We start from the raw sequence: 114,343 nt of genomic DNA on the forward strand, positions 1-114,343 counted from the left end.
CGTCCCCTCGTTGACTTCCGACCCGAACTTCCCGAAGAAGGCGCCCACGAGCTTCTCGTGCACCGGTGCGGATGGGACGACCCCGGGCAACGGCGTCGGATTCCCGGTCGTCGGCGAGACGCCCCCGGTGACCTCGGGCGACACGATCTCGTACGGCTGCACCAAGGGTGACGTCTTCGTCAAGGGTGCGCTCAAGGGCAACGTCACGGTCGCCGCGGCGAACTACGTGTACATCACGGGCAACCTCACCTACGTCGACCAGGCAGCAGACATGCTCGGTCTCGTCGGGCAGAACGCCGTCTTCGTGCACAACCCGGTCAAGACGACGACCACGACCGAGACCTACAACGCCACCTGCCGCAACGGCTTCTTCGTCTACACCTGCACCCAGACCCGCGACGTGACGACCTCCACCCTGCTCGACCGCAGCAAGACCGACCGCACCGTCAGCGCTGCCATCCTGTCGGTCGCGCACACCTTCACCGTGCAGAACTACAACCTCGACAACGGTTACCCCAAGGGCAAGTTGATCATCAACGGGGCCATCGCCCAGAAGTTCCGCGGGCCGGTCGCGACGACGTCGGGCGGCGCCGTCGTCACGGGCTACACGAAGGCCTACAAGTACGACACCCGCATGGAGTTCATGGCCCCGCCGAAGTTCCTGTCACCGGTGTCGACCAGCTACGGCATCAGCCAGCTCGTCGAGAGCAAGACCGCCTTCACCGCCGCGGGGGTCGAGATCAAGTGATCGCCCTCGTCTTCCCCCTGTCGCTCACCGCGGCGCTCGGCCTCGCCATCGGATCGTTCCTCAACGTCGTCGTGTACCGCGTCCCCGCCGGCCTCTCGGTCGCGCGACCCGCGAGCGCCTGCCCGGGCTGCGGGACCCCGATCCGTCGACGCGACAACGTCCCCGTGGTCAGCTGGCTCGCCCTCGGCGGCAAGTGCCGTGACTGCCGCACGTCCATCTCGGCCCGGTACCCGATCGTCGAGCTGGCCACCGGCCTGTTCTTCGTGCTCGTCGCCGCCCGCCTGTGGCCGCTCGTCGGCGTGCCGACCGAGGCGCTGCCGCTCGTGGCGCGCCTCCTGTCCCTCGTCGCCTTCCTCTGGCTGGCCGGTGTGAGCGTCGCGCTCGCCGTCATCGACCTCGAACACCACCGGCTGCCGGACGCGATCGTCCTGCCGTCCTACGCGGTCGGGGGCGTCCTCCTCGCGGCGTCGAGCATCCTCGTGGGGGACTGGCCGGCGCTCGTCCGCGCCGCCATCGGCCTGGCCTCCCTCTTCGCCTTCTACCTGATCGCCGCCCTGTCGTACCCGGGTGGCATGGGCTTCGGCGACGTCAAGCTCGCCGGCGTGCTCGGCCTGTACCTCGCCTGGCTCGGCTGGGGCGAGTTCGCCGTGGGTGCCTTCGCGGCGTTCCTGCTCGGCGGCCTGTTCGCCGTCGTCCTCCTGGTCACCCGACGCGTCGAACGCACCGGTGGCATCCCCTTCGGCCCCTGGATGCTCGCGGGCGCCTGGGTCGGCGTCTTCGCCGGCGGCACCGTCGCCACGGCGTACCTCACCCTCCTCGGCCTGGCATGACCGGGCGAGCTGACAGAGAGCAGAACTGATGGGCAAGAACATCGTGGGCATCGACATCGGCAGCCGCTTCGTGCGGGCGGTCGAGGTCGCCGACGTCGACAAGGCCAAGCCGACCATCGTCCGGTTCAGCGAGGTGTCCCTGCCCGACGGTGCGGCGAGCCGCGGAGAGGTGATCGAGTCGCAGACCATGGCCGGCACGCTCAAGCAGCTGTGGTCGGCCGGGGGCTTCAAGAGCAAGCGCGTCGTGCTGGGCATGGGCAACCAGCGGGTGCTCGCGCGCGACATGACCGTGCCCAAGGCGTCGCACAAGCGCATCCGCGAGATGCTGCCGTTCCAGGTGCAGGACATGCTGCCCGTCCCGGTCGCCGACGCCCTCCTCGACTTCTACCCGTACGCCGAGGGGCTCGGCGAGAACGGTCCCGTCGTCCACGGGCTGCTGATCGCGGCGGTCAAGGACGCCGTCCTCGGCAACGTCCAGGCGAGCAAGCTCGCCGGCCTGACCACGCTGGGGGTCGACCTGATCCCGTTCTCGAACACGCGCCTCCTCGTCACCCGCCCGCGCATCGCGGGCACGGTCGCGCTCGTCGAGATCGGTCACAGCACGACCTCCGTGATCATGATCGCCGACGGGGTCCCGCAGTTCGTCCGCATCATCCCCTCGGGGGGCGACGACGTCACGCAGGCCGTCGCGTCGAAGCTCGAGGTCTCGACCCAGGTCGCCGAGGGCATCAAGTTCGGCCGTGGCCTCGCCACGACCGTCACGACGCCCGACGAGCAGGCCGCGTCGTCCGCCATCTTCGAGTCCGTCAACGAGTTGCTCGGCAGCCTGCGCAACACGATCCAGTACTACGTCAACACCCGCCCGACCGAGACCGTCGCGGGCATCATGATCGCCGGCGGGGGAGCGGCCCTGCCGGGCCTGCCCGAGGCGCTCAGCGAGGTCACCCGCCTGCCGGTGGCCCTCGCCGACCCGTTCGCGACGGTGGGCTTCGCGAAGAACCTCGACGAGGCCGCCCTGCGGTCGCGGTCGACCGACCTGACCGTGGCCCTCGGCCTGGCCCTGGGGAGCGCAGCATGAGAACCCGCGGAAAAGACACCGGCATCACCGTGGGAGGCGCGCCCCGCGTCGACCTGCTGCCTCCCGAGGTCCGCGCGGAGCGTCGCGCCGCCGCCCTGACCCGTCGGGTCTGGGCCGGCGTCGTCGTGGTCGCCGTCGTGGTCGGGATCGGATCGGGTGCGGCCTTCCTCGAGCGGATGAACGCCGAGGACGACCTCATGGTCGCCCAGGGCGAGACGCAGACCCTGCTGATGGAGCAGGGCGCCTTCGCCGACGTCCGCTCGACGCAGGCGCAGGTGAGCCTGGCCGCCGCGGCCCAGACCGTCGGCGGAAGCACGGACATCGATTGGCCGGCCTACCTCGAGAAGGTGCAGGCCACCCTGCCCGTGGGCGTCACCATCGTCGGCGTCTCGCTCGACCAGGCCTCGCCGCTCGTGCAGTACGCCCAGCCGACGGCTCCGCTCCAGGGCTCCCGCGTCGCCACCCTCACCTTCCAGGCGACCAGCCCGACGCTGCCGTCGGTGCCCGACTGGCTCAACGGCCTCGCCACCCTGCCGGGCTTCGCCGACGCCCAACCCGGTTCGGTCACCCTCGAAGAAGGCACCTACAAAGCCGACGTCACCATGCACATCACCGCCGACGCGTTCTCGGGACGCTTCGCCGCTTCGAAGGACGAATGACCATGGACCGCAACCGCTTGAAGATGATCATCGCCGTCCTGACCGGCGTGGTCGTCCTGGCCCTGGGGTTCGTGCTCGGGGTCCAGCCGCAGCTCACCGCCGCCTCCACGGCGTCCCAGCAGACCGCCTCGGTCGACGAGCAGAACGCCACCCTCCGTGCCGGCCTCGCCACCCTGAAGGCCGACAACGAGAAGCTGCCCGCGTTGCAGTCCGAGCTCGCCGCACTGCAGACCTCGGTGCCGTCCCAGGCGACCCTCCCGGCGTTCCTCACCGAGATCAGCCAGCTGGCCTCTGAGACCGGGACGACCGTGACAGCCTTCACGACGTCCGACGCCGTGGCGTACGCTCCGGCGGCACCTGCTGCGGACGCCACCGCCACCGACTCGGCGGCGACGGACTCGACGGCCGCCGACGGTGCCACGGCCGAGGCAACGGCCCCGATCGCCGCGGCGCCCGACCTCGTCACCGATCCGCAGATCACCGCGGCGAACTTCTCGTCGATCCCGATCACGGTGACCGTCAAGGGCAGCTACCAGCAGGCCCGCGACTTCCTCGGCCGACTGCAGCAGGGTTCGCGGCTGTTCCTCGTGACGAACTTCGCCAGCTCGGGTTCGTCCGAGGGTGGTTCGACGAACGCCGTCCCCGACCAGTGGACCGTCGGCGGCCTCGTCTACGTCCTCCAGGACGCCGCCGCCACCCAGGCCGACCAGGCCGCCGAGACCCCCGCCACCACGGCCGAGGGCGCCGACGACGCGAGCTCGGACACGGCCGCGGGCGAGTAGGCGCGCGCCCCCGCACCCCCGCGGGCGCGTAGCCTCGGAGGATGTCCCGAGCCGTCTACGCCGTCATGGGCACCGTCCTCTTCGGTGCGCTCGTCATCATGGTGGCGGGGTTCGAGGCGCTGCTCCTCGACCGCGACCCCATCGACGAACCCGACGCCGGCACCCTGCTCGGCCCGTTGATGGTCGCCGCCGCCGTGCTCGTCGTGCTGCTGTCGCTGCTGCGGTCGGCGGCGCTCTCCGACGCCCGCGACGACAGGGCTCCGGAGGTGCGGGGCACGTTCCCCGCCCAGCCCGTCGTGTTCGCCCGCCCGGCCGGCGCGGGTGGGTCCCGCTCCGTCACCGGTGACGAGGTGGCCGGCCCTCGCGGGCCCGCACCGCACCTCCTCGTCGCCGCGCTCCTCACGGCCGCGCTCGTCTACGTGTCGATGCTCGCCGTCGGGGGAGTCGTCTACGGCCTCGTGCGAGAAGAGCTCGTCTGGGTGCTGCTCTTCGCCGCCCGGTACGCCGTGTCGCCGTTCGTGATCGGTTCGGCTGTCTGCGCCGGACTCGTGGTCGGGGGCACGCTGGCGGTGTCGCGCATCGACCCGGGGCGTTCCGACCCTCGACCATTTGATTAAGGCCCTACCTCAAGATAAGCTCTTTCGGGTGTGCGCCTGACCGCGCGCCCGAATAAAAAGCCCCCTCGACCTCGCGGCCGAGACGGGCAGACCGTCTCGATCACCGAGACGAGGATGCCGGCTGATCAGCCGGACAGAGCAGAGCGATGCGAGAGCAGCGCGACTCGGCGTGTTCGCAAGGGCAGCGTCGAGATCCGATGAGGAGAACCAGTGCCAACTATTCAGCAGCTGGTCCGCAAGGGACGCACGCCGAAGGTCGTCAAGACCAAGGCCCCCGCCCTGAAGGCCAACCCCCAGCAGCGTGGCGTGTGCACCCGTGTGTACACCACCACCCCCAAGAAGCCGAACTCGGCGCTCCGCAAGGTCGCCCGCGTCAAGCTCTCCAACGGCACCGAGGTCACCGCCTACATCCCCGGCGAGGGCCACAACCTGCAGGAGCACTCGATGGTGCTCGTCCGCGGCGGTCGTGTGAAAGACCTCCCCGGCGTGCGCTACAAGATCGTCCGTGGCGCGCTCGACACCCAGGCCGTCAAGAACCGCAAGCAGGCCCGCAGCCGCTACGGAGCGAAAGCAGAGAAGAAGTAATGCCTCGTAAAGGACCCGCTCCCAAGCGCCCTGTCGTCGCCGACCCGGTCTACGGTGCGCCGATCGTCAGCCAGCTCGTCAACAAGATCCTCCTCGACGGCAAGAAGGGCCTGGCCGAGCGCATCGTCTACGGTGCTCTCGCCGGCGTCACCGCCAAGAACGACCAAGATGCAGTGGCCACGCTGAAGAAGGCGCTCGACAACGTGCGCCCCACGCTCGAGGTCCGCTCGCGTCGCGTCGGCGGTTCGACCTACCAGGTCCCCGTCGAGGTCAAGCCCCACCGCGCCAACACCCTGGCCCTCCGCTGGCTCACCAGCTACGCCAAGGCCCGTCGCGAGAAGACGATGACCGAGCGTCTCATGAACGAGATCCTCGACGCGTCGAACGGTCTGGGCGCCGCTGTCAAGCGTCGCGAAGACACTCACAAGATGGCCGAGTCGAACAAGGCCTTCGCGCACTACCGCTGGTAACCGGCACGAGGAGGCGCGGTGTGCGCACGACGCGCACCGCACCTCCTCGTCCCCCCAACTTCCCCACCTACCCCTTCGGAGGAACCTGTGGCACAGGACGTGCTCACCGACCTGAACAAGGTCCGCAACATCGGCATCATGGCGCACATCGATGCTGGCAAGACGACGACCACCGAGCGCATCCTGTACTACACGGGCATCACCCACAAGATCGGTGAGGTGCACGACGGTGCGGCCACCATGGACTGGATGGCGCAAGAGCAAGAGCGTGGCATCACGATCACCTCGGCGGCGACGACCTGCTTCTGGAACAAGAACCAGATCAACATCATCGACACCCCGGGACACGTCGACTTCACGGTCGAGGTCGAGCGTTCGCTCCGCGTGCTCGACGGTGCCGTCGCCGTCTTCGACGGAAAAGAGGGCGTCGAGCCCCAGTCCGAGACCGTGTGGCGTCAGGCCGACAAGTACGACGTGCCGCGCATCTGCTTCGTCAACAAGATGGACAAGCTCGGTGCCGACTTCTACTTCACGGTCGACACGATCATCAACCGCCTCGGCGCCAAGCCGCTGGTGATGCAGCTCCCGATCGGTGCCGAGAGCTCCTTCGAGGGCGTCGTCGACCTGGTCGAGATGCGTGCCCTCACGTGGCGTGGTGACGCCAAGGGTGACGTCGAGCTGGGTGCGAAGTACGAGATCGAAGAGATCCCCGAAGACCTCAAGGAGAAGGCGGCGGAGTACCGCGCCAAGCTCCTCGAGACCGTCGCCGAGTCCGACGACGTGCTGCTCGAGAAGTACTTCGGTGGCGAAGAGCTCACGATCGCCGAGATCAAGGGCGCCGTCCGCAAGATGACGGTCAACTCCGAGCTCTACCCGATCTTCTGTGGTTCGGCCTTCAAGAACCGCGGCGTGCAGCCCATGCTCGACGCGGTCATCGACTACCTGCCCTCGCCGCTCGACGTGCCTCCCATGGAGGGTCACGACGTCCGCGACGCCGAGAAGATCATCATCCGCAAGCCCGAGTCGACCGAGCCCTTCTCGGCTCTCGCCTTCAAGGTCGCGGTGCACCCCTTCTTCGGTCGTCTCACCTACGTCCGCGTCTACTCGGGCTCCATCGAGTCCGGCGCCCAGGTCATCAACTCGACCAAGGACAAGAAAGAGCGCATCGGCAAGATCTTCCAGATGCACTCGAACAAGGAGAACCCCGTCGACAGCGTGACCGCCGGTCACATCTACGCCGTCATCGGGCTCAAGTTCACCACCACGGGTGACACCCTCTGCGACCCGTCCGAGCAGATCGTCCTCGAGTCGATGACGTTCCCCGAGCCCGTCATCGAGGTCGCGATCGAGCCGAAGACCAAGGCCGACCAAGAGAAGCTGTCGCTGGCCATCCAGAAGCTCGCCGAAGAAGACCCGACGTTCCGCGTCGAGCTCAACGCCGAGACGGGCCAGACGGTCATCAAGGGCATGGGCGAGCTCCACCTCGACATCCTGGTCGACCGCATGAAGCGCGAGTTCAACGTCGAGGCCAACGTGGGCAAGCCCCAGGTCGCGTACCGCGAGACCCTCAAGAAGGGCATCGAGCGCTACGACTACACCCACAAGAAGCAGACCGGTGGTTCGGGTCAGTTCGCCAAGGTGCAGATCGCTCTCGAGCCCTTCGAGGTCACGGCCGAGTCGACCTACGAGTTCGTCAACAAGGTCACCGGTGGCCGCATCCCCCGCGAGTACATCCCCTCGGTCGATGCCGGCATCCAGGACGCCATGCAGGTCGGCGTGCTCGCCGGCTACCCGACGGTGGGCGTCCGCGCGCTGCTGCTCGACGGTGCGGCGCACGACGTCGACTCGTCCGAGATGGCGTTCAAGATCGCTGGGTCGATCGCCTACAAAGAGGCGGCTCGCAAGGCCCAGCCCGTTCTCCTCGAGCCGCTCATGGCGGTCGAGGTCCGTACGCCCGAGGAATACATGGGCGACGTCATCGGCGACCTCAGCTCGCGACGCGGGCAGATCTCGTCGATGGAAGACGCCAGTGGTGTGAAGGTCGTTCGGGCCAGCGTGCCGCTGTCGGAGATGTTCGGTTACGTCGGAGACCTGCGGTCGAAGACCTCGGGCCGGGCCGTCTACTCGATGACGTTCGAGTCGTACCAAGAGGTGCCCTCGGCCGTCGCCGAAGAGATCATCCAGAAGAACAAGGGCGAATAGTCCTGAACCGCGTGGTCGTCCGACGACCGCGTAACATGTACACACACCAATCCGCAGGGCGACCGGTAGGCCGGGTCATCGACCCGGCCCCCGGGCCGCACTGCAACCGAGTCCTGAGGAGGACCCACAGTGGCTAAGGCCAAGTTCGAGCGGACCAAGCCGCACGTCAACATCGGAACCATCGGTCACGTCGACCACGGCAAGACCACGCTCACCGCGGCGATCACCAAGGTCCTGCACGACAAGTACCCCACCCTCAACACGGCGTCGGCGTTCGACCAGATCGACAACTCGCCTGAAGAGAAGCAGCGCGGCATCACGATCAACATCTCGCACGTCGAGTACCAGACCGAGAAGCGCCACTACGCTCACGTCGACGCTCCCGGCCACGCCGACTACGTCAAGAACATGATCACCGGTGCGGCTCAGATGGACGGCGCGATCCTCGTCGTCGCCGCCACCGACGGTCCCATGCCCCAGACGCGTGAGCACGTCCTGCTCGCCCGCCAGGTCGGCGTGCCCTACATCGTCGTCGCGCTGAACAAGGCCGACATGGTCGATGACGAAGAGATCATGGAGCTCGTCGAGCTCGAGGTCCGCGAGCTCCTCTCGAGCCAGGAGTTCGACGGCGACAACGCCCCGATCGTCCAGGTCTCCGCTCTCAAGGCCCTCGAGGGTGACGAGAAGTGGGCCGAGACGGTCGCCGAGCTGATGAACGCCGTCGACGAGAACGTGCCCGAGCCCGTTCGCGCCACCGACCAGCCCTTCCTCATGCCCATCGAGGACGTCTTCACGATCACCGGTCGTGGCACCGTCGTCACCGGTCGTGTCGAGCGCGGTCAGCTCAACGTCAACGAAGAGGTCGAGATCGTCGGCATCCGCCCGACCGTCAAGACCACCGTCACCGGCATCGAGATGTTCCGCAAGCTGCTCGACTCGGCTCAGGCCGGCGACAACACCGGTCTCCTCCTCCGCGGCACCAAGCGCGAGGACGTCGAGCGCGGCCAGGTCGTCGTCAAGCCCGGTTCGGTCACGCCGCACACCGAGTTCGAGGCGAACGTCTACATCCTGTCGAAGGACGAGGGTGGGCGTCACAACCCGTTCTACGCGAACTACCGTCCGCAGTTCTACTTCCGCACCACCGACGTCACGGGTGTCATCACGCTGCCCGAGGGCACCGAGATGGTCATGCCCGGCGACACGACCGAGATCAGCGTCCAGCTGATCCAGCCGATCGCCATGGAAGCCGGTCTGCGCTTCGCCATCCGTGAGGGTGGTCGCACGGTCGGTGCCGGTACGGTCACCAAGATCAACAAGTAAGTCCTGTTCACGCAGAACTGCTGATCTGACGAGAGAGGTCAGGCCCTTCGGGGCCTGGCCTCTTTCGCGTCGGCAGGGCACGATGGGGGAGACGTCGGACGGACCGGCGCCGACGGGAGGACGTCATGGCAGGTTTCGACGACATCACCAAGAAGGCCCAGGCCTTCCTCAAGGACGGAAAGGTCCAGGAGGCGCTCAAGAGCGAGAAGGCCGAGGGCGTCAGCGACAACATCCTCGACGCGGTCGCCTCCGCGGCCGACAAGGCCACCGGCGGCAAGCACGCCGACAAGATCCAGCAGGCCAAGGAGCAGGCCGACAAGAAGCTGGGCAACCAGTAGGGCGTGAGCGATGCCCCCGCCGTCGAGCGGGGGCTTCGCTGTACCCCGCCCAGGCCCCTCGACGACGCGCGGTGTTCACTCGACCGATGCCGCGCCTCCGGAGGACCGATTCGAGCCGACCCGGGCTGACGCGGGTCCGGGCAGGACGAGGGTTCTCGTACCGGACGGCCGACGGGACCGCCGTCGCCGACGCCGAGCTGCGGGCCCGCATCGAGCACCTCGCCATCCCACCGGCTTGGACCGACGTCTGGATCTCCCCTTACGAGAACGGCCACATCCAGGCCACGGGAGTGGACGCTGCAGGTCGGCGTCAGTACATCTACCACCCGACGTGGCGTGAGCAGAAGGACCGCATCAAGTTCGACCGGGCACTCGCCCTCGCGGAGTCGCTGCCGACCGCCCGCCGATTCGTGACGCACGACCTGCGCGTCCAGGGGGCCGGCCGTGAGCGGGTCCTGGCCGCCGCCTTCCGCATGCTCGACACGGGCTCCCTCCGGGTGGGCTCCGAGCGCTACGCCCAGGAGCACGGCAGCCACGGCTTGTCGACCCTGCTTTGCGCGCACGCGACCGTCTCCGGCGACACGGTCTCGCTGGCGTTCCCCGGCAAGAGCGGTCAGGACTGGGACTCCGAGATCCACGACGCCGACCTCGCGGCCGTCGTCCGCAGCCTCAAGCGGCGGGGCGGGCGGGCCCGGTTGCTCGCCTGGAAGGCCGACGGCGGGGGAGCGGGGGAGGCGCGCGCGGCCTGGCACCCGCTACGAGCGACCGAGATCAACGACTACGTCAAGGAGAGGGCCGGCGACGAGTTCACCGCCAAGGACTTCCGCACCCTGCACGGCACCGTCGCCGCCGCCGTCAGCCTGGCCCGCTCCGGGCCGCAGGCGGCGGCCTCCCGGCAGTCGAAGTCCCTCGCCCAGGCGATGCGGGACGCCGCCGCCGTGCTCGGCAACACCCCGGCCATCGCGAAGTCGTCGTACGTCGATCCCCGACTGGTCGATGCGTACCGGCACGGGGAGACCATCGATCCGGCCCGCCTGCACGCGGCCGAATCCGAGGTCCGGGCATTGCTGTTCCGCTGAGCCGTCGCACACCCGAGGTGGTCCGCGGTCTGCGAACGGTGCGCGTCGTGACGTAACCTAGAGGGTCGCGTCCCGTTCGGGTCGCCCGAGAGGAACAACTGCAGTGACTGACGAGTGCATCCACGGATTCGAGCGAGAGTTGTGCGACATCTGCGCTCCCCGCAAGCGCGAGGGCGTCGCCGACGGCATGCCCTCGACCGCCGCACGGTCGGTCACCACCCGCCGCCGCCCCTCCAACCGCAAGCCCGAGTCGCTGCGCAGCACGCCCGCACTCGCCCGTGACTCGGCCGCTGTCGCCGTGGCCGCGCAGGCGGCCGCCACCCCCGTCCCCGAGTTCTCGACCCAGCGTGCCTACCACTGGACGCACGTGTCCAACCTGCCCGGCATCCTCGAGGCCGGCGCGCTGCAGGCCGGCGCGACTCCCGTGCTCGACGTCAGCTCCGAGGCGACGCGGGCCCTCCGCGCCTCCGTCACGACCGCGTCGGGTCAGCCCGTCGCCGCGCACGTGCCGTTCTCGTTGTCGCCTCATGCGACCGCCTGGGACGCCGTCCGTACCGGAGCCGAGGGCTACGAGTGGTCGGATGCGGCACGTGAGGCCCGTGCCATCGACTTCGTCATGCTCGTGGTTCCCGTCGCCTCGCTCGGCGACGACTTCGTCGTGACCGAGGGGGACGCGGCCGTCGAGGGCGTGCGTGCGGCCGCAGGGCTCGACGACGCATCGTCGATGGTCCGCCGGTTCAGCCTCAAGGACCCCGACCTGCTCGCTCCAGAAGTGCTCGTGCCCGGTTCCGTGCCCTTCTCCTCGGTGACGCTCGTCGGCGTCCCGAACGACAAGGTCCGCGACGCCGTGAAGGAGACGCTCGCCGAGCTGGGAGCCGAGGCGCCGCGCGTCGCCGTCTACCCGCCGTGGTTCCGGCCCGCACCGGTCGTCGAAGCCGTCTGACATCCGCGACACGCCCGGGTTGCAGCAAATGCAGGCGTGTGGCAAAATCGTCTAGTTCAACATTTCGAGCCTGGCCTCTGCGCCGGGTGTCGGATCACTGCCAGGCAGTGCACAGACGCAAGGCGTCTGGGCCGCGGGTAGCAGGACGCATCTCACAACGAAACCACCGCCGTGACCATTGGTCGCGGTGTGCCGGGGCGAAGCCCCGGGTGCGGGTGGCGGTGGCGAAGATGGCCCTCCCCGGGTCCTTCCTCGCGGGCACCGGCCGGTTTCGGCAGATGGATTGACACAAGAACAGCGGTACGCGAGAGACACGTAGTGCCAACAGATGTTCGCCCAGCGAACAGCGTCAGGCGGCCCCCGAGGTGCGCGACGTCCGAACGAGAGAGAGTCACACATGGCGGGACAGAAGATCCGCATCCGACTTAAGTCGTACGACCACGAGGTCATCGACACTTCCGCGCGCAAGATCGTCGACACGGTCACCCGCGCGGGCGCTACGGTCGTCGGCCCCGTGCCGCTCCCGACCGAGAAGAACGTGGTCGTCGTGATCCGTTCGCCCCACAAGTACAAGGACTCGCGCGAGCACTTCGAGAAGCGCACGCACAAGCGCCTCATCGACATCGTCGACCCGACGCCGAAGGCCGTCGACTCGCTCATGCGTCTCGACCTGCCTGCCGACGTCAACATCGAGATCAAGCTGTAGGGGGGGCGACCATGACCATCAGCACCACCAAGAACGTCAAGGGCCTGCTCGGCAAGAAGCTCGGCATGACCCAGGTCTGGGACGAGAACAACAAGCTCGTCCCCGTCACCGTCGTCGAGATCGCCCCGAACGTCGTGACCCAGGTCCGCTCGCTCGAGAAGGACGGCTACACCGCCGTCCAGATCGCGGCCGGCCAGATCGACCCCCGCAAGTCGAACAAGCCCTCCACGGGTCACTTCGACGCCGCGGGCGTCACCCCCCGTCGCCACCTCACCGAGGTCCGCACCGCCGACGCCGCCGAGTACGCACTCGGCCAGGAGCTCACGGTCGACACCTTCGAAGCCGGCCAGAAGGTCGACGTCGTCGGAACGTCCAAGGGCAAGGGCTTCGCCGGTGTCATGAAGCGTCACAACTTCAAGGGCGTCAGCGCCTCGCACGGTGCGCACCGCAACCACCGCAAGCCCGGTTCGATCGGTGCCTCCTCGACCCCCAGCCGTGTCTTCAAGGGCATGCGCATGGCCGGTCGCATGGGTGGCGAGCGCGTCACCATCCTCAACCTCACGGTGCACGCCGTCGACGCCGAGAAGGGTCTGCTGCTCGTCAAGGGCGCCGTCCCCGGTGCTCGTGGCCGCATCGTTTTCGTCCGCACCGCCGTGAAGGGGAAGTAGCTCATGGCCACCACTACCGCATCGGCCGCTTCGGTCGACGTCGTCGACGCCAAGGGCCAGAAGACCAGCACGGTCGAGCTCCCCGTCGAGCTCTTCGACGTCGTCACGAACGTCCCGCTCATCCACCAGGTCGTCGTCGCCCAGCAGGCCGCCGCACGTCAGGGCACGCACAAGACCAAGCGTCGCGGCGAGGTCTCCGGCGCCGGCCGCAAGCCGTTCAAGCAGAAGGGCACCGGCCGCGCCCGTCAGGGTTCGATCCGCGCTCCTCAGATGACCGGCGGTGGCATCGTCCACGGTCCGCAGCCCCGCGACTACGCCCAGCGCACCCCCAAGAAGATGATCGCCGCAGCCCTGCTCGGTGCTTTGTCCGACCGCGCTCGTGGCGCCCGCGTCCACGTCGTCGAGAGCTTCGTCGCCGACTCGATCTCGACCAAGGTCGCTCTCGAGCTGCTCGCGTCGATCGCCTCGAGCAAGCACGTCCTGATCGTCACCGACCGCGACGACACGCTGACCCTCAAGAGCGTCCGCAACGTGCCCACGGTCCACGTGATCACGTTCGACCAGCTGAATGCCTACGACGTCCTCGTCAGCGACGACATCGTCTTCACGAAGAGCGCCTTCGACGGCTTCGTCGCCTCGAAGACCAAGAAGGAGGCCACCGCATGAGCGGCTACGGAAAAGACCCCCGCGACGTCATCATCGCGCCCGTCGTCTCCGAGAAGAGCTACTCCCTGATCGACCAGGGCAAGTACACCTTCCTCGTGGACCCGCGTTCGAACAAGACCGAGATCAAGCTCGCCATCGAGAAGATCTTCGACGTCAAGGTCGACAGCATCAACACGCTCAACCGAACGGGCAAGACCCGTCGCACCCGCTTCGGCACCGGCAAGCGCAAGGACACCAAGCGCGCCATCGTCACGCTGAAGTCCGGTTCCATCGACATCTTCACGGCTGTCGGCTAGGGAGCAGAGGCATAAATCATGGCAATTCGTAACTACAAGCCCACGACCCCGGGTCGCCGCGGTTCGTCGGTCGCCGACTTCGCGGAGATCACGCGTTCGACGCCCGAGAAGTCGCTGCTGCGCCCGCTCTCGAAGTCCGGTGGCCGTAACAACGCCGGCCGCATCACGACCCGTCACATCGGTGGTGGCCACAAGCGCCAGTACCGCGTCATCGACTTCCGTCGCAACGACAAGGACGGCGTCAACGCCAAGGTCGCTCACATCGAGTACGACCCCAACCGCACGGCTCGCATCGCGCTCCTGCACTTCGTGGACGGCACCAAGCGGTACATCATCGCGCCGAACAAGCTGAAGCAGGGCGACGTCGTCGAGTCGGGTGCCGGCGCCGACATCAAGCCCGGAAACAACCTGCCGCTCAAGAACATCCCGGTCGGTACCGTCATCCACGCCATCGAGCTCAAGCCCGGTGGAGGCGCGAAGATGGCCCGCTCGGCCGGTGCCTCGGTGCGTCTCGTCGCCAAGGACGGCCCCTACGCGCAGCTCCGTCTGCCGTCGGGCGAGGTCCGCAACGTCGACGCCCGCTGCCGCGCCACGATCGGCGAGGTCGGCAACGCCGAGCAGTCGAACATCAACTGGGGCAAGGCCGGCCGCATGCGCTGGAAGGGCGTCCGCCCGACCGTGCGTGGTGTCGCCATGAACCCCGTCGACCACCCGCACGGTGGTGGTGAGGGCAAGACCTCCGGTGGACGCCACCCGGTCAGCCCGTGGGGCCAGAAAGAGGGCCGCACGCGTCACCCCAACAAAGAGAGCGACAAGCTCATCGTCCGTCGTCGTAACGCTGGCAAGAAGCGTAAGTAGGAGTTGTAGAAGATGCCACGCAGTCTTAAGAAGGGCCCCTTCGTTGACGACCACCTGCTTCGCAAGGTCGTCTCGCAGAACGAGGCCAGCACCAAGAACGTCATCAAGACCTGGTCGCGCCGTTCGATGATCGTCCCCAACATGCTTGGGCACACCATCGCCGTGCACGACGGACGCAAGCACATCCCGGTGTTCGTGACCGAGAGCATGATCGGCCACAAGCTCGGTGAGTTCGCGCCCACCCGCACCTTCCGTGGTCACGTGAAGGACGACAAGAAGGGTCGTCGCCGCTAACGCGGCGACGTGAAGGAGGAGAGAAATGGTGGAGTCGATCGCACGCGTGCGTCACATCCGCGTCACCCCCATGAAGGCCCGTCGTGTCGTCAACCTGATCCGCGGCAAGCAGGCCGCCGAGGCTCTGGCGATTCTGAAGTTCGCACCTCAGGGCGCCAGCGAGCCCGTCTACAAGCTCGTCGCGTCGGCCATGGCCAACGCCCGGGTGAAGGCGGACGCCTCGAACAGCTACCTCGACGAGCAGGACCTGTACATCAGTCGTGCATTCGTCGACCAGGGCGCCACCCTCAAGCGGTTCCAGCCGCGTGCACAGGGCCGCGCCTTCAAGATCCTGAAGCGCACCAGCCACATCACGATCGTCCTCTCGACGCCTGATGAGGTCGAGGCTGCCGACGCTACGAAGAAGGCGAGCAAGTAATGGGCCAGAAAGTCAACCCGTACGGCTTCCGTCTGGGCATCACCACCGACCACGTGTCGCGGTGGTTCACCGACAGCACGAAGCCGGGACAGCGTTACAGCGACTACGTCGCCGAGGACGTCAAGATCCGCACCCTGCTGAAGACCTCGCTCGACCGCGCCGGCGTGGCGAAGATCGAGATCGAGCGCACCCGTGACCGCGTCCGCGTCGACATCCACACGGCCCGTCCGGGCATCGTGATCGGTCGTCGTGGCGCCGAGGCCGAGCGCATCCGCGGCGACCTCGAGAAGCTCACGAGCAAGCAGATCCAGCTCAACATCCTCGAGGTGAAGAACCCCGAGGCCGAGGCCCAGCTCGTCGCCCAGGGCATCGCCGAGCAGCTCGCTGCTCGCGTGGCGTTCCGTCGTGCGATGCGCAAGGGGCTCCAGGGCGCCCAGCGTGCCGGTGCCAAGGGTGTCCGCATCCAGGTGTCGGGCCGTCTCGGCGGCGCCGAGATGAGCCGCTCGGAGTTCTACCGCGAGGGCCGCGTGCCCCTGCACACGCTCCGCGCCAACATCGACTACGGCTTCTACGAGGCCAAGACCACCTTCGGTCGCATCGGTGTCAAGGTCTGGATCTACAAGGGCGACATCACCAACAAGGAGCTCGCGCGCGAGCAGGCGAACCAGAAGTCGTCTCGCCCCGAGCGCCGCAACGACCGTGACGGCGCCCGCCGCGGCGGGGGCGACCGCGCTCCCCGCGAGCAGAAGGCACCCGCCACCACAGGAGCTGAGGCGTAACCATGCTTATCCCCCGTCGTGTCAAGCACCGCAAGCAGCACCACCCCGGCCGTAGCGGCCAGGCCACTGGTGGCACCAAGGTCAGCTTCGGTGAGTACGGCATCCAGGCCCTCACGCCCGCTTACGTGACCAACCGTCAGATCGAGTCCGCTCGTATCGCCATGACGCGTCACATCAAGCGTGGCGGAAAGGTGTGGATCAACATCTACCCCGACCGTCCCCTCACGAAGAAGCCCGCCGAGACCCGCATGGGTTCCGGTAAGGGCTCGCCCGAGTGGTGGGTCGCGAACGTCAAGCCGGGTCGCGTGCTCTTCGAGCTCAGCGGCGTGAGCGAGGAGATCGCCAAAGAGGCACTCACTCGCGCAATCCACAAGCTGCCCCTCAAGGCACGCATCATCAAGCGCGAGGAGGGCGACGCATAATGGCGATCGGTTCCAAGGAGCTCCGTCCTGTCGAGCTCGACACATTCGAAGACGAGCGTCTCGTCGATGAGCTGAAGAAGGCGAAGGAAGAACTCTTCAACCTCCGCTTCCAGTCGGCCACCGGCCAGCTCGAGAGCCACGGCCGCCTGCGTGCCGTGAAACGCGACATCGCTCGCATCTACACGGTCCTGCGTGAGCGCGAGCTCGGCATCCGTGCCACCCCCGCCCCGGTCGAGGCGGCCCCCAAGGCCGCCAAGAAGTCGACCAAGAAGGCTGACAAGCCGGCCGAGACGGCTGACGAGACCGCCGAGGAGAGCAAGTAATGGCCACCGAGAACAAGACCGAGGTCGACTCGGCTGCCGTCGAGGTCCGCGGCTACCGCAAGACGCGTCGCGGCTACGTGACCAGCGACAAGATGGAGAAGACCATCGTCGTCGAGGTCGAGGACCGCGTGAAGCACCCCCTGTACGGCAAGGTCATCCGCCGCACGTCCAAGGTCAAGGTCCACGACGAGGCCAACTCGGCCGGCGTCGGCGACCTCGTCGTGATCAGCGAGACCCGTCCGCTCAGCGCCTCCAAGCGCTGGCGCCTGGTCGAGATCCTCGAGAAGGCGAAGTAGGCCTCGCGGCCTGCTTGCGTAGAAGGAGACACAAGTGATTCAGCAAGAATCCCGCCTCAAGATCGCCGACAACACCGGGGCAAAAGAGATCCTCACCATCCGCGTGCTCGGTGGCTCCGGCCGTCGTTACGCCGGCCTGGGTGACGTCATCGTCGCCACGGTGAAGGACGCCATCCCCGGTGGCAACGTGAAGAAGGGTGACGTCGTCAAGGCCGTCATCGTTCGCACCAAGAAAGAGGTCCGTCGTCCGGACGGCTCTTACATCAAGTTCGACGAGAACGCCGCAGTGATCCTGAAGGCCGACGGAGACCCCCGCGGAACCCGCATCTTCGGACCGGTCGGTCGCGAACTCCGTGACAAGAAGTTCATGAAGATCATCTCGCTGGCGCCGGAGGTTATCTAAGTCATGGCAAACATCAAGAAGGGTGACCTCGTGCAGGTCATCACCGGTGCCTCGCAGGCCCGCGGCGGAGACCGCGGCAAGCAGGGCAAGGTCCTCGAGGTGCTCGTCGAGCGCAACCGCGTGGTCGTCGAAGGCGTCAACTTCGTGACCAAGCACGTGCGCGTCGGCCAGACCCAGCGTGGTTCCAAGACCGGTGGCATCGAGACGCACGAGGCTCCGATCCACGTGTCGAACGTCGCCGTCGTCGACCCCAAGACCAAGAAGCCCACCCGCGTCGGCTTCCGCGAAGAGACGGTCACCAAGGACGGCGTGTCCAAGACCGTTCGCGTCCGTTACGCCAAGAAGTCTGGTGAGAACCTCTGATGACCGACACCACCACGCAGGCCGCCACGGCCCTCCCGCGGCTGAAGGCCAAGTACCGCGCCGAGATCATCGAGCAGCTGAAGTCCGACTTCGGCTTCACGAACGTGCACCAGGTGCCCGGGCTCGTGAAGATCGTCGTCAACACCGGTGTCGGTGAGGCCGCTCGCGACAGCAAGATCATCGACGGTGCCATCAAGGACCTGACGGCCATCACGGGCCAGAAGCCCCAGGTCACCAAGGCACGCAAGTCCATCGCGCAGTTCAAGCTGCGCGAGGGCCAGCCGATCGGTGCCCACGTCACGCTCCGCGGTGACCGCGCCTGGGAGTTCCTCGACCGACTGCTGTCGCTGGCGCTGCCCCGCATCCGTGACTTCCGTGGTCTGAGCGACCGCCAGTTCGACGGAAACGGCAACTACACCTTCGGTCTCAACGAGCAGAGCATGTTCCACGAGATCGACCAGGACCGCATCGACCGCGTCCGTGGCTTCGACATCACCGTCGTCACGACCGCCAAGAACGACGACGAGGGTCGCGCGCTGCTCAAGGCGCTCGGGTTCCCGTTCCGTTCGGCCGACTCGGCCAACTAAGATCGTCCGGTCGGCAACTCTCTCGTAGAGTTGCCGGCCGTTCCCCTGAGGTCGACGAGAACCGCTCGTCGACCAATCGATCGCCCAGGTCGGCACCCGGTGTACCGGATGTCGAAACCGGACGAGAAAGTGACAAACCGCATGACGATGACAGATCCGGTCGCAGACCTGCTGACCAGACTGCGCAACGCGAACTCGGCTTTCCACGAGACCGTGTCGCTCCCGAGCAGCAAGCTCAAGTCCCACATCGCCGAGATCCTCAAGCGCGAGGGTTTCATCGAGTCGTGGAAGGTCGAAGACGCCCGCGTCGGCCAGACCCTCACGATCGACCTCAAGTACGGCCCCGCCCGTGAGCGCTCCATCAAGGGCATCAAGCGCGTGTCGAAGCCCGGCCTCCGCGTCTACGCCAAGTCGACCGAGATCCCCCAGGTGCTCGGTGGCCTCGGTGTCGCCATCCTGTCGACTTCCTCCGGTCTGTTGACCGACCGTGAGGCCCAGAAGAAGGGCGTAGGCGGAGAAGTCCTCGCCTACGTGTGGTAACTCGTCATGTCTCGAATCGGAAGACTCCCCATCTCGATCCCTGCCGGGGTCGACGTGAAGATCGACGGCCAGGCCGTCAGCGTCAAGGGCCCCAAGGGTGAGCTGTCGCTCGTCGTCAAGAGCCCCATCGAAGCCAGGATCGAAGAAGGCACGGTCGTCGTGACCCGTCCGGACGACGAGCGCGAGTCGCGTTCGCTCCACGGCCTCACGCGCACCCTGATCGCCAACCAGATCATCGGCGTCACCGAGGGCTACACCAAGGGCCTCGAAGTCGTCGGAACCGGTTACCGCGTCCAGGCCAAGGGCTCGAACGTCGAGTTCGCCCTGGGCTACTCGCACCCCATCACCGTCGAGCCGCCCGCGGGCATCAGCTTCACGGTCGAGGGCAACAACAAGCTCACCGTCGTCGGGATCGACAAGCAGGCCGTCGGCGAGATGGCTGCCAACATCCGCAAGCTGCGCAAGCCCGAGCCCTACAAGGGCAAGGGTGTCCGCTACGCCGGCGAGGTCGTCCGCCGCAAGGCCGGAAAGTCAGGTAAGTAATCATGGGTCTCGGTACACGAGGAAAAAGCAAGTCGGCTGCCACCAAGCGCCGTCACACCCGCCTGCGCAAGAAGGTCGTGGGCACCGAAGAGCGTCCCCGTCTCGTCGTCACCCGTTCGGCCCGGCACGTGTTCGTGCAGGTCGTCGACGACAGCAAGGGCTTCACCGTCGCCAGCGCATCGACCCTCGAGGCCGACCTGCGCACGTTCGACGGTGACAAGACCGCGAAGTCCCGCAAGGTCGGCGAGCTCGTCGCCGAGCGTGCGAAGGCTGCGGGCATCGAGGCCGTCGTGTTCGATCGCGGCGGCAACAAGTACGCCGGACGCGTCGCGGCCATCGCCGAAGGCGCCCGAGAGGCTGGTTTGAACCTGTGAGCGACGCTACGAACACCACTCCCCCCGCAGAGACCGAAGCGACCAAGGCACCGGCTGAGGCCGTCGTCGAGCGTCCCGTCGAGACCGCTGCCGGCTCGGAGTCGAACAACCGCGAGGGTGGTCGCACCGACCGCCGTGGCGGCCAGGGTCGCGGTGACCGCAACCAGGGTGGCCGCGGACGCGGCGACCGTGACGACAAGAGCCAGTTCCTGGAGCGCGTCGTCACGATCAACCGCGTGTCGAAGGTCGTCAAGGGCGGTCGTCGCTTCAGCTTCACCGCACTCGTCGTCGTCGGTGACGGCAACGGACTGGTCGGTGTCGGCTACGGCAAGGCCCGAGAGGTCCCCACGGCCATCAGCAAGGGCGTCGAAGAGGCAAAGAAGAACTTCTTCCGCGTCCCGCGCATCGGCAACACGATCCCGCACCCCGTGCAGGGTGAAGCCGCTGCAGGCGTCGTCATGCTGCGTCCGGCCTCGGCCGGTACCGGTGTCATCGCCGGTGGTCCCGTCCGCGCCGTGCTCGAGTGCGCCGGCGTGCACGACGTCCTGAGCAAGTCGCTCGGTTCGTCGAACACGATCAACATCGTCCACGCCACGGTCGAGGCGTTGCAGCAGCTCGAAGAGCCGCGTGCCGTCGCCGCCCGTCGTGGACTCGACATCGACGCTGTCATGCCGGCCTTCATGGTCCGTGCCGAGCAGGCAGCTCGTACCGCCGCGACCGAGAAGGCAGGTGCCTGATGGCCGCCAACCTCAAGGTGACCCAGATCAAGTCCGTAATCAGCGAGAAGCAGAACCAGCGTGACACGCTGCGGAGCCTGGGCCTCAAGCGCATCGGCCAGTCGGTCGTTCGCGAGGACACCAAGCAGAACCGCGGCTACGTCAACACGGTCGCCCACCTCGTGAAGGTCGAGGAGATTGACTAATGGCTGACGAGAAGAACGAGGCCGCCGCGAAGGCCGCCCCGAAGAAGGCCGCCGCCCCCAAGGCGACGACCACCAAGGCAGCAGCTCCCAAGGCTGCCGCCAAGAAGCCCGCAGCCGACAAGGCCGCTGCTTCGACGGGTTCGACCACCAAGGCCGCTCCCGCCTCGACGACGTCCTCCGACGACGTCGCGCGTCCCCAGGTGCTCAAGGTGCACCACCTTCGTCCGGCTCCCGGTGCCAAGAAGGCGAAGACGCGCGTCGGCCGTGGTGAGGGTTCGAAGGGTAAGACGGCCGGTCGTGGCACCAAGGGTCAGAAGGCCCGGTACCAGGTCAAGGTCGGATTCGAGGGTGGCCAGATGCCGCTCCACATGCGTACTCCGAAGCTGCGCGGGTTCAAGAACCCGTTCCGCGTCGAGTACCAGGTGGTCAACCTCGAGAAGCTGAACGAGCTCTACCCGCAGGGTGGTGACGTCACCGTCGGTGACCTCGTCGCCAAGGGTGCCGTTCGGAAGAACGAGAAGGTCAAGGTCCTCGGACAGGGCGACCTGAGCGTCAAGCTCACCGTCGCGGTCGACAAGGTCTCCGGCTCCGCCGAGGACAAGATCGTCGCCGCCGGCGGGTCCGTCAGCAAGTAAAAATCACCTGAGGGGGTGGTCCGCCAGGGCCACCCCCATCAGTCGTCTATCCTTCATACCGGGAGGCCCCACGTGTTCAGAGCTGTCGCGCGCATCATGCGCACCCCCGACCTGCGTCGCAAGATCGGGTTCACGCTCGGCATCATCGCGCTCTTCCGGTTGGGGAGCTTCATCCCCGCGCCGTTCGTCGACTACCAGAACGTGCAGGCCTGTCTCGCGGGCAACCAGGGCACCTCGGGTCTCTACGAGCTCGTCAACCTGTTCAGCGGCGGCGCTCTGCTGCAGCTGTCCGTGTTCGCGTTGGGCATCATGCCCTACATCACCTCGTCGATCATCGTGCAGTTGCTGCGCGTGGTCATCCCCCACTTCGACACCCTCTACAAAGAGGGCCAGTCCGGGCAGGCGAAGCTCACGCAGTACACGCGGTACCTCACCATCGCTCTCGGCGTCCTCCAGTCGACGACGCTCATCACCGTGGCCCGCTCGGGTGCCCTGTTCGGTTCGTCCGGCATCGCGGAGTGCAGCCAGCTGATCACGAACGACGCCTGGTACGCCGTCATGCTCATGGTCGTCACGATGACCGCCGGTACCGGCCTCATCATGTGGATGGGCGAACTCATCACCGAGCGCGGCATCGGCAACGGCATGTCGCTGCTGATCTTCACCTCGATCGCCGCCCGCTTCCCGACGGCCCTCTGGAGCATCGCGCAGTCGCGCAGCTTCGAGATCTTCCTGCTCGTCATCGCGGTCGGACTGATCATCATGGCGCTTGTGGTCTTCGTCGAGCAGTCCCAACGGCGGATCCCCGTCCAGTACGCCAAACGCATGGTCGGTCGGCGCACGTACGGTGGCAACAACACGTACATCCCGATCAAGGTCAACATGGCCGGCGTCGTGCCGGTCATCTTCGCCTCGTCGCTGCTCTACCTCCCGGCCCTCGTCGCCCAGTTCAACCAACCCTCCGACGGAACGGCTCCGCCCGCCTGGGTCAGCTGGGTGCAGGCCAACCTCACCTCGGGCGACAACCCGCTCTACATGGTGCTGTACTTCGCCCTCATCGTCGGGTTCACCTACTTCTACGTCGCGATCACCTTCAACCCCGAAGAGGTCGCCGACAACATGAAGAAGTACGGCGGGTTCATCCCGGGCATCCGGGCCGGTCGCCCCACGGCCGAGTACCTCGACTACGTGCTGACGCGTGTGACGCTGCCCGGTGCCCTGTACCTCGGCATCATCGCGCTCATCCCGCTGATCGCGTTGGCCACGGTCGGTGCGAACCAGAACTTCCCCTTCGGAGGCGCCAGCATCCTGATCATCGTGGGCGTCGGCCTCGAGACGGTCAAGCAGATCGACTCCCAGCTGCAGCAGCGTCACTACGAGGGCCTGCTCCGATGAGCGCCGCTGAGACCCGACTCAGCCCGCGCCTCCTCATCGTCGGTCCCCCCGGGGCCGGCAAGGGCACCCAGGCGGTCGCGATCGCCGAGTCGTTGGGCATCCCCGCGATCTCGACCGGCGACATCTTCCGCGCCAACGTCAAGAACGAGACCGAGCTCGGTCTCAAGGTCAAGGCGATCCTCGACGCGGGCGACTACGTACCGGACAGCCTCACCAACGAGCTCATCTCCGACCGGCTGTCGCAGGCCGATGCGAGCGAGGGCTTCCTCCTCGACGGGTACCCACGCACGCTGCAGCAGGTCGAATTCCTCGACGAGCACCTCGCCGCGCAAGGGCAGTCCTTGACCACCGTCGTCCAGCTGGTCGCCGAGCGGGACGAGATCGTCGAGCGACTGCGCCGGCGTGCCGTCGACCAGGGGCGTTCCGACGACACCGAGGACGCCATCCGCCACCGCCAGGACGTCTACCTCCGCGAGACCGCACCCCTGATCGACACGTACCGAGATCGAGGCATCCTCGTCGAGGTCGACGGTCTGGGCGGCATCGACGAGGTCGCCGGGCGCATCGAGTCGGCCTTGGCCGCTCGCGGTTTCACGTCCGTCGCCTCGGCTTCCTGACCTCGTGGCGTTCCGCCGCTCCGGCATCTACAAGACGGCCGACGAACTCCGACGTCTGATCGCGCCGGGGATCTTGACGGCCGCGTCGCTCGACGCCGTCCAGTCCGCCGTTCGTCCCGGCGTGTCCACGCTCGAACTCGACGCCGTCGCCGAAGCGGTCATCCGAGACGGTGGGGGAGAACCCAACTTCATGTTGGTGCCCGGCTACCGTCACACGGTGTGTGCGTCGGTCGGTGACGAGGTCGTGCACGGCATCCCCGGTTCGCGCGTGCTGGCGGCGGGGGACCTCGTCTCCGTCGACAGCGGAGCGCAACTCGACGGCTGGAACGGCGACAGCGCACGGAGCTTCGTCCTGGACGATGCCGACCGCCCTGACGTGGTGGCCGAGCGTCGTCGGTTGAACGAGGTCACCGAGCAGTCCCTCTGGCACGGCATCGCCGCGCTGGCGTCGGCCTCGCACCTCAACGAGGTGGGGGGCGCCATCGAGGACTACATCGACGGGCAGGGCGACTTCGGCATCATCGAGGACTACACCGGCCACGGCATCGGTCGTTCGATGCACGAGGACCCGCCGGTGTTCAACTACCGCGTCCGCGGACGTGGCCCCGCCGTCCGGCCCGGCCTCGTGATCGCCATCGAGCCCATGGTCACGTCGGGCGGAATCGACACCGTGACCCACGACGACGGGTGGACCGTCAGCACGCGCGACGGCTCGATGGCCGCGCACTGGGAGCACTCGATCGCGGTGCACGACGGCGGCATCTGGGTGCTCACGGCACAGGACGGCGGCGCCGCGGGTCTGTCTCCGCTGGGAGTGACACCCGTCCCGATCGCCTGACCCGCGCCTCCTCGGCTCACGCCGACGACGCGAGGAGGCGCGGTGCGGCTCAGCGGGACGAGCCGACGCTGCAGGTGGCCTCGGCCGCCGATTGGCCCGTGATGGTCGAGGGCAGAGTGGTCGTCGGCGCCTCCGTCGCAGCCGGGGCGGCTGGCACGGAGGACTCCGACGTCGTGTCGGACGGCGTCGACGTCTCGCTCGGTGCGGCGGGGGGCGTGGTCGCGACCGGGGCCGTTCCGTCCGAGACGGAGCCACGTCCGGCGCTGTCGTCACCGAGGGTGAACTTCTGGTCGGCGTTCAGGGCGGCGTTCAGGGCCGCGGCGTCGGTCGTGGACTGCACCACCCTGTTCGGGTCCCGCGGATCGTCGACGACCGGGTACTGGACGAAGACGATCCCCGCGGGCTGGATGTCCTTGAGCGCGAGGGCCAGGCGCACGAGCGTGTCGGGGGAGTCGAGGGTGGACGACAACGTCATGTTGCTCAGGGCGGCCGAGGCGAGTTTGTAGAGCGTCGTCACGTCGCCGAGGGTGCCGCCCGAGATGATCTTGCGCATCATCGACGACAGGAAGACCTGCTGCGAGCTGATGCGCGCGATGTCGCTCCCGTCGCCGACGCCGTGTCGGGTCCGCAGGAAGGCGAGGGCCTCGGCGCCCTGCAGGGTGTGGGTGCCCGCGGTCAGGTCGATGCCCGAGTCGGTGTCCCGGATCGTCCGCGTGACGCAGACGTCGACCCCACCGATGGCGTTCGACATCTCGATGACGCCGTCGAAGGTGATCTTGCCGGCGTAGGGGATCGCCAGTCCGGTCATGCCCTCGACCGTCTTGACGGTGCACGAGAGGCCACCGCGTCCGAGGGTCGTGTTGAACTGCACGTAGTCCTCGGCCGGGTACACCTGGCCGTCGTCGCCGACGCATTCGGGCACGTCGATCATCAGGTCGCGGGGGAAGCTCACGGCCGTCAGCTGGGTGTGGTCCGCCGAGAGGTGGGCCAGGATCGTCACGTCGTTGCGGATGCCGTCGACCTCGCCGGCGTCGACCTGGCTGCCGTCGTCGCGTTCGTCGCTGCCCACCAGCAGGATGTTGGCGCCGCCCTGGATGGCCGAGATGTCGACCCCGGCGACCTCGTCCTCGTTGCCGAGAGAGACCGTCTGCACGCCCGAGGTCGCGGAGCGGACCGCGATGGCCGCGACGGACACGCCGCTCACGAGCACGACGGCCATCGTCCCGGCGACGAGCCCCAGGAGCATGCGGACGGGGCCGCGGCGGCGGAGTCGGCCGTGACGAGCGACCCCCCGAGGGGAGGAGGGGGTGGTCGAGCGGTCAGGCATGGTGCTCCCGGCAGTCGTGACGCGTACCCGACGAGACGACGGCCGAGGTGGGCGGCAGAGGTCGGCGGGTGCTCCGGCGTGTCGGGTTGACCAGCCGGGTTGCTGAACTATACCGGCATCACCTAGGATCGACCTTTGGTGTTCCGTGTGCGTTTCTGCGCGCCTGGGCATCGCATCCCCGCACGACCAACACCCCTATTCTTAGCGACAGTGAGGCTATGGCCAAAAAAGACGGTGTCATCGAAATCGAAGGCGCAGTGATCGAAGCTCTGCCCAACGCGATGTTCCGCGTTGAGTTGACCAACGGACACAGGGTCCTCGCGCACATCTCCGGCAAGATGCGGCAGCACTACATCCGCATCCTGCCCGAAGACCGTGTGATCGTGGAGCTCAGCCCCTACGACCTGACCCGCGGCCGGATCGTCTACCGCTACAAGTAGGGCGTGCTGGAAAGGAACGGCCCCACGCACCCGTGGGGCACGAAGCCAGCGAGATCAAGGAATCAGCAATGAAGGTCAACCCCAGCGTCAAGCCCATCTGCGAGCACTGCAAGGTCATCCGCCGTAAGGGCAACGTCATGGTCATCTGCAAGAGCAACCCGCGCCACAAGCAGCGTCAGGGCTGACTCGTCCGTCGCTCCGGCGACGTGCCGATGCCGACCCGGCCGAGCCGGGTCACACAGCAACACCCTCCCAGCAGCACCAGAACTCGTCACGGAAGCCCGACAGGGTGGACGGAGGCGGGGGACACCCCGGGTCGGAGGCCCGGGCACCGGTGCTGTGACAGACCTCCACCATCTCTGAAAAGAGGCCATCATGGCACGTCTAGCAGGCGTTGACATCCCGCGCGACAAGCGCGTTGAAGTCGCACTGACCTACATCTACGGAGTCGGCCGCACCAGCGCGCTCAAGACTCTCGCCGAGACCGAGATCGACGGCAACATCCGCGTCAAGGACCTCACGGACGACCAGCTCGTCCTGCTCCGCGACTACATCGAGGGCAACTACAAGGTCGAGGGTGACCTCCGCCGCGAGGTGGCCGCCGACATCCGCCGCAAGGTCGAGATCGGTAGCTACGAGGGCATCCGCCACCGCCGCGGCCTCCCTGTCCGCGGCCAGCGCACCAAGACGAACGCTCGTACCCGCAAGGGCCCGAAGCGCACCGTCGCCGGCAAGAAGAAGGCTCGATAGGCCTCGGCTCCCGCCGTACGCCCCTCAAGGTTGTAGGAGAAAAAATTGGCAGCACCGAAGACGGCCGCGCGTAAGCCCCGCCGCAAAGAGAAGAAGAACGTCGCCGTGGGCCAGGCCCACATCAAGAGCACGTTCAACAACACGATCGTCTCGATCACCGACCCCTCGGGCGCCGTCCTGAGCTGGGCCTCGTCCGGCGCCGTCGGCTTCAAGGGCTCGCGCAAGTCGACCCCGTTCGCCGCGCAGCTCGCCGCCGAGTCCGCCGCCCGCCAGGCGCAGGAGCACGGTGTCAAGAAGGTCGACGTCTTCGTCAAGGGCCCGGGTTCGGGTCGCGAGACGGCGATCCGCTCGCTCCAGGCCGCAGGCCTCGAGGTCGGTTCGATCAACGACGTCACCCCCCAGGCGCACAACGGCTGCCGCCCGCCGAAGCGTCGTCGCGTCTAACTGAGTTACCGCCCGCCGTGCCCGACGGGCCCCGTCACCGGGGTCCGTCGGGTACGGCGGGCTCCCCCGCGTCAGCACCGCCTCCCGCGTGTTCGCCCGAGGTGCCCACAACTCAACAGACCCGACGGGCCAGCCACCTGTCGTACCGCCAAGAGTCATATAGCGGACTCTTCGCCGAAAGGATTAAACAGTGCTCATTGCACAGCGCCCCACCCTCACCGAGGAGAACATCTCGGAGTTCCGCTCCCGCTTCGTGATCGAGCCCCTCGAGCCAGGCTTCGGTTACACCCTCGGCAACTCGCTGCGCCGCACGCTTCTCTCGTCGATCCCCGGCGCTGCTGTCACCAGCATCCGCATCGACGGTGTGCTGCACGAGTTCACGACCGTCCCCGGAGTGAAAGAGGACGTCACCGAGGTCATCCTCAACATCAAGCAGCTGGTCGTCGCCAGCGAGCACGACGAGCCCATCACGGCCTACCTGCGCAAGCAGGGTGCGGGTCAGGTCACGGCCGCCGACATCTCGGCTCCGGCCGGCGTCGAGATCCACAACCCCGAGCTCGTCATCGCCACGCTGAACGACAAGGCGAAGTTCGAGCTCGAGCTCACGATCGAGCGTGGCCGTGGTTACGTGTCGGCCGTGCAGAACCGCAGCGAGTTCAGCGAAGCCGGTCAGATCCCGATCGACTCGATCTACTCGCCCGTGCTCAAGGTCACCTACCGCGTCGAGGCGACGCGTGCCGGTGAGCGCACCGACTTCGACCGCCTGGTCGTCGACGTCGAGTCGAAGCCGTCGATCTCGCCCCGTGACGCCATCGCCTCGGCCGGTCGCACGCTGACCGAGCTGTTCGGCCTCGCCCGCGAGCTGAACACCGCCGCCGAGGGCATCGAGATCGGCCCCGCGCCGGTCGACGCCGTCCTGTCGAGCGAGCTGCAGACCCCGATCGAGGACCTCGACCTGTCGGTCCGCAGCTACAACTGCCTGAAGCGCGAGGGCATCAACACGGTGTCCGAGCTGGTCGCCCTGTCCGAGACCCAGTTGATGAACATCCGCAACTTCGGTCAGAAGTCGGTCGACGAGGTGAAGGACAAGCTCGTCGAGCTCGGCCTCTCGCTCAAGGACACGGTCCCCGGGTTCGACGGAGCCCACTTCTACAGCGGTTACGACGAAGAAGAGACCACCAACTAGGTCTCTCCGCCCGACGCCCTCCACTCTCGACTCACTTAGGAACAGACAATGCCCAAGCCCACCAAGGGACCCCGCCTCGGAGGCGGCCCGGCGCACGAGCGCCTCATGCTGGCCAACCTGGCCGCCTCGCTCTTCGAGCACAAGACGATCAAGACGACCGAGACCAAGGCCAAGCGCCTCCGTCCCGTCGCCGAGCGTCTCGTGACCTTCGCGAAGCGTGGCGACCTGCACTCGCGTCGTCGCGCCATGCAGACCCTGCGCAACAACAAAGAGGCCGCCCACATCCTCTTCACCGAGATCGCCCCGCTGGTCGAGAACCGTGACGGCGGCTACACCCGCATCACGAAGCTCGGCTTCCGCAAGGGTGACAACGCGTCGATGGTGTCGATCGAGCTCGTCCTCGAGCCCGTGAGCCCCAAGGTCAAGAACTCGAAGACCACCGCCGCGGCGGCTCCGGTCGCCGAGCCCGTCGCCGAGGAGCCCACCGAGGCTCCCGTCGACGAGACCGAGACCGTCGAGGAGTCGGCTCCCGTCGAGACCGAGACCGAGACGGCTGCCGCCGACGAGGTCGAGGCCGACGCCGCTGCGAAGTCGGACGACGAAGCAGCCAAGTAGTCCCACCAGCACCACCCGGAGGGCCCGTCACCGCGAGGTGACGGGCCCTTCGTCGTGCAGGGAGCAGGAGGGGTCCGCACAAGTGAGGACTGGCCCCCCGGGCGGGGGTCGTTTACCTTGGCGATTGTTCTGCGACACCTGTGGTGCACCTGTGCCGCCTACGGTGACCGGAGCCCGACCCGATCACGAAGGACGTCATGTCGCCACGCCCCCGCCCACTCAAGGCCCTCGCCCTCACGACGGGCATGGCCCTCGCGCTCGGGCTCGCCCCTCTCGCGACCGCCGCGCCCGCCCTCGCCGCGCCCGACGGTTCGTCGGTGGTCATCAACGAGGCCTACCTCAAGGGAGGCAGCGCCAACGCTCCCTTCAACCGCAAGTTCGTCGAGCTGTACAACCCCACGACGGCGTCGGTGTCGCTGGCCGGCTGGTCCCTGCAGTACCGCTCGGCGACGGGCGCCGGGCAGTTCTCCGCCGCCGAACTCGCCGGCACCATCGCGGCCGGTGGCTACTTCCTCGTGGCGATCCCGGGCAACGGCACCACGGGCGCCGACCTGCCCGCCCCCGACGCGACTGCCTCGCTCAACCCGAGCGGCACCACGGGAACGGTCCTGTTGTCGAACGGCGCCGTTCCGTTGACGCTCGCACCCGGTTCGGTCCCCGCCGGGACGCCGGGCGTGGTCGACCTGCTCGGCTACGGCGCCTCGAACACCTTCGAGACGACCGTCGCTCCCGTGACGGGAACGAACCCGACGCCCAATTCGTTGGCCCGCACCGCTGGTGTCGACACCGACGTCAACGCGGCCGACTTCTCGACGCAGACCACCGTCACCCCGCAGAACTCCGGCGGCACGGGCACCGAGCCCGGTCCGGAGCCCGAGCCGCAGCCCGAGCCGACCCCCGAGGCCGACGTGACGGTCGCCCAGATCCAGGGTGCGACCGGCACGAGCCCTCTCGTCGGTCGCACGGTGACCACGCGGGGCGTCGTCACGGCCACCTACCCCACGGGTGGTCTCGACGGCTACGTCATCCAGACCCCGGGCACCGGAGGCGCACTCGACCTGGCGACGCACGTCGCGTCGGACGCGCTGTTCGTGTACTCCGCGAGCACCGCCTCCTCGGTCGCCGTCGGCGACTACGTCGAGGTCGACGGGACCGTCACCGAGTTCTTCGGCCTGACGCAGATCACCGTCACCGGTGCGGCGTCGCTCCGGGCGCTCGACGCCTCGACCGTCGCGGCACCCCAGGCGGCGACCGTCGGCCTGCCCGCCACCGACGCCCAGCGTGAGACGCTCGAGAGCATGCTCGTGCTGCCCCAGGGCGAGTTCACCATCGCGGACACGTACACGACGAACCAGTACGGCGAGGTCAAGCTCGCCTCGGGCGACCGTCCCCTGATCCAGCCCACCGAGGTCGCGCGCCCGGGCTCCCCGGGCTACGCGGCGGTGGTCGCCGACAACGCGGCCCGAGCCGTGACCCTCGACGACGGCGCCACGACGAACTTCTTCACCGCGGCCAACCAGTCGATCCCCGTCCCCTATCTCTCGAACGAGGACCCGGTCACGGTGGGCGCCTCCGTGGCGTTCACGAAGCCGGTCGTCTTCGACTTCCGCAACTCGGCCTGGAAGTACCAGCCGACCGCCCGCCTCACGGGTGACACGGCCTACGGCGACCTGCCCGTCACGTTCGAGGACATCCGGACCGACGCCCCGCGCGAGGTGGGAGGCGACCTGAAGCTCGCCAGCTTCAACGTGCTCAACTACTTCACGACGACGGGCGACCAGCTGCGCGGCTGCACGTTCTACACGGACCGCGCGGGTGCGCCGGTGACGGTGAACAGCGGCTGCGACGCCCGTGGTGCCGCGAACGCCGAGAACCTCGCCCGCCAGCAGGTGAAGATCGTCACGGCGATCACCGCCCTGGGCGCCGACGTCGTGTCGCTCGAGGAGATCGAGAACTCGGCCCGCTTCGGCGAGGACCGCGACTCCGCACTCGCGACCCTGGTCGGGGCGCTCAACGCCGCGGCCGGCAGCGAGGTCTGGGACTACGCGCGCTCACCGGAGGCGTTGCCCGCCAACGAGGACGTCATCCGTCTGGCCTTCATCTACAAGAAGGCCGTCGCCGAGCCCGTCGGAGGGTCGACGATCCTGACCGGATCGGCCGCGTTCAGCAACGCCCGGCAGCCGCTCGCGCAGGCCTTCCGGCCCGTCGGCGGTGACGCCGGCTCGACCTTCGTCGCGATCGCGAACCACTTCAAGTCGAAGGGCAGCGGTTCGGGCCCGGACGCCGACCAGGGTGACGGTCAGGGCGGTTCGAACGGCTCGCGCGTCAACCAGGCGAACGCCCTGGTCGCCTTCGCCGCCGAGCGTGAGGCCGCTGCGGGGACCGACAAGGTGTTCCTGCTCGGCGACTTCAACGCCTACAGTCAGGAGGACCCGATCGAGGTGCTCCGCCAGGCCGGCTACGTCGACCTCGGCTCGACCGGGACCGACGAGTACAGCTACGTCTTCAGCGGTCTCAGCGGGTCCCTCGACCACGTGCTCGCCTCGCCCGCCGCGGCCGAGGCCGTCACGGGCGTGGACATCTGGAACATCAACTCGGGTGAGGGCATCGGCCTCGAGTACAGCCGCTTCAACTACAACGCCGAGCAGCTGTACCAGCCCGACCAGTTCCGCTCGAGCGACCACGACCCGGTCGTCGTCGGGGTGTCGCTGCTCGCCGCTCCCGTCGACCCCGCGCCGCCGGTGACCGACCCGGGCACGACGCCCGGAGCCGGTCCGACCGTGCCGGGTGCCGGTCCCGGGGCGGTCACCCCGGGCACGAGCGCACCGACCGCGGACGGCTCGCTCGCCTTCACGGGTTCTGCGCCCCTGGCCGGGTGGCTGGCGCTCGCCCTGGTGCTGATGGCGATGGGTGGCACGGTCCTCGTGGTCCGGCACCGCGCCTCCCGCATGGGCTAGGCGGAGGCGCCCGACGGCGGTCGTGACCCGGGTGACCGGGTCGCGGCCGCCGTCGTCGTCCGCCGACCCGACAGGCCGAGGAGGCGCGGTGTCGGCCCCGTAGGATCGTCGGGTGACGATCGACGCCCCGGCCCTGACGCGCCTCCGCCTCGGGGTGGCGTACGACGGCACCGGCTTCTCGGGCTGGAGCGAACAACCCGGCCGTCGCACGGTGCAGGGCGAGATCGAGGCCGCTCTGCAGACGCTCTTCCGTCGGCTGGGGGACGTGCCGACCGTGACCGTGGCGGGTCGCACCGACGCCGGCGTGCACGCGCGCGGACAGGTGGTGCACCTCGACCTCACCGACGCCCAGATCGCCCAGCTGCAGAAGCCGCACCGCGGCATGCGCGACCAGTCCCCGCTCGACGCCCCGACCGTGCTGGCCCGGCGGTTGAACGGGCTCGCGGGCGCGTCCGACGAGATCGTGATCTCGGGTGCCCGGGTCGCGCCTCCGGGTTTCCACGCCCGCTTCGGTGCCCTCTGGCGCCGCTACGAGTACCGCATCGCCGACCGGGGGGCCGAACGCGATCCGACGAGGCGCAGCCACACCCTCTGGTACGACCAACGCCTCGACCTCGAGCTGATGAACGCGACGGCGTCCGGCCTGCTCGGCCTGCACGACTGGGCCGCGTACTGCCGACACCGCGACTACGCGACCACCATCCGCGAGCTGCAGGAGTTCTCGTGGAGGCGCGAGGCCGACGGCGTGCTCGTCGCCTCGGTGCAGGCGGACGCGTTCTGCCACAACCTCGTGCGCAACCTCGTGGGCGCCTGCGTGGCCGTCGGTGAGGGAGCGATGGAGGCGCATCGTGCGGTGGGCGTGCGGCGCGAGGCCCAGCGCAACGGCGAGTTCCGGGTCGTGCCCGCCCACGGTCTCACGATGGTCGAGGTCGGCTACCCGCCCGACGCCGAGATGGCCGCCCGGGTGGCCCTGACGCAGGTGAAGCGGTCGCACGATCAGCTGGGGGAGTGACTCCCCGGGGCGAGGCGGGCGATGGTTGACCGTCCGGCCCGTGTCGGGTAACGTGAACCCTTGGTGTCTGCGCAACTGCGCGCTTTCGCCCGAAGTTGAGCCCTCCACCTGACTCGTTCTCATCGCCTCTGCGGTGACAACGGCAACGGAGCGGGATTCACGAACCTCTCACCTCGACCAGAAAGCAGCACTACTGTGACGCGCACTTTCTCCCCCAAGCCGGCTGACGTTCAGCCGAACTGGCTGATCATCGACGCCAACGACGTCGTGCTCGGCCGCCTCGCGAGCCACGTGGCAGCCCTGCTGCGCGGCAAGCACAAGCCGACCTTCGCCCCCCACATGGACATGGGCGACTTCGTCATCGTCATCAACGCCGACAAGGTGGCCCTCACCGGCTCCAAGCTGGCCGAGAAGCTCTACTACCGTCACTCGGGTTACCCGGGCGGCATCACGGCCACCACGTACTCCGAGATGGTCGAGAAGCACCCCACCCGCGCGGTCGAGAAGGCCATCCGTGGCATGCTGCCGAAGAACTCGCTGGGCCGTGCCCAGATCAAGAAGCTGAAGGTGTACGCGGGTGCCGAGCACCCCCACGCTGCTCAGCAGCCCACGGTTTACACCCTCGACCAGGTCGCCCAGTAGCGTCCGCCTTCAGACTTAAGGACCCCCACACAGTGGCTCAGATCGCAGATTCCATCGACCAGGCTCCCGAGAGCTTCACCACCGAGAGCTCGGCCCCCGAGGCCGCCGCGACGCCCCGCCCCGTGCTGAGCGTCGGCGGTTCCGCCGTCGGTCGCCGCAAGGAGGCCATCGCTCGTGCGCGCCTCACGCCCGGCTCCGGCACGATCGTCGTGAACGGTCGCACCCTCGAGGACTACTTCCCCAACAAGCTGCACCAGCAGCTGATCAACGACCCGTTCAAGGTCCTCGACCTGCTCGGCTCGTACGACGTGGCCGTCAAGGTCACCGGTGGTGGCCCCTCGGGCCAGGCCGGTGCCCTCCGTCTCGCCATCGCCCGTGCGCTGAACGAGATCGACCGCGAGAACAACCGCGCCACGCTCAAGAAGGCCGGCTTCCTCACCCGTGACGCCCGCGTCATCGAGCGCAAGAAGGCCGGTCTCAAGAAGGCCCGCAAGGCCTCGCAGTTCTCGAAGCGCTAACCAGCACCACACAAGGCAGGTCTCGCGATGTCGCGTTTGTTCGGTACCGACGGTGTCAGAGGCCTCGCCAACCGTGAGCTGACCGCCGCGCTCGCCCTGGGGCTCTCCCAGGCGAGCGCGGTGGTGCTCACGAAGGGGCATCACGCCGATGCCCGTCGTGCCGAGGGACGGCGCCCCGTCGCCGTCGTCGCGCGCGACCCCCGCATCTCCGGTGAGTTCCTCACCGCGGCCGTCTGTGCCGGGCTCGCCAGCTCGGGTGTCGACGTGCTCGACGCCGGAGTCATCCCGACCCCCGCCGCGGCCTTCCTGGTCGACGACATCGGCGCCGACTTCGGCGTGATGATCAGCGCATCGCACAACGCCGCGCCCGACAACGGCATCAAGTTCTTCGCCTTCGGCGGAACCAAGCTCCCCGACGAGGTCGAAGACCGCATCGAGGCCGCCATGTCCGATCCGCAGCTGATGCCGATCGGTGGCGACGTGGGCCGCATCCGTCGGTTCGCCGACGCCGAGGACCGCTACGTGCTGCACCTGCTCGGCGCCCTGCCCAACCGACTCGACGGCATCCACGTCGTCCTCGACTGCGCCCACGGGGCCGCTTCGGCCGTCTCGCCCGAGGTGTTCACCGACGCCGGCGCGACGGTCACCCTGATCGGCGCCGATCCCGACGGCGTGAACATCAACGACGGCGTGGGGTCGACCCACCTCGACAACCTCGCGAAGGCCGTCCTCGAGCACGGGGCCGACGTCGGCATCGCGCACGACGGCGACGCCGACCGCTGCCTGGCCGTCGACGCCACCGGCGCCGTGGTCGACGGCGACCAGATCATGGCCATCATCGCCCTGGCGCAGAAAGAACGTGGCGCCCTCGTCGACGACACGCTCGTCGCGACGGTGATGAGCAACCTCGGCCTCATCCGCGCCATGGCCGAGCACGGCATCACGGTCCGCCAGACCAAGGTCGGCGACCGCTACGTGCTCGAGGACATGAACGAGCACGGCTTCACCCTCGGCGGCGAGCAGTCCGGCCACATCGTCTTCGCCGACTACGCCACCACCGGTGACGGCATCCTCACCGGTCTCTCGCTCGTGGCCCGCATGGCCGCGACCGGCAAGAGCCTGGCCGAGCTCGCCTCGGTCATGACGGTCTTCCCGCAGATCATGATCAACGTCCGGGACGTCGACCGCTCGCGAGCCGCGTCCGACGAGGGCGTGGCCGAGGCCGTCCGCCGGTTCGAGGCCGAGCTCGGCGACACCGGCCGCGTGCTGCTCCGCCCCTCGGGCACCGAGCCCGTGGTGCGCGTGATGGTCGAGGCCGCCGACCAACCGACCGCCGACCGCGTCGCCCACTCGCTGGCCGACGTCGTGCGCGAGCGACTCGCCCTCTGACCCGGGCGGCGGACGGGGCGCGACGTCCCGGTGACGTCACCCGCGCCTCCTGACCGGACGCGGTGCGCGACCAGACGCGGTGCGCGACCGGACGCGGCGCCCGACCGGACGCGGTGCGCGACCGGCTGCGGCGCCCGCCCGGACGCAGCTCCTCAGCCGACCCGGCGTCGCCGCGGATCAGATCTTGCGCAGCAGGACCGAACTGACCTTGTGGTCGGCCGCCTTCCGCAGGACGAGCGTCGCCCGCGACCGGGTCGGCAACACGTTCTCGATCAGGTTGGGCTCGTTGACCGACTTCCAGATGCCCGAGGCGAACGACCGCGCCTCGGGTTCGCTCATGTCGGCGAAACGGTGGAAGAACGAGCGCTCCTGGGTGAACGCGCCCTTCTGCAGCGCGAGGAACCGTTCGACGAACCAGTTCTCGATGTCGCCGGTGCGGGCGTCGACGTAGACCGTGAAGTCGAACAGGTCGCTCAGGGCGAGCCGGCCGGCGACGGCGGGCTGCAGCACGTTCAAACCCTCGACGATCAGGATGTCGGGCCGCCGCACGACGACCTCGGCGCTCGGCATGATGTCGTAGCTGGTGTGCGAGTAGAACGGCGCACGCACCTCTTCGGCGCCGCTCTTGACCTGCGAGACGAACCGCAGCAGGTGGCGGCGGTCGTACGACTCGGGGAACCCCTTGCGGCTCATGATGCCGCGGCGTTCGAGTTCGGCGTTCGGGTAGAGGAACCCGTCGGTGGTCACCAACTCGACGCGGGGGGTGTCGTCCCAGCGGCTGAGCAGCTCCCGCAGGAGGCGCGCGACGGTCGACTTGCCGACGGCCACCGACCCGGCGACGCCGATCACGAAGGGCGTGCGCTGGGCCCGTTCGCCGAGGAAGTCGCTCGTGGCCCGGTGCAGGTTGCGGGCGCCGGCGGCGTAGAGGTTGAGGAGGCGGCTGAGCGGGACGTAGACGTCCTGCACCTCGCGCATGTCGAGGCGGTCGCCGAGGCCGCGCAGCTGGACGATCTCGGTCTCGGTCAGCGGCAGGCGCGTCGTCGGGGCCAGGTCGGCCCAGGCGTCGCGCCCGATCTCGACGAAGGGGCTCGCGTGCACGGCGGAGGGCGCGGTCGTCGGGTTGGCTTCGGCCATGCGCACGAGGCTACCGGTCCGGGGTCGACGCGAGTCGGCACGGCCCGCCGGGCTCTCGGACGGGAACCTCTAGGATCGACCCCATGTGTGGAATCGTGGGATACGTCGGAACGGGTGACAAGAGCATCGAGGTGCTGCTGGGCGGCCTCAAGCGACTCGAGTACCGCGGGTACGACTCGGCGGGAGTCGCCGTGATCGACGCCGCGGGCGACCTCGGCACCCGCAAGAAGGCCGGCAAGCTGCAGATGCTCGTCGACGACCTCGAGGCGACGCCGCTCACCGACGGCACGACCGGCATCGGCCACACCCGGTGGGCGACCCACGGTGGCCCGACCGACGCGAACGCGCACCCCCACCTCGCGGACGACGGCAAGCTCGCCCTCATCCACAACGGCATCATCGAGAACTTCTCCGAGCTCAAGGCCGAGCTGCTCGCCGAGGGCGTCGAGTTCCTCAGCGAGACCGACTCCGAGGTCGCCGCGCACCTGGTGGCCCGGGCCTACCGTTCCTCCGGCGACCTGACCGAGGCCCTGCGCACGGTCGTCAACACCCTCGACGGCGCGTTCACGCTGCTCGTCGTGCACGCCGACCAGCCGGGCGTCGTCGTCGGCGCCCGCCGCAACTCGCCCCTCGTCATCGGCCTGGGCGACGGCGAGAACTTCCTCGGCAGCGACGTCGCGGCCTTCGTCGCCCACACCCGTCGGGCCATGTCGATCGGGCAGGACCAGCTCGTGACGATCCGTCCCGACTCGGTCGAGGTCGTCGACTTCTCCGGGGCGCCCGTCGAGACGACCGAGTTCGAGGTGGACTGGGACGCCTCGGCCGCCGAGAAGGGCGGTTGGTCCAGCTTCATGGCGAAAGAGATCAGCGAGGAGCCCGAGGCCGTCGCCAAGACGCTGCTCGGCCGCATCACCGCCGAGGGCGCCGTGACCCTGACCGAGCTCGACGGCGTGCGCGAGCGCCTCCTGACCGTCGACCGCGTCATCGTCATCGCCTGTGGCACCGCCGCCTACGCCGGCATCCTCGGCAAGTACGCCATCGAGCAGTGGGCCCGCATCCCCGTCGAGGTCGAGCTGGCGCACGAGTTCCGCTACCGCGACCCGGTCCTCGACGAGAAGACCCTCGTGGTGTCGATCAGCCAGTCGGGCGAGACGATGGACACCCTGATGGCCGTCAAGTACGCCCGAGAGCAGGGTGCCCAGGTGCTGTCGATCTGCAACACGCAGGGCTCGACGATCCCGCGCGAGTCCGACGCCGTGCTCTACACGCACGCGGGCCCCGAGGTCGCCGTCGCGTCGACCAAGGCGTTCGTCGCCCAGGGCACCGCGCTCTTCCTGCTGGGCCTGCACCTGGCGACCCTGCGCGGCACGCTCAGCGCCGAGGCCATCGCCGAGCAGGTCACCGACCTGCACGAGATCCCCGGCAAGATCGAGCAGGTGCTCGAGTCGTCCGAGCGCATCAAGACCCTCGCCGGCTGGATGGCCGACACCCGGTCGGTGCTGTTCCTCGGGCGTCACGTGGGCTACCCCATCGCCCTCGAGGGTGCGCTCAAGCTGAAAGAACTCGCCTACATCCACGCCGAGGGCTTCGCCGCCGGCGAGCTCAAGCACGGCCCGATCGCCCTGATCGAGCCCGGTCAGATCGTCTTCGTCGTCGTCCCCAGCCCGCGCGACCCGCGGTCGTTGCACCCCAAGGTCGTCTCGAACATCCAAGAGATCCGCGCGCGCGGCGCCCGCGTCATCGCGATCGCCGAAGAGGGCGACGCCGCGGTGCTGCCCTTCGCCGACGAGGTGCTGCACATCCCGCTGGCGGCCCCGCTCTTCGAGCCCCTGCTGTCGGTCGTGCCGCTGCACATCTTCGGCATGGAGCTCGCCGCCGCCAAGGGCCTCGACGTCGACCAGCCGCGCAACCTGGCCAAGTCGGTCACCGTCGAGTAGCGGGTCGTGCAGCCGGGGCAGGGCGTCAGGCGGGTGAGGACGTGATCGTGGGCATCGGCGTCGACGTCGTCGACCTCGGACGCTTCGACCGCTCGATCGAGCGCACGCCGGCGCTCGCCACGCGTCTGTTCCGAGCCGACGAGCTCGTCCTCCGGGACGGCAGCCCCCGCGGGCGCCCGTCGCTCGCGGCCCGCTTCGCCGCCAAGGAGGCGCTGATCAAGTCCCTGGGCGGCTCCACCGGGGTGCGCTGGCACGACGTCGTGGTCGTCTCCGACGACCAGGGAGCCCCGTCGCTCGTGCTCAGCGGGGGAGCGCGGTCGCTCGCCGACTCGCGAGGCGTCTCGCGCCTCCATCTGTCGCTCAGCCACGACGGCGGGGTGGCGGTCGCGTACGTCGTCGCCGAGGGCGACGGCCGGGCCCCCGTCGACCACGACGCACACCACGAAGGGGCGGACCGATGACCCACGACGTCACCATCACCGTCGACACGGCCGCGTTGCGCCACAACGTCGAGGTCCTCCGGGCCGCCGTCGCGCCGTCGGCCGTCATGGCCGTGGTCAAGGCGAACGCCTACGGCCACGGTGCCGTCGAGTGCGCCCGGGCCTTCGTCGAGGCCGGCGTCGACTGGCTCGGGGTGGCCGACCTGACCGAGGCCGTGGCCCTGCGTCGAGCCGGTGTCGAGGCGCCGGTGCTCGCGTGGCTGCACGCTCCCGACGAGGACTTCGTCGAGGCCGCGGCGCTCGGCATCACCCCCGCGGTGTCGAGCGTCGACCAGCTCGAGGCGGCCGTGGCGGCCGGCGTCCGCGCGGTCCACCTGGCGATCGACACGGGTCTGAGCCGCAACGGGGCCGTCGAGTCCGAGTGGCCCGAGCTGTTCGACCGCGCGGCCGACCACGACGCCGTCGTGCCGGTCGAGGGCCTCATGACCCACGTGTCGAACGCGTCGTCCGAGGACGACGGCCTGCAGACGGCCCGCTTCGCCCGGGCGTCCGCGATGCTCGACGAGCGGGGGGTGCGGCCGCCCCTGCTGCACGTGGCCGCCTCGGCGGCGGCGCTCGACTACGTGGGGACACGAGCCACGATGGTGCGCTTCGGCCTCGCGAGCTACGGGCTGAGCCCGTACGCCGACCGCACGTCCGCCGAGCTCGGCCTGCGCCCGGCCATGACCGTCACGGCGCCGGTGACCACCGTCAAGCGCATCCCGGCGGGCGAGGGCGTGTCGTACGGCTACCTCTTCCGTCCCGAGCGCGACACGTCGATCGCCATCGTGCCGGTCGGGTACGCGGACGGCATCGACCGGGCCGCGAGCGAGCGCGCCTCCGTCACGATCGGTCGGCGCACCTACCGCGTCCGGGGGCGCATCGCCATGAACGCCCTCGTGATCGACGTGGGCGACGACCCCGTCGAGATCGGCGACGAGGTCGTGCTCTTCGGCGACCCGGCGCTGGGTCGGCAGTCCGCCGCCGACTGGGCCGAGGCGATGGGCGGCATCACCTACGAGGTCGTCGCCTGCCTGGCCGCCGGCCTCACCCGGAGGTACACCGCATGAGCGCCGCGACGTCCCTGCGACGGGCCACGGTCGACCTGGCCGCGTACCGGGCGAACCTCGAGTCGTTGATCGCCCGTCTCGACCCGGTCGACATCCTGGCGATCGTCAAGGCCGACGCCTACTCCCACGGCGCCCCCGTGCTCGTGCCCGAGGCCGTGGCGGCGGGCATCCGCTGGTTCGGCACGGTCGAACTCGCGCCGGCCCTCGAGATGCGACGGCTGGGCATCGGGGGCGACGCCTCGTTCTTCGCCTGGCAGCTCAGCCCGTCCGACGACCTCGAGGCGGCCGTCGACCTGAGCGTCGACCTGGGGGTGTCGACCTTCGACCAGCTCGACGCCGTCGCGGCGGTCGCGCGGGCCCGCGGCGGTGTCGCCCTCGTCCACCTGACGATCGACACGGGCCTGCACCGCGAGGGGTGCCTGCCCTCGGACTGGCCAGCCTTCGTCGCCCGTGCCGTCGAGTTGCGCGACGAGGGGGTGGTCCGCCTGCGCGGCATCTTCTCGCACGTCAGCGAGACGAGCGAGGCCGACGACCAGGCCGCGGCCCGCGTGTTCGAGCAGGCCGTGGCCGAGGCCGAGGCGCTCGGGGCCACCGTCGAGAAGCGGCACATGTCGTCGAGCTCGGCCGCACTCGAACACCCCGAACGACGCTTCGACATGGTGCGCATGGGGTCGAACGGCCTGGGCATCCCCGTGACCGAGGGCGTCACCGCCGCCGACCGGGGACTGCGGCAGGTGCTCACGCTGAGCGCGTCCGTGGTCAAGGTCAAGCGCGTCGCCGCGGGCACCGGCGTCTCGTACGACTACACGTTCCGTGCTCCGTCCGACACGACGCTCGCGCTCGTGCCCCTGGGGTACGCCGACGGCGTCAGCCGGCGGGCGCAGGGCACCGTGCACGTCGTCGTGAACGGCGCGCCCCGCCCGATCGTGGGCCGGGTCGCGATGGACCAGTTCCTGGTCGACATGGGCGACGACCCCGTCGCGGTCGGTGACGAGGTCGTGTTGTTCGGGCCGGGCGACCAGGGCGAGATGACCATCGGCGAGTGGGCCGACGCCACCGACACGATCCCCGAAGAGGTCGCCTGCCGCGTCGGAGCCCGGGTGCCCCGCGTCTACGTCGGCGGACGGCCGTGACCGTCCAGGGCGACCCCGTCGAGTTGACCGTCGCCGACGCCGACGCCATGGAGGCGCTGGGGCGTCGGATGGCCGGGTCGCTGCGGGCGGGTGACCTGCTGGTGTTGACCGGACCGCTCGGCGCCGGCAAGACGACCTTCACGCGCGGCCTCGGCGAGGGGCTCCAGGTGCGCGGCCAGGTGGCGAGCCCGACGTTCGTCCTGGCGCGCACGCACCCGACCGCGTCGGGCACGCCCCTGGTGCACGTGGACGCGTACCGGCTGTCGGGCGAGGCCGAGCTCGACGACCTGGACCTCGACTTCGAGGGCTCGATCGTCGTGGTCGAGTGGGGAGCCGGGCTGCTGGACGGCGTCGCCGAGTCGTGGCTCGACATCGTCATCGAGCGTCCGACCGGGGCGGCCGAGGCGCCGGTCGTCGACGCGGCGGACGACGGGTCGGCGGGGCACGGGCCGGACGACGAGCAGGAGGTGCCCGCTCCCGAGGTGCTCGACGAGCCGAGACGCGTGACGATCACGCCGCACGGCACCCGCTGGGCCGACACGGCCCTGCTCGCCGACTGACCGTCACGGGCACGGGCACCCCCTCCGGGGGTCGTGAGGACCTCTCTGCTCCGGGTATGCTCGCCAGGTTCCACCACCTCAACCCGGGAGTGTCCGTTGGATCCTCAGCACTACTGGCGCGCTCTCCTGAAGAGTTGGCCCCTCGTCGTCGTCCTCGCCCTCGTCGGCGGAGGCGCGGGTTACGCGTACGCCCAGACGCAGCCCGACTCGTTCCGGGCCACGAGCAGCGTGTTCGTCTCGGCGACCGAGGGCTCCGACCCCAACGAGCTGTTGCAGGGGTCGTCGTACACGCAGAACCTCGTGCAGAGCTACACGCGTCTCGCCACGTCGTCGGTCGTGCTCGAACCCGTCATCCAGCAGATGGGCCTCGACGTGACCCCGACGCAGCTGGCACGTCAGATCACCGCCGAGAACCCTCTGAACACCGTCATCATCGACGTCGCCGTGGTGGACGGCGACGCGCAACGGGCGGCCGACGTCGCGAACGCGGTCACCATCTCGTTGAGCCGGCAGGCCCGGGCGCTGTCGCCCGAGAACACCGCCGGCAACTCGACGCTGAGCGTCGCGCCGATCGCCGAGGCCACGCCCCCGACGTCGCCCATCAGCCCGAACCGCCGACTGATCGCCCTGAGCGGTCTCGCCATCGGAACCGTCCTCGGCATCGCCCTGGCGCTGCTGCGATCGGTGGTCGACACCAGGCTCCGCACCGCCCGCGACGTCGAGGACCTGCACCTCGTGCCGTTGCTCGGCAGCGTCACGCGCCGCAACCGTGGCGTGCTGGCTCTCTCCGACGAACCCCAGGGAGCGGCGGCGGACGACTTCCGTCGCATCCGGGCCCAGCTGCAGTTCGCGGACGTCGACCGGGCCACCCGGACCATCGCCGTCTCGTCGGTCGCGGCCGACGAACGCGAGGGAGGGCGGCGGTCGCCCTCGACCTCGCGCTGGCCTTCGCCGAGCGGGGCCTCGAGGTGCTCGTGGTGGACGCCGACCTGCGTGGCAGCGGACTCGCCGAGCTCGCCGCCGTCTCGGACGAGGTCGGCCTGACCGACGTCGTCGTCGGCCGACTCGAGTTCGCCGCCGCCGTGACGTCGTGGCGCGACGGCGTCGACATCCTCACGGCCGGCGACGTGCCGCCGAACCCGAGCCCGCTGCTGAGCTCGCGATCGATGGCCCTGCTGCTCGAGACCGCCGGGGAGCGCTACGACGTCGTCGTGGTCGACGCCCCCGCGGTGCTCACGTCGTCCGACACGCTCGAGATCGGTCGCCTGACCGACGGCGTCGTCATCGTCGCCACGGCGGGCCGGTCGACCCGGCCGCGGCTCGTGTCGGCCGTCCGCGCGCTGACGAACGTCAAGGTGCGCGTCATCGGCGTCGTGTTCGACGGGGTGGCCCCGGGCCGTCAGCGGGCGTCGCACGACCTGCCGCCGTCGGTGCTCGTGCCCGTCTCGACGTCGTCCGACGAGCAGACCTATCCCTTCGGCTCCGCCACGACGGCCGACGCGACCGCCACGACGACCGCCGCGACGGCCGCCACGACCGACGCGGCGGCCCCGGGCAGGTCCCGCCGCACCGCGGGCCGCCAGGGCGACGCCACGTCGTGAGCCCCACCCGCCCGGCCCGCCCGTCCCGGGGGCGCACGCCGCGCCTCCCGGCGGTCCGCCTCTACGAGTCCGTGCGCACGGCCCACCTCGAGCGGGCGCACGAGCTGGCGCCCGCCAGCATCGTCTACCGCGTCACCCGCTACGACTTCGACGACTCGCTCGCCGCGGGGCTCGAACTCGTGCAGGCCGGTCCGCTCGCCTCGGCCTGGCTGATCGCGCGGTCACGGGTCGAGACGCTCGAGGTGAACGAGCCGCTCATGACGTCGAGCCTGCCGACCACGGCGCTGGTGCTGGCCGCCCTCGCCGTCCGACGCCGACTGACCGGCCGCCGCACGGTCGTCGTCAGCTACCTGATCGGCAACGCCGACCCCTTCGACGCGGCCACTGCTCCGCGCCTGCGGACGCGACTGCGCCGACGAGGCGAACGCGTGCTGGCACGCGCGGTCTGGCGCCGTCTCGACCGGGTGGTCTTCGGGACGGACGCCGCGCGCGAGACGTACGCGCGCCTCCTGGGGGCCGCCTCGCCCCGTGTCACCACGACCACCGTGCCGGCCCTGCCGACCCGGTACGCGGACGCCCACGGTGGCGGCGTCCGCCCGCCCGCGGTCGCCTTCGTCGGCTCGTTCGTCGAGCGCAAGGGGCTGCGCGTCCTGGCGGCGGCCTGGCCGCTCGTCGTCGCCGCCCGCCCCGAGGCGACGCTGACCCTGCTCGGCAAGGGCGCCCTCGAGCAGGAGGCGCGGGCACTGTCGGTCGCGCAGCCCTCGGTCGCCGTCGAGGTCGACCCGCCCCGTCCCCGCATCCACTCCGCGCTCGAGGAGGCGCGCGTGCTCGTGCTCTGGTCGCAGCCCAGCCCGACCTGGCGCGAACAGGTGGGGCTGCCGATCGTCGAGGGGCTGTCGCACGGCTGCACCGTCGTCACGACCACCGAGACGGGGCTCGCCGACTGGCTCGACGCCCACGGTCACGTGGTCGCGTCCGACCCCCGCGCACCACAGGTGTTGGCCGACGCGATCGTCGAGGCGCTCGACGCCGGACGCTCCGCCGACGACGTGCTGGCCGACCTGCCCGACCGGGACGGACGCCTCTCCGCGGACGACCGACTGTTCAGGAGCGCCTCGTGAGCCGGTCGACGACGGGCTCGGCCGGTCGTCCCCGCCGGGGCGGAGCGATGGCCGCCGTGGGCTCGACCGCGGCGACGAAGGTCATCGTGATGGGCCTGTCGGGCGTGCTCGGCATCATCACGAGCCGCATGATCATCCAGAACTTCGGCACCGACGCCTACGCGCAGTACGGGCTGCTCTCGACCTTCCCGACCCTGTTGCCGTTCGCCGACCTCGGCATCGCGGCCATCGTCATCAACGCGGTGGCCGGGTCGTCGTCGGTCCGCACCGACGACTTCGTCAAGCGCTCGATCGTCACCGCCTTCCGCGTGCTGCTGGTGTCGGGCGGCATCATGGTCGCGGTCGCCCTGCTCATCACCCTCGCGGGCTGGTGGCCCGTTCTGCTCGGCGAGGGGTTGCTGCCCGACGGTGGCTCGCTCGCGGCGGGACTCTGCCTCGCGGTGTTCGGCCTCGTGATCCCGCTCACGGTCGGGCAGCGCATCCTCGTGGGGCTGAAGAAGACCAGCACGCAGGTCGCCAGCCAGGCCGTCGTGGCACCGTTCATGCTGCTCGCCATCGGTTCGGCCGTCATGTTCAGCGTGCCGGTCGGCAGCTACCTCGCGGTCATCTCGTACGTGGCCAACAGCCTCGTCTCGGTGATCTGCCTGATCGTGGCGGCGCGCGCGCTGTCGCCGCAGATCGGGTCGGCCGTCAAGCTCGTGCCCCGCATCCGCAGCTACCGCGGCGTGCCCGCGCTGGGCCTGGCCTGGCCGATGCTCGTGCAGATGATCGCCCTGCCGGTCGCGATGCAGACCGGCCGCCTGCTCCTCAGCCACCTGGCCGGGCCGGACGAACTGGCGCAGTACAACCTCGCCTCGCAGCTCTTCGGCATCGTGCTTCAGACCGTCGCGGCCGCGGGCATCGCCCTCTGGCCGGTGTACGCCGCGGCCCGCTCGGCCGGGCGGGTGGAGTCGCCCACCGTGCCGACGCTGTGGTTCCTGCTGGGGGGACTCGTGCTGGGCACGGCGCTCGCCGTGCTGAGCCCGTTCCTGGCGCGCTTCGTCTCGGGCGGGGCGATCACGCTCGACGGCTGGATGCTCGTCGGCTTCGTCGTGTTCGTCGGCCTGCAGGCGGCGAAGTACCCGGTCGGCATGTACATGACCGACAAGACCGGGCTGGTCTTCCAGGTGCTGCCGATCGTGCTGATGGTGCCGCTCAACCTGGGGTTGTCGTGGTGGTTCATCGGGCAGGTCGGGGCCGCCGGACCCGTGCTGGGGTCGGCGATCTCGGTGGCGCTCTGCCAGCTCGTGCCGAACCTCTGGTACGTGTCGCGCGACCTCGGTCGCCGTCGGGCCGAGGCGGCAGCGGGCGGAGCGGCCGGCGACGATGCCGACGACGACGGCACCGTGGGCCTCGACGTCGACGAGCAGCGTGGCGACGAGACGGCGACCGACCAGGCCATCGTCGAGCGGGCGGCGGCCGAACAGGCCTCCGACGCACGGTCCGGCGACGGGCGTGGCGACGGACCCGAGGAGGCTCGGTGATCGAGGTCCTGTTCGCGAGCGAACGCGACGTCCCCGGTTGGGCGGCCGACCACGCGGCGGGCCTCCGCCCCGGCCTCTGGCCGTACGGCCTCGAGGCGCTGCGCGACGCGGACCCGGAGGCGCGCATCGCGTCCGTCCCGGAACCCGGCCGCCTGCAGGTGCTGCGCGACCGGGTGGTGCCGCGCCGCGCCTCCTCGTCCGGGGTGCCGTCCGACGACGTCGGGGTGACCTGGGACGAGAACGTCGCGCGTCGGATGCTGCTGGCACGGCCGCACGAGCGCATGTACACGGGCGTGATCTGGGTGACGGACCGGGTCGAGCGCGGGCAGGACGTCGGGCGCATGCGTGACGTGCTGCGACGCATGAGCGGACTCTGGGTGATCAGCCGCGGGCAGGTCGAGCCGTTGCGACGGTTCGTCGGCGAGGACGGCCCGCCGGTCGGGTTCTTCACCTTCGGGGTCGACGAGGACTTCTTCGCGGCGCGCCCGTGGCCCACGCGACCGATGGTGCTGAGCATCGGAGGCGACCGCGACCGCGACCCGGCGACCCTGTTCGCGACGCTCGAGCAGGTCCACGCCGAGCGACCGGACGTCGAGCTGGTCGTGCAGACGACGAGCGACGCGGCCCCGCCCGAGGGCGTCACCGTGGTGCCGCACGTCTCGCACCGCGAGCTGGCCGAGCTGTACGCCCGTGCCTCGCTCGTCGCCGTGGCGACGCGCGACAACCTGCACGCGTCCGGCATGACGGTCAGCCTCGAGGCGATGGCCACGGGTCGGCCCGTCGTGATGACGGACACGCCGGGCATCGAGGACTACGTGGTGCACGAACGCACCGGGCTGCTCGCGCCGGTGGGGGACTCGGCGGCCCTCGCCGGGCACGTGCTGCGGCTGCTCGGCGACGAGGCCGAGGCACGCGCGTTCGGCGCGGCGGGACGGACCCTCGTCGAGGAGCGGCTGACGACGCGGCACCTCGCGGCGTCGCTGGCGGAGTTCGTCGGCGCCTCGGCATGAGCTCGGGGGCGCCGAGGGGCATGGCCCGGTTGTGGCCGTTCAAGCGCAGGGACGCGAAGGTGCCGGGTGTCGGTGGCGGAACCGTCCGGACCGAGGCGAGCGAGGCCGTCGAGGGTGCCACGCACGTGAAGGTCCGCGTCCTGCTCGACCAAGAGGACGGGTGGCCGGACACGGAGTCCGAGGGGCTGTGGGCGCTGCCGCTGATCTCCGGTGACTACCGCCTCGAGAACACGCCGTTCTTCGCCTTCGGGATGTCGAACGGCGACGAGGTCGCGGTCTCGTCGGATGCTGACGGCGTGCTCTGGGTGAGCGGAGTCGTCTGGCGCAGGGGACGCATGACGGTCCGCATCATCACGAGTGATCGAGACGACTCGCTCGAGGGCATCCTCGCGGAGTTCGCACCCCTGGGCGTGACGGGCGAGGGCTTTCAGCAGTTCCGGTTGCTGTCCTTCGACCTCGGCCCGGAGTCGGACGTCCCCGCCGCGAAGAGGCTGCTGGCGCACGGTGCGGCGTCCGGGCGCTGGGAGTACGAGGAAGCCGACGTGTCGGACGCGTGGCTGGCCCTCTGAGGTAGCCAGCGGGCGGCCGACGGTCGCAGGCGTGGATCATCAGGGCGCCGTCGGGGCTCAGGCGGTCCGGGGCCAGTCCGTCGTCAGGTACGCCTCGACGGCACGGTTGCGGAACGCGTACGGCTTGCCCCGGCTCACCACCCCGCGCACCGTGTCGAGCCGTTGCGAGGTGGGCCCGAGCTGGGCGCCCGAGGCCAGGCCCATCGCCTCGGCGATGGCGTTCAGGGTGCGCTCTGCCGGGGGCAGCGACGCCATCGCCCGGAGGAACTCGTGCTCTCGTGGGGGGAGGCGGTTCAGGATGCGCTCGACGTGGGCCGACGCTTCGCCCTCGGCTCCGCGCCAGCCCGCCACGACGTCGTCCTCGGACACGACGGGTGCCGTCCCGACGTTCCACGCCCGCTGCCCGGCGAGCTGGAACAGGAAGGGCTCTCCGCAGCTGAGGGCCGCGATGGCCCTGGCCGCCGCGGGGTCCATGCGGACGGTCTCGACGACGCCGTGTTCGCCCGGGGTCTCCCAGCCGGCGATCACGAACGGCTGGAGTGCTTCGAGGATGTCGCCCTCGTCGAGGGGGCCCAGCGTGGTGGTCCGGAACCGCCGGGCGAAGGTCGCCCCCTTGCGGGCACCCGCCATGTCCTCGAAGTCGGGGAGGCCCGTCAGGTAGACGGCGACGGGCAGGTGCCGGGACACGGTGCCTCCACCGGGGACGGCGACCTCGACCTCGTGCGAGAGGGTGTCGCCGAGCGCGATGAGGAGCTGCGAGAGGGCGGCCTCGTCGCCGATGTTCTGCACCTCGTCGACGTGGATCACGACGACGGCGTCCTGCTCGATCGCCGCCTGCCCGAGTTCGACGAGGAGTTCGAAGAGCGCCGTGAACGGCTCGGGGCCGTCGGCGCCGCGCGTCGTCACCGAGAAGCCGGTCACGGCCACCTGCTCGACCCTGGCGAGCAGGTCGAGCACGCCCCGACGGGTCGAGGCACGAAGCCCGGCGCCGTCGGCCAGACGCAGGACGGCGGAGGCGATGATCTTGAGCGGATCGGCCCCGGTGGGCATGCGCAGCTGAGGCGTGACCCAGTCGCCGACCTCGGCGGCGTCGCGGGCGATGCGTCGGACGAGGCTCGACTTGCCGGTGCCCGGTTCGCCGAGGATCGTCCGTCCGGTCTCGTACAGACCCGCACGTCGGCGGGGTCGCAGGACCTGGTGCCAGTCGCTCAGCTGCTCGGTTCGGCCGGCCCAGACGTCGGGGACGACGTCGGAGCCCGCCTGGAACGGGTTGGTGAGGGGAGATCGCACGGTGATAAATTTATCAGACGGAGCTCCGGCCGGTGATAAATTTATCGACGACCTGGGACGAACGAGCCGACCTGGCTGAGCGGGTCAGCTCCGGGCGGCGGAGACGGCCTCGGGTCGCTCCGGCCGATCCGTCGCGCGCTTCTCGAGCCGTGCCTTGAGGCCCGCCACGGGGCGCTCCACGACCACCCAGCTGACGATGCCCGCCGCGATCGAGACGACGACCGTCGTGACGGGCACCTCGGGGGCGCCGCCGTCCCTGAGCCACCAGCTGACCGGATAGTTCCAGAGGTACACCGCGTACGAGATGACGCCGAGCTTGACGAGCAGGCCGAGCCCCCGCGGCACGACCGTCCACTCCTTGAGCTTCCAGAGCACGAGGACGGTGCTGACGCCGATGGCGGAACCACCCACGAGGTAGGTGACGAGGTGGTCCTTCGCCTCGGGCACGAGGGCCATGGCGACCAGCGCCACCGCGCCGACGACGGCCGCCCGAGCGGACCGGCGGCCGCCGACGAGGGCGTCGAGCCGTGGTTCGGCGAGCTTCGCCGCGGCGCCGACGACCATCGAGATGGTCCACGTCGTGGGGTAGTTGTAGATCGTGCCGATGTCGTCACGATGCCAGGCCACCGTGGCGACCAGCAGGACGAGGAGGACGCCGGCGGTGACGGCGACGACGACGCGCAGCTTGCGGTAGCGGACGCCGACCAGGACGACGAGCGGCCACACGAGATAGAACTGTTCTTCGTTCGCCAGGGTCCACAGGTGGCTGAAGTTCGAGCTTCCGTGGTTGAACAGGGGGATGTTCATCGTGTACGTGAGGGCGACGCCGATGGTCCGGGGTACGAACCGGCGGGTGTCCGAGACGTCGAGCAGCCCCTCCATGACGACGAGGCCGACCAGGACGAACAGCAGCGCCGGGATCAACCGGAAGAACCGGTTGCGGTAGAAGCGTCCGTAACGGATGCGACCGAAGCGTCGGACGTCGTCGGCGAGCAGACCGGTGATCAGGTAGCCGCTCAACGTGAAGAACACGACCACCCCGACGATGCCCGCGCCCCCGAAGTGGTCGGGCCACGAGTGTCTCAGCAGCACGAGCAGGATCGCGGCTCCGCGCAGCAGGTCGAGCCCCTGGATGCGACGGTGGACGGGGACGGAGGGCAGGGGCGTCGCGGTCATGGCTGCCCTTTCGGGGAGGAGGACGTCCGGCGGGCCGGCCAGGCGTAGAGACCGGCGACGAGCCGCGACCGGCGGGAGAGGCGCGCCATCACCCACGGGGCCGTGAGGCCGGCGGTCAGCAAGGCGACGATCATCAGGGTGCCCTGGTGGAGGCCGATCAGACCGAGGGCGTGGACCCCGAGGGTGACGACGATCCAATGGGTCGTGTAGTAGACGATGGAATCTCGGCCCATGGCGCTCAGCCCCCGCCCCAGCAGGGTCGGCGCGAGTCGGCCGCCGAGGGGCACGGCGACCACGACGAGCCCGACCACGCCGACCGCGGCCACGAGGTCGTATCGCAGACCGGGCAGTTGCGTCGACGCGATCGCGGTGCCCAGGGCGGCGACGGCACCCAGGGCGATCACGATGCGACGTCGGGCCAGGGACTCGAACACGTCCTGGTGTCGGGCTGCCGCGTCCCCGAGGAAGAAGAACGCAAGCAGGAAGGTCACGCGGGTCCAGCCGTCGCCGTCGTGTACGACGACGCTGACCACGAGCAGCAGGGGCACCGCCGCCGAGCGGGCCGCAGGGGGGATGACGAGGGAGACCACGTAGAAAGCCAGCAGGTACGCGAGGTACCAGGTGTACGTCGTGGGGGAGAGGACCAGCTCGACGAGTCGACCGGGGCCGTAGTTGCCGTCGCCGGCCACCGAGCTGCCCGCCCAGAGGAACACGACGATGACGGTCGTCCAGACCGCCCAGGGCCAGGCGATGTGCCTCAGCTTGCCGACGAGGTACGTCCCGGGTGGTTTCCGCAAGGAGCGGGCCAGCAACAGGCCCGAGCAGAACATCAGGGTGGGGATGCGGAAGGGCGCCAGGGCGTCGTTGAGCACGACGGCCCACCCGGGCGCGGCCACGGAGTCGACCTTCAGGGCGATCACGACGTGGTAGAAGACGACGAGCAGGACGGCGAGCCCGCGCGTCACGTCGACCCAGTGCAGTCGACCGGGGCGTGCGACGACCGGTGTCGAGGGTCCCACGGCCGTCATGACGGGGCTCCCGGTGACGTGCGTCGTCGACGCAGCTCGGTCGCCACGATCCGTCGCCCCTCGAGGACGGCCCGCAGTCCGACGAGCAGCGTGCCCGGTGACCGGACGAACTGGCGCCGCCCGCCCTGCAGCAGCACCTCCCACGCGATGCGGGGGGTCAGTCGGCGCCACCGGCGGAGGTCGTCGTCGCCGAGGTGCTTCGCGGCGAACAGCAGCCGGTTGCGGATGTTGTACCGGTAGTACCCCGCCGATTTCGCCTGCCCCGACCGGTCGGCCCCGCCGTCGGTCTGCGTGCCGCCCTCGGCGTGGACGACGGTGACGTCGTCGAGCAGCCGCAGCGCGCCTCCCGAACCGACGACGCGACGCGACAGGTCGACGTCCTCCCAGTACAGGAAGTAGTCGTCGTCGAAGCCGCCGCAGCGCTGCCAGAGGTCGTCGCTCAGCACGAGGCAGGCGCCGCTCAGCCACTCCTCGACGCGGGCGCCGGGCAGCCGTCGTCGCCGCGAGCGGATGCGGCCGTCGTCGAGGTACAGGTCGCTGCCCGCCGACCAGACGCTGCCGTCGGGGCGCAGCACGGTCGGCGCGCTCATCGTCAGCGGGTCGGACGAGGAGGCGCGGTGCAGGGCGGCGAGGGCTCCCGCGTCCGCGACGGCGTCCGGGTTGAGCAGCACGTGGTGACGCGCCCCGGCCTCACGGGCCCGGGCGACGCCGAGGTTCACGCCGGTGCCGAAGCCCTCGTTGCCGTCGGGCGCGACGAGGTGCCAGCCCTCGGCCGCGGCGAGCTCGCTCACGCGGGCGCGCTCGGCCGCTCCCGACCAGTTGTCGACGACGACCACGACGAGGCCCTCCGTCGACCGCGAGACGGGCGCGAGGTTCTGGCGCAGCAGGTCGGTCGAACCGTAGTTGACGACGACCACCGAGAGGCCGGCGAGCGACTCACCCACGGTTCGTCCCCCGTCCACCCGCAGGAGGCGCGGTGCAGGGCCCGTCGCCCCTCACCGACCTGACATGCTGGGGGCCGTGACGACCGACCCGACCACGCCGCGCCTCCTGACCATCGCCGTGTTGACCTTCCGCCGGCCGCGCGATCTCGACGCGGTGCTGCCGCTGCTCGTCGAGCAGGCCCGCAGCGTCCGCGGACGCGGCGTCGAGGCGCGCGTGCTCGTCGTCGACAACGACGCGAGCGGATCGGGCCGTGGACGCGTCGAGGCGGCGGCGCTCGCGGCGGCCGACCCGGGCGACGGTGCCGGACCCGTGACGGTCGACTACGTCGTCGAGGCCACGCCGGGCATCGCCTCGGCCCGCAACCGTGCGCTCGCCGAGAGCGGCGACGGCGACGTGCTGGTCTTCATCGACGACGACGAGCGGCCGTCCGACGGGTGGCTGGGCGCCCTGGTCTCCCTGCAGGCCGAGACGGGTGCCGCGGCCGTCGTCGGTCCCGTGCGCAGCGAGTACGAGGTCGAGCCCGAGCCCTTCATCGTCGAGGGACGCTTCTTCGTGCGACGCCGGCTCGCGACCGGCACGCCCGTCGACGTCGCCGCCACCAACAACCTGCTGCTCGACCTCGTCGAGGTGCGTCGCCAGGGCCTGGCCTTCGACGTGGCCCTCGGCCAGCTCGGCGGTGAGGACACCCTGTTCACCCGCAGCCTGGTCGCCGGTGGCGGCACGATCCTGTGGTGCGCCGAGGCGGTCGTCACGGACGTCGTCCCCGCCCACCGCGTCACGCGGCGATGGGTCGTGCGGCGTGCCTACAGCAGCGGCAACGGTTGGAGCCTCACCTCGGTGATGCTGTCCGCGCGAGGGGCCTCGCGACTGTCCACGCGCCTCCGGCTCTCGGCCAAGGGCGGCGTGCGCGTCGTCGGCGGGCTGGGCCGGTACGCGGTCGGCACGGTGACCCGCCCCCTCGGTCGACGGTCGCTGGGGCAACGCGCTCGCGGCATCCGGACGATGGCCCGGGGCGCCGGCATGGTGGCGGGTGCGTGGGGCGCGGGGTACCGGGAGTACGGCCGCGTCGACGGCTGAGCTCACGGGCGCGCCCGGCGTCCGCCGACGGCACGTCGACCACGGGTCGCGGCGATCGCCCGACGGTAGGCCGCGACGTGTGCCTCGCCCGCGCGGTCCCAGTCGCGGGCCGACAGGTCGGGGCGCGCGTCGTCGTCGAGCCGCGAGGCCGCGTCGAGCGCGTGCTCGACGTCGTCGGGACCGAGTTCGTCGGCGTACTGCCGGACCCAGTCGGCGCCGACCTCGTCGGCCAGGCGGGCGTTGACCTCGTTGGCGGGTACGAGCACGGGCCGGCCGAGCGACAGCGCCGTCAGCACCCCGCCCGAGTTGTGCATCTCGCGGTAGGGCAGCACGACCAGCTCGGCCCGGCGCACCACGTCGATGAGGTCCTCGTCGTCGAGGAAACGCAGGTCGAGGCTGACCCGGGGATCGTCGGCCGCGAGCTGCTCGAGCCCGTGGGCGAGCTCGGGCGTCGAGGGCTTGCCGGCGGCGTGCAGCCTCCGGTCGTCGCCCCGGACGCCTCGGAAGGCCCGGACGAGGCCGTCGACCCCCTTGTAGCGGCGGATGAAGCCGAAGTACGACACCCGGCCTGCCTCGCGCGACGGCCACGGCCAGCGGGCGAACCAGTCGACGTAGTGGCCGTGGGGGATGAGCGCGCCGAGTGCGTCGGCGTGCTCGGGCGTCTCGTCGTTCAGCCGCACCCAGAGCGCGGTGCGTCGCTCGATCCAGCGCAACAGGACGCGCTCGCGCCGGGAGATGCCGCTCGGCAGCTCGAGGTTGTGCTCGGTGCGGACGATCGGGGTGCGCGTCAGCCGCAGCTTCGTCACCAGGGCGACGGTCAACGCCTGACGCACGAGCGCCTTGAGCGGGCTCTGCCCCGAGACGAGGATCTCGGGCCAGTGCACGTGGAAGACGTCGTAGCGGCCCAGCAGGGCGCCCTTCCAGTCGAAGGTGCGCACCTCCACCCCGGGCACCGCGCCGACGGCGTCCCGGAGCATCACGAGGTAGGGGTTCGTCGTCGGGCGCGGTCGCGGGAACGACTGCTGGACGACGAGCCTGCTCGCGTGCTCCGGGGCGGCGTCGGTCACGGCTTGAAGACGCTCAGGTCGTCGAACGAGACCGTCTGCGGGGCGTTGGTGGTGCTTCCCGAGGCGTAGGCGCCGAGGGCGACCCAGCCGGGTGCCTGCAGGCCGGCGAAGGTGTCGGTTGCCGACACCGTCCACGCGGTCGGCTCGGCCGTGCCGTCGGCCCAGACCTTCGCACGGATGGTCGTCGTGCCGGTGCCGCTGACCTCGAGTCGGACGTTCAGCTTCGCGCCCGGTGCGACCTTGCCGGGGACCAGGGTCTCGGCGGCGAGGTTCGTCCCCGAGGTCGATCCCTTGAAGGCCGTGAGGCCCACGACGACGGTGCCGTCGGGACGGTAGCGCATCGACGCCCGGTACTCGGTGTTCGCCGCGACCTTGCGCCCGGTGACGTAGACGTAGGTCCCTCCGCCGGTGGCCACCTTGTCGAGGCTGACGCTGGTGCGGAGGTCGGCGTCCGTCGTGCTGACCCCGGTCAGGGCCATCGACGTGTTCCAGCCGGCCGCCCCGAGGTACTGGGTGCCGACGCCGCCGGCCACCGAGTACTGCGAGGCCTGACCCGTCCTGGTCCAGCTGCCGCCGACCTCCGCCGTGCCCCAGCCGCCCGTCACCGAGCGTCCGAAGCCGTCCTTGACCGCGGCCGTGACCACGGGAGGCGCGGTGACCGTCACCGTGGAGGTGCGGGTCGCGGTGGCTCCCTTGTCGTCGGTCACCGTGAGGGTCACGGTGTAGGTGCCGCCGACGGCATAGTCGTGGGCCGCCGTGCTGCCGGTCGCCGTGCCTCCGTCGCCGAAGTCCCAGGCGTACGCCGTGACGGTGCCGTCGGAGTCGGTCGAGGCGCGTCCGTCGGTCGACACCGAGAGGGCCTTGGTCGACGTCGTGAACGAGGCCGTCGGAGCAGCGTTCGGGATCGGCGCGACGGTCACGCTGCCGGTCGAGGTGCCCGTGGCGCCCTTGTCGTCGGTCACGGTGAGGGTCACCGTGTAGGTGCCGGCCGCCGCGTAGGTGTGCGCGGCCGTCCTGCCCGTGGCCGTCCCTCCGTCACCGAACGTCCAGGCGTAGGCCGCGACGGTGCCGTCGGGGTCGGTCGACGCGGTGGCGTCGGTCGAGACGGCCAGTCCCGTGGCGGCGCTCGTGAACGAGGCCGTCGGGGCCACGTTCACCGGGGGAGCCGGGGCGACCGTGACCGTCCCCGTCGAGGTGCCGGTGGCACCCTCGGTGTCCGTCACGACGAGCGTCACCGTGTAGGTGCCGGCAGCGGCGTAGGTGTGGTTCGCGGTCGGGCCCGTCGCGGCGACGGTGCCGTCACCGAAGTCCCAGCGGTACGACGCGACGGTGCCGTCGGAGTCGGTCGAGGTGCTCGCGTCCACGGCGACGGCCAGGTGGTCGACCACCGAGGTGAACGAGGCGGTCGGTGCCGCGTTGACCCGGGGCGCCGTCACGGTGACGGTGGCCGTCGACGTGCCGACGGCTCCCTGGTCGTCCGTCACGGTGAGGGTCACGGTGTAGGTGCCCCCCGCGGCGTAGGTGTGCGAGGGGGCGGCGCCGCTGGCCGGGGCGCTCCCGTCGCCGAAGTCCCAGCCGTACGAGGCGATCGTCCCGTCGCGGTCGACCGAGGTGCGGCCGTCGAAGGCGACGCCGAGACCGGTGGGCGACGAGGTGAAGGCCGCCGTGGGCGCGGCGTTCGGCTTGTTCGCACCGAGCGCGTAGTGCTGCGCGACCGTCGTGGCGTCGAGGGGTCGGGCGTAGACCGCGGCCTCGTCGAGGCTCCCGGCCCAGTAGCCCGAACCCGAGTTCCACGAGCTGTCGCCGCCGAGGCGCCAGAACCCGCGGTAGCCGTCCGAGGCCGTGGTCGGGTTCGACCCGACCTGGGCGCCGTCAACGTAGAGCTTCATGCCGTCCGAGCCCTGCGTGGCGACCACGTGGTGCCAACGGCCGTCGTTGTAGCTCGCCGTGCTGCTCGCGAGGTTCATCCGACCGGTCCAGTTGCCGAACTGCAGGCGACCGTCCTGCTCCATGTACACGTGGCGGTCGTAGTTGCCGCTGTAGCCGGTCTGCTGGTTGCCGAAGCCGATCAGCTTGCCACCCGAGGTCGTGGTCGTGTTGAACCAGGTCTCGAGCGTGTAGTTGTTCGGGGTGTCGTACGAGGTGGTGGTCGCGACGCCGGCGTCCTGGCCGTTGAACGTCGCCGACTGCCCGGAACCGCCGACAGCGGGCGTGCCGCCGGTGCCCACGCCCCCGGCGACGACGCCGTTGGTGCCCACGGGCGACGAGTCGGCCGAGACGGTGGAGGCGTCCCCGTCGAGGCGGAAGTACGCCTCGGGGTCGTCCTGGAACACCCGGGCGCCGTAGGCGTCGGCCGGGGCCTTGGGCAGCTTGCTCGTGCGACCCGAGGCGACCCACTGGCCGTCGACCTGCTTGGCGCTCAGGGCGGCCGGGTACACGGAGACGTCGTCGATGTCGCCCTGGAAGTACGGGGCGCCGTCCCAGTTGTTGTCACCGCCGATGCGCCAGTAGCCCGTGTAGTCCTGGGCACCCGTCGTCCCGGCGTCGGTCGCGACCTTCTTGCCGTCGACGTAGAAGGACTGGCCGGCCGAGCTCAGCGTCCCCACCACCTGGTGCCATTGGCCGTCGTTCAGAGCCGTGGGGCTGGTGATGATCCTGCTCGCGTTCGGGTACACGCCGAACGACACGCGGCCCCGCGGGTCCATGTACAGGTGCCGGTCGTACGAGTTCGAGTTGCCGGTGCGGCTGCTGCCGAAGCCGACGATCTTGCCACCCGTGGTCGACGTCGTGCGGAACCAGGCCTCGACCGAGAAGGTCTGCGGGCCCGCGATGGCGGAGGTCGTCGACGCGAGGCCCGTGGCCGTGCCCGAGAAGGTGCTGGCGCCGTCGGCGTCGGTCGTGGTCTGACCGGTGACACCACGGGTCACGCCGTCCTGGGCCTGCTGGTCGTCGTAGCCGACCCAGTCGTAGACGGTCGTTCCGCTCTTCTCGCCAAGGCGCCAGAGCGAGGTGGCGCCGTCGGCGGCGACCTGCTTGGCGTAGGGCGAGACCGCGTCTGCGGTCACGGTGACGTTCACGCCGTCACCCAGGACCGTGTTGCCGAGCGGGTCGGTGGCCCGGATGCGGTAGCTGTGGGTGCTGCCGGGTGCGAGGTCCTTGTCGACGAAGCCGAGCGCGGGGCGCTTCCAGAAGGTCGACGATCGGGTCGTCGTGTAGACGGGGTTCGTCAGGTCGCCGTCGCGGTACACGGCGTACGTCAGGTTCGCGTTGTCCTTGTCCCAGTTGGACTGCCAGCTGACCCGGACCGTGCCGGACGACAGCGAGACGAGGTTCGGGGTGAAGAGGGCGCCGGAGGCCTCCGGGCCCATTTTGTTCGGGGCGATGCTCGACACCGCGAAGCGCACGAGGCCGTTCTGCGCCTTGCCGTTGACGGACGGGAACTCCCCGCCGTAGACCACGTACTTGTCGTTGGCGGCGACGCTCCACGGGCCCTGGCTCAGGCCGGTGTAGCTGCCGGTGGCGAAGTCGGGGAACCAGTTGAGGATGCTCGGCGCTGGTTGGCCGGCGAAGTTGTAGTAGCCGTAGGGGTCGTTCGTCGCGGTCTGCGTGGCCGAGTCGCTGAAGGCCATCGCCCGCTGGAAGGTCCAGGGATCGGTCTGCGGCTGCCCGCCGATGTTGCCGCAGTAGTGCGGGTGGCCGGCGACGAAGACGGCGGTGCTGTTCGCGGCCACCGAGTACGTGTCGCCGTGGCAGTCCTCGACCCAGGCGAGGTCGCCGCTCCAGGTCGACTTGAAGGCGCCTTCGAGACGACCGCCGCCGCCGAAGGTATAACCCGACCCGTAGAAGCCGTTGGCGGTCGCGCTCAGGCTGTAGATCGCGGCCTGTCCGCCACCGTTGCGGATCACGTCGTTGGTCTGCAGAGGCAGGTTGGCGCCGGTCGAGGAGTCGACCATGGCGAGACCGTATCCCGGTTGCGCCGACCCGTTGACCGATCCGAACGAACCGCCCAGGACGATCTTCGAGCCGTCAGGGCTCGTGACGAGGCCGAGCACGTCGCCGTTGGCGATCTGGGGTGCCCAGGGCAGGTTGGTGCCGTTCGAGGCGGTGACCGCCGCTGCCTTGATCCGGGTGTCCTTACCCACGCTGGAGAACGCTCCGGCGAAGTAGACGTTCGGGCCCACGGCGGCGATGGCGTTGACCGATGCGTTCGTGCCCGGGTTCCAGCCGCTGAGGACGGCGCCGGTGGTCGGGTCGAGGGCGGCCAGGCGGTACTTGTTGACGCCGTTGACCTTGGTGAACGCCCCACCGATGTAGAGGCGCTTGCCGTCCGGAGAAGCCGCGATGGCCTTCACCTGCTGGTCGATGACCGGCGCGAAGGTCGTTGAGAGCGCTCCCGTGGTGATGTCGTACGCGAGGAGGTAGCTGCGGGGGACCTCGTCGACGCCCGCTGCCGAGCCCGCCGGGCGGGCCTTCGTGAACTTGCCCGCGGCGTAGACGGTGTTGCCCACGATCACCTGCGTGAAGACGGACCCGTCGATCTGGGGTGCGGGGAGCGCGTCGGCCGTGACGGTCGCCGGCGTCGACGGCGACGTCGGGTCGAGGGGGGCGGAGTCGGCCGCAGCGGGCTGGACTCCGACCAGGACGGACAACAGCACGGCGGACGCAGCGACGATCGCGGGGAGACGAAGGCGCGACGAGACGGTTCTTCCCATGGGGGAGCCTCATTCGGGTCGGGTAGGCGTCATCGGCATTCGGGTACCGATGGCTTGACGACTATAAGGTCCCCCCAAGGGGGGACAATGGCCCCCGTTGTGGGTACAGGGGTATTACGAGGTCGATCCCTCGAAGACGACGACCGGCACGTCGACGGCGTAGTCGAAGGTCAGGCGGAGGTCGGAATGCCCGTCGACGGGCACGGCGAAGACGTAGACGCCGTCGGCCGTGGCGCCCGCGGCCACGCTCGCCGGGAACGAAGAAGTCCCGGTCGAGAACGTGTTCGCGGGTGTGCGGTCGACACCGTAGGCCAGGTTGACCACGACGGTCGAGAGGTCCACGGGAGCAGCCGACGAGTTGTACACCTCGAGTTCGGCACGGACGGCCGGGCCGGTCACCTCACCGGGCAGCGCGGCCTCGCCGTCGACCGCGTCGAGGCTTTTCACCCGGACCGTCACCCCGTCCACGACGGTGGGCGACTCGTCGAGGCCCACGGGTGGTGCCTCGGGTGTGTCCGGCCCCGCGGCGGGAGGCGCGGTATCGGTCGGGGCCGTCGTCCCGTCGTCCGACGACTCGCCGGTCGTCGACGAGCTCGAGCCCGACCCCGGTCCGGCGGCGCCGGGTTCGTCGGCGTCGCCGCCCGAGACGGCGGGCACGACCACGAAGGCGACGACGAGGGCGAGCGCCACGGCGACGGCGGCCAGCGCGATCACCAGGCGCCGACGGGACCTCGTCGGTGTGGGGTCGGGCGTCTGGTCGTCTGACGACATGGTGGCTCCTCGGTCGGGTGGCCCGTCCCGCCGGACGCCGGTGGGGTCCAGGGCCGCTGCTAGCATGCCAGCACTCCGGGCCACCCGCACCCGACCCGTCGGTCCGGTCGCCCTCTCCCTCGTCCACGAGGCGAGGGCTCGCGGTCGGCACGCACGAGGACGGCCATGACGACCACCACCCCGACGACGACCCACCCGGCCGGGTCCACGGCGTCCTCGAGACGACCTCGCGCCTCCTCGATCGGCGTCCCGCTCGCGCTGGGTCTCGCCGGCACCGCCGTGGCGCTCGTCGGTTCGTCGACGGTGTCGCTGTGGACCGACGAGGCCGCGACGGTCTCGGCGGCCACCCGCAGCCTCCCCGAGCTCTGGGCCCTCGTCCAACGCATCGACGCCGTGCACGCCGCCTACTACCTGCTGATGCACGTCTGGACGACCGTCGCCGGGACCTCCCCGGTGGCCCTCCGCCTCCCGAGCGCGGTCGCGGCCGGAGTCGCCGTCGTCGGCGTCCACCGGCTGTTGGTCGTGCTCGGACGCCGGGACGCGGCCGTCGCGGGGGCGGTGGTCGCCGTCGTGCTGCCGCGCATCACCTGGATGGGGATCGAGGCGCGTTCCTTCGGGCCCAGCGCGGCCGTGGCCGTGTGGGCGACCGTCCTGCTCGTCGTCGCGCTGAACCGAGGAGGCGCGGCGCGGTGGATCGGGTACGCCGCCCTCGTCGGGGTGGGCACCGCCCTCAACATCTACGTCGCCCTGCTGGCCGTCGCCCACGCCGTGACCGTGGCCGCCTGGCGTCGGGTCCCGGTGAGGCGCCGCCTGGCCTGGCTCGCCTCCGCCGCGGCGGGCGGTCTCGCGGCGTCGCCGGTGGTGCTGCTGGCAGCCGGACAGCAGGGGCAACTGGGCGACAACGATATGGGTCTCGTGCAGATCGCCCGGGGGGTGGTCGTCAACCAGTGGTTCCTCGGTGGAACGCCGACGCGCGTGACGTCCACGGCTTCTCCCACCGAGCCGTGGGCCCTGGCGTCACTCGTGCTGGCCCTCGTCGGGTGGGCGGCCATGGCGGTCGCGGTCGTCGTCGGGGCCCGCCGTCGGCAGGCCGCGACGTCGTGGGTGCTCGTGCCGGTCCTGGTCGTCCCGACCCTCGTCGTCGTGGGCTACAGCCTCGTCGTCAGCCCGCTCTACAACCCTCGCTACTTCACGTTCGCCGCTCCGGTCTGCGCGGCGCTGATCGGGTTGGGGGTCACCGCCCTCCGGGGGCGGGTCCTCCGGCTGGTCGCCCTGGCCGTCGTGGTCGTGCTGGCCGTCCCCGTGTACGTGTCGCAGCGACAGGTGACCGGCAAGAGCGGAACGGACTGGTCCGAGGCCGCGGCGGTCGTCGAGCGTGGTGCCTCCGCCGGCGACGGGGTCTACTTCGCGCCGCTCGACGACTCGTCGGACCCGGTGGTCAGGAGGACCACCGACAACGTCGAGGTCACGTACCCGGAGGCGTTCGACGACCTCGTCGACGTGACGCGGCGGAGCGAGCCGACCGACGAGGACAGCCTGAGGGGCACGTCGTGGCTCCTGTCCTCGGACCGGACCCGACTCGCGGACGTCGACCGCGTCTGGGTGGTCGAACCCGCGACCGCCCCCACGGGTGACGCCGACGAAGGTGTCCTGACCGACGCCGGGTTCGAGCGCGTCGATCGGTGGGACGGCGGGATGACGGCCGTCGAGGAGTGGATCAGGGCCTGAGCGACTCGTCGGGCATGAGCGTGCCCGAACGGGGGCCTCGCTCGCGTCGCCGTGCGACCGGCAGGAACGCCAGGCCGAGGGCGAGGATCAAGGTCGTGAGCGCGCCGTAGAACGGTGAGAAGAAGAGGTTCCAGATGCTCTGGGCCGAGGCGTAGAGCAGGATCCCTGTGGCGGTGCCGTCGGCGATCCGGCGTGCCATGCCGAGGGCCAGCACGGCGAACATCAGGCCCACGAGGACGAGCCCGGCGACCCCGGTCTGCGACCACAGGTTGCCGAAGACGGAGTGCAACTCGAAGTTGCCCCCGAACATGAAGCGTTCGACGTAGCCGTTGTTCGGTTGGTAGCCGATGCTGCTCATGCCTTCTTTCGCGATGAGGATGTCGTCGGGCGTCGGGACGGATCCGGCTCCGAATCCCCAGGGGTGGTGCTGCATCAGGGCCAGGGTCGCTGCCAGCTCGGGGCGTCCGCCCAAGATCAACGAGCCCGACACGCGCAGCTGTTCAACGCTGCGCGACTGGGCGGCGAGGCCCAGGTAGCCGTCGAGGATGAGGGCTTGGCCGAGTTGGAACACCACGAAGCCGAGCGCCCCGAGGCCGACGAGCACGGCGACGGGTGAGGGGCGTCGGTGAGGCCTGACGATCGCCAGCTGGACGAAGACGAGGATGGCCGCGAGCAGCAGCAGGCCGAAGGCCGACCGGAAGTCGTTGAGGGCGGCCACCAGCGTGAGCACGAGCAGCGTCGCGAGCTCCCAGCGCCGACCGAGGCGGGCTGCCAGTGCCAGCGCGATGACGGTCGCGGGAAGGGCGAATCCGAACTTCCAGGGGTTGCTCGCGAAGAGGGCGGTGCTCGGGGTGAGTTGCAGCGCCAGTCCCACGCCGAACCAGAGCGTCGCCCATTCGGCGCCCAGGACGTCCCTCGCCCAGATGAAGAGCCCCACGCCCAGCAGGGCGCCCACGAGCAGGATGGTCATTGGCAGGGCCGACGCCGGATCGACCTCGTGGTCGCCCAGGTTGGCGACGCCGAGCCAGAGTCCCGCGAGCGCCGCCACGGCGCCCACCACCATGAACGCGACACCCCAGCGACGGCGCGTGACGTTCGCCCACCAGACCGGCAGCAGGACGGCGGCCACGACGAACCCGAGCTGCAGGCCTTGCGGCAGCGTGAGGCGCATGCCGAGGACGACGACGGCTGTCGCGGCCAGGACGCGGACCCAGGTGCGGGCCTCGACGCCGCTGCCGGAAAGGGCGACCGACGAGCCGGTCGCCGCGACCGCCGGGTCGGTTCGAGGCTGGATCATCCGTGAACTCTAGGCGACCCAGACGGCTCCGACGACCCCCGTCCTGGTGTCCCCCACAGTGCCGACACCCGAGGGGGAGCCACCTTGTTGGGGGCTGACGCCCCCTTGCGGAGTACGCGTGAATGTAACAAGATCACCTCTTGTCCTGACCGGGTGAGATTCCGTCCCCTCAGATCCATTCCGCGCAAGCCCCCGTCCTGGGGGCACGGCGTGGTGTTCTCCCTCTCGCACGAGCCTCCGTTCCCGAGGCATGTCGCGGGATCGCCCACACCTTCCCTTGATGAAAGCAGTGACGATGCCCAGCGCCCCCGAGCACCGCCCCTCTCCGCCCATCCGTGTCCGAACCGCGATCGGTGCCCTCGCGACGGTCGTCGCCGTCGTGGCCGGCGTGGTCGTCCCGGTCACCAGCGCGTCCGCAGCTCCGACCACCGTCGCCTCCGACTCGTCGGCACGCGTGTCGACGTCCGGGTGGGGAACCGCCGACAAGGGAGGGGCCTGGTCGACGTGGTCCGGCCCGTCCACGGCGTCGTTCTCCGTCGCCTCGGGGGTCTCGACCATCTCCGGCCTCGCACCGGGCGGCTCGGCCACGGCAGCGCTCGCCAGCGTCTCCGTGAAGGACGTCGAGGTCCGCGGCAAGATCCGTCTGCCCGACTCCAAGGCCGGGTTCTACCAGGGCTGGGAGCTCCGCCGTCAAGGTGACGGCTCGGCTTACCGGGGCCGCCTCGAGACGGGCGGTTCGGGTGCGGTGTCACTGGCCGTGACCAAGGTGAAGAAGAGCGGCGAGACCTCCCTGGGTCGTGTCGCACTCCCGGCCGGCATCTCGGCCGGCTCCACGGTCTCGATCGCGTTCCGGGCCGAGGGCTCGACCGCCGTCAGCCTCAAGGGGAAGGCCTGGCCCGTCGCGTCGTCCGAACCCGGCTGGCAGCTGTCGGTCTCCGACTCCGCCGCCGACAGGGTGTCCCAGGGCGGTTCGGTCGGTCTCTGGCAGTACGCAAGCGCCGGCAACACGAGCCGCTCGACGACGAGCTTCGACGACCTCGTGGTCGTCGGCTCGCCCTCGGAGTCCGCCGAGGCCGCGCCCGCGCCGACGACTCCGGCTCCCGCGCCGACGACTCCGGCGCCTGCGCCGACGACTCCCACTCCCGCGCCGACGACTCCGGCGCCCCAACCCGCTCCCGCTCCCGCGCCCGTCCCGGCGTCACCTGACTCGTCACAGGGCTCGGTGCCGGTCGGCTCGGCCCGTTACGCCGTGCCGTCCGGAGCCATCGTCGTCGCCCCGTCGGGTTCCGACTCGGCGGCCGGCACGAGTGCCGCTCCGCTGCGCACGGCGACGGCGGCGGTCGCCAAGGCGAAGTCGGGCGGCACGATCGTCCTCCGCGCCGGCACGTACAACGAGGGCGTCGTCGTCCCCTTCCAGAAGAAGCTGACGATCCAGTCGTGGCCCGGTGAAGCCGTCTGGTTCGACGGTTCCGTCCCGGTCGGCGCCTGGCAGCGCTCCGGCTCCGGTTGGAGCACCCCGTGGTCCTTCTTCCCCTCGGCGGAGATCGGCGGGGCGGTGGACAACCCCCGGTTCGTCTCCCCGGCCTTCCCCTACGCCGCTCGACCCGATCAGGTCTTCCTCGACGGCGTCCAGCTCACGCAGGTCGCGCCGTCGCAGCTCGCGCCCGGCACCTTCGCCCCCGACCCCTCGTCGGGACGCGTGCTGTTGGGGACCGACCCGGCCGGGCACGAGGTGCGGATCAGCAACAAGCAGCAGGCCATCTGGGTGCAGTCGGCCGACTCGACCGTCCGTGGCATCGGCATCCGTCGCTACGCGACTCCGAACTCGGACAAGGGCGCCATCCGCTTCGGCAACACCGGGGCCCACGGCCGAGAACCTGGTCATCCAGGACAACGCCATGATCGGTCTCAACCTCGAGAACAACGGAGGCACCCTGTCCAGGCTGACCGTCGAGCGCAGCGGCATGCTGGGCGTCGGGACCAACGCCTCGTACGACCTGTCGATCACCGATTCGGTGATCCGTCAGAACAACTGGCAGCGCTTCAAGGAGGCGCCGGTCTCGGGCGGCATCAAGATCACCCGCTCACGCGGCGTGACCGTGTCGAACAACGACATCAGCCGCAACTACAGCTCGGGTCTCTGGCTCGACGAGTCCGTCTACGACAGCAAGGTCATCGGCAACACGGTCGAGGGCAACGAGTGGACGGGCATCCAGCTCGAGCTCTCGAGCAAGGCCGTCGTGGCGGGCAACACGATCACCGGTGGCAAGGCCGGGCTGCAGCTGATGGACACGGACGACGTCCGCGTCTACAACAACTCGATCGGCGGCTTCAGCCAGTACGGCATCAAGGTCACGCAGGACGAACGTCGGCAAGCGACGGCGCCCACCGGGCAGGACCGTCGACGCCCGATCCCCGACCCGACCATGACCTGGGTCACCGGCAAGATCACGATCGCCAACAACGCCTTCGGCAGCGGGGGTTACTACCAGGTGTTCGTCCTCGACAGCAAGACCCACCGGTCGGCCGACTCCATGGGCATCACGGTGACGGGCAACGCCTTCAACCAGCGACGCACCACGGCGCAGGCGACGCTCGTCGGCTGGGGGGCCGGGGACAACAAGACCGTGACCCGTCTCGACTCGGTCGCCGCCCTGTCGGCCAAGAACGGATCGTGGCGCAACGTCGAGACGTCCGGGGTGCTCGACCTCGGCGGCATGGGCAGCCTGCTCGCCTCGTCGCTCGGCATCGTGTCCACCCTGCCGGCGGACGTCGCGGCGCTCCTCGGGCAACCCGGGACCGCCCGCCGCATCGGCGCTTTCTGATCGACCGACGACGCCCGGCACCTCGTGGTGCCGGGCGTCGTCGCGTCCGGTCCGGGGTCGACGAGGCATCGGTCGAGGAGGCGCGGGTCGCCTCGTCGACACCGCTTACGATTGACCCCGTGATCCTGGCCATCGACACCTCCGCCGGCTCGTCCGTCGCCGTCGTCGACCGCGACGGCGGCGTCCTCGCCGAGCACACGGTCGCCGACACCCGGCGACACGCCGAGGTGATCGGCCGTCTGATCGCCGACGCCCTGCGCGAGGCCGGCGTGACCCCGTCCGAGCTCTCGGCCGTGGTGGCCGGTCGGGGCCCGGGCCCCTTCACCGGCCTGCGCGTCGGCATCGCCGCCGCCCGGGCCTTCGCCTTCGGTGCCGGGGTGCCGTGCCTCTCGGTCGGCAGCCACGACGCCGTCGCGTTCGAACGGCTCTCGGCGGCGGCGGGCCGTTCCGTCGGCACCGCCGGCGGGTCCGTCGACTCGCCGCTCGTCGTCGTCACGGACGCCCGTCGCCGCGAGGTGGCACACAGCTCGTGGTCGGGGCTCGACGACGACGGCCTGCCCGTGCTGGTGGCCGGCCCCGCCCTCGTGAGGCCGGCCGACCTCGACGAGGCGACCGGCGCCTCCTCGTCCTGGCCGCGCACCGACCCCGACGCGACGACGGTCTCGGCGGCCGCGCTGGGCATGCTGGCCGAGCGGCTCTTCGAGCACGGCCGCGCGTTCGCCGCCGCCGAGCCGCTGTACCTGCGCGAACCCGACGTCACCCCGTCGGCCGGCCCGAAGCCGGTCACGCAGTGAGCGTCCTGCTGCGCACGGCCACCCTCGACGACCTCGACGGCATCATGGCCATCGAGACGTCGACCTTCCTCACCGACGCCTGGTCGCGGGCGAGCATGACGCACGAGCTCACCGCCCCGGGCGGTCGCTATCTGCTCGCCACAGCCGAGGGGGACGACACCACCGTCATCGGTTACGCGGGCATGCTGGCACTGAAGGGGGCCCCCGAGGCCGACATCCAGACCATCGCCGTCCTCGCGGAGCACCAGGGGCGCGGGCTCGGGCGGGCGATGCTGACCCAGCTGCTCACCGAGGCTCGTCACGGCGGGGTGCGCGAGGTGTTCCTCGAGGTGCGGGCCGACAACCCCGGGGCGCAGCACCTCTACGAGACGCTCGGCTTCGAGCGCATCGCCGTCCGTGCCCGGTACTACATGCCCGACGGGGTCGACGCCGTCGTCATGCGACTGCGCGTCCCGCCGGCCGTCACCGAGACCACCGCGGGCCCCCTCGAGCCGATCGACGACGTGCCCCTCGACGAACAGGACGTCCGCCCGTGACCGCGACCCGCGCCTCCTCGTCCGCCGCCGAGCAGGCGGCCGCCGAGCCCGCCGTCCGCGAGCCCCTCGTGCTCGGCATCGAGACCAGCTGCGACGAGACCGGCATCGGCATCGTCCGCGGACGCACCCTCCTCGCCAACGTCATCTCGTCGTCGATGGACGAGCACGCCCGCTACGGCGGCGTCGTGCCCGAGGTCGCCGCGCGCGCGCACCTCGAGGCACTCGAGCCCGCCCTCGCCGCGGCGCTCGCCGAGGCCGGCGTGACGACGGCCGAGCTCGACGCGATCGCCGTGACGAGCGGACCCGGGCTCGCCGGGGCGCTCATGGTCGGCGTCGGTGCCGCCAAGGCCCTCGCCCTGGCGACGGGCAAGCCCCTCTACGCCGTGAACCACCTCGTCGGCCACGTCGGGGCGGACGTGCTCCGCGCCGACGGCAGCGAGCTCGAGTTGCCGACCATCGCGCTGCTCGTCTCGGGCGGTCACACCTCGTTGTTGCACGTGCGCGACCTCGTCGACGACGTCGAACTGCTCGGCGAGACGATCGACGACGCCGCGGGTGAAGCGTTCGACAAGGTGGCCCGCCTGCTCGGCCTGCCCTACCCCGGCGGGCCGCAGATCGACCGCGTCGCCGAAGGCGGCGACCCGAGGGCCGTCCGCTTCCCGCGCGGGTTGACCCTCCCGAAGGGCCTCGCGAAGCACCGGTACGACTTCTCGTTCTCGGGGCTCAAGACGGCCGTCGCCCGGTGGGTCGAACAGCGTCGCAGCGAAGGAGGCGCGGTGCCCGTCGCCGACGTCGCCGCCAGCTTCCGCGAGGCCGTCGCCGACGTCCTGCTCACCAAGGCCCTCGCGGCCTGCGCCGACCGGGGCGTCCCCCGCCTGCTGCTCGGCGGGGGAGTCGTCGCCAACGCCCGCGTGCGCGAGCTCGCGGCCGAACGCTGTGCGGCGGCCGGGGTCGAGCTGCGCGTGCCGCCCCTCTCGCTCTGCACCGACAACGGCGCCATGATCGCGGCACTCGGTGCCGAGCTCGTGTCGCGGGGTCGGGCGCCCTCGCCTCTCGACTTCGGGGCCGACTCGACGCTGCCCGTGACGACGGTCCAGGCCGTCTGAACCCCTCGGCGGGGCCCGGGCGACCGGCCCCCGGTCGCCAGCCATGGGCCGCCGATAGCATGGGCGCTCGACCGACCGCGGCCGTCACCGGCCGACCCTCAGCAGAAGGACGTCTCCGATGACCGACCAGAACCCCACGCCCCACGGCCAGCCCTCGCCGCAGAACCCCTACCAGGGCCAGCAGCCGGCCTACCCGGGGCAGCCCTCCGGTGGTCAGCCCTCTTACCAGGGGCAGAACGCTCGTCCCGGTCAGCGCAACACCCTCGCCCTCGTGTCGATGATCCTCGGCATCGCGGGCTTCGTGACCTCGATCACGGCCATCGGTGCCATCGTCACCGGCCACATGGCGTTGAGCCAGATCAAGAAGCGGGGCGAAGAGGGCCGGGGGATGGCCCTGACGGGGCTCATCCTCGGCTACGTCGTCGTGGCGCTGACGATCCTAACGATCATCCTGCTCTTCGTCGTCTTCGGTGCGATCGCCAGCAACCCCGACCTCTACGACGGCAGCTACAACTCCTGAGGCCGCGGGCGCGCCCCCGTGGACGACGCCTCCCAGGGGCCGCTCATCGGCGGCCTCGCTAGCATGACGGGGTCCGCACCGGACGGTGCGGGCCCTTTCGTGTCCCGGGACGCGACCGTCACGGGTGTGACCGGCCGCTCCGACGGCACGACCGACGCACCGCTCGCGAAAGGCAGCTGATGGCCACCGACGACACCACCCCCGAGAAGCCGTCCTCGGCGCCGACCGCGCCCTCGGCTCCGACGCCGCCCGCGGCACCCACCGCGCCCCCGATGCGCCCGACCGAGGGGGGCGACGCGGCCACCGCCTCACCGCCGCTGCCTCCCACCGCCTTCCCGGGAGCCGCGTCGCAGCAGCCGTCGTCCCAGCCGCCCGCGTCGTCGCCCTACGCCGGGGCCGGCGTGCCGCCGACGGGGTCGGCGCCGTACGGGGCACCCCAGGGCGCCCCGGCGCCGCAGTCCCGTCCGGGTCAGGTCCCGCCGGGTGCTCCTCAGCCGCCCCGGCCGCCCTACGGCCAGCCGGGTGCACAGCCGCCGGCGGGGTACGGGCAGCAGGGCTACGGGCAGCAGGCGCAGAACCGGCCGCAGGGCTACGGGCAGCAGCCCGGGTACGGCCAGCAGCCGGGTCATGGCCAGCAGCCTGAGTACGGCCAGCAGTCTCAGGGTCAGCGACCTGGCTACGGGCAGCCACAGGGGCAGCCCTCGGGCCAAGGCCAGCCTGAGGGCTACGGCCAACACCCCCAGGGGCAGCAGCCCTCCGGGCAGTCCGGTGCGCCGTACGGTCAGCAGTCGTTCGGCCAGCAGGGTCAGCCCGTCGGACAGTACGGTCAGCAGCCCTACGGCCAGCAGCCGTATGGCCAGCAGGGCCAGCCCGGCGGAGCGTACGGCCAGCAGGCCTACGGCTCGCCCTACCCGCCGTACGCCTCGGCCGGCGCCGCACAGCCCCCGCGCCTCCTCAGCCTCCTGGCGATGATCGGCTCGATCGCCGGTCTCGTGCTCGCGCCCGTCACCTTCGGGCTCTCGATCGTGGCGTCCATCGCGGGCATCGTGCTCGGGCACCTGGGCATGTCGCGTGAGCGTCCCGCGAGGGGGTTCTGGCTCACCGGGCTCATCGTCGGCTACGCCGGCGTCGTGCTCATCGTGATCGGCTGGATCGCCTTCGGCCTCTTCATCGCCGGCTTCTCGTCGGGTTCCGACTACTACGGCGGGTACTGACCCTCTCGACGGGACGTCGGGCGGCTTCCTCTGGGTGAGGCAGCCGCCCCTCACCCTTGCGCCCCTCCTCCCCGGGTGAACCCAGGGCGGAAAGCCGCCGCGGACGAGGTGTCCCGGGGCCGCGACGAGCTATCGTGTCCTGCCACCACCCGAACCGTTCCCCGGCACCCGAATGCGACACGGAGGACCGATGTCCGCGCCTGCCCGCGACCACGCCGCCGTCGACCCTGCGTCGGCCCCGAACCGGGCCGACGTCCTCGGGGACGTCCTCGATCCGCGGCGCAACGCCTACAACCTGATCCGCCTCGTCATGGCCTCCGCTGTCGTCATCTGGCACTCCGTCCCCCTCACCGGCCACGACATCGGTTTCGAGCCCGCCCGGCAGCTCGCGTCGCGCCTGCCGGTCGACGTGTTCTTCGCGATCTCGGGCTACCTCATCGTGATGTCGTGGTCGAGGACGCCGCAGGTCGTCGCATTCCTGCGGGCGCGCGTGCTCCGGATCTTCCCGGCGTTCTGGGTGTGCCTCGTGCTCACCGCCGCCGTCTTCGCGCCGGTGTCGCTGCTCATCCGCGGTGTCCCCGTGCCGGACGGCTTCGTGGGCGACGCCGTCTCGTACGTCCTCCGCAACGGCCTCCTGCGCGTGTGGCAGTACGACATCGCGGGCACGCCCCTGGGCACGCCGGTCGAGGGGGCCTGGAACGGATCCCTCTGGACCCTGGGCTGGGAGTTCGCCTGCTACCTCGGCGTCCTCCTGCTCGGCGTCGTGGGACTCCTGCGCTCGCGCTGGGCCCTCCCCTCCGCCTACGTCCTCTGCACGGTGGGCGTGGCGGCGAGCACCTACGGTGGCGTCCACAACTGGTACGTGACCAACGGGTCACGCTTCGGCATCGTCTTCGTCGCGGGGGCCCTCGTCTACCGCTGGCGGAACGCGATCCCGGTCCGGCCCTGGCTGCTCGTCCTGGCAGCCGTGCTCGTCTTGGCATCGTCGGCGCTCCCCGACTACGGCCTGGTGGCTGCGCTCCCGCTCGCGTACCTCGCGCTCGGCGTCGGTGCGCTCGTCAAGCACCCGCGGGCGTCCATCCGCACCGACATCTCGTACGGCACGTACATCTACGGTTTCCCGCTGCAGCAGCTGCTCGCGACGGCGGGCGCCGCAGCATGGGGCGTGCCCCTCTTCGCCCTGGTGTCGTTGGCGGCCACCTTCGCGGTGGCCACCCTCAGCTGGCATCTCGTCGAACGGCCGACGATGAAGTTCAAGAGACGCAGGCGGGTCGTCGAGCCGACCGATCCCGTCGCGACGGTCGCCTGACCCGACGCCGCTCTCGCGTCCCGCCCGGCGTCAGACCAGGCGCTCGCAGAGCAGGGCCGTGTGCCGCCCGGCGACCCGGGTGAGGACGAGGGTCGCCGACCCGGTCCCCTGCAACGAGAGTCGCTTGCGGAACGTCGCGGGGTCGACGTCGACTCCGCGCTTCTTGATCTCGAGTCGCCCGATGCCCCGGGCCCGCAGCTCGCGCTTCAGCGTCCGCTCGTCGAGCGGGAACGTCTCGAGCACGCGGAATCCCTGCGCGAAGGGGGTGTCGACCCGCGCCTCCGTCGTCAACCAGGCGATGTCGCGACTGATCATCCGGGCGTCGATCGAGCGGGCCAGGTCGCCGATGAGGCGTGCCCGGATCACCGCGCCGTCGGGTTCGTAGAGGTACTCGCCGAGGTCGCCCGGGTCGACGTCGTCCGAGTCGGCGGCGGCCGTCAACTCCGACGCCCCGGAGGCGCTGATCACCAGGGCGGACCGGCCCACTCCCGGCCGCGCGAGCGGCCCGAACCACACGCCCACCTGGACCACGGCGCGGTCGACCGAGATCCACTGGCATTCGGCGTCCGTCGGCAGCAGCTCGCGGTCGACGCCCGGACCGAGCTTGACCCCGGTGGGCAGGCGGTCGGCGAAGCCGAAGGCGACGTCGAGGCCGGGGGACCAGTCGGCCGGATCGGCGAGGCGCTTGGTGGCGGTGTGGCCGGACGTCCGTCGCGCCGGGTCGAGGAAGACCCCCTCGACGCCTGCGAGGTCGGTCGTGGCGGCGTCCCCCTGTTCGACCCGTGACGACGGCCACGGCGCGAGGTTGTACGAGGCGACGGCCGCGGTCACCTCGTCGCGGTCGACGGCGAGCACGTCGAGGTCGAGTGCGGCGAAGGCCAGGGCGTCGCCCCCGATGCCGCAGCCCAGGTCGGCGACGCTGCCGATCCCCGCCGCGGCGTAGCGTCCGGTGTGGCGGGCGGCGACCGGGAGGCGCGTGGCCTGTTCGAGGCCCGCGTCGGTGAACAGCATGCGGCTCGCGAACTCGCCGAACTTGGCCACGGCCCGGCCGCGGAGCCGGGCCTGTGTGAGCACCGCCGACACGAGGGCGGGGGAATGGCCCTGCTTGCGCAACGCGGCCACCTTGCCGACGACGTCGTCACCGGAGGCGCCGCCCGCCGGCAGCGAGTCGAGCAGCCGCAGCCCCTCGGGCGAGAGGACTTCGAGCAGCTCGGAGGAATCCATGTCGTCCAGTGTGACGCACGCGGGCAGACGCGTTGGCACTCGGATTGACCGAGTGCCAGTCTCGTCCTACAGTTGTTCTGGCACTCGCCCCCGGCAAGTGCCAGCCCCCATGTTTTCGTAGCACCGAGAAAGAAGAGGTCACCCGTGTCGGTCAGCATCAAGCCGCTCGAAGATCGCATCGTCATTCGTCAGGTCGAAGCCGAGCAGACCACTGCTTCGGGTCTCGTGATCCCCGACACCGCCAAGGAGAAGCCCCAAGAGGGTGAAGTGGTGGCGGTCGGCCCGGGCCGCATCGACGACAACGGCAACCGCGTGCCGCTCGACGTCGCCACCGGCGACAAGGTCATCTACAGCAAGTACGGCGGAACCGAGGTGAAGTACGGCGGAGAAGACCTCCTCGTCCTCTCGGCTCGCGACGTCCTGGCGGTCATCGTCCGCTAGCACCCCGGCACGGTTCCGGCCGTGCTCCGCGACCCCGGTCGCCGTCCCGAAGGCCCCTGCTCCGGCAGGGGCCTTCGCCGTGTCGGCACCGTGTCGGCCGACGAGGGTCCGTCCCCAGGCGTCGTCGTCCGTCGATCGATCCACGGTGGCAGGAGTGGCCGTTCCGGCGGCGGGCGCAGCCACCTAGAGTCGCCTGGTGACCTCGACCCGCGCCTCCTCGTCCCCCTCCGCCCCGACCTCGGGGCTCGGCGTCGACGGGGCCGGCGGGGCGGGCCTCGCCTACGCCCTGGGGGCCTACGGGCTCTGGGGCGTCCTGCCGGTGTACTTCCTGCTGCTGGCCCCGGCCGGCCCGTTCGAGATCGTCGCCTGGCGGGTGCTCTTCTCGCTCGTCTTCTGCGCGGTGCTGCTCGTCGTGACGGGGGCGCTGCGCTCGTTCCTGGCCCTGCTGCGACAGCCGCGCCTGGTGGCCACCATGGGGGTGGCCGGCGCGTTCATCGTCGTCAACTGGACGGTCTTCATCTCGGCGACGCTCAGCGGGCACGTGGTCGAGGCGGCGCTCGGGTACTTCATCAACCCGATCGTCACCGTCCTGCTCGGCGTGGTCGTGCTGCGCGAGCGTCTCCGCACGACCCAGTGGGTGGCCGTCGGGCTGAGCGCCGTCGCCGTCCTCGTGATCGCCGTCGGGGCGGGCCGGCCGCCGTTCATCTCGCTCGTCCTCGCGTTCTCGTTCGGGCTCTACGGCCTGGTCAAGAAGCAGGTCGGCGGTCGGGTCGACGCGGTCGGCGGGCTCACGCTCGAGACGCTCTGGATCGCACCCTTCGCGGCCGTCACCCTGATCGTGCTGCACGTGACGGGCCTCGGCGGCGGCGTCGTGCTCGGCACCGTGAGCGTCGGGCACACCCTCGCCACGATCGGCACGGGCGTGATCACGGCCGTGCCCCTGTTGCTCTTCGCCTCGGCGACGCGTCGGTTGCCCCTGACGACCGTGGGGTTGACCCAGTACGTCGCTCCCGTGCTGCAGTTCGTCGTGGGGGTCGTCGTGCTCGGCGAGCACATGTCGACCGCGCGGTGGGTCGGCTTCGCCATCGTCTGGGTCGCATCCATCGTGCTGACCGTCGACATGGTCCGTGCGGGGCGACGATCACGCCGGCCCCTCGCCGTGGCCCCGACCGCCTAGAAGCGACCATCCCTCGCAAAGTCACGAATGGCTAACGAAACGTCACTTTGACGTCGAGAACACACGCCAGAAACATTCGACCCCTAGTTTCGGACCAATCGCGGCAGGTTCGACCGCCACCGGTCGGGCTGCACTGCCGCTGTCCACGAAAGGGTTCCACGGATGATCCGATCCAGCACCGCCCTCCGAGCACTGGCTCTCGCCGGCGCAGCCTCCGTGCTGCTCGCTGCCTGTTCGACGGCATCTCCCTCTGACGACGCCTCGTCGTCGTCGTCGGCCAAGGCCGATCCCGCCGCCAAGTGCGAGGTCGGGACGCCCAGCACCGATCCCTTCGCGATCGGCACCATGCTGCCGCTGACCGGAACCCTGGCCTACCTCGGCCCGCCCGCCATCGCGGGCGCCAACCTGGCCATCAGCGACATCAACGCCGCCGGCGGCGTGCTCGACCAGCCGGCCGAGATCTCGACCAGCACCGACTCGGGCGACAGCAACGACATGACCGTGTCGAGCAACGCCGCGACGCAGCTGATCGACGCCAAGGTGCCCGTCGTGCTCGGTGCCGAGTCGTCGAGCGTCACGCTCAACGTGGTCGACCAGCTCACCAGCAACTGCATCATCGAGATCTCGCCCGCCAACACGGCGAGCTCGCTCAGCGGCTACTCGTCCTACTACTACCGCACCGCTCCGCCGGACTCGGTGCAGGGCTCGGCGCTCGGCCAGCAGATCACGGCCGACGGCAACGCCAACGTCGCGTTCCTCGTCTTCAACGACACCTACGGCACGGGTCTGCGCGACTCGACGCAGAAGTCGATCGAGAGCTCGGGCGGCACCGTCGTGTACGGCGGCACCGGCAAGGGCGAAGAGTTCCCTCCCGGTCAGACCACCTTCTCGTCCGAGGTGTCGGCGGCCATCGCCGCCGAGCCCGACGCGATCGTCATCCTGGCCTTCGACGAGACCAAGTCGATCGTGCCCGAGCTGAAGAGCCAGGGCTGGGACATGAGCAAGGTCTACATGTCCGACGGCAACACGGCCGACTACAGCGCCGACTTCGAGCCCGGCACCCTCGCGGGCGCCAAGGGCACGATCCCCGGTGCCGACGCGAGCGCCGACTTCAAGTCGAAGCTCGTGGCCGGCTACAAGGCGAGCGAGGGCGGCGACCTGGCCGACTTCTCGTACGCGGCCGAGTCGTACGACGCCGTCATCCTGACCGCTCTCGCGGCACAGGCCGGTGGCGGCACCGACGCCGGGACGATCCAGGCCAACATGGCCGCGGTCTCCGGAGCGGACGGCGGCACCGAGTGCACGACGTACGCGGACTGCAAGACCGCGCTCGACGCCGGTGACGACATCCACTACACCGGCCCCTCGGGCATCGGAGCGTTCAACGACAACAACGACCCGTCGTCCGCCTCGATCGGCGTCTACACGTTCGACGACGACAACAAGCCCGTCTACCAGACCGGCATCGAGGGCAAGGTCGAATAACGGCACCTCGCACCACCCGGGGCCCGGCACGAGTCATCGTGCCGGGCCCTTCGGCGTGCCGAGGAGGTGACGTGTCGGGTCTCGGCCCCGGCCCCGGCCCAGCACCTGTCCGCTCCGCCCCACACCTCGTCACACCGCGTTTCGTGCACCGCACCGCGTCGAGACGGGGTGCGCTGCACGAAACGCGGCGCGCAGCACCCGCGTCCCCGACGCCAGCGCCCGACGCCAGCGCCCGACGCCAGCGCCCGGCGCCCGGCCCCCGGCGCCGGACGCACGCACGAGGCCCCGACCACGCCAGGGCGTGATCGGGGCCTCAAGGCGCCACCGGGGGCGTCAGGACGCGTCGACGTCCTTCGCCAGGGTGCCGAGGTAGAGCTCGATGACCTTGGGGTCGTCGGCCAGCTCGCGGCCGGTGCCCGAGTAGGCGTTGCGGCCCTGGTCGAGGACGTAGCCGCGGTCACAGATCTGCAGGCAGCGGCGGGCGTTCTGTTCGACCATGATCACCGAGACGCCGGCCTTGTTGATGCGGCGGGTGCGGATGAACGTCTCGTCCTGGCGCACGGGCGACAGGCCGGCGGACGGCTCGTCGAGCAGCAGCACCTTCGGGTCCATCATCAGGGCCCTGGCCATGGCGACGGACTGCCGTTCGCCGCCCGAGAGTGAGCCGGCACGCTGGCCGCGACGGTCGGCGAGCACCGGGAACAGGTCGTAGATGACCTCGAGGCGTTCGGCGAACTTCTTGGGCCGCAGGAACATGCCCATCTGCAGGTTCTCCTCGATGGTGAGCGAGGGGAACACGTTGTTGGTCTGCGGGACGAAGCCGACGCCCGCCTCGACCAGCTTGTTGGCCTTGAGGTTCGTGATGTCGGTGCCGCCGAGCGTGACCGATCCCGAGTGGATCTTGACCTGGCCGAAGAGCGCCTTGAGCAGCGTGGACTTGCCGGCGCCGTTCGGGCCGATGATGCCGATCAGTTCGCCCGGGTAGCAGACGAGGTCGCACCCGTTGAGGATGTTGACGCCGGGCAGGTAGCCCGCGACGAGGTCCGTGGCGTTCATCACCGGCTCGACGCCCGCGAACTTCTCGGTGCCCGGGTGCTTGGCCGCGGTGGTGGCGCCCGCGCCGTCCTGTGCCGTGCTCATCGCTTGTCTCCGCTCTGCCGTCCGTCGGACAGCTGGTCGTCGGCCGCGTTCGTGGCCTGCGGGGTCGAGGGGTCGGGGTGGCCGGGCAGGTCGCGTCCGGCGACGCCGCCCGTCGACGAGGAGGCGCTGGTCGCCTCGGCCGCGCGGGCCGCGTCCTCGCGTGCCACCTCTTCTTCGAGCTGTTCGAGCGTGGCGTCGTCGAGCAGCGAGTCGTCGCCCAGGTCGGTGTCGTGGTGCGCACCCAGGTAGGCGTCGATGACGGCTTGGTCGTCCATGACCGTGTCGGCCGGGCCCTCGGCCACGATGCGTCCCTCGGCCATGACGATCACCCAGTCCGAGATGTGGCGGACCATGTGCATGTCGTGCTCGACGAAGAGCACCGTGGTGCCGTCGTCGCGCAGGCTCTGGATGTGCCCCAGCAGCGACTGCGTCAGCGCCGGGTTCACGCCGGCCATCGGCTCGTCGAGCATGATCATGGCCGGGTCGCTCATCAGGGCACGGGCCATCTCGAGCAGCTTGCGCTGGCCGCCCGAGAGGCTGCCGGCGAAGTCGTCCTTCTTCTCGAGCAGCTTGAACCGGGCGAGGAGGTCCTCGGCCTTGGCCTCGATCTCGCGCTCGCGCTTGCGCCAGAGCGGCGCGACGATCGCGACGAAGAAGTTCTCCCCGGGCTGGTCCTTCGCGCCCAGGAGCATGTTCTGCATCACCGTGAGCCGCGAGAGCGCCTTGGTGAGCTGGAACGTGCGCACCATGCCCGAGCGGGCGACCTTGGCGGCGCCGACGTTGCCCATGGCCTTGCCCTCGAACACCCACTTCGCGACGCCCGGGCCGCTGCGCTTGAACGCCGTGGGCGCGGACGAGGCCTTGTCGAAGCCGGTCAGCAGGTTGAAGAAGGTCGTCTTGCCGGCGCCGTTGGGGCCGATCAGCGCCGTGATGGCACCGCGCTGCACCTCGACGTGGCCGACGTCGACGGCGGTCATGCCGCCGAAGCGTCGGACGACGTTGTCGACCGTGAGGATCGGGTCGGGCTTGGCCGCCCCGGGGGTCCGCTCGACCGTGGTGAGCTTCGAACGCAGGACGCTGCGGTCGTAGTCGTAGCCCTCGCGGCGGGGCAGCGTGCTGCCGCTCGAGGCCGGTCCGTTGGTGGTGCTCGAGGTGTCAGACACTGAACGCCAACTCCTTCTTCTTTCCGAGGATGCCCTGTGGCCTGAAGATGATCAGCAGCATGAGGGCGATGCCGACGAGGATGTACGAGAACTGCTCGGCCTGCTGGCCGTTCATGATGCTCGACGGGATGAAGTCGCCGGCGAGGGTGCGCACCAGCAGGCGGGTGACGAAGAACAGGATCGCTCCGAGCACCGGGCCGAAGACGGTGGCGGCACCACCGAGCAGCAGGGCCGTCCAGATGAAGAAGGTCATCGACCGTCCCATGCTGTCGGGCTGCACCGAGCTCGGCAGCACGTAGATGATGCCGGCGAGCGACCCCATCAGCGCACCGAGCACGAGCGCCTGCATCTTGTACGAGTAGACGTTCTTGCCGAGGCTGCGCACGGCGTCCTCGTCCTCACGGATGCCCTTGAGCACGCGGCCCCACGGGCTGCGGCTGAGCAGGAAGACCAGGAGGCTGAGGAGGGCGACGATGCTCCAGCCGGCGATGCGGATCCACCAGCCGTTGACGCCGTTGTTCTCGTAGGTGAACCACAGGATCGTCGTCTGGCCGTCGGGCAGCGGCGAGAGGGCGGTGAAGGCCTCGCGGTACGAGGCCCCGGGGATGCCGTTCGAGCCACCCGTCGTGGTCGTCAGGATGCTCGACCGTCCCACGTACCGGATGATCTCGGCCGAACAGATGGTGACGATGGCCAGGTAGTCGCCCCTCAGCTTCAGCGTCGGCACGCCGAGGATGAGCGCGAAGACCAACGAGCAGAGCAGGGCGATGATGACGGCGAGGCCGAGGGGCAGGCCGTTGCTGATCGAGATGGCGAAACCGTAGGCACCGAGCAGCAGGAACGCCGCCTGGCCCATGTTGATCAGGCCGGTGAAGCCGAAGTGGATGTTCAGGCCGATCGCCGCGATGGCGAAGGCGGCCGTCGTGGGCGCGAGGGCCTCGGCGCTCAGCGCCCGCAGGAGTTCGATGAAGTACATGGTCGTGTCCCCTTAGCCCACTCGTTCTTTTCGCCCGAAGATGCCCTGTGGTCTGAACACGAGGATCAGGATCAGGATCAGCAGCGCCGTTGCGTACTTGAAGTCGCCGGGCAGCCAGATGTTGGTCAGCTCGACGATGATGCCGATGATCAGCGAACCGACCAGGGCCCCGAAGGCCGTGCCGAGGCCGCCGAGGGTGACGGCGGCGAAGATCAGCAGCAGGATCTGCAGGCCGGTCATCCAGTTGACGCCGTTGAGCACGAGGCCGAGCATGACGCCCGAGAGGCCGGCCAGGCCGGCGGCCAGCGTCCAGACCAGGCGGATGATGCGGTCGACGTCGATGCCCGAGGCCGCGGCGAGGGCCGGGTTGTCCGACACGGCGCGGGTGGCGCGGCCGGTGCGGGTCTTCAGCAGGAACAGTCCCGTGCCGACCAGCACGACCACCGAGATCGCCATCGCGACGTACGACTGGACGGTCAGGGTCACGCCGAGGAAGTCGACGGTGGTCGGGTTGTCGCGGTCGATGCGCACGGTGCCGGCGCCGTAGAAGTACTGGAATGCGTACTGCAGGGCGATCGAGAGGCCGATGGTCACGATCATCAGCTGGGTGAGGCTGAGTCGGCGCTTCCGCAGCGGTTTCCAGATCGCGAGGTCCTGCAGGTAGCCCGTCGCCGCACAGATCACCGTGCTGAGCACCGCGGCCAGGATCAGTGGCACCCCGATCGAGGTGAACGAGTAGGCCAGCAGACCGCCGAGGGTCACCTGCTCGCCGTGCGAGAAGCTGCTGAGGCCCGTCGTGCCGTAGATCAGCGACAGGCCGATGGCGGCGAGGGCGAGCAGCAGGCCGAGCCGGATGCCCGAGGCGAACTGCTGCGCGAAGCGGTCCCAGTTGAAGCTCGACGCGGTCGCGGCTCCGCTCGTGGCGCCTTCCTCGGCGGTGAGGGCGAACAGGGCGCTCGCCGTGGCGCCGAGGTTCACGGTCACGGTGCGCTCGGCGTTGTCGGCGTTCACCAGGAACTGGCCGTCGGGCAGGGTGTCCTGGTCGACCGTCACGGTGTAGCTGCCGGCCTCGGTCACCGCGATGCTCCACCGACCGGTGTCGTCGGTGGTCGCGGTCTGCTCGTCGCCGGTCGCGTTCGTCGCGGTCACGTCGACGCCCGAGGCGGGTTCCCGCTCGCTGTCGTTGATCGTTCCCTGAATGCAGCCGGTCGTCGCGTCGGTGGTGCAGGCGGCGGCCGCGGCGTGGGCGGCCGTCGGGGCGAAGGCCCCCATGAAGGTCGCCAGGAGTCCGAGCAGTACGGCGGAGGCCGTCACGATCAGGGACTGCCGCAGCCGTGGCCGCGACGCGATGGTCGTCGAGAGTCTCACAAAACCTCCTGGTGGGAAGCGCCCCGTCGAGATTCGGGCGGTCTCGTTCTGCTCCCGGGGCGTCGTCGTCGCTGACAGTAACTCCGCTGTGTGTCGAGCATGTTTCAGGTGCGCGACGGAGTGGAGTCGGTACAGAATCCCCCATGTCGAGCGAGAATCACGAATCTTCCGTGTGTCGGATCGGTAACGGTGCCGTTCCGTTGCGTCCCGGGGGGCCGCGCGCGCCTCCTCGGCGATGCGGCGGGTGCGCCGCCGAGAGGAATGCAGGAGGCGCGGGCTGGGTTAATATCGACTACCGGGCTCGACGGCGATCCGGTGCCAACCCACCCACCCTCATCTCGCTCCTTCGAAGGGGACTCATGGACCAGCCGGACCCGTTCGGATTCATCGGACTCACCTACGACGACGTCATGCTGCTTCCGGGCCGCACCGACGTCATCCCGAGCGAGACCGACACCTCGTCGCAGCTCACCAAGCGCATCCGGGTCGCGGTGCCGCTGCTCTCGGCCGCGATGGACACCGTGACCGAGTCGCGCATGGCCATCGCCATGGCGCGCCAGGGCGGCATCGGAATCATCCACCGCAACCTCTCGATCGCCGACCAGGCCGCGCACGTCGACAAGGTCAAGCGCAGCGAGTCGGGCATGATCACCAACCCCGTCACGACGACGCCCGACGCCACGGTGGCCGAGGTCGACGCGCTCTGCGGGCAGTTCCGCGTCTCGGGCCTGCCGGTCGTCGAGGGCGACGGCACGCTGGTCGGCATCATCACCAACCGCGACATGCGATTCGTCTCGCCGTTCGAGATGTCGACGACGCTCGTCCGCGACGTCATGACGAAGGCGCCGCTGATCACCGCGCCCGAGGGCGTCGACCCCGACTCGGCGATCGCCATCTTCGCGCAGCACAAGATCGAGAAGCTGCCCCTGGTGGACGAGGCCGGGCACCTGCGCGGCCTCATCACCGTCAAGGACTTCGACAAGAGCGAGAAGTACCCCGACGCCACGAAGGACGACGAGGGCCGCCTGCGGGTCGGCGCCGCGATCGGCTTCTTCGGCGACGCGTGGGAGCGCGCCAGCGCCCTGCGTGACGCGGGGGTCGACGTGCTCGTGGTCGACACCGCCAACGGCGAGAGCTCGGGCGAGCTCGACATGATCCGTCGCATCAAGGCCGACCAGAGCTTCGCGCACATCGACGTCATCGGCGGCAACGTGGCCACGCGCAGCGGCGCCCAGGCGCTGATCGAGGCCGGCGCCGACGCCATCAAGGTCGGCGTGGGCCCGGGCTCCATCTGCACCACCCGCGTCGTCGCGGGCGTCGGCGTGCCCCAGGTCACGGCCGTCTACGAGGCGTCCCTCGCCGCTCGCGAGGCCGGCGTCCCGGTCATCGCCGACGGCGGGCTGCAGTACTCGGGCGACATCGCCAAGGCCCTGGTGGCCGGCGCCGACACGGTCATGCTCGGTTCGCTGCTCGCCGGCTGCGACGAGAGCCCGGGCGACCTGGTCTTCGTCAACGGCAAGCAGTTCAAGAACTACCGCGGCATGGGCTCGCTGGGTGCGATGCAGACGCGCGGCAAGAACACGTCGTACTCGAAGGACCGCTACTTCCAGGCCGACGTGCCGAGCGACGACAAGCTCATCCCCGAGGGCGTCGAGGGTCAGGTGCCCTACCGCGGCGCGCTCAACAACGTCGTCTACCAGCTCAGCGGTGGTCTCCGTCAGTCGATGTTCTACGTCGGGGGCCGCACCGTGGCCGAGCTCAAGGCGAACGGCAAGTTCGTCCGGATCACCGCCGCCGGCCTGAAGGAGAGCCACCCCCACGACCTGCAGATGGTCGTCGAGGCCCCCAACTACCGCCGGTGATGTCGCCGGGCCGGGGGCGCGACCCCCGGCTCCGGTAGGGTGGCACGGTGACTGAGGTAGAGATCGGCGTCTCCAAGCGAGCCCGCCGCGCGTACGCGTTCGACGACATCGCCATCGTTCCGAGTCGGCGTACGCGCGACCCGCGCGACGTCTCGGTCGGGTGGTCGATCGACGCGTTCCAGTTCGAGTCGCCGGTCATCGCCGCGCCCATGGACTCGGTGGTCAGTCCGGCCACGGCCATCCGCATCGGCCAGCTCGGCGGCCTCGGCGTCCTCGACCTCGAGGGCGTCTGGACGCGGTACGACGACCCCGAGCAGGTGCTGGCCGAGATCCGCGAGCTCTCCGACGACGACTCGGTCGCCCGCATGCAAGAGATCTACAGCGAGCCGATCAAGCCCGAGCTCGTCCGCGACCGCCTCGCCGAGATCCGCGCCGCCGGGGTCACCGTCGCCGGCGCCCTCAGCCCGCAGCGCACCCAAGACCTGTACCAGACGGTCGTCGACGCCGGCGTCGACCTCTTCGTCATCCGGGGCACGACGGTCAGCGCCGAGCACGTCGCGAAGAACAGCGAGCCGCTGAACCTCAAGAAGTTCATCTACGAGCTCGACGTCCCCGTCATCGTCGGTGGCGCCTCGACCTACACCGCCGCCCTGCACCTGATGCGCACCGGTGCCGCCGGCGTCCTCGTCGGGTTCGGGGGCGGCGCAGCCAGCACGACCCGCGCCTCCTTGGGCATCCACGCTCCCATGGCGAGCGCCGTGGCCGACGTGGCGGGCGCGCGCCGCGACTACCTCGACGAGTCGGGCGGGCGCTACGTGCACGTCATCGCCGACGGGGGCCTGGGCACCTCGGGCGACCTGGTCAAGGCCATCGCCTGCGGCGCGGACGCCGTCATGCTGGGTGCCGCGCTGGCCCGCGCCGACGACGTGCCCGGCGGCGGCTACCACTGGGGCGCCGAGGCGCACCACCCCGAACTGCCCCGCGGCCGACGCATGCACGTGGGCACGATCGGCTCGCTCGAGAAGATCCTCTACGGTCCCGCCACGACGGTCGACGGCACGTCGAACATCATGGGCGCGCTGCGTCGTTCGATGGCGACCACCGGCTACAGCGACCTGAAGGAGTTCCAGCGCGTCGAGGTGGTTGTGGCCCCCTACCAGCCTCACTAGCGTTTGATGGGGTGGTCCGGTCGAGAGACCGGGCCGACCGAATCCAACGATGGAGGCTCGCATGGCCAAGTCCGCGTCCGTTTCGCTCTCCACGAAGCTCGGCCCCGACGAACGGGCCGCAGCCGTCGAGGCGTTGAAGACGAAAGAACTCGACATCCTCGTGATCGGGGGTGGCATCGTCGGTGCGGGTTCCGCGCTCGACGCCGTGACCCGCGGGTTGAGCGTCGGCATCGTCGAGGCCCGTGACTGGGGCTCCGGCACGTCGAGTCGCTCGTCGAAGCTCGTGCACGGTGGCATCCGCTACCTCGAGCAGCTCAACTTCCGTCTCGTGCGCGAGGCGCTGATCGAGCGTGGCCTGCTGCTGCAGCGCCTGGCACCGCACCTGGTGAAGCCCGTGCGGTTCCTCTACCCGCTCAGCAAGCCGGTCTACGAGCGGTTCTACATCGGTGCCGGCATGGCGCTCTACGACATCTTCAGCTGGACCGGTGGCCGCCCGCCCGGCGTCCCCCACCACCGTCACCTCACCAAGACGCAGGTGCTCCGCGCCATCCCGAGCCTGTCCAAGGACGCGGTCGTCGGCGGCCTCACCTACTACGACGCCCAGGTCGACGACGCCCGGTACGTCTCGTCGCTGGTGCGCACCGCGTCGAGCTACGGCGCCCACGCGGCGAGCCGCATCCGGGTCGAGGGCTTCGTCAAGGTGGGCGAGCGGGTCGTCGGCGTGAAGGCCCACGACTACCAGACCGGCGAGCACTTCGAGATCCGCGCCAAGCAGGTCGTCAACGCGACCGGCGTCTGGACGGACGACACGCAGGCCATGGTCGGCGAGCGGGGACAGTTCAAGGTGCGGGCGTCGAAGGGCGTGCACCTCGTGGTGCCGCGCGACCGCATCCACTCCGACATGGGCATGATCTTCCGCACCGAGAAGAGCGTCCTGTTCGTCATCCCGTGGGGCCGCCACTGGCTCGTGGGCACGACCGACACCGACTGGGATCTCGACAAGGCCCACCCCGCGGCGACGGCAGCCGACATCGACTACATCCTCGAGCACGTCAACAAGGTCATGGCCGTGCCGCTCACCCGGGCCGACGTCGAGGGCGTCTACGCCGGTCTGCGTCCGCTGCTGGCGGGCGAGTCCGACCAGACGTCGAAGCTCTCTCGCGAGCACATCGTCGCCCACACCGTGCCGGGCCTCGTCGTCGTGGCCGGTGGCAAGTGGACGACCTACCGGGTCATGGCCGAGGACGCCATCGACGAGGCCGTCGCGGCCCTCGACGGCCGCATCCCGTCGAGCACCACGATGGAGATCCCGCTGATCGGCGCCGAGGGGTACCACGCGGCGTGGAACAAGCGCGGCAAGATCGCGAAGGCGTTCGGCGTCCACAAGGTGCGCATCGAGCACCTGCTCAACCGGTACGGCACCACGACGGACGAGATCCTCGACCTCATCCGCGACGACCCGTCGCTCGCCGAGCCCCTCCCCGGGGCAGACGACTACATCCGCGCCGAGGTCGTCTACGCCGCGAGCCACGAGAGCGCCCTGCACCTCGAGGACGTCCTCGCCCGCCGCACCCGCATCTCGATCGAGGCGTGGGACCGGGGCGAGTCCGCCGCTCCCGTCGCCGCCAAGCTGATGGCCGGCGTGCTCGGCTGGAGCGACGACGAGGCCGAGGCCGAGGTGGCCAACTACCTCAAGCGGGTCGCCGCCGAGCGGGCGAGCCAGCTCGAGCCCGACGACGAGTCGGCCGACCGCGTCCGCCTCGAGGCGCCCGACATCACCTTCGGCTTCGACGAGGACGACATGGTCGTCGCCGGTGCCGACCAAGGAGGCGCGCCCAAGCCGGGAGAAGAGGTCACCGAGCCCGCGGGCACGCCGGGCGACGACACCTCGGCGGGCAGCCCGGGCGGTCGCCAGGGCTGACGCCCGGTCGCTCGCGCGACCACCTGCAGGAGGCGCGGTGCCCGTTCGTCGGGCACCGCGCCTCCCGCGGTTCCTCCGTCCGCGGACGCGGGAACACCTGTGGAGGGTGACGGGTTGTCCCCACCGTGAGCAGCCCGGCTGCTGCGGCCGAACCCGCCGCTAGGCTGAGACGACTGCCCCCGAGTCCACTGGAGACGAACCATGGTTGACGTGCGTCGAGTCAAGCTCCCCGGCGTGGGTGTGCTGCACACCTTCATCACCGACGACGGCGGCAAGTGCGGTGTCATCACGCACCGCTCGGGTCACAGCGACCTCATCACGTTCAGCGACGACGTCGACGGCGACCACGTCAAGAAGGTCTCGCTGCGCCTCAGCGAGGACGAGGCGCACACGCTCGCCGAACTGCTCGGCGGCACGCGCATCACCGAGTCGCTCTCGGCCCTCGACCAGATCCCCGGCCTCAGCATCGACTGGTTCACGGTCGACTACGACGACCACATCGCCGGTCAGCCGCTCGGCGACCTCGGCGCCAAGGGCGTCGTCGGCCTGACCGTCGTGGCGGTCGTCCGGGGCGACGCGGCCAACCCGGCGCCGTCGGGCGACTTCAAGGTGTTCCCCGGCGACACGCTCGTCGTGGCCGGTTCACCCGAGAAGGTCGCCAAGGCGTTCTCGTTCTACCGCACGGGCGAGCTCAAGCACCGCTCGCCGGTCGACGCCCCGCCCGGGGGCTAGGCCGATGCACCTGGGTGAAGAGCTGATCGTCCTCGGCATCCTGCTGCTGATCGCGTACGTGCTCGGCCGCGCCGGCAAGCTGATCGGCCTGCCGTCGATCCCGATCTACATGATCGTCGGCCTGCTCGCCAGCACGAACACGGGGTGGTTCCCGCTCAGCTTCGAGTCCGACAACATCGAGTTGATCGCCATCTTCGGGTTGATCCTGTTGCTGTTCAACCTCGGCCTCGAGTTCGACCAAGACGAATTCTTCTCGAACGCGGGGCGGCTCATCGTCTCGGGCGGCAGCTACATCGCCATCAACATGGGCGTCGGGCTGATCTTCGGCTTCATGCTCGGGTGGGGCACGCGCGAGGCGCTGATCATCGCGGGCATGACGGCGACGTCATCGAGTGCGATCGTCACCAAGCTGCTGATCGAGTTGAACCGCCTGGCGAACCGCGAGACGCCGATGATCCTCGGCGTCACGGTCGTCGAAGACATCTTCATCGCCATCTACCTCGCGATCGTGTCCGTCGTGCTCAGCGGCGAGACCGACCCGGGGCCGGTGATCCTGAAGCTCGGCATCGCCTTCGCGTTCCTCGTCGTGATGTTCGGCGTGGCCCGATGGGGTGGTCGCGTCGTCTCCCGGCTCATGCGCACGCGGGACGACGAACTCTTCACCGTGCTGTTCTTCGGACTGGCCGTGCTCTTCGCCGGCCTCGGCGAGGTGCTCGGGGTGACCGACGCGATCGGCGCGTTCCTCATCGGCCTGATCATCGGGGCCACGAAGTTCCGCAACCGGGTCGAACAGTTCGCCCTGCCCATGCGCGACGTCTTCGGGGCGTTCTTCTTCCTGAACTTCGGCCTCGGGCTCAACCCGGCCCTGTTCCCGAGCGTGCTCGGCCCCGTGGCCATAGCCGTGGGCATGACCGTGCTGCTCAACGTGGGTGCCGGGCAGTTCGTCGCGTGGCTCAACAAGCTGGGGCCGCAGGCGGGCATCAACACCACGGTCATCCTGGTCAACCGGGGCGAGTTCGCGTTGATCCTGGCGACGCTGTCCGCGGGGGCGGGTCTCGACGAGCGGTTGCAGCCCTTCGCCGGTCTGTACGTGCTGATCATGGCGGTGCTCGGGCCGGTCCTCGCCTCGAACAGCGAGCGCATCGGCTCGGTGCTGTTGCGGTCGCGCAAGAAGGCCGAGCGTGCCGAGGCCGAGGCCCGTCGTCTCGAACGCGAGGCGCGCAGCGGTGACGAGATCGCCCTGATGGAGGCCGCCCTCGCCGGTGACGACCTCGACCAGGCCGAGGTCACCGAGGACGACGACGAGCGCGAGACCGAGCGGGTCCGGGCCGGTGCGGCGCGGGCCGCCGCAGGCCGGGTCGACACCACGCGACACGGGGCCGACGGTGATGCCGACGCCGACGACGACCTGGACGACCTCGACGCGATGGACGCCGACGAGGCCCGCATCTGGGCCGAGCAGGCGGGCCAACAGAGCGACCAGCGGGCCACGCGCCGACGCGACCCCGAGTACTGAACCGCTCGCCGTCGTCCCAGCGGGTTCGTGGGCGACGCGAGGTACGATCGCCTCCGTGACCCAGACCGAGCAGCGCCCCGCCCTCCTCGGCGTCGACGGCGAACCGCTGCCCGCGACCATGTGGCACGTCGCCCGTCGACCCCGCTGGATCGCCCTGCTCGGCCTCGCCCTCGTCGTGGCGGCGATCTTCGCCTGGCTCGGGCACTGGCAGATCGAGCGCAGCGTCGAGAGCGTGCAGGTCGTCAACCCCGAGACCGAGACCAGCAAGGTGCTGTCGTCGGTCGCGACCCCGCAGACGCCCTTCGCCGATTCGCTCGGTGCCCAGCGCGTGTCCGTCACCGGTGAGTTCGACCCGGACGACTTCGCCGTCATCGGTGACCGCGTCAACGGTGGCGAGACCGGCTACTGGCTGATCGGCCGTTTCGTCGACGACGCCAACGGCGCCTCGCTGCCCGTGGGGCTCGGCTGGTCCGCGACCCGCGAGGGTGCCGAGGCCGCCGAGCCGTCCGTGGCCGCGACCTCGACCGTCACGGTCGAGGGCCGCTACTTCCCGTCCGAGTCGCCGACCGAGAGCGACTTCGAGAGCGGTGCGCAGACCGTCGTGTCCGTGGCCGCCCTGATCAACGAGTGGCCCGGCTTCGACGGCCAGGTCTACGGCGGCTACGTCGTCTCCGACTCCGCACCCGCGTCGCTGAGCGAGATCGACTCCGCGCCTCCGGCGTCCGACGTGCAGTTCAACTGGCTCAACGTCTTCTACGCGATCGAATGGGTCGTCTTCGCCGGCTTCGCGGTCTTCCTCTGGTTCCGGCTCGTCCGCGACGCGTTCGAGCGCGAGCACGAAGAAGCCGAGGAGGCGCGGGCCGAGGCGGACGCGCGCGGCGCGACCCAGCCGACCCGCGCCTCCTGACCCCGCGCGTCCCGACCTGTCGACGTCGACAGGTGCCGTCCTGGCGCAGGGGCGGGCGCGGCTAGAATCGTCCCCATGCCTCTGAAGCCCCGGCAACGCGACATCCCGAAGATCCCGGGTGCCGTCAGGTTCTACAAGATCTCGGCATACGTCACCGGCGTGATGCTGCTGCTGCTCATCTTCGAGATGCTGTTCAAGTACACGCCCCTGCAGCTCGAGATGCAGCTCGGCGGTCAGGGCGGGTTCCTCGTGCCGGTCGACTCGACCACGGGCTTCAACCTGTCGACCGCGATCCTCATCGCGCACGGTTGGCTCTACGTCGTCTACCTCTTCGCCGACTTCCGTCTCTGGAGCCTGATGCGGTGGCCGTTCTCGCGGTTCTTCCTCATCGCGCTCGGCGGCGTCGTGCCCCTGCTCTCGTTCTTCGTCGAGAGCCACATGACCAAGCTCGCGACGCGGCAGTACGAAGCCCTGACCGCCGAGACCACCCCCACGACCGAGGGAGCCCCCGCGTGACCGACGCACCCGAGACCGCCGAGGCGTCGGCGACGACCGCCGCCACGGCCCCCGCACCGGCCGACCGCGCGCCCGAGACCGCGCAGAGCCCCGTGCTCGTCGTCGACTTCGGCGCCCAGTACGCGCAGCTGATCGCCCGGCGCGTGCGTGAGGCCAACGTCTACAGCGAGATCGTTCCCCACACGATCACCGCGGCCGAGATCGCCGAGAAGAACCCCGTGGGCATCGTGCTCAGCGGTGGTCCGTCGAGCGTCTACGAAGAAGGCGCGCCGAGCATCGACGCGGGCATCTTCGACCTCGACATCCCCGTGCTGGGCATCTGCTACGGCTTCCAGGCCATGGCCAAGGCGCTCGGCGGCGAGGTCTCGCAGACCGGCCAGCGTGAGTACGGCGCCACCGACGTCACGCTCGCCGAGGGCGACAGCACGCTGCTGTCGGGCCAGCCGGCCTCGCAGACGACGTGGATGAGCCACGGCGACTCGGTGTCGAAGGCCCCCGAGGGCTTCGACGTGCTCGCCTCGAGCGCCTCGACCCCCGTCGCCGCGTTCTCGAGCGACGCCCGCAAGCTCTACGGCGTCCAGTGGCACCCCGAGGTCAAGCACTCGTCGTACGGCCAGGCCGTGCTCGAGAACTTCCTGCACCGCGCCGCCGGCATCCCCGCCGACTGGAACAGCGGCAACGTCATCGCCGAGCAGGTCGCCCGCATCCGCGAGCAGGTCGGTGACGCACGCGTCATCTGCGGCCTCTCGGGCGGGGTCGACTCGGCCGTCGCGGCCGCCATCGTGCACGAGGCCGTCGGCGACCAGCTGATCTGCGTCTTCGTCGACCACGGCCTGCTGCGCGCCGACGAGCGTCGTCAGGTCGAAGAGGACTACGTCGCCTCGACCGGTGTGCGACTCGTCACGATCGACGCCGAGCAGCAGTTCCTCGACGCCCTCGCCGGGGTGACCGACCCCGAGCAGAAGCGCAAGATCATCGGCCGCGAGTTCATCCGCAGCTTCGAGGCCGCCGCCGAGGCGCTGGTGCTCGAGGCCGCGGCCGAGGGCGACTCGGCCGTGAAGTTCCTCGTGCAGGGCACCCTCTACCCCGACGTCGTCGAGAGCGGTGGCGGTACGGGCACGGCGAACATCAAGAGCCACCACAACGTGGGCGGCCTGCCCGAAGACCTGCAGTTCGAGCTCGTCGAGCCGCTGCGCACCCTCTTCAAGGACGAGGTGCGCGCGATCGGGCGCGAGCTCGGTCTGCCCGAGGTCATCGTCGGGCGTCAGCCGTTCCCCGGCCCCGGTCTCGGCATCCGCATCGTGGGCGAGGTGACGCACGAGCGACTCGAGCTGCTGCGTGCGGCCGACGCGATCGCGCGGGCCGAGCTGACCGCGGCCGGCCTGGACGACGAGATCTGGCAGTGCCCCGTGGTGCTGCTCGCCGACGTCCGCTCGGTGGGTGTGCAGGGCGACGGTCGTACGTACGGTCACCCGATCGTGCTGCGTCCGGTGTCGTCCGAGGACGCGATGACGGCCGACTGGACGCGTCTGCCCTACGACGTGCTGGCCCGCATCTCGAACCGCATCACGAACGAGGTGGACGGCGTCAACCGCGTCGTGCTCGACGTCACCTCCAAGCCCCCGGGAACGATCGAATGGGAATGACCGGGCTGTTTTCGATGCGAAGCATCGAGCCCGGTCATTCCGGGGGAGCCTGCGACCCCGGTGCCCACCAGTAGCCGCGAACGTGGAGTGAGGGAGACCTCCCGCGAAGCGCAGTGACGACGAAACCCCCTCCGGCAGACACCTGCCCGAGGGGGTTTCGTCGTCTCCGCGGGATGTCGTCGTCCCTGGATCTCGGGGTGCTCTCGGGCCAGGGCGCGAACGAGCGGGCAGAACGTGCCCTTCATCTGCCCACGAGCAGCACCTTCTGCCCCCTCGGCCATCGACCCCCACCCCCTCGGCCGTCGACCCCCACCCACACAGAAGCGGGGCCCGTCCCGGTCGGAACGAGCCCCGCTTCGGGGTGGTGCGGGTGACGCCGCGCTGGCTAGTCGCTGCCGCGCAGGATGGCGAGCATGCGCAGGATCTCGACGTAGAGCCAGATCACGGTCATGACGATGCCGAAGGCGGCCGACCAGGCGTAGATGCGGGGTGCGCCGCGCTCGACGCCGGTCTTGACCTGGTCGAAGTCGAGGACCAGCGAGTACGCGGCCATGATCACGACGAGGATGCCCAGGATGAAGCCGAGCGGGATGCCGAAGATCTCCATGCCGCGGAGGCCCCAGGGGTTGCTGTTCGCACCGAAGATCATCAGACCGAAGTTGATCAGCGAGAAGACGCCGTAGCCGATCATCGCGATCATGAAGACCTTGGTGGCCTTGGCCGACGCGCGGATCTTGCCACTCTTGAAGAGCAGCAGGGTCGTGGCGAACACCGCGACGGTGCCGATCAGGGCCTGGGTGACGATGCCGTCCCACCGGCTCTCGAAGATCGACGAGATGCCACCGACGAAGAGACCCTGTGCCGCCGAGTAGGCGAGCACGAGCCCGGGGGAGGGCTTCTTCTTGAAGATGTTGACGAGCGCCAGCACGAAGCCGGCGATGGCCCCGACGAAGGCGAGGGCCGGGATGAACCATCCGATGGCCGCACCGACGAGCACGACACCGAACGCGAGCAGCGTCTTGGTGATGGTGTCTTCGTAGGTCATGCGGTCGGTCTGCGTGGGGCCGGCGGCGGGCTGCGAGTAGAGCTGCTGCAGCTGTTCGGCGGTCATGCCGTTGTACTCGACCGGCTGGGCTGCGCCCTGCTGCTGACGGATGACGGGCCCGCCGTTCTTCGAGAAGGCCGGCGACTGACTGAAGCCGGGATTCGAGAATGCCAAGGGGTTCCTCTTCTGATCGCTAGGGATGTGTGGATCGCCCGCGCAGGTTCACGAAGGCGTTTCCGTACAGATGAGGCTAACGCCTGTCGTGCAACGAATGGCTGAAGATCTGCCTGATGAGAGCCGCATTCTCGCAGGGCGAACGTGCGTGCCGTGCATCTTTTGCGTCTGCGGGGGGCGAGACGCCTCGTCCCCAGGGGCCGCGCCTCCTCGTCTCTCCACAGACGGTCTTTCCGCAGATGGCCTCTCGCCGGGAGGTCGGGCGGCTCGGGCTGCGCACGGGGACGCCGGTTAGCGTGACCGGGTGTCCACCTCGCCTCTCGTCATCGCCCATCGCGGCGCCAGCGGTCACCGACCCGAGCACGGCGAGGACGCCTACCGTCTCGCGATCGAACTCGGGGCCGACGCCATCGAGCCCGACCTGGTCGCGTCGAGCGACGGCGTGCTCGTCCTGCGGCACGAGAACGAGATCTCGGGCACGACCGACGTCGCCGACCACGACGAGTTCCGTCACCGCCGCACGACCAAGACCATCGACGGCACGAAGGTCACGGGCTGGTTCACCGAGGACTTCACCTGGGACGAGCTCAGCACGCTGCGCATCCGCGAACGGCTGCCCGAGCTTCGGCCCGAGAGTGCGGCGCACGACGGCGAGGGGCGCATCCAGCGGCTGGGCGACCTGCTCGACCTGCTCGATGCGGCCGACCGGCCCGTCGGCCTCGTCGCCGAGGTCAAGCACGCCACCTACTTCGACTCGATCGGCCTGCCGCTCGGCGAGCTGCTCGCCGACGAGCTGCGGCAGCGGCGCTGGGTCGACGACCCGCGGCTGACCATCGAGTCGTTCGAGCAGACCGTGCTCGGTCGCCTGGCCGACCAGCGGCTCGGGGCCCGGCTCGTCTACCTGCTCGAGAAGGCGGGCGTGGCGGCCGACCTGGTCGCGTCGGGCAGATCGTCGGTGGGCTACCGCGACCAGCTGCACGCCGAGTCGCTCGAGTCGTTCGTCGACGCCGGGCTGCACGGCGTCAGCCTCGACAAGCACACGCTCGTCGACGCGCAGGGGGCGACCGACGGTCGGGTCGTCGACCGGGCGCACGCGGCCGGCCTCGACGTCTTCACCTGGACGCTCCGTGCCGAGAACGCGTTCCTGGCCAAGGCCCACCGCGGCCCCGGTGGCAAGGCGGCCTTCGGCGACTGGCAGGCCGAGTTCACCTCGCTCCTGGCGCTCGGCGTCGACGGGGTCTTCGCCGACCAGCCCGAGCTCGCCGAGGAGGCGCGGGTCGCCTCCGCGTCCCGCTGACCCCGCGCGACGCCGCCTGCGACCGTGGTCGCCCCGCACCCTCTCGCCATGTCGGTGGTCGCGCTTAGACTCGACGGGCCATGACGATCGTGCTCGAGCCCTCTGACGCTGCCGGCGGTTCCGGCGACCCCCTGACCGCCGGTCTCAACCCCCAGCAGAAAGAGGCGGTCGAGTACCGCGGGCAGTCGCTGCTGATCGTGGCCGGTGCCGGCTCGGGCAAGACCAGCGTGCTGACCCGCCGCATCGCGGGCCTGCTGGCGACGCGCGAGGCGTGGCCCAGCCAGATCCTCGCCATCACCTTCACCAACAAGGCCGCGGCCGAGATGCGCGAGCGCGTGGCGCACCTCGTCGGTCAAGCAGGCGAGGGCATGTGGATCAGCACGTTCCACTCGGCGTGCGTGCGAATCCTCCGGCGCGAGGCCGAGCAGTTCGGCTTCACCAAGAGCTTCACGATCTACGACTCCGCCGACTCGAGGGCACTGCTCAAGCGCATCCTGAAAGAGCTCGACGCCGACCAGCTCGGGCTGACCGTCAGCATGGCCTCGGGCAAGATCTCCAAGCTCAAGAACGAGCTCAGCGACGTCGAGTCGTACTCGCGCCAGATCAACATGAACGACCCGCAAGAGGTCATGTTCCTCGAGATCTTCCGTCAGTACACCCGCGAGCTGCAGCGGGCCAACGCCTTCGACTTCGACGACCTCATCGCCCAGACCGTCTACCTGTTCCGCGCCTTCCCGCACGTGGCCGCCCAGTACCAGCGGCGGTTCCGGCACATCCTGGTCGACGAGTACCAAGACACCAACCACGCGCAGTACTCGCTCATCCGCGAGCTGACCCGGCCGGTGCAGGCCGACCTCGTCGACGAGCTCGAGAGGGGCGGTCAGTTCGTCCAGTCGATGCGCGACGGCAGTGGCGGCATCCCCGGGGCGTCGCTCACCGTGGTGGGTGACTCCGACCAGTCGATCTACGCGTTCCGGGGCGCCGACATCCGCAACATCGTCGAGTTCGAGCGCGACTTCCCGAACTCGAAGGTCATCCTGCTCGAGCAGAACTACCGCTCGACCCAGAACATCCTCGACGCCGCCAACGCGGTCATCTCGAACAACTTCGACCGTCAGGCCAAGAACCTGTTCACCACGGTCGGCGCCGGCAGCAAGATCGTCGGGTTCACCGGCTACACCGGTCACGACGAGGCCCAGTTCGTCGCGGACGAGATCGCGGCGCTGCACGAGTCCGGCACCGACTACAAAGACATGGCCGTCTTCTACCGCACCAACTCGCAGACGCGTGCACTCGAAGAGATATTCATCCGCTCAGCCATCCCCTACCGCGTGCTCGGCGGCACGAAGTTCTACGAGCGTGCCGAGATCAAGGACGCCATGGCGTACCTGATCACCGTCGCCAACCCGGCCGACCCGCTCGCCCTGCGACGCATCATGAACGTGCCCAAGCGCGGCATCGGTCCCGCGACCGAGACCGCGATGCAGCGCTGGGCCGACACCAACGAGGCGCCGCTGCGTGACGCGATGAGCAACGCCGACCAGCTCGGTCTCGGGCCGAAGGTCACCGGTGCGATCACGGGCCTGGCGAAACTGCTCGACGACGTGCAGGCCACGGCGGCGACCGCGCCCGTCCACGAGATCCTGTCGGCCCTGATCGCGGGCAGCGGCCTGGTCGAGGTGCTGCGGGCGTCGCGCGACCCGCAAGACGAGGCCCGCGCCGAGAACATCGACGAACTCGTCGCGGTGACGAAGGAGTTCCAGAAGAACAACCCCGACGGCACGCTGCTCGACTTCCTCACCGAGGTCACGCTGGTCGCGGCCGCCGACGACCTCGACGACACGAGCGGCACGGTGTCGCTGATGACCCTGCACACCGCCAAGGGGCTCGAGTACGAGGCCGTGTTCCTCACCGGCGTCGAAGAAGACCTGTTGCCGCACCGCATGTCGGCGAACGAGCCCGGCGGTCCGTCCGAAGAGCGACGACTGTTCTACGTCGGCATCACTCGTGCTCGGCAGCGGCTGTTCCTGTCTCTCGCGATGACCCGGGCGCAGTTCGGCGAGGTCAACGTGGCGATGCCGTCGCGGTACCTGCAAGAGATCCCCGTCGAACTGATCGACTGGAAGCAGTCGCCGGGCATGGCCACCAGCCGCGGGGGCACACAGCCGCGGGCGCTCAACGCCCGTCGCGAGGGGGGCGACGGCAACCGCGGTGCGACGCCGCGGGCCTCGGGCGGCTACGGCTCGGGCAGCTACGACCGGGCGACGGCGGCGGCGAAGACCAAGCCGAAGACCGAGTGGGCGAACCGGGTCACGGGCACCGTGCGCGACAACGGTGACATGGAGCTAGAGGCCGGCGACCGCATCTCGCACGTCGACTTCGGCGAGGGCCGCGTCATGGCCGTCACCGGCATCGGCGCCCGCCGCATCGCCGAGGTGCTCTTCGACGGAGCCGGGCGCAAGAAGCTGCTGATCAAGGTCGCTCCGATCGAGAAGATCTAGCCCCCTTTCGCGTTCTCGCGAGAGGTCGTGTCGTGTGTCCTGGAAGGCAGGAGGGCCGCGGTCGTGTCGCTCTCGGGTCGGTGCCGGACGACCGTCACGCTGTGGTCGCCGATCGACAGCAGCGATCCGACCCGGGCGCGCGCCGGGGTGTGAGCCTCGAGTTCAGTGACCTCGCCGCTGGGCGACACGAGGGTGGTGCCGTTTCCCGAGCCGAGATCGGTAACCCAGACGGCCGCGTCGGCCCCGATCGCGATCGAGACGTGATGGCGAGACAACGATCGGCCGGCGTCGTCGAGCGCCACGACATCCGCGTCGGTCGGAACGGGCAGGGGGCGGTCGGTGCGACGCCCGACGACGATCGCGCGCCGTGTGACGGGGACGACGCTCTCGTCCGGCAGCCGCAGGCCGTAGTGCCGAGGGCGCACCGTCGTCGCCTCGAGATCGGGAACGGGTGGCACCGCGTCACCGCCGGCCGGCTGATCGGGGGCTGACCGCCTCGGGGTGGTGGCGGCAAACTGCGGCGCGTGAGGGATCGGGGCAGCGCGGGGCGCGAGGGGCGCGAGGGGCGCGGGGGGTGCGGCGGCGGACGGTCCCGTGCTCTCCGGGATGACGGGAGCCTGCTGCGCCGGCCCGCTTCGGCGCTCCTCGACGACGAACCCCGAGGAGGCGCGGGTCGGCGGGGGAGGGGACGTCACGATCGGTGCGGGCGGCTGGAGGGGCAGGGTGGTGACGCGCGAGAGCAGCCCTGCGGCGCGTTGCTCACGAATCGTCTCGGCGGTGATCACCGGAGGTGGCGTCGGGTGTTGCTCGCGCCTCCTGGGCTTGTCCTTCTTGCGACGCATGTCGACTCCGATCTGTGGAGAACCGTTACGCAAACTATCAGGCATGACATATTGGTCGAGTCCGACCGACCGGTCGGCACCACCAACGAGAGGGACCACCTCATGGCCAATGTCACCGTCACCTACGACGACCTGCGCACGCAGGCCACCCAGCTGCGCAACGGGCAGCGTGCGATCGAAGACCAGCTGGGTCAGATGAAGTCGCAGATCGACAACCTCGCCGGCTCGGGCTACGTGACCGACAAGTCGTCGAAGGCATTCGACGCGACGTACACCGAGTTCACGACCGGGGCGTCGAAGACGATCTCGGCGGTCGAGAGCATGGCGACGTTCCTCGAGAACGCGGCCAGCACCCTCGAGGGCGCCGACCAGCAGCTCGCCAGCAGCCTGGGCTGACCGACCACACACAGGGACGGCCGGGGCGGGTCGCGGTGAGACGCGACGCGCTCCGGCTTCCGGCACGAGGGGAGGACCTCATGGCTCGAACGAGCCTCAACATCGACGGTGCGGGTCTCGAGGCGTTGCTCGCCGACCTGGCCACCGTGAAGACCGAGTTCGAGTCGAACGACTCCTCGGTGTCGGCCACGGCCGAGGCTTGCGGGCACGTCCGGCTGGCGGCGAAGGTCACGTCGTTCGCGACGAACTGGAACGACCGGCGGGCGAAGCTCGCCGAGCAGATCACCGAGCTGGGCACGGCGTTGTCGACGATCGACGAGACCTTCACCGAGGTCGACGGAGAACTCGAGGGCGTCTTGGTCGGGGGCGACAGATGACGGCCGGCACGCTCGCCGGTGTGGCGGCCGATTCGCTGGTTGCGGTGTCGGGCGACCCGGTGCTGTTGAACTCCATGGCGAGCCATTACGAGTCGGTGGCGGCCTCGATCCGAGGTGCGGCAGCGAAGCTGCGATCGCTCGAGACGGGGTCGTCGTCCAGCGACGCCCTGGACGCGTTCGTGGTCAAGGCCGAGGCGGTCTCCGCGAGTCTCGGCAAGGCCGAGGGACGATACGGAGAAACGGGGGCTGCGCTCAAGGCGTACGCGTCCGAATTGTCGCTGGCCCAAGAGGCAGCTGCGCCGGCCCTGGCGAACCACCGAGATGCCGTCGACGACCTCGCCGCAGCCGAGAAGCTGGTCGAGCGGTACGAGCACTTCGCGCTGGTGGCCACCGACGAGGTGACGAAGCAGGAGCACCTCGACCAGGCCGCGGCGCAGCGCACGAAAGCCGAGGAGGCGCGGGGCCGGGTCACCCTCTACGCGCGCCGCCTCACAGACGCACACACGTCCGTCGAGACCGCCGCGACGGCTGCCATCGCGAGGATCGACGACGCCACCGACGACGGCCTCGCCGACACCCTCTGGGACGACCTCGGAGGCGCGTGGGACGCCGGCTTCGCCGCCTTCCAGAAGTGGATGGAGGAGAACGACTCGTGGATCAGCACGCTGCTGGACGTCTTGACTGTCGTCGGGGTGGGGCTGGCAGCCATTGCTCTCCTCATACCAGGAGTCAACATATTGGCCGCCATAGTTGTCCTCGCCTCATTTGCCATCACGGCAGCTCGAGCGACCGCAGGAACAGGCACCTGGACCGACGTCGCCCTTGCTGGCCTCTCAGTCGTGACCATGGGGCTCGGAGGTCTCGCCGTAGGTTCGGCTCGCGGCATGATGGCGGGACTTGCTCGGACGAGAGCGAACCACCTAGTTTCGCAGGGCTACTCGAAGGGGCTCGCCTTCGGGTCCGTGAGCAGGAGTTGGCAGCGCGCCCGCCCCGGGTTAGGTGACTGGTCGCTCGTCAAGGGGTTAGGTGACGCCGACGTCGGTCGCATGCTTCATTTCATGAGGGCCAGTCGGCCGGGTGCGCTGGCTGATGATGCTTCCGAAGTCTCACGTGTGATGGTCCGCCTCAATGTGGCGCGGGGGTTACAGTCCTTCGACCACTTGCGCGGGTTGAGCGACGCGACGCAGCTGGGCATGAGGCAGATGCAAGAATCCAAGGGCTCGCAGAGCACGTGGCGTATGTCGCCGGGCACTCAACTCTGATGGCGGGCCGACGAGTCGCAGTGGTGTCGCCGCGTCAGCGACTAGACGGGCTCCTGCCCGTCATCGCCGGGGCCTTGGCTATCACGCCGGCTGTCTATTCACAGGCGATGCGCCTCACCCTCGGTCTCATCGCCATTCCGCAGGGCGGTAATCTCCGCGTGAACCCTGCGGGCAAATCCCTTTTCGAAGCGGGACAGAATTGGCCCCCCGCTCCCTGGCCTAGTTTTCCCTTCTGGGTTTCGGCAATAGGGCTGGCGCTGGTTGCCGTCCATCTCCTACGACGAGGGGGCTTCGATGTCCCCTACACCATGCATCCCTGGGTTTTGGCGTTCTGGTGCGGGCTCAGCGCTGGATACGCCTGGGTCTTCGGAGATCTCTTCAGAAGGTCCGCAGACTGGCCGCGCGATTCGGCTTTAGCCGTAGGTCTATTCCTCGCGGAGTTCGTCGCCTTCATCGGTTTGGGAATCGTCTTTCTGCAGCGAAAGAGAAAACACGGACGCGAGAAGACACGGGCTCAGGCAGAGGTGCCCCTCGCCGAGAATCGTCCATCGTGTTCAGCCAGCACGAACCCGAAGGACATTCCGTGAGCGGCCCGGGGCGCGTGGGGCGGACGGCCGGGACGGTGGCGGCGTCGTATTCGATCGTCGTGCCTCCGGGGTTCGTCCGGGTGCCGGGTGGAATGGACGCGCCTGACGCAGCGGCGTTCGTCGCCGAGCAGCTGGGAGACCAGCCCGCACCCGGAACCGGAACGGCCCCCGACGACTGGCGGATGCGGTTCGGGTCGGCACTCGGGCGTGCGCTCGCGGCCGACGTCAACGGCCGTGTGCTCGACTCGTACCTCAGTGCGGGCCCGCTGCCCGGCACCGACATCGTGTGCTCGATCGTCGTCGCGTCCGTGCCCGTCACCCGGTCCGCGCATGCCGACCTCGACCGGCTGCTGCTGCGACGCGTCGCCACCCACGGGGCGGCTCCGATCGTCCTCGCCGGCGACCCGGCGGTGGTCTGGACCGACCCCGCAGCTGAAGCCCCGGCGCAGGACGACCGTGCCGCACCCGACGAGGTCGCCGACCTGACGCCCCTCCGCCGTCGGACCGTCCTCACGCGAGTCGCCGGTCATGACGACCGACTGCTCACCCTCGTCCTCACCATCGGCTCAGCGACCGATGCGTCGGCCGCGTCGGCCGCGCCGGGCGACGCCGACGCCGACGCCGGGTCCGACATCGACGCGCGAACCCGCATCGTCGACGCCGTCACCGACGTCTTCGACGCCATGCTCAGCACCTTTCGCTGGCGTGACGCCGAAGGGCGCCTCGTCACCGACCGGCCCCTCGCCTGAACCCCCTCGACTGCCACAGAAAGCGACCTGCACCGTGACCGAAACCGACACCGACGCCACCACCGACTTCGACATCCTCATCGGGCACGACCCCGAGACCTGGGTGGCCCTTCCGACCTCCTGGCCGCATGACGGTCACCGCGCGCCGCGGTCGTGGATCAAGGCGACCATGCGTACCGTGGCCGAGCGGTCCGAGGTGTCGACCCGCGCCTCCCGGTCCTGGCTGACGGAGGTGCTCTCGGCCCTCGCGCGCTGGTCGCCCGAGGACGAACGCCGGTACCTCTACCTGCCGGACATCGCGACCCCTCCGTCGCTGCTGCGCGTCCAGTACGGGTTCGTCGGAGGCGATCGTGATGCCGCCCTCCGGGCCATGGTCTTCGACAGCGACGTGGCCGGGGTCGAGCCTCCCGTCGTCGAGCAGGTCGAGGCGAGCGGTCTCGGGCAGGGGCTCCGAGGCGTGAGGTACGCGGCCGTCGACGGCGACGCCGGCCTCCACGCCACGCTCGTCTACGCCTTCCGGGCCGAGCCGTACGACCTCCGCGTCACCTGCCAGGTCGGCGGGCCGGAGGGCGTCCTCGGCATGATCGACGAAGTCGACGCGTTCGTGGACGACATCAGCGTGGTGCCCGCCGCGTGAGGCTGAGCGTCACCGTCCTGCACGTCCCGACGGGCCACCGGGCGGACCGCTCGGTCCTGGTCGATCCGGACACCACCGTCGACGCCGTGGCGCGGCACCTCGCGTCTTCACTGGGTCACTCGGGTCACGCCCCGCCCGCTGAGCCCGGGAGCATCACGGTCGACGGGGTGCCGGTCGACCCGACCGCGCGCATGAGTTCGGGAATCCTGCTCGACGGCGCCGTCGTCGGCTTCGGCGGCCCGGCGACGCACCTCCGTTCGCCTGCCGATCTGCCCACCATCCGCATCATCGGAGGCCGCGGGGCAGGGACGATCCACGTCGTCGACGTCGGGCTCGTCCACCTCGGAAGCGGTCCCGACGCAGGCGTGAGGCTGGACGACGTGCGGGTGCCGCCGATCGTCGCGACGATCGAACTCGACGGCGCCGGGCGCTTCACGCTGACCCCCACGGCCGACGCCTTCCCCGAGTCCGACGACGAGGCTCGCGGGCCACTCGTGCTCGTCGACCGCGTTCCCGTCCGAGGTACGGCCGCCGTGGACGAACACTGCGTCATCACCATCGGCGACACCCTCCTCGCCGTCGCGCCGGCCGGGCACCCGTCCGCCGCGATCACCGTGAGCGAGGGGGGAGGCACCCTCGACCACGCACGCCCACCGCGCCTCCTGCCGGAACCGCCGACCACGACGTTCCGGTTCCCCGCCGAACCCCAACAGGGTGCGAAGCGGCCCCTGCCGATCGTCGCGGCGCTGGCGCCGATGCTGATGGCCGTCGTCATGGTCAGCGTGTTCGGGAACGTCGCCTTCCTCGCCTTCGGGCTCATGTCGCCGGTGGTCATGATGGGCAACCACCTCTACGACAAGCGCAACGGGAAGGTCTCGCACCGGCAACGCCTCGCCGACCATCAGGCCACGAAGGAGGCGGTGGCGGCGGATGCCGAGAGCGCCGTGCGGCAGCTGCAGCGCGAGTTGCGACACCTCAGTCCCGACGCCGCCACCGTGCTCGACATCGCCGCCCGGCGTCGCTCACGATTGTGGGAACGCCGTCGTGACGATCCGGACCACCTGCGCGTCAGGATCGGCACGGCGGATCTGCCCTCGGGTGTCACCATCGAGGACCCGGCCGAACTCGAGCACCGTCGGACCGTCGCTCGCCCCGCGGTCGACGTGCCCGTCACCGTCGATCTGGCCGACCACGGGGTCGTCGGGGTGGCAGGCCGATCCGAACACGCCAGACCTCTCGTCGCGTGGATGCTGGCTCAGCTCGCCGTCGCACAGAGCCCCCGCGACGTGCGGTTGGTCGTCCTGACCGAACACGCTGCGGGCGACGACTGGTCCTGGCTGGCCCATGTCCCCCATGCCCGTCCCGAGAACGGTCGTCCAGCCGCCGCCTGGGTCGGCAACGACGCCGAGACCGTCGCCCGCCGCATCGCCGAGCTCGGGGCCGAGATCGACTCTCGCCGGCGGGCGGTGCGGGAGTCGCAGGGGGCCCTCCGTGCGGCCACCGACATCGTCCTCGTCGTCGACGGTGCGCGGCGGTTGCGGGCACTGCCCGGGCTCGTCCGCGTCCTGCGGGACGGGCCCTCCGTCGGCGTGTACGCCGTGTGCGTCGACGCCGAACGCCGATCCCTTCCCGAGGAGTGCGTCGCCGTCGTCACCTGCGGCCTCGCGCGGCATTCCCTCGACGTGCACCGCACCGCCGACGTGCGCGAGGTCAAGGCCGACCTGCTGCCCGCCGGCTGGTTCGAGGCCGTCGCCCGGGCCGTCGCCCCGGTGGTCGACGTCGACGACGGCGGCGGAACGGGCGGGCTCCCGGCGCGTTCCCGGCTGCTCGACGTGCTGCAGCTCGAACCCCCCACCGCCGAGGCCGTACTCGACCGATGGGCTCGCACGGGCCCCACGACCGAGGTCGTCATCGGAGAGAGCCTCGACGGCCCGTTCGCATTCGACCTCCGTAGGGACGGTCCGCACGGTCTCGTGGCAGGCACGACCGGCTCCGGCAAGTCCGAGTTGCTGCAGAGCATGGTCGCGTCGCTCGCCGCCGCGAACACCCCCGAGTCGATGACGTTCGTCCTCGTCGACTACAAGGGTGGTGCCGCGTTCCGGGACTTCGCGCCGCTGCCCCACACCGTCGGGATGGTCACCGACCTCGACACGCACCTCGTGGAGCGGGCGTTGCACTCGCTCGGGGCCGAGCTGCGACGCCGCGAGCACCTCCTCGCCGACGCCGGAGCGAAGGACCTCGAGGACTACGTGGAGGGCGCGGTCGGTGACGATGCGAGGCCTCCGTTGCCGCGCCTCCTGATCGTGATCGACGAGTTCGCCAGCATGGTCCGCGAGTTGCCGGACTTCGTGACCGGCCTCGTCAACATCGCCCAGCGCGGGCGTTCTCTCGGAATCCACCTCGTGCTCGCGACGCAGCGGCCGACGGGCGTCGTCACCGGCGACATCAGGGCGAACACGAACCTGAGGATCGCCCTTCGCGTGACCGATGCAGGTGAGAGCAGCGACGTCATCGACGTGGGTGACGCGGCCGGCATCTCCAAGTCGACACCGGGTCGCGCCTTCGTCCGATTGGGGGCCAGTGCACTCGTCCCGTTCCAGGCAGGCCGTGTCGGTGGCCGACGCCCCGGGGCGGTGGCCGAGGTCGTGCCCGAGGTGTGGTCGAGTCCGCTCGACTGGCGGGACCTCGGGCGGGTCGTGGCCGAGCCGCCGCCACGGACGACGACCGAGTCCGCCGGTCGCACCGACCTGGCCGAGCTCGTCGACGCGCTCGCCGCGGCCTGCACCCGTCTCGGGATTCCTCGCCCGCATCGTCCGTGGCTCGACGCCTTGCCCGACAGGCTCGTGCTCGACGACCTGGCAGGGTCCCGGACGGGCTCGGATGTCGACGCGTGCGTCCCCGGCGACGTGGCCGTGCTGCCCTTCGGTCGGCAGGACTTCCCGGCCGAACAGCACCAGGCCCCGGCCGCGCTCGACCTGCAGACCCTGGGGCATCTCTTCGTCGTCGGCGCCCCGCGGACGGGACGCTCGCAGGTGCTCCGCACGGTCGCGGCCTCCCTCGCCGACCGGACGAGCTGCGCCGACGTGCACCTCTACGGCATCGACTGCGGCAGCGGTGCCCTGCTGCCGCTCGAGAGCCTTCCGCACGTCGGAGCCGTCGTCCAGCGGACCCAGCTCGACCGGGTCCGGCGCCTGCTGACGAAGCTCGTCGACGAGACCTACCGGCGGCAACAGGTGTTCGCAGCGGGAGGTCATGCGGGCGTGGTCGAGCAGCGACGAGCCTCTCCCGAGGGGGACCGCCTGCCGCACCTGGTCGTCATGATCGACCGGTGGGAAGGGTTCACGGGCAGCTTCGCCGAGATCGAGCACGGCAAGCTCGTCGACCAGGTGGGGGTGCTCTTGCGTGAGGGTGCCGCGGTCGGGCTCCACGTGCTCGTCACGGGTGACCGGCAGCTCGTCGCGGGCCGGCTCGCCGCCCTGGTCGACGACAAGCTGCTCCTGCGCCTGACCGACCGGGCCGACTACGCCCTCGCCGGTCTGAACGCGCGGGCCCTGCCCGACGTCCTGCCCCCAGGGCGGGGCTTCACCGCCGAGACCTCGATCGAGACGCAGGTCGCCTTGATCGATGCCGAGGCCACGGGGCAGGCGCAGGCCGAGGCGCTGAGACGGCGGGCGGCGTCGGCGGCTCACCGTGACCGTGATGTTCCTGCCGCCCGTCGGCCCTTCCGCGTCGACGAACTGGCGGGCCCCATCTCGTTCGACGACGCCTGGTCCCGCCGGGGAGCGGCTGACCCGGCGAGCGTCTTCGCCTTGATCGGCGTCGGTGGCGACGACCTCGTTCCGTGGGGTCCCGACCTCGCCGACGGCCCGGGCAGCTATGTCGTGACGGGCCCCCCGAAGAGCGGGCGCAGCACCGTCCTGGTAGCCGTCGTCCGGTCGCTCACGGCCCAGCGCATCGGAGTGGTCGTCGTCGCCCCACGGCGATCGCCGCTGCGGGCGCTCGAGGGGTTGCCCGGCGTGGTCGCGGTGATCACCACCCGGACCGTCGAGGAGGCCCTCCTCGCGCCCTTCTTCGCAGACGCCGACGGCCCTCGCGTGCTCGTCATCGACGACGGCGAACACCTCAAGGACTGCCCCGCGGGCGAGTGGCTCGCGGAGTTCCTCAGGTCGTGCCCCGACACCGGTCGCGCACTCGTCGTGGCCGGGACGACCGGCGAGGTGTTGTCCGGGTGGGCCGGCTGGCAGGTCGACGTGAGGAACAACCGGTGCGGCGCCGTGCTCAGCCCACAGCTGCCCAACGAAGGTGACCAGGTGGGGCTCCGGCTGACGAAGTCCGACCTCGCCGACCGGCCGACGCCCGGGTTCGCCCTCGTGGACGACGGCAGCGGTCGAGCCGTCCGGGTGCAGGTGCCGTTCGACCGGGCCGGTTGAGCCCGGGCCGCTTCTGGGCACCTGCACCCGGGGGCTCATCGCGCCTCGCCCAGGCCGAACGACGACAGGGCGTCGGTCTCGACCGCACGGCAGGCAGTCTCCGAGCCCCGGTCCGGGCGGCGCCTCCGAAGGTGCAGCGCACCTGCCGTCGTCACGAGCACCAAGCCGGTACCCATGATGCCGAGGGCGACGAGCAACGGTTGCCCTCCACCGGTCGAACCGGTGAAGGCCAGCCTCGCCGGAGGCGCGGGGGCATCGGCCGGCGCCGGTTGTCGGACGGTCGTCATCTCGCTCCGGTAGACGGTGGTGTCGGCGAAGGCCGGCACGATCCTGCTGCCGTCCTCGGCGGCCGCCGACCCCTCCGACGAGAACAGGAAGACGTACGTGCCGGGTCGCTCGAGCGTGACGCAGGGCGTGGCGTAGGTGCCGTCCTCGCTGGTGGCGACGGTCTCGCGGGCCACGATCAGGTCCGGGTCGAGGCGGCCGATCTGTCCGAGGTCGCTTCCCACCTCGGGGGCCTCGGCGAACGGTCCGACGAGCACCGACTCGACGTCGACCCCGCCGGGCACGTCGGGGTGGAGGTCGACGACGGTGAGTTCGTCGCTGACGCAGGCACCGGGGTCGATCTCGGCGTCGGACACCACGGTCGAGATGGTCGGCGTCCAGGGCACGAACGTCGTCTCGGTCGCCGTGCCGAAGGGAGAGCGCCAGGAACCCACCCGGTCACGCCCCGCTTCGACCGGAGTGTCCGCAGGATCGATGGTCTCGACCCACGTGTAGTAACCGCCGGCGGGCAGCTCGCAGCCCGGCGTCGAGTAGGTGCCCGGACCGTCGACTACCTCGAGGGCGACCTCGCAGACCAGCGGGGCGTCGTCCGGCCACGCGGCGGCCTCGACCACCGGAGCGAGGAAGGGCCCCAGCAGGCGGCTCCGCACCGTGACCGGTACGGGACGCCAGCTCCCCGCGTCGTCGTATCGACCCCACTCGGACAGGAGCCCGTCTCCGGGCCGCACGCCGAGCGTCACCTGGTCGGTGACGACCGTCCCGGTCTCGGCCACGGTGTCGCTGGTGACGGTCGACACCGTGGGCTGGAACGGCAGGGGCGACAGCTGCTCGACACTCGCGGCTTCGGAGGCGGAGGCCGCGACCCCGCCCGAGAAGAGGATCATCTGTGAGCCCGCGGGACTGTTCCCCACCGTGGTCACCCGTCCGTACGGCAGGTCGACGAACTCGACCGAGGCGTTCACGGTGACGTGGGCAGCGTCACCGGTGGCGACGACGGACACGCTCTCGCCGTTGCGGACGACGGCCGTGGTCGAGCCGTCCGCGAACACGGCGCCGTCCAGGGTGACCGTGCCTGCATGTGTCGGTTCGAGGCTCGTCGGCCCGCCCGCCACACGGTCGACCGTGAGGTCGGGGCGGATCAGCCCGGTGCCGTCGTCCGAGAGTTCGACGGTGATCGATGCCGCGACGGATTTCGACGCGGCCGACGAGGCCTCGGCGAGCATCTGGTTCGCGCGTTCGAGCACGATCGGCCACCGCTCGTTGGCACGGCCGGCGTAGTACCGCTGCGTGTGGCCGTTCAGGCCGGTGATGGTCCAGACCGCGAGCTGTCCCGCGGCGGCCGTGTCGGCGTCGGTCGTGCCGCCCCAGGTGCGGGCGATGTACGCGAGCCGCGCGTGGTCGTCGGTCGAGACGCCGATCACGTCACCACCCGTGGTCGTGTCGTAGTGGTTGCCGACGGGCGAGCTCTTCCCTGCTTCGAGGCAGAACGCCTGGGTGCCGTCGTCGAGTCGGTAGGTACCGAGCCACGAGACGTCGTCGCCACGCCAGAGGTGGCCCGGGCCGAGTCCTGTGCCGGTCACGGCAGCGGCCGGAGCGTGGCCGAGCAGCCCGACGGCGACCGAGAACAACAGGGCGAGGGCGAGCGCGAGGCGCCGTCTGGGGGGCCCGAGGGCCTTCGTTGGTGATGTCATGCACCGACGATCGGGCAGCCACCCCGGCTGCCGAGGCCGGCACCGCGCCTCCTGTGCACGGTTCCCGCTGACACACGCCGGGGGAGGAGCCGTGATGCAACGACGCCCCCGCCGCGAGGTGCGGCGGGGGCGTCGTCAGACGGTGGTGACCGAGGTCACTCGGTCTCGTCGAGGTCGATCTCGTCGCCCTCGAGGTCGTTCGAGGCGTACTCGGGCGAGCCCTCGCGGGGCGCGCCACCGGTGGGGCCGTCGTTGCCCTCGCCGACGCCGGGGAAGACCGTCTCGCCGGCCACGGCGTCGTTCGTCGCGATCTGCTCGGACTCGGCGAACTCGTCGGCCTGGTCGTAGGGCTGCTCGCCCGATGCTGCGGGGGTGTTGGTGTCGCTCATGGTGTGTCCTCTCGAAGGCGGTGCGGGGTGGTGGGGGAGCGGCTCAGGCCAGACCGAGTTGCTGCTTCATGCCGGCCTCGTCGGTGGCGCCCCAGCGCTCGACGAGCAGGCCGTCCTCGTCGAACCGGCCGACCTGGATGCCGCGCACGGTGAACGACTTGCCCGTGGGTTCCGCGCCCTGGAACGTGCCGGTGTGCGTGCCCGAGATCGTGAAGACGGCGGTGACGTTCTCGTCGTCGGCGACGAGGGTCTCGACCGCGAGGTCGGCGTCGGGGAAGGCCGCGAAGAACTCGGTCCAGAAGGCCTGGATGCCGGCGAGGCCGGCGGGTGCGTCGGGGGCCGGGTCGTGGTCGACGACGTCGGCGTGGAAACCCTCGCCGAGGCGGTCGATCTCACGGGCGGTCAGGATCTCGCCGAGGCGCTCCTGCGTGGCGAGGTTCTTCTCTTTCGACATGCGTGTCTCCGTCTTCTGGTTCTGTCGGGGTGTCTCTCGTCTACTCCCCAGGCGGCAGCGGGCCCCCGATGCTCACAGCAGACGCCCCGCTCGGCGTACCCCTGGGGTCGCCCGCTAGGCTGACCGCGGCCCATATGTCTTCATGTCGAGATGGCTCGATGTCGAGACGGATCATGGTGAGACGACGCAGCGATGCGGATTGGAAGAACAGCGTGGATCTTTTCGAGTACCAGGCCAGAGACCTGTTCGAGCAGTACGGCGTGCCCGTGCTGCCGGGCATCGTGGCCGACACCCCCGAGGAGGCGCGAGCGGCGTCCGAGAAGCTGGGTGGCGTCACCGTCGTGAAGGCCCAGGTCAAGGTCGGCGGCCGAGGCAAGGCCGGCGGCGTCAAGGTGGCGAAGACCCCGGACGACGCCGAGGCCGCGGCGAAGGACATCCTCGGGCTCGACATCAAGGGCCACGTCGTCAAGCGCGTCATGATCGCCGGCGGCGCCCAGATCGCCCGCGAGTTCTACTTCTCGGTGCTGCTCGACCGTGCCAACCGTTCGTACCTGTCGCTCTGCAGCGTCGAGGGCGGCATGGAGATCGAGCAGCTCGCCGTCGAGAAGCCCGACGCGTTGGCGCGCATCGAGGTCGACCCCCGCGCGGGCATCGACCTCGCGAAGGCCACCGAGATCGCGAAGGCCGGCGGGTTCCCCGACGAGCTCGTCGAGAAGGTCGCCCCCGTCCTGGTGAAGCTCTACGCCGTCTACGAGGGCGAGGACGCGACCCTCGTCGAGGTCAACCCGCTCGTGCTCACCGAGCAGGGCGACATCGTCGCCCTCGACGGCAAGGTCTCCATCGACGAGAACGCCGAGTTCCGTCACCCCGGCCACGCCGAGCTCGAGGACGCCGACGCGGCCGACCCGCTCGAGGCGAAGGCCAAGGCCGCGGGCCTCAACTACGTGAAGCTCGACGGCGAGGTCGGCATCATCGGCAACGGTGCAGGTCTCGTCATGTCGACGCTGGACGTCGTCGCGTACGCCGGCGAGGCGCACGGCGGCGTCAAGCCCGCCAACTTCCTCGACATCGGCGGCGGAGCGAGCGCCGAGGTCATGGCGGCGGGGCTCGACGTGATCCTGGGCGACGCCCAGGTCAAGAGCGTCTTCGTCAACGTCTTCGGTGGCATCACCGCCTGTGACGCGGTCGCCAACGGCATCGTCGCCGCCCTCGGCATCCTCGGCGACGCGGCCACCAAGCCGCTCGTCGTGCGACTCGACGGCAACAACGTCGACGAGGGTCGACGCATCCTGGCGGAGGCGGCCCACCCGCTGGTCACCGTCGTCGCGACCATGGACGAGGCTGCCGACAAGGCCGCCGAGCTGGCTTCGAAGTAAGGACTGCACAGAACAATGTCGATCTTCCTCAACAAGGACAGCAAGGTCATCGTCCAGGGCATCACCGGCGGCGAGGGCACCAAGCACACCGCACTCATGCTCAAGGCGGGCACGAAGGTCGTGGGTGGCGTCAACGCCCGCAAGGCCGGCACGACCGTCACCCACGGTGACGTCGAGCTCCCCGTCTTCGGCACCGTGACCGAGGCCGTCGCCGAGACCGGCGCGGACGTCTCGATCGTCTTCGTGCCGCCGGCGTTCGCCAAGGACGCCGTCGTCGAGGCCATCGAGGCCGAGGTGCCGCTCGTCGTCGTCATCACCGAGGGCATCCCCGTGCAAGACAGCGCCGAGTTCTGGGCGCTCGCCAAGGCCAAGGGCGGGACGACCCGCATCATCGGCCCGAACTGCCCCGGCATCATCACGCCCGGCGAGTCGCTGGTGGGCATCACGCCCGCCTCGATCTCGGGCTCGGGGCCCATCGGCCTGGTCTCGAAGTCGGGCACCCTGACCTACCAGATGATGTTCGAGCTGCGCGACCTCGGCTTCTCGACCGCCATCGGCATCGGTGGCGACCCGGTCATCGGCACGACGCACATCGACGCCCTCGAGGCGTTCGAGGCCGACCCCGACACCAAGGCGATCGTCATGATCGGCGAGATCGGCGGCGACGCCGAAGAGCGTGCCGCCGACTACATCAAGGCACACGTCACCAAGCCCGTCGTCGGCTACGTCGCGGGCTTCACCGCCCCCGAGGGCAAGACGATGGGCCACGCCGGTGCGATCGTGTCCGGCTCGGCCGGCACCGCCCAGGCGAAGAAAGAGGCGCTCGAAGCCGCCGGCGTCAAGGTCGGCAAGACGCCGAGCGAGACCGCGGCGCTGCTCCGCGAGGTCTACGCCTCCCTGTAGGGGCCGACCCGCGCCTCCTCGACGGGCGTGTTCGTCACCGCCGGTCGTCCTCGGACGCCGGTCACGACGGACACGCCCGTCGTGCGTGCGTGCGGGCCGGCGGGTGCGGAGCGGCGTCGTCGTCGCGGGCGGCGGGGCAGCAGGCCGGCCCCGGTCGGCACCGGTACAGTCGCTCGCGATGAACCGCCCAGTCACCGCTCTCTTCTCCGCGCTCGAAGCCCTGCTCGTCGTGGCCATCGGCGTCGGCATCCCCCTCGTCGTGCTGACCTCGCTCTGGGCGTTCCAGTACGGCCTGCAGATCGACTGGGTCGTCTTCTGGCGGGCAGCCGTCGACTCGTGGCTCGTCGGGCACGGCGCCGACCTGACCGTCCAGCTCAGCGCCGACGCGGCCGCGGCGACCGGCATCCCCGGGGCGGACGCTCCCATCGTCATCTCGCTGGCCGCACTCGGCTTCGCCCTGCTCACGGTGCTGATGGGCGTCCGCGCTGGCCGCGCCGCGGCCGAGACCGCGCACCGCCTGACGGGCGTGCTCGTGACCATCGGCACCTTCGCCCTGCTGTCCCTCGCCCTGGCGGCCTCCGCGCAGCACGAGCTCGCACGCCCGTCGTTGTGGCAGGGCACGCTCCTGCCCGCGCTCGTGTACGCCGTGCCGGTCGTGGCCATGGCGGAGGTCACGCGCCGGCGTCGGGGCGAGGCCGCCGACCCGGTCACCGGTGCCGTGATCGGGCTCCTGTCGCGACTGCCCCGACAGGTGACCGGCATCGCGGCCGCCGGACTGCGGCTCGGGACCGTGGCCGCATCCGCCGTCTTGGCCGTGTCGGCCCTGATCGTCTCGGTGCTCATCGTGACGAACTACGCCCAGATCATCACCCTGTACGAAGGCGCGCACGGCGGGTTCCTCGGAGGGCTCGCGTTGACGCTCGGTCAACTCGCCCTGCTCCCCGACGTCGTCGTGTGGGCGGCGTCGTGGCTGGTCGGCCCCGGCTTCGCCATCGGCACCGGGTCGTCGATCTCGCCCCTGGGCACCGCCGTCGGCCCGATGCCCGCGATCCCCTTCCTCGGCGCCCTGCCCACCGCCGACCTGACGTTCGGTTTCGTCGGGCTGCTGGTCCCGGTCGTCGCCGCATACGTCTGCGCGACCCTCCTGAGGCCGCGGCTGCAACGGATGCTCGCCGGGTACGGGGTCGACGACCTGGTCCGTCGCATCGTCGTCGCGGTCGTCGGCGGGCTCGTCGGGGGAGCGCTGCTCGGCCTGCTCGCCTGGGCGGCCTCGGGCTCGGCCGGGCCCGGACGCCTGACCGACGTCGGACCCGACCCGCTGCTGGTCGGCGGGTTCGCGGCGCTCGAGTTCGCCGTCGCCGGCGTGCTCGCGATGGTCGTGACGCCACCGAGGTTCGCGGGTGATCGAGCCGAGTCGACGCCGGACGGCTCCGGTGCGAAGCGGCACGACGACCCGGTCGTCGACGACACCACGCCGACGGGCCCTGTGCCCGTGACCACCCTGCGGCGCGACGGCGACGACACCGAGCGCATCGAGGGCATCACGCGCTGACACCGTCGTCCGACGGACCGCCGCCGCATCCACCGCCACCGCCGCCGCCACGGGGACCGTGGCCGCCCCCCGATGCGCGCGCCCGGGCCGCTAGGCTTGCCGGGTGCTGAAGCTCGTGGTGCTCATCTCCGGTGGCGGCTCGAACCTCCGGGCTCTGCTCGAGGCCGCGAGCGACGCCGAGTACCCCGCCCGGGTGGTCGCCGTCGGCGCCGACCGCGAGGCCGACGGCTTCGAGCACGCCGAGCACTTCGGGGTGCCGACCTTCTCGGTCGCCTTCTCGAACTTCGCCGACCGTGCCGCCTGGGGTGACGAGCTGTTGGCCCAGATCGAGCAGTGGCAGCCCGACCTCGTCGTGCTCAGCGGTTTCATGCGGCTCGTGCCGTCGCGGGTCGTCGCCGCCCTCGCACCGAACCTCATCAACACGCACCCCGCCTACCTGCCCGAGTTCCCCGGCGCGCACGGCGTGCGCGACGCGCTCGCGGCGGGCGTCGAGCAGACGGGCGCGAGCGTCATCGTCGTCGACGAGGGCGTCGACAGCGGCCCGATCCTCGCCCAGCGTCGCATCCCCGTCCTGCCCGGCGACGACGAGTCGTCGCTGCACGACCGCATCAAGGTCGTCGAGCGCGAACTGCTCGTCCAGACCGTGCTCGACATCGCCAACGGAACGACCACCCTCGAACAGGAGCCCACCGCATGAGCGGCCACGCCATCGACCCCAGCCTCTACCGCGACCGTGACGCCGTGACCGTGCGTCGTGCCCTGATCAGCGTCAGCGACAAGACCGGCCTGCTCGACCTGGCCGCCGCCCTCTCGGCCTCCGGCGTCGAGATCGTGTCGACCGGCTCGACCGCCCAGGCCATCCGGGACGCCGGCCACGCCGTCACCGAGGTCAGCAGCGTCACCGGGTTCCCCGAGTCGCTGGACGGCCGCGTCAAGACGCTGCACCCCGCGGTGCACGCCGGCATCCTCGCCGACCTGCGGCTCGAGTCGCACGAGGTGCAGCTGGCCGAACTCGACATCGCCGCGTTCGAGCTCGTCGTCGTCAACCTCTACCCGTTCGTCGAGACCGTCGCCTCGGGTGCCGACGTGCCGACCGTCATCGAGAACGTCGACATCGGGGGGCCCGCGATGGTCCGGGCCGCCGCGAAGAACCACGCCAACGTCGCGATCGTCGTCTCGCCGACGAACTACCTGCAGATCGAGAAGGCGCTCACGCTGGGGGGCACGACCCTCGCCCAGCGTCAGCGCCTGGCCGGCGAGGCCTTCGCCCACACGGCCGCGTACGACACGGCAGTCGCGGCGTACTTCGCCGCACACGTGGGTGTGCGCGCCGAGGCCGACGCGTCCGCCGCGGCGACCCGCGCCTCCTCGTCCGTCGTCGACGAGCAGGAGGCGCGGGCCGGCTTCGAGCCCACGGTCACCGTCTCGGCCGAGCTGCAGGACACCCTCCGCTACGGCGAGAACTCCCACCAGGCCGCCGCGATCTACGCGACGCCCGGCGCGCACGGCATCGCGCAGGCGACGCAGCTGCACGGCAAGGAGATGTCGTACAACAACTACGTCGACGCGGACGCGGCCCTGCGCGCCGCCTACGACTTCGACGAGCCCGCCGTCGCGATCATCAAGCACGCCAACCCGTGCGGCATCGCCGTGGCCTCGCCCGACGCCGTCGACGCCATCGCCGACGCGCACCAGCGGGCGCACGCCTGCGATCCCGTCTCCGCGTTCGGCGGCGTCATCGCGGCCAACCGCCCGGTGACCCGCGCCATGGCCGAGACCGTCGCGGACATCTTCACCGAGGTCGTCATCGCCCCGGCGTTCGACCCCGAGGCCGTCGAGATCCTCAGCGCGAAGAAGAACATCCGCCTGCTGACCCTGCCCGCCGACTTCACCCGCGACGCGGGCGAGGTCAAGCAGATCTCGGGTGGCCTGCTCGTCCAGGACGCCGACCGGTTCGACGCGTTCACGTCCGACGGCTGGACGCTGGTGGCCGGCGACGAGGCCGACGCCTCGACGAGAGCCGACCTCGAGTTCGCCTGGAAGGCCTCGCGCGCCGTCAAGTCGAACGCGATCCTGCTCGCCTCGGGCGGCGCGTCCGTCGGGGTGGGCATGGGCCAGGTCAACCGCGTCGACTCGTGCCACCTCGCGGTCGACCGCGCCGGTGCGCGTGCCGCCGGGTCGGTCGCGGCGTCCGACGCGTTCTTCCCCTTCGCCGACGGCCTGCAGGTGCTGCTCGACGCCGGCGTGGCCGCGGTCGTCCAGCCCGGCGGGTCGATCCGCGACGACGAGGTCGTGGCCGCGGCGAAGGCTGCCGGCGTGACCATGTACTTCACGGGCGAGCGCCACTTCTTCCACTAGGTCGCCGTCGGCCGGGGCCCCGGAGGCGTGCGTCGCGTCGTCCATGATTCCGAACCGTTCCGTCTTGCGGCGGAGTCGACGGCACGCATATCCTGTAAGGCTGCTCACAGCCGGTCGGACACGACCGCACGGACGGATGACGACACTCAGGAGGACATGATGACGACGACGACACTGACCACGGTGGGCACGGCCACCGACGGTGCTCGCGTGGGTCGCGCCTCCTCGGCCTCTCCGAGCCCGGCGCCGATCGTCTAGACGAGACGGTCCGCCGCCCACCGGCACCCCTCCGACACACCGCCCGCCGACGTCTCCGGGCGCGACCGCGGGACCGCGCGTCCTCCCCGGACGGTCGCCGCACCACCTTCTCCACCACGGGTCACCGCTCC

114 protein-coding genes and 1 pseudogene (1 of these 115 only partly in view) are annotated in these 114,343 nt (G+C 70.2%); 93 read left to right on the plus strand and 22 right to left on the minus strand.

Annotation, left to right across the window (positions count from 1 at the left end; genetic code table 11):
* The 36 genes from OVA02_RS03575 to map all read left to right on the plus strand — a co-directional run.
* A protein-coding gene (locus tag OVA02_RS03575) for a hypothetical protein (RefSeq protein WP_267659277.1) crosses the window boundary here: on the plus strand, positions 1-748 show its 3' portion. 1,103 nt of this gene lie to the left of the window's left edge; the window shows 748 of its 1,851 coding nt (coding positions 1,104-1,851); its start codon lies off the left edge, out of view; it ends in the stop codon at positions 746-748.
* Positions 745-1,578: a prepilin peptidase gene (locus OVA02_RS03580; RefSeq protein ID WP_056043591.1), complete on the plus strand. Its 834-nt coding sequence runs from the start codon at positions 745-747 to the stop codon at positions 1,576-1,578. Before OVA02_RS03575 ends, OVA02_RS03580 begins: the two co-directional genes overlap by 4 nt.
* A gap of 28 nt (positions 1,579-1,606) precedes the next feature.
* Positions 1,607-2,656 carry a type IV pilus assembly protein PilM gene (pilM, locus tag OVA02_RS03585; protein WP_056043589.1) on the plus strand — a complete coding sequence of 350 codons (1,050 nt, stop codon included), beginning with the start codon at positions 1,607-1,609 and terminating at the stop codon, positions 2,654-2,656.
* Positions 2,653-3,315, plus strand: coding sequence for a hypothetical protein (locus OVA02_RS03590; protein WP_123571292.1), 663 nt, complete (start codon positions 2,653-2,655; stop codon positions 3,313-3,315). Before pilM ends, OVA02_RS03590 begins: the two co-directional genes overlap by 4 nt.
* Before the next feature lie 2 nt (positions 3,316-3,317).
* Entirely contained in the window at positions 3,318-4,097 is a 780-nt protein-coding gene (gene pilO, locus OVA02_RS03595; protein ID WP_056043584.1) for a type 4a pilus biogenesis protein PilO, read from the plus strand.
* Between the two features lie 41 nt (positions 4,098-4,138).
* A complete protein-coding gene (locus OVA02_RS03600) occupies positions 4,139-4,714 on the plus strand; it encodes a DUF6121 family protein (RefSeq protein ID WP_056043581.1) in 576 nt (191 codons plus the stop codon).
* A 210-nt stretch (positions 4,715-4,924) separates the two neighbouring features.
* A complete protein-coding gene (rpsL, locus tag OVA02_RS03605) occupies positions 4,925-5,299 on the plus strand; it encodes a 30S ribosomal protein S12 (RefSeq protein ID WP_056043579.1) in 375 nt (124 codons plus the stop codon).
* Entirely contained in the window at positions 5,299-5,769 is a 471-nt protein-coding gene (gene rpsG, locus OVA02_RS03610; protein WP_043593378.1) for a 30S ribosomal protein S7, read from the plus strand. The genes rpsL and rpsG overlap by 1 nt, the downstream gene beginning before the upstream one ends.
* 87 nt (positions 5,770-5,856) lie before the next feature.
* Positions 5,857-7,971 carry an elongation factor G gene (fusA, locus tag OVA02_RS03615; protein WP_056043577.1) on the plus strand — a complete coding sequence of 705 codons (2,115 nt, stop codon included), beginning with the start codon at positions 5,857-5,859 and terminating at the stop codon, positions 7,969-7,971.
* A 129-nt stretch (positions 7,972-8,100) separates the two neighbouring features.
* Positions 8,101-9,291, plus strand: coding sequence for an elongation factor Tu (gene tuf / locus OVA02_RS03620; protein ID WP_043593375.1), 1,191 nt, complete (start codon positions 8,101-8,103; stop codon positions 9,289-9,291).
* Between the two features lie 125 nt (positions 9,292-9,416).
* On the plus strand, positions 9,417-9,629 hold the full coding sequence (locus OVA02_RS03625; protein WP_056043574.1) for an Rv0909 family putative TA system antitoxin: 213 nt from the start codon (positions 9,417-9,419) through the stop codon (positions 9,627-9,629).
* A gap of 86 nt (positions 9,630-9,715) precedes the next feature.
* Complete coding sequence (locus OVA02_RS03630) at positions 9,716-10,708, plus strand: DNA topoisomerase IB (protein WP_056043571.1); 993 nt, start codon at positions 9,716-9,718, stop codon at positions 10,706-10,708.
* A gap of 103 nt (positions 10,709-10,811) precedes the next feature.
* Positions 10,812-11,651, plus strand: a complete 840-nt coding sequence (locus OVA02_RS03635) for a DarT ssDNA thymidine ADP-ribosyltransferase family protein (RefSeq protein ID WP_056043568.1) — start codon at positions 10,812-10,814, stop codon at positions 11,649-11,651.
* Positions 11,652-12,048: 397 nt separating this feature from the next.
* Complete coding sequence (gene rpsJ / locus OVA02_RS03640) at positions 12,049-12,357, plus strand: 30S ribosomal protein S10 (RefSeq protein ID WP_043593369.1); 309 nt, start codon at positions 12,049-12,051, stop codon at positions 12,355-12,357.
* Between the two features lie 17 nt (positions 12,358-12,374).
* A complete protein-coding gene (gene rplC / locus OVA02_RS03645; RefSeq protein ID WP_173154863.1) occupies positions 12,375-13,025 on the plus strand; it encodes a 50S ribosomal protein L3 in 651 nt (216 codons plus the stop codon).
* 3 nt (positions 13,026-13,028) lie between these two features.
* A complete protein-coding gene (gene rplD, locus OVA02_RS03650; RefSeq protein WP_043593365.1) occupies positions 13,029-13,691 on the plus strand; it encodes a 50S ribosomal protein L4 in 663 nt (220 codons plus the stop codon).
* Complete coding sequence (gene rplW / locus OVA02_RS03655; protein ID WP_043593363.1) at positions 13,688-13,987, plus strand: 50S ribosomal protein L23; 300 nt, start codon at positions 13,688-13,690, stop codon at positions 13,985-13,987. The genes rplD and rplW overlap by 4 nt, the downstream gene beginning before the upstream one ends.
* 18 nt (positions 13,988-14,005) lie before the next feature.
* Positions 14,006-14,845 (plus strand): 50S ribosomal protein L2, encoded by an 840-nt coding sequence (rplB, locus tag OVA02_RS03660; protein WP_056043560.1) that lies wholly within the window; start codon positions 14,006-14,008, stop codon positions 14,843-14,845.
* A 12-nt stretch (positions 14,846-14,857) separates the two neighbouring features.
* Positions 14,858-15,139, plus strand: a complete 282-nt coding sequence (gene rpsS / locus OVA02_RS03665; RefSeq protein WP_043593360.1) for a 30S ribosomal protein S19 — start codon at positions 14,858-14,860, stop codon at positions 15,137-15,139.
* Between the two features lie 25 nt (positions 15,140-15,164).
* Positions 15,165-15,557, plus strand: coding sequence for a 50S ribosomal protein L22 (gene rplV / locus OVA02_RS03670; protein WP_043593358.1), 393 nt, complete (start codon positions 15,165-15,167; stop codon positions 15,555-15,557).
* Positions 15,557-16,336 (plus strand): 30S ribosomal protein S3, encoded by a 780-nt coding sequence (rpsC, locus tag OVA02_RS03675; protein WP_043593357.1) that lies wholly within the window; start codon positions 15,557-15,559, stop codon positions 16,334-16,336. Before rplV ends, rpsC begins: the two co-directional genes overlap by 1 nt.
* A gap of 2 nt (positions 16,337-16,338) precedes the next feature.
* A complete protein-coding gene (gene rplP, locus OVA02_RS03680; protein ID WP_043593355.1) occupies positions 16,339-16,758 on the plus strand; it encodes a 50S ribosomal protein L16 in 420 nt (139 codons plus the stop codon).
* Complete coding sequence (rpmC, locus tag OVA02_RS03685) at positions 16,758-17,081, plus strand: 50S ribosomal protein L29 (RefSeq protein ID WP_054145424.1); 324 nt, start codon at positions 16,758-16,760, stop codon at positions 17,079-17,081. Before rplP ends, rpmC begins: the two co-directional genes overlap by 1 nt.
* Complete coding sequence (gene rpsQ, locus OVA02_RS03690) at positions 17,081-17,377, plus strand: 30S ribosomal protein S17 (protein ID WP_056043557.1); 297 nt, start codon at positions 17,081-17,083, stop codon at positions 17,375-17,377. Before rpmC ends, rpsQ begins: the two co-directional genes overlap by 1 nt.
* 34 nt (positions 17,378-17,411) lie before the next feature.
* Entirely contained in the window at positions 17,412-17,780 is a 369-nt protein-coding gene (rplN, locus tag OVA02_RS03695) for a 50S ribosomal protein L14 (protein ID WP_043593350.1), read from the plus strand.
* Between the two features lie 3 nt (positions 17,781-17,783).
* The gene (gene rplX / locus OVA02_RS03700) at positions 17,784-18,143 is read left to right on the plus strand and encodes a 50S ribosomal protein L24 (protein WP_043593348.1); all 360 of its coding nucleotides are present in this window, start codon (positions 17,784-17,786) and stop codon (positions 18,141-18,143) included.
* On the plus strand, positions 18,143-18,730 hold the full coding sequence (rplE, locus tag OVA02_RS03705) for a 50S ribosomal protein L5 (RefSeq protein ID WP_043593346.1): 588 nt from the start codon (positions 18,143-18,145) through the stop codon (positions 18,728-18,730). The genes rplX and rplE overlap by 1 nt, the downstream gene beginning before the upstream one ends.
* Before the next feature lie 141 nt (positions 18,731-18,871).
* Entirely contained in the window at positions 18,872-19,270 is a 399-nt protein-coding gene (gene rpsH / locus OVA02_RS03710; RefSeq protein WP_043593344.1) for a 30S ribosomal protein S8, read from the plus strand.
* Between the two features lie 6 nt (positions 19,271-19,276).
* Entirely contained in the window at positions 19,277-19,813 is a 537-nt protein-coding gene (gene rplF / locus OVA02_RS03715) for a 50S ribosomal protein L6 (RefSeq protein ID WP_056043554.1), read from the plus strand.
* A gap of 2 nt (positions 19,814-19,815) precedes the next feature.
* Complete coding sequence (gene rplR, locus OVA02_RS03720; protein ID WP_043593341.1) at positions 19,816-20,187, plus strand: 50S ribosomal protein L18; 372 nt, start codon at positions 19,816-19,818, stop codon at positions 20,185-20,187.
* Positions 20,184-20,924 (plus strand): 30S ribosomal protein S5, encoded by a 741-nt coding sequence (gene rpsE, locus OVA02_RS03725; protein WP_043593339.1) that lies wholly within the window; start codon positions 20,184-20,186, stop codon positions 20,922-20,924. The genes rplR and rpsE overlap by 4 nt, the downstream gene beginning before the upstream one ends.
* Positions 20,924-21,109, plus strand: a complete 186-nt coding sequence (gene rpmD, locus OVA02_RS03730; RefSeq protein WP_043593338.1) for a 50S ribosomal protein L30 — start codon at positions 20,924-20,926, stop codon at positions 21,107-21,109. The genes rpsE and rpmD overlap by 1 nt, the downstream gene beginning before the upstream one ends.
* Positions 21,109-21,744 (plus strand): 50S ribosomal protein L15, encoded by a 636-nt coding sequence (gene rplO / locus OVA02_RS03735; RefSeq protein WP_082460060.1) that lies wholly within the window; start codon positions 21,109-21,111, stop codon positions 21,742-21,744. Before rpmD ends, rplO begins: the two co-directional genes overlap by 1 nt.
* Before the next feature lie 72 nt (positions 21,745-21,816).
* Entirely contained in the window at positions 21,817-23,139 is a 1,323-nt protein-coding gene (gene secY, locus OVA02_RS03740) for a preprotein translocase subunit SecY (RefSeq protein WP_043593336.1), read from the plus strand.
* Positions 23,136-23,756, plus strand: a complete 621-nt coding sequence (locus OVA02_RS03745; protein WP_056043551.1) for an adenylate kinase — start codon at positions 23,136-23,138, stop codon at positions 23,754-23,756. Before secY ends, OVA02_RS03745 begins: the two co-directional genes overlap by 4 nt.
* A 4-nt stretch (positions 23,757-23,760) precedes the next feature.
* Complete coding sequence (map, locus tag OVA02_RS03750; RefSeq protein WP_056043549.1) at positions 23,761-24,594, plus strand: type I methionyl aminopeptidase; 834 nt, start codon at positions 23,761-23,763, stop codon at positions 24,592-24,594.
* Between the two features lie 49 nt (positions 24,595-24,643).
* Here map and OVA02_RS03755 read toward each other — a convergent pair whose 3' ends face one another.
* On the minus strand, positions 24,644-25,921 hold the full coding sequence (locus OVA02_RS03755; RefSeq protein ID WP_082460059.1) for an LCP family protein: 1,278 nt from the start codon (positions 25,919-25,921) through the stop codon (positions 24,644-24,646).
* 218 nt (positions 25,922-26,139) lie between these two features.
* Here OVA02_RS03755 and infA point away from each other — a divergent pair, with 218 nt between their 5' ends.
* The 11 genes from infA to glmM all read left to right on the plus strand — a co-directional run bounded on the left by infA (position 26,140) and on the right by glmM (position 35,874).
* Positions 26,140-26,361 (plus strand): translation initiation factor IF-1, encoded by a 222-nt coding sequence (gene infA / locus OVA02_RS03760; protein WP_043593329.1) that lies wholly within the window; start codon positions 26,140-26,142, stop codon positions 26,359-26,361.
* 68 nt (positions 26,362-26,429) lie between these two features.
* Positions 26,430-26,546: a 50S ribosomal protein L36 gene (gene rpmJ / locus OVA02_RS03765; protein ID WP_043593327.1), complete on the plus strand. Its 117-nt coding sequence runs from the start codon at positions 26,430-26,432 to the stop codon at positions 26,544-26,546.
* 190 nt (positions 26,547-26,736) lie between these two features.
* Positions 26,737-27,111: a 30S ribosomal protein S13 gene (gene rpsM / locus OVA02_RS03770; RefSeq protein ID WP_043593325.1), complete on the plus strand. Its 375-nt coding sequence runs from the start codon at positions 26,737-26,739 to the stop codon at positions 27,109-27,111.
* A gap of 45 nt (positions 27,112-27,156) precedes the next feature.
* Positions 27,157-27,555, plus strand: coding sequence for a 30S ribosomal protein S11 (rpsK, locus tag OVA02_RS03775; RefSeq protein WP_043593323.1), 399 nt, complete (start codon positions 27,157-27,159; stop codon positions 27,553-27,555).
* A 190-nt stretch (positions 27,556-27,745) separates the two neighbouring features.
* Positions 27,746-28,741, plus strand: a complete 996-nt coding sequence (locus OVA02_RS03780; protein ID WP_043593322.1) for a DNA-directed RNA polymerase subunit alpha — start codon at positions 27,746-27,748, stop codon at positions 28,739-28,741.
* A gap of 48 nt (positions 28,742-28,789) precedes the next feature.
* Complete coding sequence (gene rplQ / locus OVA02_RS03785) at positions 28,790-29,356, plus strand: 50S ribosomal protein L17 (protein WP_043593320.1); 567 nt, start codon at positions 28,790-28,792, stop codon at positions 29,354-29,356.
* Positions 29,357-29,553: 197 nt separating this feature from the next.
* Positions 29,554-32,313 carry an ExeM/NucH family extracellular endonuclease gene (locus tag OVA02_RS03790; RefSeq protein WP_056043540.1) on the plus strand — a complete coding sequence of 920 codons (2,760 nt, stop codon included), beginning with the start codon at positions 29,554-29,556 and terminating at the stop codon, positions 32,311-32,313.
* Between the two features lie 112 nt (positions 32,314-32,425).
* Positions 32,426-33,325, plus strand: coding sequence for a tRNA pseudouridine synthase A (locus tag OVA02_RS03795; protein WP_236557048.1), 900 nt, complete (start codon positions 32,426-32,428; stop codon positions 33,323-33,325).
* 195 nt (positions 33,326-33,520) lie between these two features.
* Positions 33,521-33,967: a 50S ribosomal protein L13 gene (gene rplM / locus OVA02_RS03800; RefSeq protein ID WP_043593314.1), complete on the plus strand. Its 447-nt coding sequence runs from the start codon at positions 33,521-33,523 to the stop codon at positions 33,965-33,967.
* 32 nt (positions 33,968-33,999) lie between these two features.
* The gene (gene rpsI, locus OVA02_RS03805; RefSeq protein WP_082059799.1) at positions 34,000-34,485 is read left to right on the plus strand and encodes a 30S ribosomal protein S9; all 486 of its coding nucleotides are present in this window, start codon (positions 34,000-34,002) and stop codon (positions 34,483-34,485) included.
* 27 nt (positions 34,486-34,512) lie between these two features.
* On the plus strand, positions 34,513-35,874 hold the full coding sequence (gene glmM / locus OVA02_RS03810) for a phosphoglucosamine mutase (protein ID WP_192122966.1): 1,362 nt from the start codon (positions 34,513-34,515) through the stop codon (positions 35,872-35,874).
* A gap of 177 nt (positions 35,875-36,051) precedes the next feature.
* On the opposite strand, the gene coaA is transcribed toward glmM, so the two are convergent.
* The gene (gene coaA, locus OVA02_RS03815) at positions 36,052-37,008 is read right to left on the minus strand and encodes a type I pantothenate kinase (protein ID WP_123571284.1); all 957 of its coding nucleotides are present in this window, start codon (positions 37,006-37,008) and stop codon (positions 36,052-36,054) included.
* Positions 37,009-37,091: 83 nt separating this feature from the next.
* Here coaA and glmS point away from each other — a divergent pair, with 83 nt between their 5' ends.
* The 11 genes from glmS (at position 37,092) to OVA02_RS03870 (ending at position 48,011) form a co-directional block, all read left to right on the plus strand.
* On the plus strand, positions 37,092-38,945 hold the full coding sequence (gene glmS, locus OVA02_RS03820) for a glutamine--fructose-6-phosphate transaminase (isomerizing) (protein ID WP_192122965.1): 1,854 nt from the start codon (positions 37,092-37,094) through the stop codon (positions 38,943-38,945).
* A gap of 41 nt (positions 38,946-38,986) precedes the next feature.
* Positions 38,987-39,406: a holo-ACP synthase gene (locus OVA02_RS03825; protein WP_056043525.1), complete on the plus strand. Its 420-nt coding sequence runs from the start codon at positions 38,987-38,989 to the stop codon at positions 39,404-39,406.
* Entirely contained in the window at positions 39,403-40,494 is a 1,092-nt protein-coding gene (gene alr, locus OVA02_RS03830) for an alanine racemase (protein WP_159827797.1), read from the plus strand. Before OVA02_RS03825 ends, alr (OVA02_RS03830) begins: the two co-directional genes overlap by 4 nt.
* Positions 40,491-41,627: an alanine racemase gene (gene alr / locus OVA02_RS03835; protein WP_267659278.1), complete on the plus strand. Its 1,137-nt coding sequence runs from the start codon at positions 40,491-40,493 to the stop codon at positions 41,625-41,627. Before alr (OVA02_RS03830) ends, alr (OVA02_RS03835) begins: the two co-directional genes overlap by 4 nt.
* 47 nt (positions 41,628-41,674) lie before the next feature.
* Positions 41,675-42,187, plus strand: coding sequence for a tRNA (adenosine(37)-N6)-threonylcarbamoyltransferase complex ATPase subunit type 1 TsaE (tsaE, locus tag OVA02_RS03840; protein ID WP_123571480.1), 513 nt, complete (start codon positions 41,675-41,677; stop codon positions 42,185-42,187).
* 96 nt (positions 42,188-42,283) lie between these two features.
* Entirely contained in the window at positions 42,284-43,231 is a 948-nt protein-coding gene (locus tag OVA02_RS03845) for a YveK family protein (protein WP_267659279.1), read from the plus strand.
* The gene (locus OVA02_RS03850; RefSeq protein ID WP_267659280.1) at positions 43,165-43,788 is read left to right on the plus strand and encodes a hypothetical protein; all 624 of its coding nucleotides are present in this window, start codon (positions 43,165-43,167) and stop codon (positions 43,786-43,788) included. The genes OVA02_RS03845 and OVA02_RS03850 overlap by 67 nt, the downstream gene beginning before the upstream one ends.
* A complete protein-coding gene (locus OVA02_RS03855) occupies positions 43,785-44,909 on the plus strand; it encodes a glycosyltransferase family 4 protein (RefSeq protein WP_267659281.1) in 1,125 nt (374 codons plus the stop codon). Before OVA02_RS03850 ends, OVA02_RS03855 begins: the two co-directional genes overlap by 4 nt.
* A complete protein-coding gene (locus tag OVA02_RS03860; RefSeq protein ID WP_199736336.1) occupies positions 44,906-46,432 on the plus strand; it encodes a lipopolysaccharide biosynthesis protein in 1,527 nt (508 codons plus the stop codon). The genes OVA02_RS03855 and OVA02_RS03860 overlap by 4 nt, the downstream gene beginning before the upstream one ends.
* On the plus strand, positions 46,429-47,442 hold the full coding sequence (locus OVA02_RS03865; RefSeq protein ID WP_192122962.1) for a glycosyltransferase family 4 protein: 1,014 nt from the start codon (positions 46,429-46,431) through the stop codon (positions 47,440-47,442). The genes OVA02_RS03860 and OVA02_RS03865 overlap by 4 nt, the downstream gene beginning before the upstream one ends.
* The gene (locus OVA02_RS03870; protein WP_173153420.1) at positions 47,439-48,011 is read left to right on the plus strand and encodes a DUF4265 domain-containing protein; all 573 of its coding nucleotides are present in this window, start codon (positions 47,439-47,441) and stop codon (positions 48,009-48,011) included. The genes OVA02_RS03865 and OVA02_RS03870 overlap by 4 nt, the downstream gene beginning before the upstream one ends.
* 57 nt (positions 48,012-48,068) lie before the next feature.
* Here OVA02_RS03870 and OVA02_RS03875 read toward each other — a convergent pair whose 3' ends face one another.
* The 4 genes from OVA02_RS03875 to OVA02_RS03890 all read right to left on the minus strand — a co-directional run bounded on the left by OVA02_RS03875 (position 48,069) and on the right by OVA02_RS03890 (position 52,449).
* Entirely contained in the window at positions 48,069-49,301 is a 1,233-nt protein-coding gene (locus OVA02_RS03875; RefSeq protein ID WP_267659282.1) for an ATP-binding protein, read from the minus strand.
* A gap of 84 nt (positions 49,302-49,385) precedes the next feature.
* Positions 49,386-50,477 (minus strand): acyltransferase family protein, encoded by a 1,092-nt coding sequence (locus OVA02_RS03880; protein WP_267659283.1) that lies wholly within the window; start codon positions 50,475-50,477, stop codon positions 49,386-49,388.
* A complete protein-coding gene (locus tag OVA02_RS03885; RefSeq protein ID WP_056043501.1) occupies positions 50,474-51,505 on the minus strand; it encodes an acyltransferase family protein in 1,032 nt (343 codons plus the stop codon). Before OVA02_RS03885 ends, OVA02_RS03880 begins: the two co-directional genes overlap by 4 nt.
* The gene (locus OVA02_RS03890) at positions 51,502-52,449 is read right to left on the minus strand and encodes a glycosyltransferase family 2 protein (protein ID WP_056043498.1); all 948 of its coding nucleotides are present in this window, start codon (positions 52,447-52,449) and stop codon (positions 51,502-51,504) included. The genes OVA02_RS03885 and OVA02_RS03890 overlap by 4 nt, the downstream gene beginning before the upstream one ends.
* A gap of 76 nt (positions 52,450-52,525) precedes the next feature.
* Here OVA02_RS03890 and OVA02_RS03895 point away from each other — a divergent pair, with 76 nt between their 5' ends.
* The gene (locus tag OVA02_RS03895) at positions 52,526-53,527 is read left to right on the plus strand and encodes a glycosyltransferase family 2 protein (RefSeq protein WP_235452268.1); all 1,002 of its coding nucleotides are present in this window, start codon (positions 52,526-52,528) and stop codon (positions 53,525-53,527) included.
* A gap of 2 nt (positions 53,528-53,529) precedes the next feature.
* Here the strand turns inward: OVA02_RS03895 and OVA02_RS03900 are convergent, their stop codons facing one another.
* The 3 genes from OVA02_RS03900 to OVA02_RS03910 all read right to left on the minus strand — a co-directional run bounded on the left by OVA02_RS03900 (position 53,530) and on the right by OVA02_RS03910 (position 60,077).
* On the minus strand, positions 53,530-54,594 hold the full coding sequence (locus OVA02_RS03900) for a glycosyltransferase (RefSeq protein ID WP_056043492.1): 1,065 nt from the start codon (positions 54,592-54,594) through the stop codon (positions 53,530-53,532).
* A complete protein-coding gene (locus OVA02_RS03905; RefSeq protein ID WP_056043489.1) occupies positions 54,591-59,306 on the minus strand; it encodes a PKD domain-containing protein in 4,716 nt (1,571 codons plus the stop codon). Before OVA02_RS03905 ends, OVA02_RS03900 begins: the two co-directional genes overlap by 4 nt.
* Positions 59,307-59,420: 114 nt before the next feature.
* Entirely contained in the window at positions 59,421-60,077 is a 657-nt protein-coding gene (locus OVA02_RS03910; protein WP_056043486.1) for a hypothetical protein, read from the minus strand.
* Positions 60,078-60,242: 165 nt separating this feature from the next.
* Here OVA02_RS03910 and OVA02_RS03915 point away from each other — a divergent pair, with 165 nt between their 5' ends.
* Positions 60,243-61,805 (plus strand): glycosyltransferase family 39 protein, encoded by a 1,563-nt coding sequence (locus OVA02_RS03915; RefSeq protein ID WP_056043483.1) that lies wholly within the window; start codon positions 60,243-60,245, stop codon positions 61,803-61,805.
* On the opposite strand, the gene OVA02_RS03920 is transcribed toward OVA02_RS03915, so the two are convergent.
* Positions 61,795-63,102: a hypothetical protein gene (locus tag OVA02_RS03920; protein WP_056043481.1), complete on the minus strand. Its 1,308-nt coding sequence runs from the start codon at positions 63,100-63,102 to the stop codon at positions 61,795-61,797. The genes OVA02_RS03915 and OVA02_RS03920 overlap by 11 nt on opposite strands.
* A gap of 295 nt (positions 63,103-63,397) precedes the next feature.
* Between OVA02_RS03920 and OVA02_RS18125 the strand changes: the two are divergent.
* Positions 63,398-64,444: pseudogene (locus OVA02_RS18125) on the plus strand (hypothetical protein); the annotation flags it as partial.
* On the opposite strand, the gene OVA02_RS03925 reads toward OVA02_RS18125, so the two are convergent.
* Entirely contained in the window at positions 64,345-64,665 is a 321-nt protein-coding gene (locus OVA02_RS03925) for a hypothetical protein (RefSeq protein ID WP_267659284.1), read from the minus strand. The pseudogene OVA02_RS18125 and the gene OVA02_RS03925 overlap by 100 nt on opposite strands.
* A gap of 45 nt (positions 64,666-64,710) precedes the next feature.
* The gene (locus OVA02_RS03930) at positions 64,711-64,899 is read right to left on the minus strand and encodes a hypothetical protein (protein ID WP_267659726.1); all 189 of its coding nucleotides are present in this window, start codon (positions 64,897-64,899) and stop codon (positions 64,711-64,713) included.
* Here OVA02_RS03930 and OVA02_RS03935 point away from each other — a divergent pair.
* The 7 genes from OVA02_RS03935 (at position 64,893) to OVA02_RS03965 (ending at position 71,406) form a co-directional block, all read left to right on the plus strand.
* Positions 64,893-65,927 carry a right-handed parallel beta-helix repeat-containing protein gene (locus OVA02_RS03935; protein WP_267659285.1) on the plus strand — a complete coding sequence of 345 codons (1,035 nt, stop codon included), beginning with the start codon at positions 64,893-64,895 and terminating at the stop codon, positions 65,925-65,927. The two genes, OVA02_RS03930 and OVA02_RS03935, sit on opposite strands and share 7 nt — an antisense overlap.
* Before the next feature lie 119 nt (positions 65,928-66,046).
* Positions 66,047-66,721 carry a tRNA (adenosine(37)-N6)-threonylcarbamoyltransferase complex dimerization subunit type 1 TsaB gene (gene tsaB, locus OVA02_RS03940; protein ID WP_056043474.1) on the plus strand — a complete coding sequence of 225 codons (675 nt, stop codon included), beginning with the start codon at positions 66,047-66,049 and terminating at the stop codon, positions 66,719-66,721.
* Positions 66,718-67,257 (plus strand): ribosomal protein S18-alanine N-acetyltransferase, encoded by a 540-nt coding sequence (gene rimI, locus OVA02_RS03945; RefSeq protein ID WP_267659286.1) that lies wholly within the window; start codon positions 66,718-66,720, stop codon positions 67,255-67,257. Before tsaB ends, rimI begins: the two co-directional genes overlap by 4 nt.
* A gap of 68 nt (positions 67,258-67,325) precedes the next feature.
* A complete protein-coding gene (gene tsaD, locus OVA02_RS03950; RefSeq protein WP_267659675.1) occupies positions 67,326-68,363 on the plus strand; it encodes a tRNA (adenosine(37)-N6)-threonylcarbamoyltransferase complex transferase subunit TsaD in 1,038 nt (345 codons plus the stop codon).
* Positions 68,364-68,481: 118 nt separating this feature from the next.
* Positions 68,482-68,883, plus strand: coding sequence for a DUF4190 domain-containing protein (locus OVA02_RS03955; protein ID WP_056043463.1), 402 nt, complete (start codon positions 68,482-68,484; stop codon positions 68,881-68,883).
* Positions 68,884-69,062: 179 nt separating this feature from the next.
* Complete coding sequence (locus OVA02_RS03960; protein ID WP_056043460.1) at positions 69,063-70,097, plus strand: DUF4190 domain-containing protein; 1,035 nt, start codon at positions 69,063-69,065, stop codon at positions 70,095-70,097.
* A 190-nt stretch (positions 70,098-70,287) separates the two neighbouring features.
* Positions 70,288-71,406, plus strand: coding sequence for an acyltransferase family protein (locus tag OVA02_RS03965; protein ID WP_056043457.1), 1,119 nt, complete (start codon positions 70,288-70,290; stop codon positions 71,404-71,406).
* Positions 71,407-71,436: 30 nt separating this feature from the next.
* Here the strand turns inward: OVA02_RS03965 and OVA02_RS03970 are convergent, their stop codons facing one another.
* Positions 71,437-72,630, minus strand: a complete 1,194-nt coding sequence (locus tag OVA02_RS03970; protein ID WP_267659287.1) for a class I SAM-dependent methyltransferase — start codon at positions 72,628-72,630, stop codon at positions 71,437-71,439.
* 144 nt (positions 72,631-72,774) lie between these two features.
* Here OVA02_RS03970 and groES point away from each other — a divergent pair, with 144 nt between their 5' ends.
* The 3 genes from groES to OVA02_RS03985 all read left to right on the plus strand — a co-directional run bounded on the left by groES (position 72,775) and on the right by OVA02_RS03985 (position 75,733).
* A complete protein-coding gene (groES, locus tag OVA02_RS03975) occupies positions 72,775-73,071 on the plus strand; it encodes a co-chaperone GroES (protein ID WP_043595988.1) in 297 nt (98 codons plus the stop codon).
* 196 nt (positions 73,072-73,267) lie between these two features.
* Positions 73,268-74,248, plus strand: a complete 981-nt coding sequence (gene rarD, locus OVA02_RS03980; RefSeq protein ID WP_082460051.1) for an EamA family transporter RarD — start codon at positions 73,268-73,270, stop codon at positions 74,246-74,248.
* Positions 74,249-74,410: 162 nt separating this feature from the next.
* Positions 74,411-75,733 (plus strand): ABC transporter substrate-binding protein, encoded by a 1,323-nt coding sequence (locus OVA02_RS03985; protein WP_056043452.1) that lies wholly within the window; start codon positions 74,411-74,413, stop codon positions 75,731-75,733.
* A gap of 333 nt (positions 75,734-76,066) precedes the next feature.
* Here OVA02_RS03985 and OVA02_RS03990 read toward each other — a convergent pair whose 3' ends face one another.
* From OVA02_RS03990 to OVA02_RS04005, 4 genes are all read right to left on the minus strand, one after another.
* The gene (locus OVA02_RS03990) at positions 76,067-76,789 is read right to left on the minus strand and encodes an ABC transporter ATP-binding protein (protein ID WP_043595993.1); all 723 of its coding nucleotides are present in this window, start codon (positions 76,787-76,789) and stop codon (positions 76,067-76,069) included.
* An 80-nt stretch (positions 76,790-76,869) separates the two neighbouring features.
* Positions 76,870-77,985 carry an ABC transporter ATP-binding protein gene (locus OVA02_RS03995; protein WP_082460139.1) on the minus strand — a complete coding sequence of 372 codons (1,116 nt, stop codon included), beginning with the start codon at positions 77,983-77,985 and terminating at the stop codon, positions 76,870-76,872.
* Between the two features lie 43 nt (positions 77,986-78,028).
* Positions 78,029-79,012: a branched-chain amino acid ABC transporter permease gene (locus tag OVA02_RS04000; RefSeq protein WP_056043448.1), complete on the minus strand. Its 984-nt coding sequence runs from the start codon at positions 79,010-79,012 to the stop codon at positions 78,029-78,031.
* Positions 79,013-79,024: 12 nt separating this feature from the next.
* A complete protein-coding gene (locus tag OVA02_RS04005; protein ID WP_056043445.1) occupies positions 79,025-80,380 on the minus strand; it encodes a branched-chain amino acid ABC transporter permease in 1,356 nt (451 codons plus the stop codon).
* A 359-nt stretch (positions 80,381-80,739) separates the two neighbouring features.
* Between OVA02_RS04005 and guaB the strand changes: the two genes are divergently transcribed.
* The 8 genes from guaB (at position 80,740) to guaA (ending at position 90,649) form a co-directional block, all read left to right on the plus strand.
* A complete protein-coding gene (guaB, locus tag OVA02_RS04010) occupies positions 80,740-82,242 on the plus strand; it encodes an IMP dehydrogenase (protein ID WP_056043442.1) in 1,503 nt (500 codons plus the stop codon).
* 47 nt (positions 82,243-82,289) lie between these two features.
* Positions 82,290-83,411, plus strand: coding sequence for a GuaB3 family IMP dehydrogenase-related protein (locus OVA02_RS04015; RefSeq protein ID WP_056043439.1), 1,122 nt, complete (start codon positions 82,290-82,292; stop codon positions 83,409-83,411).
* Positions 83,412-83,472: 61 nt separating this feature from the next.
* Positions 83,473-85,332 carry a glycerol-3-phosphate dehydrogenase/oxidase gene (locus OVA02_RS04020; RefSeq protein ID WP_082460137.1) on the plus strand — a complete coding sequence of 620 codons (1,860 nt, stop codon included), beginning with the start codon at positions 83,473-83,475 and terminating at the stop codon, positions 85,330-85,332.
* 201 nt (positions 85,333-85,533) lie between these two features.
* The gene (locus OVA02_RS04025) at positions 85,534-86,064 is read left to right on the plus strand and encodes a cation:proton antiporter regulatory subunit (RefSeq protein ID WP_043595745.1); all 531 of its coding nucleotides are present in this window, start codon (positions 85,534-85,536) and stop codon (positions 86,062-86,064) included.
* Positions 86,065-86,068: 4 nt separating this feature from the next.
* The gene (locus OVA02_RS04030; RefSeq protein ID WP_056043436.1) at positions 86,069-87,580 is read left to right on the plus strand and encodes a cation:proton antiporter; all 1,512 of its coding nucleotides are present in this window, start codon (positions 86,069-86,071) and stop codon (positions 87,578-87,580) included.
* A gap of 55 nt (positions 87,581-87,635) precedes the next feature.
* Positions 87,636-88,487, plus strand: coding sequence for an SURF1 family protein (locus tag OVA02_RS04035; RefSeq protein WP_056043434.1), 852 nt, complete (start codon positions 87,636-87,638; stop codon positions 88,485-88,487).
* A gap of 75 nt (positions 88,488-88,562) precedes the next feature.
* Entirely contained in the window at positions 88,563-89,003 is a 441-nt protein-coding gene (locus OVA02_RS04040; protein WP_043595742.1) for a DUF3817 domain-containing protein, read from the plus strand.
* A 92-nt stretch (positions 89,004-89,095) separates the two neighbouring features.
* Entirely contained in the window at positions 89,096-90,649 is a 1,554-nt protein-coding gene (gene guaA / locus OVA02_RS04045) for a glutamine-hydrolyzing GMP synthase (protein WP_056044511.1), read from the plus strand.
* A 385-nt stretch (positions 90,650-91,034) separates the two neighbouring features.
* Here the strand turns inward: guaA and OVA02_RS04050 are convergent, their stop codons facing one another.
* Positions 91,035-91,868, minus strand: coding sequence for a Bax inhibitor-1/YccA family membrane protein (locus OVA02_RS04050; protein WP_056043431.1), 834 nt, complete (start codon positions 91,866-91,868; stop codon positions 91,035-91,037).
* A gap of 304 nt (positions 91,869-92,172) precedes the next feature.
* Here OVA02_RS04050 and OVA02_RS04055 point away from each other — a divergent pair, with 304 nt between their 5' ends.
* The gene (locus OVA02_RS04055; protein ID WP_056043428.1) at positions 92,173-93,165 is read left to right on the plus strand and encodes a glycerophosphodiester phosphodiesterase family protein; all 993 of its coding nucleotides are present in this window, start codon (positions 92,173-92,175) and stop codon (positions 93,163-93,165) included.
* Positions 93,166-93,245: 80 nt separating this feature from the next.
* Positions 93,246-95,666, plus strand: a complete 2,421-nt coding sequence (locus OVA02_RS04060; protein WP_056043426.1) for an ATP-dependent helicase — start codon at positions 93,246-93,248, stop codon at positions 95,664-95,666.
* On the opposite strand, the gene OVA02_RS04065 is transcribed toward OVA02_RS04060, so the two are convergent.
* Positions 95,663-96,508 (minus strand): FHA domain-containing protein, encoded by an 846-nt coding sequence (locus OVA02_RS04065; protein WP_157485175.1) that lies wholly within the window; start codon positions 96,506-96,508, stop codon positions 95,663-95,665. The genes OVA02_RS04060 and OVA02_RS04065 overlap by 4 nt on opposite strands.
* Before the next feature lie 102 nt (positions 96,509-96,610).
* Between OVA02_RS04065 and OVA02_RS04070 the strand changes: the two genes are divergently transcribed.
* The 7 genes from OVA02_RS04070 (at position 96,611) to OVA02_RS04100 (ending at position 104,946) form a co-directional block, all read left to right on the plus strand.
* Positions 96,611-96,904: a WXG100 family type VII secretion target gene (locus OVA02_RS04070; RefSeq protein ID WP_267659288.1), complete on the plus strand. Its 294-nt coding sequence runs from the start codon at positions 96,611-96,613 to the stop codon at positions 96,902-96,904.
* An 80-nt stretch (positions 96,905-96,984) separates the two neighbouring features.
* A complete protein-coding gene (locus OVA02_RS04075; protein WP_056043422.1) occupies positions 96,985-97,281 on the plus strand; it encodes a hypothetical protein in 297 nt (98 codons plus the stop codon).
* Positions 97,278-98,543, plus strand: a complete 1,266-nt coding sequence (locus tag OVA02_RS04080; RefSeq protein WP_056043420.1) for a putative T7SS-secreted protein — start codon at positions 97,278-97,280, stop codon at positions 98,541-98,543. Before OVA02_RS04075 ends, OVA02_RS04080 begins: the two co-directional genes overlap by 4 nt.
* 107 nt (positions 98,544-98,650) lie before the next feature.
* Positions 98,651-99,130 (plus strand): hypothetical protein, encoded by a 480-nt coding sequence (locus tag OVA02_RS04085; protein ID WP_267659289.1) that lies wholly within the window; start codon positions 98,651-98,653, stop codon positions 99,128-99,130.
* Positions 99,127-99,879 (plus strand): hypothetical protein, encoded by a 753-nt coding sequence (locus OVA02_RS04090; protein ID WP_157485174.1) that lies wholly within the window; start codon positions 99,127-99,129, stop codon positions 99,877-99,879. The genes OVA02_RS04085 and OVA02_RS04090 overlap by 4 nt, the downstream gene beginning before the upstream one ends.
* A gap of 34 nt (positions 99,880-99,913) precedes the next feature.
* The gene (locus OVA02_RS04095; RefSeq protein ID WP_267659290.1) at positions 99,914-100,516 is read left to right on the plus strand and encodes a hypothetical protein; all 603 of its coding nucleotides are present in this window, start codon (positions 99,914-99,916) and stop codon (positions 100,514-100,516) included.
* Positions 100,513-104,946, plus strand: a complete 4,434-nt coding sequence (locus tag OVA02_RS04100) for an FtsK/SpoIIIE domain-containing protein (RefSeq protein WP_267659291.1) — start codon at positions 100,513-100,515, stop codon at positions 104,944-104,946. The genes OVA02_RS04095 and OVA02_RS04100 overlap by 4 nt, the downstream gene beginning before the upstream one ends.
* A gap of 35 nt (positions 104,947-104,981) precedes the next feature.
* On the opposite strand, the gene OVA02_RS04105 is transcribed toward OVA02_RS04100, so the two are convergent.
* The 3 genes from OVA02_RS04105 to OVA02_RS04115 form a co-directional block, all read right to left on the minus strand.
* Entirely contained in the window at positions 104,982-106,922 is a 1,941-nt protein-coding gene (locus tag OVA02_RS04105) for a thioester domain-containing protein (protein WP_267659292.1), read from the minus strand.
* A gap of 155 nt (positions 106,923-107,077) precedes the next feature.
* Entirely contained in the window at positions 107,078-107,311 is a 234-nt protein-coding gene (locus tag OVA02_RS04110) for a hypothetical protein (protein WP_056043406.1), read from the minus strand.
* Between the two features lie 43 nt (positions 107,312-107,354).
* Positions 107,355-107,765, minus strand: a complete 411-nt coding sequence (locus OVA02_RS04115) for an ester cyclase (RefSeq protein ID WP_056043403.1) — start codon at positions 107,763-107,765, stop codon at positions 107,355-107,357.
* Between the two features lie 212 nt (positions 107,766-107,977).
* On the opposite strand from OVA02_RS04115, the gene sucC reads away from it, so the two are divergent.
* From sucC to purH, 5 genes are all read left to right on the plus strand, one after another.
* Positions 107,978-109,141: an ADP-forming succinate--CoA ligase subunit beta gene (gene sucC / locus OVA02_RS04120; protein WP_056043401.1), complete on the plus strand. Its 1,164-nt coding sequence runs from the start codon at positions 107,978-107,980 to the stop codon at positions 109,139-109,141.
* Positions 109,142-109,156: 15 nt separating this feature from the next.
* A complete protein-coding gene (gene sucD, locus OVA02_RS04125) occupies positions 109,157-110,044 on the plus strand; it encodes a succinate--CoA ligase subunit alpha (RefSeq protein WP_056043398.1) in 888 nt (295 codons plus the stop codon).
* Positions 110,045-110,222: 178 nt separating this feature from the next.
* Positions 110,223-111,596, plus strand: a complete 1,374-nt coding sequence (locus OVA02_RS04130; RefSeq protein WP_267659293.1) for a DUF6350 family protein — start codon at positions 110,223-110,225, stop codon at positions 111,594-111,596.
* 103 nt (positions 111,597-111,699) lie between these two features.
* On the plus strand, positions 111,700-112,293 hold the full coding sequence (purN, locus tag OVA02_RS04135; protein ID WP_267659294.1) for a phosphoribosylglycinamide formyltransferase: 594 nt from the start codon (positions 111,700-111,702) through the stop codon (positions 112,291-112,293).
* Complete coding sequence (purH, locus tag OVA02_RS04140) at positions 112,290-113,954, plus strand: bifunctional phosphoribosylaminoimidazolecarboxamide formyltransferase/IMP cyclohydrolase (protein ID WP_267659295.1); 1,665 nt, start codon at positions 112,290-112,292, stop codon at positions 113,952-113,954. The genes purN and purH overlap by 4 nt, the downstream gene beginning before the upstream one ends.
* Positions 113,955-114,343 lie beyond the last annotated feature (389 nt).

It is taken from the genome of Frigoribacterium sp. SL97 (assembly GCF_026625765.1).
Taxonomy (GTDB): domain Bacteria; phylum Actinomycetota; class Actinomycetes; order Actinomycetales; family Microbacteriaceae; genus Frigoribacterium.

Coding starts and splice junctions, on each gene's coding strand:
- pilM (WP_056043589.1), top strand. CDS start 1,607: ATGGGCAAGAACATCGTGGGCATCGACATCGGCAGCCGCTTCGTGCGG.
- OVA02_RS03590 (WP_123571292.1), top strand. CDS start 2,653: ATGAGAACCCGCGGAAAAGACACCGGCATCACCGTGGGAGGCGCGCCC.
- pilO (WP_056043584.1), top strand. CDS start 3,318: ATGGACCGCAACCGCTTGAAGATGATCATCGCCGTCCTGACCGGCGTG.
- OVA02_RS03600 (WP_056043581.1), top strand. CDS start 4,139: ATGTCCCGAGCCGTCTACGCCGTCATGGGCACCGTCCTCTTCGGTGCG.
- rpsG (WP_043593378.1), top strand. CDS start 5,299: ATGCCTCGTAAAGGACCCGCTCCCAAGCGCCCTGTCGTCGCCGACCCG.
- OVA02_RS03625 (WP_056043574.1), top strand. CDS start 9,417: ATGGCAGGTTTCGACGACATCACCAAGAAGGCCCAGGCCTTCCTCAAG.
- OVA02_RS03630 (WP_056043571.1), top strand. CDS start 9,716: ATGCCGCGCCTCCGGAGGACCGATTCGAGCCGACCCGGGCTGACGCGG.
- rpsJ (WP_043593369.1), top strand. CDS start 12,049: ATGGCGGGACAGAAGATCCGCATCCGACTTAAGTCGTACGACCACGAG.
- rplD (WP_043593365.1), top strand. CDS start 13,029: ATGGCCACCACTACCGCATCGGCCGCTTCGGTCGACGTCGTCGACGCC.
- rplW (WP_043593363.1), top strand. CDS start 13,688: ATGAGCGGCTACGGAAAAGACCCCCGCGACGTCATCATCGCGCCCGTC.
- rplB (WP_056043560.1), top strand. CDS start 14,006: ATGGCAATTCGTAACTACAAGCCCACGACCCCGGGTCGCCGCGGTTCG.
- rpsS (WP_043593360.1), top strand. CDS start 14,858: ATGCCACGCAGTCTTAAGAAGGGCCCCTTCGTTGACGACCACCTGCTT.
- rplV (WP_043593358.1), top strand. CDS start 15,165: ATGGTGGAGTCGATCGCACGCGTGCGTCACATCCGCGTCACCCCCATG.
- rpsC (WP_043593357.1), top strand. CDS start 15,557: ATGGGCCAGAAAGTCAACCCGTACGGCTTCCGTCTGGGCATCACCACC.
- rplP (WP_043593355.1), top strand. CDS start 16,339: ATGCTTATCCCCCGTCGTGTCAAGCACCGCAAGCAGCACCACCCCGGC.
- rpmC (WP_054145424.1), top strand. CDS start 16,758: ATGGCGATCGGTTCCAAGGAGCTCCGTCCTGTCGAGCTCGACACATTC.
- rpsQ (WP_056043557.1), top strand. CDS start 17,081: ATGGCCACCGAGAACAAGACCGAGGTCGACTCGGCTGCCGTCGAGGTC.
- rplX (WP_043593348.1), top strand. CDS start 17,784: ATGGCAAACATCAAGAAGGGTGACCTCGTGCAGGTCATCACCGGTGCC.
- rplE (WP_043593346.1), top strand. CDS start 18,143: ATGACCGACACCACCACGCAGGCCGCCACGGCCCTCCCGCGGCTGAAG.
- rpsH (WP_043593344.1), top strand. CDS start 18,872: ATGACGATGACAGATCCGGTCGCAGACCTGCTGACCAGACTGCGCAAC.
- rplF (WP_056043554.1), top strand. CDS start 19,277: ATGTCTCGAATCGGAAGACTCCCCATCTCGATCCCTGCCGGGGTCGAC.
- rplR (WP_043593341.1), top strand. CDS start 19,816: ATGGGTCTCGGTACACGAGGAAAAAGCAAGTCGGCTGCCACCAAGCGC.
- rpmD (WP_043593338.1), top strand. CDS start 20,924: ATGGCCGCCAACCTCAAGGTGACCCAGATCAAGTCCGTAATCAGCGAG.
- rplO (WP_082460060.1), top strand. CDS start 21,109: ATGGCTGACGAGAAGAACGAGGCCGCCGCGAAGGCCGCCCCGAAGAAG.
- OVA02_RS03745 (WP_056043551.1), top strand. CDS start 23,136: ATGAGCGCCGCTGAGACCCGACTCAGCCCGCGCCTCCTCATCGTCGGT.
- OVA02_RS03755 (WP_082460059.1), bottom strand. CDS start 25,921: ATGCCTGACCGCTCGACCACCCCCTCCTCCCCTCGGGGGGTCGCTCGT.
- infA (WP_043593329.1), top strand. CDS start 26,140: ATGGCCAAAAAAGACGGTGTCATCGAAATCGAAGGCGCAGTGATCGAA.
- rpmJ (WP_043593327.1), top strand. CDS start 26,430: ATGAAGGTCAACCCCAGCGTCAAGCCCATCTGCGAGCACTGCAAGGTC.
- rpsM (WP_043593325.1), top strand. CDS start 26,737: ATGGCACGTCTAGCAGGCGTTGACATCCCGCGCGACAAGCGCGTTGAA.
- rplQ (WP_043593320.1), top strand. CDS start 28,790: ATGCCCAAGCCCACCAAGGGACCCCGCCTCGGAGGCGGCCCGGCGCAC.
- OVA02_RS03790 (WP_056043540.1), top strand. CDS start 29,554: ATGTCGCCACGCCCCCGCCCACTCAAGGCCCTCGCCCTCACGACGGGC.
- glmM (WP_192122966.1), top strand. CDS start 34,513: ATGTCGCGTTTGTTCGGTACCGACGGTGTCAGAGGCCTCGCCAACCGT.
- coaA (WP_123571284.1), bottom strand. CDS start 37,008: ATGGCCGAAGCCAACCCGACGACCGCGCCCTCCGCCGTGCACGCGAGC.
- glmS (WP_192122965.1), top strand. CDS start 37,092: ATGTGTGGAATCGTGGGATACGTCGGAACGGGTGACAAGAGCATCGAG.
- alr (WP_159827797.1), top strand. CDS start 39,403: ATGACCCACGACGTCACCATCACCGTCGACACGGCCGCGTTGCGCCAC.
- alr (WP_267659278.1), top strand. CDS start 40,491: ATGAGCGCCGCGACGTCCCTGCGACGGGCCACGGTCGACCTGGCCGCG.
- tsaE (WP_123571480.1), top strand. CDS start 41,675: ATGGAGGCGCTGGGGCGTCGGATGGCCGGGTCGCTGCGGGCGGGTGAC.
- OVA02_RS03870 (WP_173153420.1), top strand. CDS start 47,439: ATGAGCTCGGGGGCGCCGAGGGGCATGGCCCGGTTGTGGCCGTTCAAG.
- OVA02_RS03880 (WP_267659283.1), bottom strand. CDS start 50,477: ATGACCGCGACGCCCCTGCCCTCCGTCCCCGTCCACCGTCGCATCCAG.
- OVA02_RS03885 (WP_056043501.1), bottom strand. CDS start 51,505: ATGACGGCCGTGGGACCCTCGACACCGGTCGTCGCACGCCCCGGTCGA.
- OVA02_RS03905 (WP_056043489.1), bottom strand. CDS start 59,306: ATGGGAAGAACCGTCTCGTCGCGCCTTCGTCTCCCCGCGATCGTCGCT.
- OVA02_RS03910 (WP_056043486.1), bottom strand. CDS start 60,077: ATGTCGTCAGACGACCAGACGCCCGACCCCACACCGACGAGGTCCCGT.
- OVA02_RS03915 (WP_056043483.1), top strand. CDS start 60,243: ATGACGACCACCACCCCGACGACGACCCACCCGGCCGGGTCCACGGCG.
- OVA02_RS03920 (WP_056043481.1), bottom strand. CDS start 63,102: ATGATCCAGCCTCGAACCGACCCGGCGGTCGCGGCGACCGGCTCGTCG.
- OVA02_RS03930 (WP_267659726.1), bottom strand. CDS start 64,899: ATGCCACGGACGGTCGAGTCGGCCGACTGCACCCAGATGGCCTGCTGC.
- OVA02_RS03955 (WP_056043463.1), top strand. CDS start 68,482: ATGACCGACCAGAACCCCACGCCCCACGGCCAGCCCTCGCCGCAGAAC.
- OVA02_RS03960 (WP_056043460.1), top strand. CDS start 69,063: ATGGCCACCGACGACACCACCCCCGAGAAGCCGTCCTCGGCGCCGACC.
- OVA02_RS03965 (WP_056043457.1), top strand. CDS start 70,288: ATGTCCGCGCCTGCCCGCGACCACGCCGCCGTCGACCCTGCGTCGGCC.
- OVA02_RS03970 (WP_267659287.1), bottom strand. CDS start 72,630: ATGGATTCCTCCGAGCTGCTCGAAGTCCTCTCGCCCGAGGGGCTGCGG.
- OVA02_RS03985 (WP_056043452.1), top strand. CDS start 74,411: ATGATCCGATCCAGCACCGCCCTCCGAGCACTGGCTCTCGCCGGCGCA.
- OVA02_RS03990 (WP_043595993.1), bottom strand. CDS start 76,789: ATGAACGCCACGGACCTCGTCGCGGGCTACCTGCCCGGCGTCAACATC.
- OVA02_RS04000 (WP_056043448.1), bottom strand. CDS start 79,012: ATGTACTTCATCGAACTCCTGCGGGCGCTGAGCGCCGAGGCCCTCGCG.
- guaB (WP_056043442.1), top strand. CDS start 80,740: ATGGACCAGCCGGACCCGTTCGGATTCATCGGACTCACCTACGACGAC.
- OVA02_RS04020 (WP_082460137.1), top strand. CDS start 83,473: ATGGCCAAGTCCGCGTCCGTTTCGCTCTCCACGAAGCTCGGCCCCGAC.
- OVA02_RS04025 (WP_043595745.1), top strand. CDS start 85,534: ATGGTTGACGTGCGTCGAGTCAAGCTCCCCGGCGTGGGTGTGCTGCAC.
- OVA02_RS04030 (WP_056043436.1), top strand. CDS start 86,069: ATGCACCTGGGTGAAGAGCTGATCGTCCTCGGCATCCTGCTGCTGATC.
- OVA02_RS04040 (WP_043595742.1), top strand. CDS start 88,563: ATGCCTCTGAAGCCCCGGCAACGCGACATCCCGAAGATCCCGGGTGCC.
- OVA02_RS04060 (WP_056043426.1), top strand. CDS start 93,246: ATGACGATCGTGCTCGAGCCCTCTGACGCTGCCGGCGGTTCCGGCGAC.
- OVA02_RS04065 (WP_157485175.1), bottom strand. CDS start 96,508: ATGCGTCGCAAGAAGGACAAGCCCAGGAGGCGCGAGCAACACCCGACG.
- OVA02_RS04070 (WP_267659288.1), top strand. CDS start 96,611: ATGGCCAATGTCACCGTCACCTACGACGACCTGCGCACGCAGGCCACC.
- OVA02_RS04075 (WP_056043422.1), top strand. CDS start 96,985: ATGGCTCGAACGAGCCTCAACATCGACGGTGCGGGTCTCGAGGCGTTG.
- OVA02_RS04080 (WP_056043420.1), top strand. CDS start 97,278: ATGACGGCCGGCACGCTCGCCGGTGTGGCGGCCGATTCGCTGGTTGCG.
- OVA02_RS04085 (WP_267659289.1), top strand. CDS start 98,651: ATGCGCCTCACCCTCGGTCTCATCGCCATTCCGCAGGGCGGTAATCTC.
- OVA02_RS04105 (WP_267659292.1), bottom strand. CDS start 106,922: ATGACATCACCAACGAAGGCCCTCGGGCCCCCCAGACGGCGCCTCGCG.
- OVA02_RS04110 (WP_056043406.1), bottom strand. CDS start 107,311: ATGAGCGACACCAACACCCCCGCAGCATCGGGCGAGCAGCCCTACGAC.
- OVA02_RS04115 (WP_056043403.1), bottom strand. CDS start 107,765: ATGTCGAAAGAGAAGAACCTCGCCACGCAGGAGCGCCTCGGCGAGATC.
- sucD (WP_056043398.1), top strand. CDS start 109,157: ATGTCGATCTTCCTCAACAAGGACAGCAAGGTCATCGTCCAGGGCATC.
- OVA02_RS04130 (WP_267659293.1), top strand. CDS start 110,223: ATGAACCGCCCAGTCACCGCTCTCTTCTCCGCGCTCGAAGCCCTGCTC.
- purH (WP_267659295.1), top strand. CDS start 112,290: ATGAGCGGCCACGCCATCGACCCCAGCCTCTACCGCGACCGTGACGCC.